Origin of the sequence: Micromonospora sp. AKA38, assembly GCF_027925725.1 — a bacterium.
Taxonomy (GTDB): domain Bacteria; phylum Actinomycetota; class Actinomycetes; order Mycobacteriales; family Micromonosporaceae; genus Micromonospora.
In genome coordinates, this window is sequence record NZ_BNEI01000004.1 from 460,202 (window position 1) to 575,544 (window position 115,343).

Sequence of the window (115,343 nt, forward strand, 5' to 3'; positions counted from 1 at the left end):
AGTTTCCTGAAGGTGTTCATGACTCGGGGAATAATATTCCTGATAAGGAGCTCCCGGTCGCCCCTCGACGATATCTCCGGGAAGTATTCCGCCGCATTCGAGGGTACGAGCAGGGTGTCGAGCAGTTCATCCGGGAGAATCTCGTAGTTAGCATGTTCGTACACGCCGTCAAAATGTCTGAGGAAGCGCCCGTGCAGAGCCGCCGCCTCATGGGCGTGCGGCAGGATCCGGCGGTCGGCGCGTCTCGCGAGCTCCGGTGAGGTGGTCGCCCGGACTTTCTGGATGATCTGCCGGGCGGCGAGCGGAATGGTGTCATCGACAGGGCCGTGCAGGACTGTGGAGCGGACCGCCCGATTGACGTCATGAAAAAGGAAGGAGGCGGCGTCGCCGGAAGCTATGTCTGGCGAGTTCCACACCACGACCCCATCGGGGCGCAGCGCGCCACGGAAGGACGACAGCATTTTGTCCATGGCCTTCTCGGGGATCAGATGGAAGACCATGTTGGCCATGATGACATCGGCGGGCGGAACGACCTCGTCGAGCGGGAGGAAACCTCCGTCCGCGCCGTTCAGGTGGTGGAACTGGACCCAGGGGTGGTATCCGATCAGGTGTTTCGCCTGATCGAACCACTCCGAATCCAGATCGACAAGGTGGATCTTCAGCCGGCGGCCGGTGGTGGCGAGCCGCTGCTCGACGCCGCGATCGCTCAGTGCCTTGAGCAATTCGATCGTGGCTAGCCCGGTCCCCGCTCCGTAGTCGACCAGGGTCAGGCAGCGCGGGCCGTGCGGCGTCGCCAGTCTCCGCTCGATCGCCGCGACGGCGGCGCGTACGAGCCGTCCGGTGGGTTCGGCGCACCAGAACCGCGGCTGGCGGAGATCGCCGTCGCGGTAGAGCAGGTGGTGCAGGGCCGTGCCGTCCTCGGTCGGCACCGGCCAGGGCAGTCGGCGCTCGGCGGCCGGAAGAAGACGGCTGAGGCTCACCGCGACGAACGGTTTGGTGGCGGGGTATCGGCGTCCTTCATGCGTAACCGCCTCCAGCCCGGCGTCACGGCATGCCTGCTGCCACGCGCCGTGGTGGAGCGGGTACTGGTGGGAGAGGCCGTGGTAGGCCTCGAAGGCGATGCCGTGCATGTCACCGGAATGAGCGCGGGCCACGTCGGGCGAGATACTGTGCGCCTCCACAACAATGAGGCCGTGCCGGGTGACGAACGGGCGCCACCGCGCGAGATGCGCGGTCAGATCCTCGATCACCGCCGACTCGGCCAGGGCATGCCCGTCCGGATCGAGATATGCGCTGGCCTCGCCCGGTGCGGGTGCCCTCCGCGCGCCCCGGTACGTGCGGTCATGGTCGATGAACGAGCGAATGTGCAGCCCTTCTTCCATGACCAGCCCCTGCTCGCGCAGCCTCCCGGCCAACTGCTCCGGCTCGGCGACGTCCCCGGGCAACAGCACCGCGGGGACGTTCCGGCGTCTCAGCAGCGTCCGAGCCTCCTGTAGGGCCGGGCCACTGGGATCCACACCCACCATGACCAGGGGGTACGCGTCCAGGTGACGGCCGCGGATCGTCCGGGTCCTGATCGCCTCGTACAGCTCGGCGAGCCATCGGCCGTTCCCGCAGCCGACGTCGGCGACGAACTGAGGCTGGCGGGCGAGGTCCTCCTGATCGAAGATGCCCAGCACGACGTCCTGAGCGTCCTGGAAGTAGCGACCGTGTGCCGCGCCACTCGCATTGACGTTCACAGCACGGTTCACATGCCACTCGGCGCCGTCGGCCTCCGGCCGAACGTTGAGGGTGCCACGCAGCATCTCGGAGAGCCGGGCGAACATCGGAAGGTAGGACGCGCTCATGCCGAAGGTCTCCGCCATCCGCTGCGCTTCGGCCGTTGTCCACCCCGTGGCCTCGAGTAGTTCCCCGGCGCCGCTCGGCCTGACCACCGTCGGGCCGGCCAGCATCAGCGGCATGACCAGAGCTCCGTCCAGGTGTCCCCGCACGATCGCTCGCTCCTCCACGGGCAGCCGCTCCAGCCCCCACCCGTGGAGGGCGTGCCGCAGCAGCTGATCGAAGAGGTCGGTGGCTCGCTCGGACCAGGGGCGCTGCCAGGCGCGGGCATCGGTGTCGGTGAAGCACACCAGAAACTCGGCGAGCAGCAGGTAGTGGCGGAGATGCGGCGCTATCCGGCGTCCGGCGTCGGTCCAAGAGATGGCGCTGCCCGAGTGGTCGCGTACCCACCCCTGTGCGGAGAGCGTGCGGAGCGCCACCCGAAGCGCGCCGATGCCTTGCTCGGGAAGGTCCGGATACGGCAGCGTGCCGCCGGGAGCGAGTAGGCCGACCTGGGAGAGCGCGGCCAGGGTGCAGCTCAGGACCAGGCCGTCCTGCGCCAGGAAGGCCGCGCGGCGAAGGTTCTGACCATTCAGCTCGACAGCTGCGGGGCGGGTGGGGTCGACGAGGACGGACATGGGCCTCACACCTCCCACGACCGCGACACGGCACAGGAGAGGCACCGTGGACCACCCCGTCCTGATCCCATCTCCGACCCAGCGATCGGAATGACTTCGATCCCCGCCTTCTCGAGCAGGGAATTCGCATGCTTGTTGCGTTCGTAGGCCACGACGACTCCTGGAGAGAGGGCTAGGGTGTTGTGGGCGTCATCCCACTGCTCACGCTCGGCGATGACGGCATCCGAGCAGGGCTCGACGACCCGCAGGCGATCGATGCCCATGGCGGCGGCGGCGGCCGTCAGGAACGGTTTCGGGCCGTCGATCCGCACGCCACCCTCGCCGTCCGCGGTGAGCGTGTAGGCGGCGGCGGAGTCGACGAGCTCCGGGTACGGGATGACGGTGTCGACATCGACCATGGTGCATAGCGTGTCGAGGTGGATGGTGGCGCGTTCGTGTGGGATCGCGACCGCGACGACGGTCTGCGCGTGCCCGCGCTCCAGCAACCGTCCGGCCAGTCGCTCGGCGCCGGCCACGTCCGTCCGGCCGCCCATGCCGACCGCGACCACACCGGGCGCCAACAGCAGGACGTCGCCCCCTTCCAAGGTCTCCAGTTCGGGGCCGTACACCCGGGAGGCTGCCGCGAAGCGGGGGTGGAAACTGTAGATCAGTTCCGTGATCGCCGATTCCCGGACGCGCGCCGGCGTGGCGAGAGAGGTGACCGCGACCTCCTCGCCGAACCACACCGATGAGTCGCGGGTGAACATCATGTTCGGCAGCGGGCTGAGGACGAAGTCCCGAGCGCCGAGGTTCGCGAAGACCAGTCCCGCGCCATGCGGCAGCTCCGCCTTGGCGATCCCGGCGATCAGCGTCTCGGCCAGCTCGAACGGGCTCATCGAGTCGAGATGGTCGCTGAGGTAGGACCGCAACCGAGGGCCGAGCCGGGGGTTGCCCACCGCCGACTCGATGGCCTGCGTCCGGGCTGGCGGGTTCTGCAGCGTCTCGGCGAGCAACTCGCCCACCATGAGCACCTCGACGCCGCGGGCGCGCAGGACGTCGGCGAAGGCGTCATGCTCCTCCTGGGCCCGTTCGACCCAGGGAACCCCGTCGAAGAGCAGGGCGTCGTTGTTGCGCGGCGTGAGGCGATTCAGCTCCCGGCCGGGGCGGTGCAGCAGGATCGTCCGCAACGGCGCGACTTCGCTGTAGACGTCGGTGCTACGGCCGTCATAACTATTTGTCCCGGTCACTGCATAACCTCTTCCTGGGCTGCGATCCGCGTGAGAGAAGGCGCCGGCCATCGCTCGGTCTGCCCGAAGAACCGGGGGATCGGAATCGCTCGCCCGGCGGTCATGGCAGTGGTCAGCACGTAGGAGCCGAGGGCGACGTCGAGCACGCCCAGCCCGAAGGGGGAGAAGATCGTCGCCCGATCCGGCAGGGTGCGTGCCTCGCCGCGGATGACCTGCTGGAGCGTGCCGGTCACGAAGTTACGACCGTGTGTCATCTGCTCCGCCAGGTGGGGGGAGGTGTCCGCCTTCATGCAGTGCTCGACGTCGTCGAGCACGTTGTTGGCCGACACGATGACCTCGGGCGGGAGGTCCCGCAGCGAGATGTTGAGGACGATCTGGTCGGGCCGCAGCCGGGTGTCCGCGGATACGTACGGAGTCGGCGCGGTCGTCGCGAAGACCACGACGTCCGCGGTGAGGGCGGTGGTCAGATCGGTGCGCCGGACCGTTGCCGGGCCGCGCTGCCGGATGTGCTCGGCGAAGCTGTCCAGACTGCGCGCGTCCTTGTCGTGGCACAGGGCTTCGCTCATGGGCAAGCCCGCTGCCCGAAGGTGATCGAAGATCGTCCGGGCGATCACACCCGCGCCGACGAACGCGTACGTACGAGCCCCGGGCGGTACAAGGACCTGTCCGGCCAGCGCGGCGGAAGCCGCCGTGCGCGCCGCGCTGATGCCGCCGGCCTCGAGGCAGGCGATCGGATAACCGGTCTCGCAGTCGTTGAGGATGAGCACCGCGGACGCACGTGGGATCCCCCGCCCGACGTTGGCGGGAAAGCTCGAGATCCACTTGATGCCGACGGCACGGTGCACCCCACCCAGCTTGGCCGGTAGCGCGATGATGCGGGAGTCCGGCCGGTCCGGGAAGCGCAGGAAGTAGCTGTCCGGATTGATGACCAGATCGGCGTGGTGGGCGGCATAGGTGTCGGCGACGATCGACCTGACCCGGTCGAGGTCGGCCGCGAGGATCTCGCTCACCACGTCGCCGGGCACGACGTTGAACTCAAACATTGACGCTCTCCGAAATGATGTGGTCCGAGGCCGAATATCGGTTCTGCACCCAGCTGTCCGAGTAGATGGAATTCAGATACTTCTCGCCCATGTCGGGAGAGACGACGGCGATGCGCTTGCCGGGGGCGCCGCACTCGAGTCGCCGTGCCGCGGCCAGGACCGATCCGGTGGAGCCGCCGACGACCAGGCCGTATCGGCGGGCGACGAGGCGGCAGACCTCGATGGTCTCGGGCTCGGAGACGACGACCCTCTCGAAGTCCCCCGCGTCCTCGTACAACTCGGGTCGCCGGCTGGCGCCCAGGCCGGGAATGTGCCGTCTGCCGGGCGGCCCGCCGAACGTGACCGAGCCCGCGGCGTCGACGGCCACCACCGTCGTTCTCAGGCCGTGTGCGCGCTTGAACTCGAGCAGGCCCATCAGGGTGCCGGCGGTGCCCACTCCGACCACCCAGACGTCCGAATGGCCCAGGTTGGCATACATGCTGGCCGCTGTGGTGTCACGGTGTGCCTGCTTGTTGGCCGGGTTCGCGTACTGGTTGAACCAGACGAGACGGGGGTCCGCGGCCAGCATGCGGCGAATCGTGTTGATGCGGGTGTGCAGGAACCCGCCCATGGGGTCCGGCTCGTCGACGACGATCACCTCGGTGCCCAACGCCCGCATGGTGCTCACCGCCGAGGGCGTCGTGTTGACGTCGGTCACGATGGTGAGCCGGTAGCGCTTGGCCGCGCACACGACACTGAGTGCGACACCAAGGTTCCCTGACGACGATTCGATGAGGGGTGTTCCGTAGGGCAGTGGCTGGCCGTTCTCCACGCTCGCGACGAGCGCCACCGCAGTCTTGATCTTGATGGAACCCGCCGGATTCAGACCCTCCAGCTTGAGGAAGACGTCGTCGCCGGGACGGAACCCGTCGAGTCTGAGGAAGATGTCGTCGAGGATCACGCTGTGCACGTCGTCGAAAATCATTGCCTCTCCCTAAGGGATGATGCCGGAGGAATCGCGCGGATGACCTCGACCAGATCGGCCGCCATGTCGAACACCGCGGGTGCCCGCATGATCGAGTGATGATCGCCGGTGACGCTCACGACCCGGATGTCCGGAGCGAGCGGGCGCCAGGAGGTCCACAAGCGCGTCGGCCACGTGTGTTCCGAAGCCTCGTAGAAAGTGATGGGACATTCTGCGGGCTGTGCCTTGTGGTCGAGCCCCGCAATGCCGTGTGCCAGCTCTGCCGCGATCAGCGATGCGAATTGTGCCAAGCCACCGTCGACCAGCTCGAGCGGCATGTTGAGCCGCTCCATCTCGGGGTTGAAGAACTGCGGGCCGGGAAGCTCCGAGGGATCCGCAAGAGCTCGCGCCACCTTGTCCGACAGCGACAACACCGTGTCGTGCGTCTCCTTCAGACGGCCGCCGACTTCTCCCTCGGCCAGTGCCGAGTCGACGATGGTGAGGAGATCGACCTGGTACCCCGACTCGTTGAGCAGGTGGGCGATCTCGAGTGCCACCAGTCCGCCGAACGACCACCCCAGCAGCCGGTACGGGCCGCTCGGCTGGTGTGCGACGATGCGGTCGAGGTAGGCGCGGGCCATGACCGACACGTCGTCGACGGGATCCGTGTCGCTGGCGTCGATTGCCAGCACCGTCGCCTCTCCGGCGAGTCGGCCGGCGAGGAGCGCGTACGAGGCGACGCCGCCGCCACTGGGATGGACGAAGAAGATGGTCGGCTTGTCCTCCGGCGCCGACGCCAGGGGCACAAGGGTCACGCTGCTGGGCTGTGCTGTCGTGCCGAGCGCCGAGGCGAGCGCCGCGACGGTCTGGTGGCGAAAGATGCTCTGCAGTTCGATCTCGATGTCGCACTGGCGGAGCAGATTGACGGCTCGGACGGCGCGCAGCGAATCACCGCCCAGGGTGAAGAAATTGTCGTCCGCACCGACCGACTCGACTCCGAGCACGTTCTCCCAGACCTCGGCGATCCGACGTTCGTGGTCGTTGCGGGGTGGGGTGTAGGTGTGTGGTGGGCGGGTGGTGGTGGTGGTGTTGAGGGTGGGTAGGGCGTGGCGGTCGACTTTGCCGTTGGGGGTGAGGGGGAGGTGGTCGAGGATGTGGAATGCGGTGGGGGTCATGTAGTCGGGCAGGGTGCGGGTGGTGAAGGTGTGGAGTTCTTCGGGGGTGGGGGTGGGTGAGTCGGTGGGGGTGGTGAGGTAGGCGACGAGTCGTTTGTCGCCGGGGGCGTGTTCGCGGGCGATGACGACGGCTTCGGTGATGTGGTCGTGGCGGCGGAGGGTGGCTTCGATTTCGCCGAGTTCGATCCGGTAGCCGCGGAGTTTGATCTGGTTGTCGATGCGGCCGAGGTATTCGAGGTTGCCGTCGGGGCGCCATCTGCCGAGGTCCCCCGTCCGATAGAGACGCGCCTGCGGATCGTCGCTCCAGGGATGCTTGATGAACCGTTCGGCGGTGAGTTCCGGCCGGTTGACGTACCCGCGAGCGAGACAGACGCCGCCCAGCAGGACCTCACCGACCACGCCGACGGGAGCGAGGTTGCCGTCGGCGGTCATGACGTGCGCCTCGGTGTTGGCGATCGGCTTACCCACCGGCAGGTCGGTCGCGGGGAGCGCCTTCCAGTCCGCGTCGGCGTCGCCGCGGATCTGGAACACGACGTTGGCGACGGATCCTTCGGTGGCGCCGTATTCGTTGGTGATGGTGGTGTGGGGGGTGGTGATGGCGCGGATGGCGGTGGCGAGGCTGGTGGTGAGTGCTTCGCCGCCGATGACGAGGTTGTGGATGTTGATGGGGGTGTGGGGGTGGGGGGTGGTTTGGGTGAGGAGTTCGAGGTGGCTGGGGGTGGCTTTGATGAGGGTGTGGCTGGTGGTGGTGAGGGCTGTGGTTTGGAAGGGGGGTTGGTGGGTGGAGATGGTGATGGGGAGGTTGTGGATGAGGGGGAGGAAGAGGCTGGTGATGGTGAGGTCGAAGGTGGCTGGTGAGTGCAGGAGGGTGCCGGTGGTGTGGGGGTGTGGGGGGTAGTGGTGGGTGGCCCAGTGGAGGTAGTTGACGATGCCGCGGTGTTCGATTTGGACGCCTTTGGGGTGTCCGGTGGAGCCGGAGGTGTAGATGACGTAGGCGAGGTTGGTGGTGGTGGTGGTGGTTTTGGGTGGGGTGGTGGGGTGGTTGGTGATGGTGGGCCAGTCGGTGTCGAGGCGGATGAGGTGGTGGGTGCCGGTGGGGAGTCGGTGGTGGAGGTGCTCGGTGGTGAGCACGATTGGGGCTTGGGTGTCGTGCAGGAGCCAGGCGAGGCGGTCGTGGGGGTGGTCGGGGTCGAGGGGGGTGAAGGCGGCGCCGGAGCGGAGGATGGCGAGTAGGCCGATGATCATTTCGGGTGATCGGTCGGTGCACAGGGCGATGAGGGTGTCTGGTGTGGCGCCGAGGGTTTGTAGGTGGTGGGCGAGTTGGTTGGCGCGGGTGTCGAGTTCGCCGAAGGTGAGTTGGTGGTTGTCGTGGGTGATGGCGGTGGCGTGGGGGTCGGTGAAGTGCAGGAGTTCGTGCATGAGCACGTCGGGGACTGGTTGGTGGGTGTTGTTCCATTCGGTGAGTAGTTGGTGGCGTTCCTGGGTGGTGAGCATGGACAGTTGGGCCAGGGGTTTGTCGGGGTGGGTGCTCACGGCGTGTAGCAGGGTTTGGAAGTGTCCGACCAGTCGTTGCATGGTGACCTCGTCGAACAGATCAACCGCATACTCCAACTCTGCCTCCAAGCCGTTCGGCTCTTCGCTGAGGCTGAGCGTGATGTCGAACTTCGCCGCGCTTCTGGCAGTGCTCCGGAAGCGTGCGCTGCTACCGGGGAGATGCCATTCCTCGTCTCCGGTGTTGTTCTGCAGCACGAACATGACGTCGAAGAGTGGGTGGCGGGAGAGGTCGCGTTGGGGGGTGAGGTCTTCGACGAGGCGTTCGAAGGGGAGGTCTTGGTGGGCGTAGGCGTCGAGGGCGGTTTCTTTGGTGTGGTGGAGCAGGTCGGTGAAGGTGGTGTGGGGGTCGATGTGGGTGCGCATGACGAGGGTGTTGACGAAGAAGCCGATGAGGTTTTCGATTTCGGCTCGGTTGCGGCCGGCGATGGGTGTGCCGACGGCGATGTCGTGTTGGCCGGACCAGCGGGACAGGACGAGTTGGAAGGTGGCGAGTAGGGCCATGAACAGGGTGGTGCCGGTGTTGTTGGTGAGGGTGTGTAGGGCGGTGGTGGTGTGGTGGGCGATGGTGAAGGTGATGGCGGTGCCGGTGCCGGTGCGGATGGGTGGGCGGGGTCGGTCGGTGGGGAGTTCGAGGGGTTCGAGGTTGGCGAGGTGGTGTCGCCAGTAGTGCAGTTGGGTGTCGAGTTGGGGGCCGGTGAGCCATTGGCGTTGCCAGTTGGCGTAGTCGGCGTATTGCAGGGGGAGGGTGGGCAGGTTTGGTGGCCGGTTTTCGGTGGTGGCGCGGTAGTGCTCGCTGATTTCGTTGGCGAGGAGGCTCAGTGACCAGCCGTCGGCGATGATGTGATGCATGGTGAGTACGACGAGGTGTTCGTCGGGGCCGGTGTTGTCGATGGACAGTCGTAGGAGGGGTCCGGTGGCGAGGTTGAAGGGTGTGGTGAGGTCGGCGGGTCCGTAGTGGGTGTGGATGGGTTGGGGTTGGCCGATGATTTGGCGGGGTTGGCCGGTGTCGTCGGTGATGAGTCGGGTGCGGAGCACTTCGTGGCGGGCGATGACGTGGGAGACGGCGGCTTCGAGTGCGTCGGTGTTGAGGTGGCCCTGGACGTGCAGGGTGAGGGGCATGAGGTATTCCTGGCTGCCCGGCTTGAGTTGGTCGAGGAACCAGAGTCGCTGCTGCGCGAAGGACAGGGGACAACCCCGCGGATCACGCGCCACCGCGACCAGCGGGAGGTCGTTCGGACCGACGTCCAACGAATGGGCGACGAACTCCGCCAACCCGGCGATGGTTGGCGTGTCGAACAACTGACGGACCGGAATTTCGACATTCGTCAAACTGCGCATCTGCGATATCACTCGGGTGGCGAGGAGCGAGTGGCCGCCGAGGGTGAAGAAGTTGTCGTGGATGCTGATGGGGTTGGGGTGTTTGAGGGTGGTTTGCCAGATGGTGGTGATGGCTTGTTCGAGGGGGTTTCTGGGTGTGGTGTGGGGGTGGGTGGGTTGGTGGGTGGGGGTGGGGAGTTGGTGGGTGTCGATTTTGCCGTTGGGGGTGAGGGGGAGGTGGTCGAGGGGGATGTAGTGGGTGGGTAGGTGGGTGGTGGGGAGGGTTTTGGCGAGGTGGTGGCGGAGGTCGTTGGGGGTGGTGGGGTGGTGGTGGGTGTAGTAGGCGGTGAGGTGGTGTTGGTGGTGTTGGACGGTGGTTTCTTTGATGGCGGGGTGGGTGCGGAGGTGGGTTTCGATTTCGGCGAGTTCGATGCGGGTGCCGTGGAGTTTGATTTGGGTGTCGGTGCGGCCGATGAGGGTGAGGGTGCCGTTGTGGTGGCGGCGGCCGAGGTCGCCGGTGTGGTAGATGCGGGTGTGGGGGTGTGCGGGGTGGGGGGTGAAGTGGGTGGTGGTGAGGTCGGGGCGGTTGTGGTAGCCGTGGGCGAGGCTGTTGCCGGCGAGGCAGATTTCGCCGGTGGCGCCGGTGGGGGCTTCGGATCCGTCGGGGGCGAGGATGTGCACGCGTTGGTTGGGCATGGGGTGTCCGGCTGAGGTGGGGGTGCCGGGGTGGGCGTGCCAGTAGGTGGTGTCGACGGAGACTTCGGTGGCGCCGTAGAGGTTGATGAGGTGGTGGTGGTGGTGTTGGTGGAATTGTTGGGTGAGGGTGGTGGGTAGGTGTTCGCCGCTGGCGAAGGTGTAGCGCAGGGTGGGGAGGGGGCGTGTGGTGGTGTCGTCGAGGAAGCGTTGTAGGAGGCTGGGTACGAGGTGTAGGCCGGTGATGTGGTGGTGGTCGATGAGGTTGGCGTAGTGGGTCATGTCGAGGTGGTGTTCGGGTTCGACGAGGACGACGGTGGCGCCGGCGTGCCAGGGCCAGAACATTTCGTAGACGGAGACGTCGAAGGTGAGGGGGGTGGCTTGGAGGAAGGCGTCGTTGGGGGTGAGGGGGAAGAGGTGTTGCATGCCGGCTAGGTAGGACACGATGCCGTGGTGGTGGATCTGGACGCCTTTGGGTTGGCCGGTTGAGCCGGAGGTGTAGATGACGTAGGCGAGGTCGGTGGGTGTGGTGGTGGTTTTGGGTGGGGTGGTGGGTTGGGTGTTGAGGGTGGTGGTGAGGGTGTCGATGGTGAGGGTGTGGTGGGTGCCGTGGGGGATGCGGGTGGTGAGGTGTTGTTGGGTGAGGACCAGGGGTGCGGCGGTGTCGTGTAGGAGCCAGGCGAGGCGGTCGTGGGGGTGGTCGGGGTCGAGGGGGGTGTAGGCGGCGCCGGTTTTGAGGATGGCCAGTAGGGCGATGGCCATGTCGATGCTGCGGTGCATGCAGAGGGCCACGATGGTGCCGGGGGCGGCGCCGAGGGTTTGTAGGTGGTGGGCGAGTTGGTTGGAGCGGTGGCGTAGTTCGGTGAAGGTGAGTCGTTGGTCGCCGCAGATGATGGCGGTGGCGTGGGGGTCGCCGTTGTGGTTGTCGAGTAGTTCGTGCAGGAGCAGGTCGGGCACGGTGGTGTGGGTGTTGTTCCAGGTGTGGAGGGCGTTCCGCTCGTCGGTGGTGAGCATGGACAGTTGGGCCAGGGGTTTGTCGGGGTGGGTGCTCACGGCGTGTAGCAGGGTTTGGAAGTGTCCGACCAGTCGTTGCATGGTGACCTCGTCGAACAGATCAACCGCATAGACGAGCTCGCACCTCAGCGATCCGTCGTCCCCCTCGACGGCTACGCAGGACAGTTCGTATGCCGCGCTGGTCTCCTCGACGGCGACGGGATCGGCGGTCAGCCCGGCCAGGCTCCAGCCGGTCTCCGGCATGTTCTGCAGCGCGAGCACCGCCTGGAAGAGCGGCGTTCGCGACATCTCGCGGGTCGGCTTGAGTTCCTCGACCAGCCGCTCGAAGGGCAGATCCTGATGGGCGTAGGCGTCGAGCGTGGTCTCCCGGACCGTTGCGAGCAACTCGTCGAAGGTGAGCTCGCTGGAGATCCGGGAACGCAGGACCAGCAGGTTGAGGAAGAGGCCGACGAGGTTCTCCGTCTCGGGCCGCTGCCGTCCCGCGGTCCAGGTCCCGACCGCGACATCCGCCTGGCCGGACCAGCGGGAGAGAACCAGATGGAAGGCCGCGAGCAACACCATGAACAGGCTGGCGCCCTGCGCCTGCGCGAGTTCGCGCAAGCCGGTTGTCGTCGCCTCGTCGACGGAGAAGCTGATTGTGGCGCCGGTGCCGCTGGGCTGAGGCGGCCGTGGCCGGTCGGTGGGCAGCTCCAGCGGCTCCACTCCCTCCAATGCCGACCGCCAGTACGACAACTGGTCCTCAAGAACCGGACCCGCCAGCCACCCACGCTGCCAGGCTGCGAAATCCGCGTACTGAATCGGCAACGACGCCACCACTGGCGCACGCCCCGACACCGCCGCGGAATAGAACTCGCTGATCTCACGGGCCAGCACACCCAACGACCAACCATCAGCCGCCACATGATGCAGACACAGCACCAAGACGTGCTCGTGCGGCCCGACGCGATGCAGGCTTGCCCGTATCGGGTGCTCGTGTGCCAGGTCGAAGGGTGTCGTGGCGATCTCGGCCAGGTCGGGGGCGGAGTCGAGGGTGCGGCCCTCGAACCTGAATTCCCGAGGCTCGTCGACGATGGCGACAAGGGCTCCGTCGGCGTCCATGGTCATTCTTGTGCGTAGTGGCGAGTGGCGCGCCAGCACCCGGGTGAGGGCGCTCTCCAGCAGCGGAACTGACAGCTCCCCGCGCAGACGCACCGCGACGGGCATGATGTACGAGGCGGTGCCTGGATTCAGCTGGTCCAGGAACCACAGGCGTTCCTGCGAGAAGGAGACCACGGCGGGTGCCGTGTCGCCCCGGGCCGGGATCGGCTCGGCGACGTCGGCCGGAGCCGCGTGCCCCATGCGGTCGGCCAGCCCGGCGACCGTGGGTCGCTCGAAGAGATCGCGCACCGACACGACGCATCCGGTGTCCTGCAGGATCAGGGCGGTGAGCCGGGTCGCCAGCAGCGAATGGCCGCCGAGTGCGAAGAAGTTGTCATGGACGCCGACCCGTTCGGCTCCCAGGATGTCGCTCCAGACCGCGCACAGCGTGGCCTCGAGCGCGTTACGTGGTGCCAGGTAGGTCTCGGCCGGCCGCAACGTGTCCAGGTCAGGCGCGGGCAGCGAGCGACGGTCAACCTTTCCGTTGGTCGTCAACGGCAGGGCGTCCATGGGGACGAAGATCGACGGCACCATGAATTCCGGCAGCCGATCGAGGAGGTGGCGCCGCACCTCCGCGACGGCGCCGCCGACGACGTATCCCACGAGCCGCTTGCCCTGATGGGCGTCCTCGTGGACGCCGACGACGGCTCCGGTCACGCCGGGCGCATCCAGGATCGCCGCCTCGATCTCGCCGACCTCGATGCGGAACCCCCGGATCTTGACCTGGTCGTCGACGCGTCCCAGGTATTCCAGCGATCCGGTGGCGTCCCAGCGGACGAGGTCTCCCGTCCGGTAGAAGCGCCCGCCGCCGCCGGCCTCGCCCGGATCGACGAATCGCTGCTCCGTCAGCTCGGGCTGGTTCAGATAGCCGCGCGCCACGCAGGGGCCACCGATGAACAGCTCTCCGGTGACGCCCACCGGTACGGGCTGTCCGTGACCGTCGAGCACCAGGACGTCCGTGTTGGCGACGGGCTTGCCGATCAGCACCCGGTCCGTCGGACGGCTCATCAGGTGCGTGGTCGCCGTGACCGTGATCTCCGTGGGACCGTACGCGTTGAGGATGGGCACATCGACCAGCCGGAACCACTCGGCCAGCAGGGGCGGCGGGATCGGTGCTCCACCCAGGCACATGAGACGCAGCTGGCCGCCGAAGCCGACGCCCGGTCGCGGGAGCCGGGGCAGGATCGTCTCCCACACGGCCGGAGGCATGCCGGCCACCGTGATCTGTTCGCGCCGGATCAGATCGATGAGGGTGTCGGCTTCCCACTCCTCCCCGCGCATGACGATTGTCGCGCCCGTGATGAGCGGGATGAAGATCTGCTCCACGGAGACGTCGAAGGAGAAGGAGACGAACTGGAGCATGCGGTCGCCGGGGACCAGACCATACTCCGTGCGCATGCCCAGCATGCGGGTCAGGAAGGACCGGTGCTCGATCTGCACGCCCTTGGGCGCGCCCGTCGAACCGGATGTGTAGATGATGTAGGCCAGGTCGTTGCCGCTGATGGTCACCGCCGGAGCGGTGGCTGGCCACGCCGCGGCATTCGGCTCGGCCGCGTCCATCGGGAGGACGACCGCTCGCGTGGCCGGCAGGTGCCCGATGAGGCTCTGTTGGGACAGGAGCAGGGGCGCCGCCGTGTCGTCCAGGAGTTGGGCCAGCCGCTGCGGCGGGTGAGCGGGATCGAGGGGCACGTACGCCGACCCGGCCTTGAGGATGCCCAGCATGGCGATGATCGCCAGGGCGTTGCGCTCGAGACAAACGGCGATGGGCACGTCGGGTCCGGCGCCTGCCGCGAGAAGCCGGTGCGCCAGCCGGTTGGCGGCCGCGACGAGTTCGCGATAGGTGAGCCGAGTGTCACCGCAGACCAGGGCGACCCGGTCCGGTTCCGCCTGGGCGATGCGCTCGACCAGCGCGGGAATGAAGTCGTCACCGACCGGGCTGCGCGGGCCGGCTCCCGCCTCGAGCACATACTCGCGCTCCGCGTCGGACACCATGCGCAACTCGGACAGTGGCCGCTGCGGCGTGCGCACCGCGGCGGTGAGGAGCGCGGTGAAATGGTCGGCCAGACGCCGGGCCGTCGATTCGTCGAAGAGGTCCGTCGAATAGACCAGCTCACCGACCAGGCCGGTCTCCGTCTGCTTGACGAACATCGACAGGTCGAACTTGGCGGGCGTGAAGGAGTCCTTGACCGGGGTGCAGACCGCGCCGGGCAGGTGCCAGTCGTCGGATGCCGTGTCTCCGATCGCGAACATGACGTCGAAGAGTGGGTGGCGGGAGAGGTCGCGTTGGGGGGTGAGGTCTTCGACGAGGCGTTCGAAGGGGAGGTCTTGGTGGGCGTAGGCGTCGAGGGCGGTTTCTTTGGTGTGGTGGAGCAGGTCGGTGAAGGTGGTGTGGGGGTCGATGTGGGTGCGCATGACGAGGGTGTTGACGAAGAAGCCGATGAGGTTTTCGATTTCGGCTCGGTTGCGGCCGGCGATGGGTGTGCCGACGGCGATGTCGTGTTGGCCGGACCAGCGGGACAGGACGAGTTGGAAGGTGGCGAGTAGGGCCATGAACAGGGTGGTGCCGGTGTTGTTGGTGAGGGTGTGTAGGGCGGTGGTGGTGTGGTGGGCGATGGTGAAGGTGATGGCGGTGCCGGTGCCGGTGCGGATGGGTGGGCGGGGTCGGTCGGTGGGGAGTTCGAGGGGTTCGAGGTTGGCGAGGTGGTGTCGCCAGTAGTGCAGTTGGGTGTCGAGTTGGGGGCCGGTGAGCCATTGGCGTTGCCAGTTGGCGTAGTCGGCGTATTGCAGGGGGAGGGTGGGCAGGTTTGGTGGCCGGTTTTCGGTGGTGGCGCGGTAGTGCTCGCTGATTTCGTTGGCGAGGAGGCTCAGTGACCAGCCGTCGGCGATGATGTGATGCATGGTGAGTACGACGAGGTGTTCGTCGGGGCCGGTGTTGTCGATGGACAGTCGTAGGAGGGGTCCGGTGGCGAGGTTGAAGGGTGTGGTGAGGTCGGCGGGTCCGTAGTGGGTGTGGATGGGTTGGGGTTGGCCGATGATTTGGCGGGGTTGGCCGGTGTCGTCGGTGATGAGTCGGGTGCGGAGCACTTCGTGGCGGGCGATGACGTGGGAGACGGCGGCTTCGAGTGCGTCGGTGTTGAGGTGGCCCTGGACGTGCAGGGTGAGGGGCATGAGGTATTCCTGGCTGCCCGGCTTGAGTTGGTCGAGGAACCAGAGTCGCTGCTGCGCGAAGGACAGGGGACAACCCCGCGGATCACGCGCCACCGGCGTGGGAGCGTCAGCGGCCCTCGGTGCCAGCAGCCGGGTGGTCAGCTGAGCCAGAAGTTCGTCGTTATCGTGCATGCCGTTTCCCATCAGCGGTCGGGCAGAGAGGTGATCGCAGCCATGCCGTCGAGCCACGTCGGTGTGGTGACGACCGGTCAGTAGAGAACGCGACCGGTCACGGACGTGCGGTGGTCACGCGATTTGCGGAGGTCGCGGGTGACGACGAGCTTCTTCAGCCAGCGGTCCTTGCCGTCGTACCGGGCCTGGAAAGCCCTGCGGCCGTGGACGGCACGGAAGTTGTCGATGATGCAGAGCGTGCCGGCCTCGACGACCACGTCCTGCCGCGCGGCCTCCAGTTGGTCGGCCAGCTCGGCGAGCGCCTGCTCAGCCAGTCGATCCTCGGGATCGGCGCAGCACATGAAGAAGGGATCGATGCGAAGGTAGGGAGCTTCCGGGTCGCCGAAGAGCACGGCGACAGCCGGCGGTTCCTCACGCATCTGCTGCATGCGCGACAGCCCGGGGTGGCCGGACACCTGGGTGGCGAGCTGCCGTACGTGCTCGTCGTCGGGCAGGATCAGGAAGCGTTCCTCGAACAGCGCCGCCGCGTGCTCCGGCGCCAGCTCGACGTCCTTCACGGAGGCGAGCGTGGTGGGCACCCGATCGATGTTCCGGATGCCCAGCAGCAGAAGGTAGTCGCAGCGATAGGGGTGGAACCCGTCCTCGGTGTGCCACTCCAGCAGCGTCTCGCTGCTGTGTCCACTCTGCTGAAACTCCTCGCCCCGGATGGGCAGCACGTTCTGGATCATCCGGCCGTTCTGCAGGGTGGACCAGGTGAACGGGTCGCCGAGCGCCAGGCCGACGAGCCCCAGCAGGCGCTCCTCCGTCGTCGTCGTCGAGAAGCGGGGAACGTCATGCCAGTGAGCCGGCGTGGGGCCGACTGCCAGATCGTCGACCGGGAAGCCCTTGATGAGTGCCGCCGCCGAGGGCTCGCCGCGCCGGAAGTCCTCGAGGAAGGCGCGTAGCCCCTGCGGCATGCGATGGGAGTGCTGAACCGCGCAGTCGTAGAAGGCGGCCTCCGACGGGTACGCCTGTGCATCGTCGAGTTCGCGAGCGAGCGCGAGCAGGTCGCGTACCTCGGTGGTGGACAGCCGGTACTCGACAGGAGTGTCGAGTGCCGGGCTCGCCTCCTTCGCGTCGAGGACGGCGGTGCCGAGCTTGGACATGGGTCTTCTCCATCCGTGGTGAGGGCCGACCAAGGTATGGACGTCGATGCGCCGGCCTGTCCGGAGTGAACTCTCCATTGACACGGAACCTAACTGACGGATAGGCAGTGCGACAGAGGTTGTCGGCAGATTTTTGTGGCTCGATGGGGCGTGTGGGGTCTCGAGCGTCAGTCAATCGCGGCTGAGCAGGCGGTATCTGATGATTCCCAGGGTTGTCCGCTCGCCGACGGTCGGCTCGACCGAGGGGAGGGGTGAACCGAGACTTCTAACCAGCAGTTGACATCATCGATGGTGGTCGCACAGACTGGCCGCACGCTGACCAATCGGTGTCACCCGTCCCGACGAACGTTCCAGCGCAGGTCCCAGTGGAAGGTGGCGACCCATGAAGGCATCCGAACTTCCTGACGGCGGACTACCGGCCGTCATCGAACCCGGCATCGCCGGTGAATCGATTCTCGGAACGATCCAGGCAAACCGTCCGGAGATGCGCCACCTCATCACCCAGCGGGGCGCCGTCCTGTTTCGTGGGTTCGACGTGGGGGGCGTCGACGGACTCGGCGAGGTCGTGCGGGCGCTCTCCGGCGCGGCCTTGGACTACACCGAGCGCTCGTCGCCGCGGACCAACCTTTCCGGAAAGGTGTTCACCTCCACGGAGTATCCGCAGGCCGAGGAGATCTTCCTGCACAACGAGTGCTCGTACCAGACGCACTGGCCGCTGAAGGTCTACTTCTACTGCCTGCACCCCGCGGAGACTCAGGGAGCCACGCCGTTCGCGGACGTACGCAAGGTCCTGGCCAACATTGATCCGGCGGTGGTGGCGGAGTTCATCGCGCGCAAGTGGATGTATGTGCGCAACTTCGGCGACATGGGTGGCACCTGGCAGTACTTCTACGACACCGAGAACCGGGCCGAGGTCGAGCGCTACTGCGCCGGCCAGGGCATCCAGGTGGAGTGGATCGGCGAGAACAGATTACGGACCAGGGCCGTGCGAGAGGTCGTCCGGACCCACCCCGTGACAGGTGCGCGGGTGTGGTTCAACCACGCCACGTTCTTCCACGTCAACACCGTCCCGGCGCTGTATCGAGACTTGATGCTGGAGATGTTCGGCGAGGACGACCTGCCCAGCAACAGCTACTACGGCGACGGTGGGCGGATCCCGGACGACGTCGTCAAGCACCTTCAGGAGGCGTACCGGTCCGCCTGGACGCGGTTCGACTGGCAGCGGGACGACCTGGTGGTGATCGACAACATGCTGACCGCGCATGGCCGAGAGCCCTACAGCGGTCCCCGACGTATCGCGATCTCGATGGCTGAGGCGTCCAACGCCCCGGTCGAGCCCTGATTCCCGGGCGGCGAGAGCAGTGATGCCGACCGATGCGTTGGAGGTCCGGCCGGGCGCGGCCGACGACCTTGCCGCGATGGTGGCGGCGGAGACGGACCCCGACACCGCCGTCTACCTCGGCGAGACCGGCCCGCGGTTCCACGACCGGGCGCTGGCCGATGCCGACCAGGAGCAGTTGGTGGCCCGTATCGACGACGAGCCGGTGGGCTTCGTGGTCCTGGCGGGCCTGCGGTCCGGGGCCGGGCGGGTGGAACTGCGGCGGATCGTCGTCTCCCACCGACATCGGGGGGCCGGGCACGGCCGGGCGTTGCTCCGTGCCGCCGTTGCCCGGGCCTACCAGCAACACCGCGCGCAGCAGGTCTGGCTTGACGTGCGGGTCGGCAACAACCGCGCCAGGGCGCTGTACGAGTCGGAGGGATTCCGGATCGAGGTCATCGTCCCCGACCCCGTTCGGCCCGGCGACGTGCTGGTGGTCATGACTCATGCCCCCAAGCCGACGCGACCGGCCGGAGAACGCTCAGACGGATAGCACGAAGTGACCACGAGGGAGAGCGTGGCGGCCATCGACGCGTCGGCGGCCGTGCCCGGCGTCGAGGAGGGCGCGGGCCGGGGCCGTGGCCGGAACTGCTCAAGCGACCAGGTCCGCGAGGCCATGCACGTAGCCCGGCACCCGGGCGAGCGCGATCAGGACTAGTGGCAAGCCAGAAGGGGAGGGGCACCGATGTCCCAAGCAGTTGACTCAGCGCCAGCCGCGGGCACCGCCGCGCCGCCCGACAGGCGCGGGCGGCCCGAGTGGCAGGGCTCTGCCGTCGCGGCGTTCCGGCAGGTAGTCGCCCGGCACCCCGACCGCGAGGCGGTCATCGGGGTGGACGGCCGGCTCACCTACGCCGAACTAGACGACGTCACCGATCGCCTGGCCGGCCTGCTGGCCGCGCGGGGCGCCGGCCCCGAGCGGACGGTCGGCGTGCTGCTGCCACGGTCGGTGGACCTGGTCGTGGCGATCCTCGGCATCCTCAAGGCAGGAGCGGTCTACGTACCCTTCGACCCCGAGCAACCGGCCCAGCGGTTGGCCCGCATCGCCGACAGTGCCGAGCTGGTCACCATGGTGACCCACGTCGACCTGCTCGACTCGGTGCCGGCCACGGCTGGCGGGCAGCCGGTCGTCCTCGACCGCGTCACCTGGTCCGAGCTGCCCCGCACGGCCCCGGTCGAGCTGCATCCGGACAACCTCGCGTACGTGATCTTCACGTCCGGGTCGACCGGCCTGCCCAAGGGTGTCGAGGTGTCACATCGTGCGCTGGTCAGCTTCCTCAACGGGATGGAGCAGGGCGGCTTCTTCCCACCCCGGCCGACCAGGGTGGCCTGGAACGCCTCGGTGGCCTTCGACGCCTCGGTACAGGAGTGGATCCGGGTGTTCCGGGGCGACACCGTGGCGGTGCTGACGGACGAGATGCGCCGGGATGCCGTCGAGTTCGCCGGGTTCATGGTCGAGCACCGGCTCGTGGAGGCGGACATGACGCCGTCGCACGCGCGGATGCTCACCGACGAGCTCGCCTCGGTGGCCCGCGAAGGGCAGAGCCTCCGGCTGTACATCGCCGGCGAGGCGATGCCCCCGCAGCTCTGGTCGACCCTGCAGGAACTCATCGCCGAAGGAGTCATCGAGGCGATGAACCTCTACGGCCCAACCGAGGCGGCGGTGAACGTCACGGGCGCCCACGTCCGCCCGGGTGATCCGCCGACGATCGGCTCGCCGCTCGTGGGCGTCGAGGCCCACATCGTCGACGCCACGCTGGCTGCGGTGCCTGACGGCACTCCCGGCGAACTCTGCGTCGCCGGCCCGTACCTGGCCCGGGGCTACTCGCGCCAACCCGGGCTGACCGCCGCGCGGTTCGCCCCCAACCCGTTCTCCAGCGACGGCGCCCGGATGTACCGCACCGGGGATCGGGTGCTGCGCCGCGACGACGGCACGATCCAGTACATCGGACGGATCGACGACCAGGTCAAGATCCGGGGACACCGGGTCGAGCTCGGTGAGATCGAGGCGGCGCTCGCCCGGCACCCTTCGGTGGCCCAGGCGGTGACAGTGGTTCGGGAGAACCCGTCCGGGGACAAGGCGCTGGTGAGTTACCTCGTGCCGCGTGCCGGCTCGGTCGTCGACGTGGACGTACTGCGTACGCACCTCGGGGAGGCGCTGCCGGAGTACATGATTCCGTCGGCCATCGTCAGCCTTCCGACGCTTCCCCTCACCTCCAGCGGCAAGGTCGATCACAAGGTGTTGCCGGAGCCGGAGCCGGAGCCGCAGGCGACGCGGGACGACTCGGTGGCTCCGCGCAACGACCACGAACGTCGGATCGCGCGGGTGTGGTGTGAGGTGCTCGGGGTGGATCGGGTGGGTGTGCATGATGACTTCGCCGCGTTGGGCGGTCATTCCCTGCTGGCCATGCAGATGATTTCCCGGCTGCGGGGTGTGTTGGGGGTCGATGTGCAGGTTCGGCAGATTTTCGCGACGCCGACGGTGGCGGGTTTGGCCGAGGTGTTGGCGGATTCGGCTGGGGGTGCCGGTGAGGTGATCGTGCCGGTGGCGCGTGATTGCGGGCCGTTGGTGACGTCGTTCGCGCAGCAGCGTTTGTGGTTCCTGGATCAGCTGAATCCGGGTGGTCTGGAGTATCTGGTCGTCGCGTTGGTGCGGGTGACTGGTGAGTTGCGGTGGGAGGCGTTGCGCGGGGCGGTGTCGCGGGTTGTCGAGCGGCATGAGGTTTTGCGTACTCGGTTGGTGGCTGGTCCCGCGGGGGATCCGGTGCAGGTGGTTGATGCGCCGCCGTGCGAGATCGTGCGGGCTGGTGATGTTGAGGAGTTGGTGGCGCGGCCTTTTGATCTGGCGGCGGGGGGGCCGTTGCGGGTCGGGGTCGTGTCGCGGGCGGTGGATGACAATGTGTTGGTCTTCTGTCTGCATCATGTGGCGGCTGATGGTTGGTCGTTGGGTGTGTTGGCGCGTGAGGTCAGTGAGTTCTATTCCGCGGCGGTGTTGGGGCGTGCGCCGGTGGTGGCGTCGTTGCCGATTCAGTACGCGGATTTCGCGGCCTGGCAGCGTGGGTGGTTGGCGGGTGCGGTTCTTGAGGACCAGTTGTCGTACTGGCGGTCGGCGTTGGAGGGGGTGGAGCCGCTGGAGTTGCCGACTGATCGGCCGCGTCCGGCGGTTCGTGGTGGTGACTCTGGCAAGGTGAGTTTCGTCGTCGAGCCGGCGACGGTGTCGGCGTTGCAGGAGGTGGCGCAGGCGCAGGGCGCGAGTCTGTTCATGGTGTTGCTCGCGGCTTTCCAGTTGGTGTTGTCGCGGTGGTCCGGTCAGCGTGACATCGCGGTTGGCACGCCGATCGCCGGGCGTAACCGTGCCGAGATCGAGAACCTCGTCGGGTTTTTCGTCAATACGTTGGTCATGCGTGCTCGGATCGATGCCGGTGTTGCGTTCACGGATCTGTTGCGGCAGGTCAGGGAGATGGCTCTGGACGCTTACGCCCATGAGGATCTGCCGTTCGAGCGGCTGGTTGAGGAGTTGGCTCCGCGTCGGGACCTGTCTCGTCATCCGTTGTTCGACGTGATGTTCAGCATGAAGACGTCGTCGGTGAATCAGTGGTGTCTGCCGGGTCTGGTCAGTGAGCCGTTGCCTGAGCCGGCGTTGGCCGCGAAGTTCGACATCGCGTTGGCGGTGGCGGAGTGGCAGGGCGGTGTCCGTGGTGAGTTGGAGTATGCGGTTGATCTGTTCGACGAGGTCACCATGCAACGACTGGTCGGACACTTCCAAACCCTGCTACACGCCGTGAGCACCCACCCCGACAAACCCCTGGCCCAACTGTCCATGCTCACCACCCAGGAACGCCACCAACTACTCACCGAATGGAACAACACCCACCAACCAGTCCCCGACGTGCTCATGCACGAACTCCTGCACTTCACCGACCCCCACGCCACCGCCATCACCCACGACAACCACCAACTCACCTTCGGCGAACTCGACACCCGCGCCAACCAACTCGCCCACCACCTACAAACCCTCGGCGCCACACCAGACACCCTCATCGCCCTGTGCACCGACCGATCACCCGAAATGATCATCGGCCTACTCGCCATCCTCCGCTCCGGCGCCGCCTTCACCCCCCTCGACCCCGACCACCCCCACGACCGCCTCGCCTGGCTCCTGCACGACACCCAAGCCCCAATCGTGCTCACCACCGAGCACCTCCACCACCGACTCCCCACCGGCACCCACCACCTCATCCGCCTCGACACCGACTGGCCCACCATCACCAACCACCCCACCACCCCACCCAAAACCACCACCACCACCACCAACCTCGCCTACGTCATCTACACCTCCGGCTCCACCGGACACCCCAAAGGCGTCCAAATCGAACACCGCGGCATCGTCAACTACCTCCACTGGGCCACCCACCACTACCCCCCACACCCCCACACCACCGGCACCCTCCTGCACTCACCAGCCACCTTCGACCTCACCATCACCAGCCTCTTCCTCCCCCTCATCCACAACCTCCCCATCACCATCTCCACCCACCAACCCCCCTTCCAAACCACAGCCCTCACCACCACCAGCCACACCCTCATCAAAGCCACCCCCAGCCACCTCGAACTCCTCACCCAAACCACCCCCCACCCCCACACCCCCATCAACATCCACAACCTCGTCATCGGCGGCGAAGCACTCACCACCAGCCTCGCCACCGCCATCCGCGCCATCACCACCCCCCACACCACCATCACCAACGAATACGGGCCGACGGAGGCGACCGTCGGATGCGTTGCCTTCTCCTGGGACGGTGACTCCTCCGACGGTGAGCTGAACCAGCTCACAGACGTGCCCATCGGACGGCCGATCGCCAACATGCGCACCTACGTGCTCGACCCGGACGGTCAGCCGGCGCCGGTAGGTGTCCCCGGTGAGATCTTCATCGCCGGGGTTGGCCTGGCGCGCGGATACCTGAACCGCCCGGAGTTGACGGCGGACCGCTTCACCGAGCGACGTATCGAGGGCACCGAGCACCGGCTCTATCGGACGGGGGACCTCGGCAGATGGCGCCCCGACGGCAACCTCGAATACCTCGGCCGCATCGACAACCAGATCAAACTCCGCGGCTACCGGATCGAACTCGGCGAAATCGAAGCCACCCTCCGCCGCCACGACCACATCACCGAAGCCGTCGTCATCGCCCGCGAACACGCCCCCGGCGACAAACGACTCGTCGCCTACCTCACCACCCCCACCGACTCACCCACCCCCACCCCCGAAGAACTCCACACCTTCACCACCCGCACCCTGCCCGACTACATGACCCCCACCGCATTCCACATCCTCGACCACCTCCCCCTCACCCCCAACGGCAAAGTCGACCGCCACGCCCTACCCACCCTCAACACCACCACCACCACCCGCCCACCACACACCTACACCCCACCCCGCAACGACCACGAACGTCGGATCGCCGAGGTCTGGGAGAACGTGCTCGGGGTGGATCGGGTGGGTGTGCATGATGACTTCTTCGCGCTGGGCGGTCATTCCCTGCTGGCCGTGCAGATGATTTCCCGGCTGCGGGGTGTGTTGGGGGTCGATGTGCAGGTTCGGCAGATTTTCGCGACGCCGACGGTGGCGGGTTTGGCCGAGGTGTTGGCGGATTCGGCTGGGGGTGCCGGTGAGGTGATCGTGCCGGTGGCGCGTGATTGCGGGCCGTTGGTGACGTCGTTCGCGCAGCAGCGTTTGTGGTTCCTGGATCAGCTGAATCCGGGTGGTCTGGAGTATCTGGTCGTCGCGTTGGTGCGGGTGACTGGTGAGTTGCGGTGGGAGGCGTTGCGCGGGGCGGTGTCGCGGGTTGTCGAGCGGCATGAGGTTTTGCGTACTCGGTTGGTGGCTGGTCCCGCGGGGGATCCGGTGCAGGTGGTTGATGCGCCGCCGTGCGAGATCGTGCGGGCTGGTGATGTTGAGGAGTTGGTGGCGCGGCCTTTTGATCTGGCGGCGGGGGGGCCGTTGCGGGTCGGGGTCGTGTCGCGGGCGGTGGATGACAATGTGTTGGTCTTCTGTCTGCATCATGTGGCGGCTGATGGTTGGTCGTTGGGTGTGTTGGCGCGTGAGGTCAGTGAGTTCTATTCCGCGGCGGTGTTGGGGCGTGCGCCGGTGGTGGCGTCGTTGCCGATTCAGTACGCGGATTTCGCGGCCTGGCAGCGTGGGTGGTTGGCGGGTGCGGTTCTTGAGGACCAGTTGTCGTACTGGCGGTCGGCGTTGGAGGGGGTGGAGCCGCTGGAGTTGCCGACTGATCGGCCGCGTCCGGCGGTTCGTGGTGGTGACTCTGGCAAGGTGAGTTTCGTCGTCGAGCCGGCGACGGTGTCGGCGTTGCAGGAGGTGGCGCAGGCGCAGGGCGCGAGTCTGTTCATGGTGTTGCTCGCGGCTTTCCAGTTGGTGTTGTCGCGGTGGTCCGGTCAGCGTGACATCGCGGTTGGCACGCCGATCGCCGGGCGTAACCGTGCCGAGATCGAGAACCTCGTCGGGTTTTTCGTCAATACGTTGGTCATGCGTGCTCGGATCGATGCCGGTGTTGCGTTCACGGATCTGTTGCGGCAGGTCAGGGAGATGGCTCTGGACGCTTACGCCCATGAGGATCTGCCGTTCGAGCGGCTGGTTGAGGAGTTGGCTCCGCGTCGGGACCTGTCTCGTCATCCGTTGTTCGACGTGATGTTCAGCATGAAGACGTCGTCGGTGAATCAGTGGTGTCTGCCGGGTCTGGTCAGTGAGCCGTTGCCTGAGCCGGCGTTGGCCGCGAAGTTCGACATCGCGTTGGCGGTGGCGGAGTGGCAGGGCGGTGTCCGTGGTGAGTTGGAGTATGCGGTTGATCTGTTCGACGAGGTCACCATGCAACGACTGGTCGGACACTTCCAAACCCTGCTACACGCCGTGAGCACCCACCCCGACAAACCCCTGGCCCAACTGTCCATGCTCACCACCGACGAGCGGAACGCCCTCCACACCTGGAACAACACCCACACCACCGTGCCCGACCTGCTCCTGCACGAACTACTCGACAACCACAACGGCGACCCCCACGCCACCGCCATCATCTGCGGCGACCAACGACTCACCTTCACCGAACTACGCCACCGCTCCAACCAACTCGCCCACCACCTACAAACCCTCGGCGCCGCCCCCGGCACCATCGTGGCCCTCTGCATGCACCGCAGCATCGACATGGCCATCGCCCTACTGGCCATCCTCAAAACCGGCGCCGCCTACACCCCCCTCGACCCCGACCACCCCCACGACCGCCTCGCCTGGCTCCTACACGACACCGCCGCACCCCTGGTCCTCACCCAACAACACCTCACCACCCGCATCCCCCACGGCACCCACCACACCCTCACCATCGACACCCTCACCACCACCCTCAACACCCAACCCACCACCCCACCCAAAACCACCACCACACCCACCGACCTCGCCTACGTCATCTACACCTCCGGCTCAACCGGCCAACCCAAAGGCGTCCAGATCCACCACCACGGCATCGTGTCCTACCTAGCCGGCATGCAACACCTCTTCCCCCTCACCCCCAACGACGCCTTCCTCCAAGCCACCCCCCTCACCTTCGACGTCTCCGTCTACGAAATGTTCTGGCCCTGGCACGCCGGCGCCACCGTCGTCCTCGTCGAACCCGAACACCACCTCGACATGACCCACTACGCCAACCTCATCGACCACCACCACATCACCGGCCTACACCTCGTACCCAGCCTCCTACAACGCTTCCTCGACGACACCACCACACGCCCCCTCCCCACCCTGCGCTACACCTTCGCCAGCGGCGAACACCTACCCACCACCCTCACCCAACAATTCCACCAACACCACCACCACCACCACCTCATCAACCTCTACGGCGCCACCGAAGTCTCCGTCGACACCACCTACTGGCACGCCCACCCCGGCACCCCCACCTCAGCCGGACACCCCATGCCCAACCAACGCGTGCACATCCTCGCCCCCGACGGATCCGAAGCCCCCACCGGCGCCACCGGCGAAATCTGCCTCGCCGGCAACAGCCTCGCCCACGGCTACCACAACCGCCCCGACCTCACCACCACCCACTTCACCCCCCACCCCGCACACCCCCACACCCGCATCTACCACACCGGCGACCTCGGCCGCCGCCACCACAACGGCACCCTCACCCTCATCGGCCGCACCGACACCCAAATCAAACTCCACGGCACCCGCATCGAACTCGCCGAAATCGAAACCCACCTCCGCACCCACCCCGCCATCAAAGAAACCACCGTCCAACACCACCAACACCACCTCACCGCCTACTACACCCACCACCACCCCACCACCCCCAACGACCTCCGCCACCACCTCGCCAAAACCCTCCCCACCACCCACCTACCCACCCACTACATCCCCCTCGACCACCTCCCCCTCACCCCCAACGGCAAAATCGACACCCACCAACTCCCCACCCCCACCCACCAACCCACCCACCCCCACACCACACCCAGAAACCCCCTCGAACAAGCCATCACCACCATCTGGCAAACCACCCTCAAACACCCCAACCCCATCAGCATCCACGACAACTTCTTCACCCTCGGCGGCCACTCACTCCTCGCCACCCGAGTGGTCAACGAGTTGACGGCGGCGACGAATCTGCGCGTGGGGCTCAGGCAGTTCTTCCTGGAGCCGACCGTGGCCGGTCTCGCCCAACACCTCATGGCATTGATGAAGGAGCAGGCCGGTGCCGCCGGTCGGACGGGAGACGGGCAACATGGCTGAGCGAACGAGCGCATGGCGGGCGGAGGCGGCGCGCCGGGTCGCCCTGATGGCCGACGAGTTGGTCGTGCGACCCATCAGCGCGGAACAGGCCCAGGCGGTCACCGAGTGGCACTACGACGGAAAGTACGGCATCTACGACACCGATGGCTCGGACGGCCTGATGGCGGCCGAGGACGGCTTCTTTGCCGTCATGACGTCGGAGGGCCGGCTCATCGCCAACGGCTGCACCGGCGACGGCGCCCGCGTCCCCGGTCTCGCAGAAGATCCCGAAGTATGCGACTGGGGACTCGGTATGGACCCGGAATGGGTGGGTCACGGCCAAGGCGCCGGGCTGGCCCACGCGGCCCTCTCCTACATTCGCGAGAAGATTCGAGGAAGCCGAGTCCGGGGAATTCGAGGCGTTGTGCTCAGCTGGAACAAGCGTTCCATCGCGTTCGCCGAAGGGATCGGTTTCGAGAAGGTCGGCGTGCATTACTGCGAGCAGGGTGGAAATCGCAACGAGTACGTCGTCCTCTACCAGAGTCTCGACAAGCTCGATGAGTTTCTCTCGGCCGGGCGTCCGGCGGTCGCGGTGGACCAACGGGCGGAAGTGGAAAACCCGCAGCTCGAGGTGGACTGACCGCTTTGGGGGAAGACCCGGGGGAGTCGGTCGCAGGGAATTCGAGGCGTGGCTATTTCCTGGAATTAGCGTTCCATCGGGATGTGCGAGAACATCGGTTTCGAGAAGGTCGGAGTGCATTGCTGTGAGCAGGGTGGAAATCGCAACGAGTACGTCATCCTCTAGCAGAGTCTCGATAAGCTCGACGAATTCCTCCCCGCAGGGCGTCCGGCGTACGCCGCAGTCCGGGGACCGAGGCGGCCGGCCCCGGCCACTGGCTCTCGTCAGCGGCCTGCCGTCCGACTCGCACACGTGGAATCTGCTGTATCTCGAGCTGCTGATCGAGGAAGCGGGCTGGGACGTGGTGAACCTCGGATGCTGCGTCCCCGTCCCGTTGCTGGCCTCGGAGGCGCTCAGTCTGCGGCCGGAGCTAGTGGCGCTGAGCAGCGTCAACGGGCATGGCTACCAGGAAGGCGTTCGGGTCGCGGAACGGTTGCGTGCGGAACAGGTGCTGGGTCGTGTGCCGTTGGTCATCGGCGGCAAGCTCGGCCTGGTTGGCCGTCCCGACGCCGCCGCGGCTCAGCGTCTGCGCAGCGCGGGATTCGACGATGTCTACGACGACGAGAACCTGCGCCGATTCACCGGGCTCCTGAGGGCGCTGCATCGGGCCCACGGCCGAGCCCGCTCCGGATCGGAGACTGTGAGGCGGTGCGGGTGATGCACCGGCCATCGCCCGGCTTCGGCGATTTCGTCGCTCGTCATCGCGCCGCGAGGACACTGATCGTGCAGCCGCGGATGGGGTTCAGCGACCCGCTGCTCATGCGGGCCGGGCTGGCCGCCACCCGCACGGCTCGCGCCGCCACTGCCGGCACCGTGACAGTGGACAGTTACACGCGTACGGGCGATCTGGCGGCGGCCGCCACGGCGCTCGCGAACAGGCAGCCCCTGAACGGCTATCCGATTGTCAATCATTCGGCCGAGACGACCCAACACCTGCTTGCTGGCTTGCACGATGCGGATTTCCCGGTTCAGGTGCGGCACGGCTCGGCGAACCCGGTCCGGATCATCACGTCGATGATCGCTGCCGGGTTGTCCGCCACCGAGGGCGGTCCCATCTCCTACTGCCTGCCGTACAGCCGCATGCCCCTGCGCCAGGCGGTAGCCGAGTGGGCACGCAGCTGCCGGCTGCTCAGCCACCAGCGGGAGACCGGGGCCGAGCCGCATCTCGAGAGCTTCGGCGGCTGCATGCTCGGTCAGCTGTGCCCGCCGAGCATGCTGATCGCCATCACGGTCCTCGAGGCGATGTTCTTCCGGCAGAACGGGCTGCGAAGCGTATCCCTGAGCTACGCGCAGCAGACCGACTTCGGGCAGGACCACGGTGCGATCGCCGCGCTGCGCGCGATCGCTGCCGAGCGCCTCGGTGACCTGGACTGGCACATCGTGCTCTACACCTACATGGGCCTTTTCCCGGCCAGTGTGGCGGGCGCGAGCAGGCTACAGGCCGACGCGGCGACGCTGGCGGCGTGGAGCGGCGTGGACCGCCTCATCGTCAAGACGTCGGTGGAGGCGCGGCGTCTGCCCAGCGTCGCGGAGAACGTCGAGGCGCTCGAAGCCGCTGCGGCGGTGGCGGCGGCCGTGGGCGGCGTGGCGAGCCCGGTCGACGATCGGATCCGCACCGAGGCCGAGACGATCATCGACTCGGTCCTCGATCTGCGCGACGACATCGGCGGCGCGCTGGTGGAGGCGTTCGACCGAGGGCGGCTGGACGTGCCCTACTGCCTGCATCCCGACAATCCCGGGCGGGCGACGAGCCGCCTGGACCAGCACGGGCGCCTGCAGTGGCTGGAGACCGGTGGGCTGGCGATCTCCGGTGACCCGCAGGCGTCCCACGCGAAGCGGATCAGCTCGGCGCACCTGCTGGAGTCGCTGTCCTACGTGCGCCGGCGTTATGACCATGACCTTGTTGAGGAGAGATGATGCAGGTTTCCGTTCTCGACGATCGAGAGAGTGCTCCGGTCGCAATCGGCGAGCACTTGAGGTCCGACGCTCTCCGGGCGGCGCTGCGCATTCAGCAGGCGTTGCTCGACGGGGCGCGCACGACGCTGCGCTCGGCAGGTTTCGTGGAGCTCCTGCCGCCGGTGATCGGCCCGGTCACCGATCCCGGCGGTCGCGGATCCAAGCAGGCCGACGTCGACTACTACGGCAATCGATACAAGTTGATGAGCAGCGCCATTCTGTACAAGCAGGCGATGCTTACCACCTTTGACAAGATCTTCTACGTGGCGCCCAACGTGCGTCTGGAGCCACTGGAGACGACCTCCACCAAGCGTCACCTGTGTGAGTTCCACCAACTGGACGTCGAAATCGCCGGGGCGGGACACGAGGAGGCCATGGCTGTCGCCGAAGGCGTGGTGACGTCGGCGATCGAGGTCGTGCTCAGGGACTGCGCGGACGAGTTGGCCCTGTTGGGCAGGGACGTGGCGGCACTGATGCCGGCCGCGTGCGGTGGGTTCGAGCGGCGCACGCACGACAGTGTCGTGTCGGCGGCCCGCGCCGCCGGGCACACGCAGGATGCCGCTGCCGAGATCGCCTGGAGTGTGGAGGAGAAGATCTCCGCGGCGGCGGACCGGCCGTTCTTCGTGACCGGCTATCCCAAGGGATCCCGAGGCTTCTACGACATGGAGGACCCCGGCAACCCGGGCACGCTGATGAACTTCGACCTGCTCGCCGGGGAGGGATACGGCGAGATCTGCAGTGGCAGCCGCCGCGAGCACGAATACGTCAACGTGGTGACCAGGATGCGTGAGAGCGGCGAAAATCCGGCGAAGTACAAGTGGTACCTGGACATGGTCCGCTCCGGTATCCCCGCCAGCGCCGGATTCGGCATCGGCTTGGAACGGATGACGAGGTGGGTGGGCGGCCTCGGTGCCGTGTGGCAGGCAACCGCCTTCCCGAAGCTGGCCGGGGTCGTGGCACCGTGACGAATCTGCGCGCCCCCGGCTTCCCCGAGGACGTGGTGCGGCGCCGGGCTCGCCATGGCCGGATCGCGGTCTTCCCGGATTTCGACGACTACGGAAGCACCGTTCTCGGCGCGGACGTCGGGTGTCGGGATGCCGGGGACCCGCTCGACCAGCGGCGACTGGTTCCCCCGGTCCTCATGCCCGGTCGCCTGACCAAGCTCATCGAGACCGGGCGGGAGCCGCTTTACGACGACGTCGGACTCGAGGTACGTATCGGTGGCTTCCGGTCCGCCCTGCCTGTCTACGTCTCCGCGCTTGGTTCCACGAAGGTCGCCACCGTGGACCTCGGCGCCTCTGCGGCCCGGCAGGCGGGCCGGTGCGGGATCCCTATCGTCATCGGTGAGAACATCTCCTCGGTAAACGGGTTCGGTCGCCTCGGTGCCCGCAGGTCGGAGTCGTTGTTGGGCCGCATCGCGGCGTACACGGCGGAGCTCGCCGACGGGCTGGGCGGTGTCGCCGTGCAGCAGAGCACGGAGGACGCCGACACCGAGGCCTGGAACATGCTCTACACCGAGCCCTCCCTCCAGCCCCTGCTGGATTCCGGTCGACTCGCCTTCGAGCTCAAGGTGGGCCAGGGAGCCAAGCCGGGCTTGGGCGGGATGACGCTGCTCGAGCCGGAGGCGGCGGAGCGTGTCGCCGACCGGTTCCACCTCGAGGCGTTCGAGAGCTCGGCACGCCTGCTCCGCTCCAGCAGCCCCGGGACCTTCACCAGCGAGATCCTGCGGCAGCAGATCCGGTTCATGCGGAACAACTTCCCGCGGGCCCGTTGCTGGGTCAAGCTTCCCCCGGGCCGGGACGTGGGGGAGGCCGCCACGATCGCGTGGGCTGCCGGCGCCGATGCCGTCACTGTCGACGGCGCCGAGGGTGGGACCGGCTGGGCTCCGCTGTCGTTCCTGGCGGAGGTCGGCCTGCCGCTCGGTGAGTGCCTCCGTCGGATAGGCGTTCCGGTGGGATGCCTGCTCGCCAGCGGTCGCATGTGGGAGGGCGCCCGGATGGTCAAGGCCCTCGCCGCCGGCGTGACGGCGGTGGGGCTCGGGCGAGCCGCGCTGATCGCAGCCGACGAAGACGACCAGCGAGGGCTCGAACGGCTGCTCGGGGCTGCGGCGCTGGAGATACAGATGCTGACCAGCTCGCTCGGTGTCTACCACGTCGCTGAGCTGGGCCGTGATGCGCTCTGGCCGGCCCTGGAGCGGCCACTGCCCGAAGGCGCCGACTCTGCATTGCAGAGAACCTATGCATAATCTATTCTGCATTAATGGACGTCCCCTCTGGAATCCGGCTCTCCGATCCCCAGATGTTGCGCGCGATGGCGCACCCGTTACGGCTGCGGATTCTGGGTTCGCTCCGCGTTGACGGGCCGGCCACCTCGGCGATCCTCGCGCGGCGGCTGGGCACTGACTCCGGTCAGACCAGCCATCACCTGCGCGTCCTGGCGCGCTACGGCTTTGTGGAAGACGATCCGGACAAGGGGCGCGGAGCACGTGGCCGGGAGAGATGGTGGCGGTCGGTGCATGAGGCGACCCGCTGGTCGGACAACGCGCCCGGGCCGGAGGGGGCAGAGACCGCCACGGCCATGGACGGCGCCACCCGGCGCATGTGGGACGACGCCATCGGCTCCTACTGGAGCCAGGTCTCGCGCAACGAGTGGAGCTCACAGTGGCGTGCGGTGGCAGGGGGTGGCGACGGCGTTCTGCGCACCACCCCGGAACGACTTGAGCAGTTGCGATCAGACATCTGGAACCTCATCCGGGACGCCGACACCCCCGACGCGGGCGAGGGGTCCGAGAGGGTCTTCGTCGTCTTCCAGGCCTACCCGTACCGGACAGGAGCGAAGTGACCACCTCCCTGTGGCGTAATCGCGAGTTCAACCTCCTCTGGACGGGTCAAGCCCTGTCCGAGCTGGGTGATGCGATGGCGTTGCTCGCCATGCCGCTGCTCGTCCTGGCGCTGACCGGCTCGCCGGTGGCCGCCGGGCTGGTGGGCACCGCTGCGGGCGGCGCGCGGCTGCTCTGCCGTCTGCCGATCGGCGTCCTGGTGGACCGGGTCAACCGGCGTCACGCCATGATCGTCGCCGATGTGATTCGGCTCGCCGCGTTCGCCGGCGTCGGTGCGGCGATCCTCACGGACCGGGTGACCCTGCCGATCATCGTGGCCCTCGCGGTCGTGGACGCGATCTGTGGATCCCTGTTCGGCACGGCCGAGCACGCCGCACTGCGCAGCATCGTGCCGGTGGCGCAGCTCCCGCTGGCGATGGCCCGCAACGAGGCCCGCAGCTACGGAACAGCCTTGGCGGGGCCGCCACTCGGCGGGTTCCTCTTCGGCCTCGCGCACTTTGTGCCCTTCCTCGGCAACGCGATCTCCTACCTGGCGTCGTTGATCGGGGTCCTGCTGATCCGCAAGCCGTTGCAGTCGCAGGTGGGCCGGGAGGAAGGCGAAGGAGGCTACGCCGCAGCGATAGGCGAGGGGATCCGATTCGTCTTCACCAACCCGTTTCTGCGTGCCGTCGTGATCATATCGGCGCCGCTGAACTTCGCGTTGATCGGCGTGACCTTCGCCATCGTGGTGACGCTGCAACGCAACGGTACGTCGCCGGCGGTCATCGGCATCGCCGAGACCTTGGTAGCAGCCGGCGGACTCCTCGGCGCCTTCGCGGCGCCGTTCTTCCAGCGCCGGCTCAGCCTTGCCGTGCTGGGCCGGCTGATCTGCTGGGCCGCGACGCTCCTGCTGGGTGTGAGCGCGCTGCTGACCTCGAGCATCGTGGCAGCGGTCCCGGTGGCACTCGTTGTCTTCCTTGGACCGGCCTGCAACGCCGCGTTGTTCGGTCACCAGGCCGCCATCACCCCCGATCGGCTCCAGGGCCGAGTGCTGAGCGTCATGTTCCTGGTGTCCAACTCGGCGGCGGCCCTGGCACCCGTACTGGTCGGTGTGATGGTTTCGGCCTGGTCGGGATCGGCGGCCATCGCGGTCTGCGCCGGCGCAGTCGGAATCTCCGCCCTGATCGCAACTGTGGGATCCGGTCTCAGGTCGGTGTCCGCGCCCGTCGAGGATGCCGTGGCGGAGGAGCAACAACAGCCGGTGACGAGCTCGTAAGGGCAGGATGGTGCCGATCCACTGCGCCGGGCCATCGGCACTCGGCCCTCATGCTGGTCTCCGCGCGGTGTGCCGAGGCCCGGTCGATCAGATCGGCTTCGTCGGGTGGCTCGATCTGATGGCGCCGGCGCGTCAGGCGACGGCCCGCAGCCCGAGAAAGCGTGAGCGCACGAGGTCGTCTGCCTCGGCCAGACGGTCAACGACGTACCAGAAGTCATGGAGGAGGTTGTGCCCGGCCGCCTCGGTCTTGAGCAGCCTGCGGCCCGGCGCAATGACCTCCGGAAGCAGGGTGGTAGTGGCGTCGACGAGTCGGGCGCAACCCCGGGCCCCCGCCTGGAGCGCACAGCTGAAGAGCACCGGCTCCATCGCCCCGACGGCAGCCAGGGCGACGAACGAGATGTCGAGTCGCACCGCTGGCCCGCCGGGCCGCGCGGTGGCGAGATAGAACACCCGGAACGTGTCGCGCAGACTGAGGAAGCCGTAGGTGAAGGAGAGGTCGTCGTCCCTCATCGCCGCCACCGGAAGTAGTGATCTCAAGTCGAAATCCGCATTGCGATCAAATTCGTCGTACACCCGAAATCCTCTGTCTCTCGGTCGGCCTACCGTCGGTTCGTGCGGTCCGCCCCGTCCGGAGGTCCGGGCGTACGGGGCGGACCGCACGAAAATGAAGAAGATCAGCTGCCCATGTGCCGGCGTAGGGTCAGCGGCCGCATGTCCCGCCACACGTTCTCGATGTGGGCAAGGCACTCGTCCTCGGTGCCGGAGGTGCCCACCTCGCGCCATCCGTCCGGCGGCGTCTGGTGCGCGGGCCAGATCGAGTACTGCTGCTCGTCGTTGAGCACGACCTGGTAGACGTCCGCTTCCTGCTGGGTCATGAGAGGTCTCCTTCTCGGCTACGTGTCACAGGCACGGCTGCCCGCGTTCCTCACCGCGACGCCCACTGGAGGTACCGGTGCCGAACGCGCGGATCATGCGACCGAGTCGTGCAGCGTGGGTAAGGACGGCAGCTTCATGGCTGTGACGGTCGCAAGCCCGCCTACCGGTGTCCTCCCAGACATCTATCGGCCCCAGGGGTATGAAACTCGGGGACGAACGGGAGGCGGCCGGCGAGGGAGCGGGCGCCCGCCGCCCGGTTGCCGGTGGACAGGACCGCAAGGCCCAGCGGCGGAGGAATCATTCCCGGCCTGTCGCCGCTGGGCGCTTGGCGACCCGGACGCCCCGGAGGCGCCGTGGTGCGCGTGCGGGGTGGAACCGTGGGCCACGGTGGCGCCGTGAGTGTCGCGGCGATAGCAACTCGATAGCCCCGCCTTCTAGCTTCGAATCTGGCCGTGCGAAGCGGAAATCGAAAGAGGACATCCGTCTGCGGTTGGCTTCGACACGAGCCGAACAAGGACCGCCAGGAGAAGCCCTGGACGTCCACCAGACAGGAAGGAGGTGGCCGACATGCGGATCTCGATTGATCGCCCCGACGTGCTCGACATCGTCTGCTTCATGGTGTAGTCGGTCCAGTGGCCCGGGGCGGCCGGTGGCAACCAAAAATTGCCCTGGCCGGCCCCGGGCCGTCCCATGATCTGTAGAGAGGAGGTCCAATGAGTTTCGGCATCCCGGCCGACCCGCGCATCAAGGCCATCTACTCGGCGTACCGTTTCGACGAGCGCCGGTTCCGTATCGGGGCCCAGCGTGGCATCACCGCCGATTTCGACGATCCCGACGGGCAGGTCTGGGCCCTGGTGGATGCCCTGGACGGACGGCCTGTCGGCGAGGTGATCACGACCGTCCGGGCACAGCACCCGCAACTGTCCGCGCAGGACATCCTGGACGGGATCGCCACCCTGGACGCGGAGGGCTTTGTAGAAGCTGCTGAGCCGGGCGGACGCCGGGAAGCGGAGATCGACGAGCGCTTCCTGCCCAATGTTCGTTACTTCAGCCGCTTCAGCGGGCTGCACGGTGACCGATTCGCGGCGCACGACCGGCTCCGCGACGCACGGGTGCTGTTGCTGGGGCTCGGCGGCGCCGGTTCGAACATCCTCACCCTGCTTGTCGGCGCGGGCGTCGGGCGTCTGACGGTGGTCGATGACGACACCGTCGAGGCAGGCAACCTCGGACGGCAGTTCCTCTATCGTCACGCCGACATCGGCCGGCTCAAGGCGGAGGTGGCGGCGGAGGTCTGCGCGGCAGTGAACCCGTCCTGCCAGGTGGAGCCGGTGGTACGGCGGATCGAATCCGCCGAGGATGTGCTCGCGCTGTCCGGTGACGTCGATCTGGTGGTGTGTGCGATCGACGAGCCACCGGTACTGTCGCAACGGCGGGTCAACACCGCCTGTGTGGCCACTGAGGTTCCCTGCGTCTTCGGGGGGTCGCAGGTCACCCGTGGTCGAGTCTTCACCGTGGTTCCGGGGCAGTCCGGATGTGTGGACTGCCTGTACATCCACTACTCGATGAAGGATCCGGATTTCACCAAGCAGTTCTTCGGATTCCTCGACAGCGGGATGGCGAACCCGTCGATCGCGTACGGTCCGGGCATGTTCCTCCTCACCGCGACCATGGCCGACGAGGCTGTCCGGGTGCTGACGGGATACGCTCCACCCCGTTCGATATCCAGGCAGTTCGAACTGGACTACGAATCCGGGCAGGCGCATCAGGTGCTGGAATGGCCGCGGCTGGCAGATGAGTGCCCGACCTGCGGCGCCGGCCGGGAGGCGGATTGGGCGATCTTCTCCCATCACCGGTTCGGGGCGGTGGGGAATCCCGACCTGGTTCGTGCCTGAGGAAGCCGGTCCTTGAGCAGGCGCGTGGGCGTTCTGCCGGCGTCTCGGCGATCCAGCCGACGACGGCCGGGCCGCAGTGGACCAGGCGGCGGCTGTGCTGTCGAGGCTTAGCCGGAGATTCCAGGGCGAAGGACCCGGGCGGTCCGGGCCGCTCGCCCCGGGCGGGCGGCCCGGTGTGGCGGCGACGATCGGGGTACGGCCGGACGACCCGACCGGCGCCGACGATCGGAGTGATCCGTATGACCGCCGTGATCGCCACCCGCCCCCGCCCGGCATCGGCCGCACCGCCGGAAGGCGAGCCGTCCGCCCCGTCCGCACCGGGCATCGAGACCCTGGTCGACAACGGGCTCCGGGCGCTTGACGACTACGCGGCCCTCGACCAGGAGCAGGTCGACCGGATCGTGGCGAAGGCCTCGGTGGCGGCGCTGGGCCGGCACGCGGAACTGGCCCGGATGGCGGTGGCCGAGACCGGCCGGGGCGTCTTCGAGGACAAGGCCGTCAAGAACATCTTCGCCTGCGAGCACGTCACCAACCACATGGCGGGCCTGAGGACGGTCGGGGTCATCGCCCGGGACGAGATCAACGGCATCGTCGAGATCGCCGAGCCGGTCGGCGTGGTCTGCGCCGTCACCCCGGTCACCAATCCCACGTCCACGACCATCTTCAAGGCGCTGCTGGGCCTCAAGACCCGCAACCCGATGATCTTCGCGTTCCACCCGGCCGCGCAGCGGTGCAGCGCCGAGGCGGCCCGGGTGGTCCGGGACGCGGCGGTCGCGGCCGGCGCGCCCGAGCACTGCGTCCAGTGGGTCGAGCAGCCCTCCGTCGAGGCCACCGGCGCGCTCATGAGGCATCCCGGGGTGTCCACGATCCTGGCCACCGGCGGCAACGGCATGGTCCGGGCGGCGTACTCGTCCGGCAAGCCGGCGCTCGGCGTGGGCGCCGGCAACGTGCCGGCGTACGTGCACCGCGCCGCGAAGCTGCGCCGCGCGGCGCACGACATCGTGCTGTCGAAGTCGTTCGACAACGGCATGATCTGCGCCTCCGAGCAGGCAGTGATCATCGACGCCGAGGTCTACGCCGCGATGATGGCCGAGTTTCAGCGGCTGCACGTCCACGTGGCCACGCCCGACGAGAAGCGCCGGATCGAGCAGTTGATCTTCGGTGACCCCGCCGGTGGCGATCCCACGAGCGGCGTCGACTGCGCCGGCGGGCGGCTCAACCCGCAGGTCGTCGGTCAGAGCGCCCGCTGGATCGCCGAACACGCCGGCGTGACCGTCCCGGCGGAGACGTCGGTGATCCTGGTCGAGGCGGACCACGTCGGCCCGACCGAGCCGCTCACCCGGGAGAAGCTCTGCCCCGTCCTGGCGGTGCTGCGCGCCGGGTCGACCGAGGACGGCATCCGGTACGCCGAGCAGATGGTCGAACTGAACGGCCTCGGTCACAGCGCCGTCATCCACACCGAGGACGAGCGACTCGTCGAGGAGTACGGCCGGCGGGTCAAGGCGGTGCGTGTCATCTGGAACGCGCCCGCGTCGCAGGGCGGCATCGGCGACATGTACAACGCCTTCCTGCCGTCGCTGACGTTGGGCTGCGGCAGCTACGGACGCAACTCGGTGTCGAACAACGTCTCCGCGGTCGACCTGCTCAACATCAAGCGGATCGGGCGCCGGACCAACAACCTGCAGTGGTTCAAGGTCCCGCCGAAGATCTACTTCGAGCCGAACGCCGTCCGCTACCTGGCCGACATGCCCGACGTGCACCGCGTCACCGTGGTCACCGACCACACCATGACCCGGCTGGGCTACGTCGACCGGCTGATCACCGTCCTGCAACGACGCCCCGACCGGGTGGCCCTGCAGATCATCGACGATGTCGAGCCGGAGCCGAGCGTCGGCACGGTGGACCGGGGCGCGGAGCTGATGCGGTCCTTCCGGCCCGACACCATCGTCGCCCTGGGCGGGGGCTCGGCCATGGACGCCGCCAAGGTGATGTGGCTGCGGTACGAGCACCCGGAAGTCGTCTTCGCCGACATGCGGGAGAAGTTCTTCGACATCCGCAAACGGGCCTTCAAGTTCCCGACGCTGGGGGAGCGGGCCCGGCTGGTCTGCATCCCCACGACCTCCGGCACCGGCGCCGAGGTGACCCCGTTCGCGGTCATCACCGACACCGCCACCGGCAAGAAGTTCCCACTCGCCGACTACGCGCTGACGCCGAGCGTGGCCATCGTCGACCCGGTGCTCGCCGCCGACCTGCCACCCACCATCACCGCGGACAGCGGCTTCGACGCGCTGACGCACGCCACCGAGTCGTACGTGTCGGTCTACGCCAACGACTTCACCGACGGGCTCGCGTTGCAGGCCGTCAGGCTCATCTTCACCTACCTGGAGCGGGCGGTGCGCGACGGCGCGGCCGACGCCGAGGCCCGGGAGAAGATGCACAACGCGGGCACCATCGCCGGCATGGCGTTCGGCAGTGCCTTCCTCGGCATCGTGCACGCCATGTCGCACACGCTGGGCGCGACCTTCCACGTGGCGCACGGGCGGACCAACGCGATCCTGATGCCGCACGTCATCCGCTACAACGGCACGACGCCGACCAAGCTGACCGGATGGCCCAAGTACGAGCACTACCGGGCGCCGGAGCGGTTCCAGGACATCGCCCGGATGCTGGGCCTGCCGGCGGCCACCCCGGCCGAGGCGGTCGAGTCGTACGCCACCGCGGTGGAGAGGCTGCGCGACGCCGTCGGCATCGAGCCGTCCTTCCAGGCCGTCGGCGTCGACGAGGACGCCTTCCTGGCAGCGCTGCCCCAGCAGGCGCTCAACGCCTACGAGGACCAGTGCGCCCCGGCCAACCCGCGGATGCCGATGCTCGACGACATGCAGGCGCTCATGCGGGCCGCGTACTACGGCAAGGGGTGACGGCCGGACGACGGCCGAGCGTGAGGGGCGGCCCGGGTCTGCCGGCCGCCCCCACCGCGACGTCGCGCGTGCAGGCGTCGATCTCCGGATCGGGCTGCCACACCCGACTGGTTCATCATGGTGCCCCGTCAGGCCTCGCGGCGGCGGCGTGTTGCCGGTTCACGACGAGCAGCGCCACGGTGCAGGCGACCGGCAGGATGCCGGCGAACTCGTTGTCCAGGAGCCAGAAGACCTGCACCACGAGCAGCTCCACCATCAGGGCCACCTCGAACAGCCCGGCCGCCGGCCGGCCACGGGTCGAGCGCCACAACCCGAGGACCCCGAGCACGAACGCGGTGGAGGCGAACGCCGCGTAGATGGCGTTGGGCAGGTTGGGCTGCCGAGACAGCAGCACGAGTGGGCGACCCAGCGAGAAGAGGGTGATCAGCGCGATCGCCGGGGCGGTCCAGCGGCGGACGAACGGGCGGCGGCAGAAGCCGGCCAGCGCCGCCCGCCACCGCTCGCGGACCCGGGTCAGCCACTCACCGCCCGTCGCCGAGCCGGCGTAGCCGTCGGCCGTCCGCTGCGCCGCGTTGACCAGCCGTTCCCGCTCGCTCAGGGGCCGCCGGTTGACGGCGAGTCGCACCGCGACGTACGTCGCGACGAAGACGGCGTAGATGATGGCGGCGACGGGCTCGTAGAAGTAGTTGTTGTCGGCGGTGAGGAACTTGCCGACCTCGTCGATGAACAACCCGAACCCGACACCGGCCACGAGGGCGGCGGCGTTCTTCACCGCGCTGCCGAGGAACAGCGTGGTCATCAGCTGGGCGGCGAGCATTGCGAGGCCGCCCCACAGCACGTGCGCCACGTGCAGCCCGCCGCTGCCCACCTGGGGGTAGCCGGTCATGCCCAGGAACGCCCTGGTCACCAGGATCGTGACCACCGCGGCGACGAGAAACAGCGTGAACCGGTCCGCGCCGCCCTCGTCCCGGACCAGGTGACGCGCCCAGAGGCGACCGATCCGGGTCCGCGGCGGATCGGACCGGGCGCCGGGCCGCCTGTCGGGCCGGCGCGGGCCACTTGTGGACGTGGACGCTGGCTGGGTCACGTCCTCATCCTCTGCCGGTCGGCCGGCCCGGACGTCCACAGGAAACCCCGACGTCCACAGGAAACCCTCCACACTTCGCCCGGCCACTGAGGGAAATACCATACCGGATCGGCCATTGCCGGCGCCGCCCGACGACGGGGTGATCCTCGCCCGGACCGAGGGGATCGCGCCTGCCCGCTCCCGGGCAGCCGCCGCATGTCGTCCTCGACAGGCCGCGTCGAGATCCCGCGCAGCCCCCGGCGGCCAGCCCGTGGCGCCGGCGGGGCGAGCTTGCCACCGATGATCGGTGCGCGGCGCCAAGCTGGGGATACTGACGGAGTATAGGGATCCTGCTCATGGTGAACGAGCCCTCTCGGTCGCCTTCAGGCAGGGGATCCCATGTACGTCGCAGACCCAATCAGCCCGCTCGGTGGCACCCCACTGCTCTTCCTGCTCCTGCAGATCGGCGTGCTGCTGCTGGCCGCGGCTCTGCTCGGCAAGCTGGCCGCGCGGCTCTCCTTCCCCGCCATTGTCGGCGAGTTGTTGGCCGGCGTCCTGCTTGGACCGTCGTTGCTGGGGGGCGTCGCACCGGCGGCGTTCCGATGGCTGTTTCCGCCCACCGCCGAACAGTTTCACCTGCTCGACGCCGTCGGGCAGGTCGGGTTGGTGCTGCTGGTGGCGTTCACCGGCGCGAGCCTGGATCTGCGGATGATCCGCCGGCGCCATCAGACCGCGCTGCGGGTGAGTCTGCCGGGGCTGCTGATCCCGCTGGCCCTCGGCGTCACGGTGGGGGTGCTGCTTCCGCGGTCGCTGCTGTCGGAGCACGGTCAACGGCCGGCGTTCGCGCTGTTCCTGGGAATCGCCATGGCGGTCAGCGCCATTCCGGTGATCGCGAAGACCCTGATGGACCTGCGGATGATCCACCGCAACGTCGGGCAGCTCATCCTGATGGCAGGCACGGTCGACGACCTGCTGGGGTGGCTCGGCCTGTCCGTGGTGACGGCCGTCGCGACAACGGGACTGCGCGCCGGCGACCTGGTGCTGCCGATCGCGTACCTGGCCGCCGTGGTACTGGTCGCCGTGTTCGTCGGGCGTCCGCTGGTCGGCCGCGTGATGCGGGTCGCGAGTCGGTCGGAGGGCCAGGGCCCCGTCCTGGTCAGCGCGACCATCCTGATCGTGCTGTGCGCGACCGCCACTCAGGCGCTGCATCTGGAGGCCATCTTCGGCGCGTTGATCGGGGGCATGTTGATCGGCAGCGCCGGTCCGGAGGTGGTGCGGCGCCTCGCCCCGCTGCGCCTGCTGGTGACCGCGGTGCTGGCGCCGCTGTTCTTCGCCACCGCCGGGCTGCGCATGGATCTCACGTTGCTGGCCAAGCCGCTCGTGCTCGGCATCGCGACGCTGCTGCTGGTGATCGCCATCGTGGGCAAGTTCAGCGGCGCGTTCCTCGGCGCCTGGCTCAGTGGCCTCAACCGCTGGGAGGCGGTCGCTCTCGGCGCGGGCATGAACGCACGCGGCGTGATGGAGGTGGTCATCGCCATGGTCGGTGTGCAGCTGGGCGTCCTGACGACCACGATGTACACCACGATCGTCCTCATCGCGATCGTGACCTCGCTGATGAGTCCGCCACTGCTGCGGTTCGGCATGTCCCGGCTGCAGATCACCGCGGACGAGGAGATGCGGCTGCGCGCGTACGACGAGCCGGCCGCGGCACCGCCGGCGGCCACCCGCCCGTGAGCTGCGCGGATGCGCGGATAGTCGCCGTATAGATGAACTATCGCGCCCGCCGAGAGGCTGCCCTGGTGCCGTGCTGTCCCGCACCACCACTACGTCCGCGCCACGAGCGGAACCGTCGCGAGCAAGGGAGCGGTCTCGGATGACCACCGAAAATATCGATCAGGTCCCGTCCGTGTCCGACCTGCGCAGCGAGCTGCTCCTGCGCCGGCTGGGCGGAGGCCGGACGGGCAGACGATCCGGGCTGCCGCGCGCCGACCGGGACCGGCCGCTGCGCCTGTCGTCGGGTCAGCAGCAGATGTGGTTCCTCAACCGGCTCGACCCGGACAGCCGCGAGTTCCTGGTCCCGCTCGCGTTCCGGATCCGCGGCGTGGCCGATCGGGACGCGATCGAGCGGGCGCTGTCCGCGTTGATCGCCCGGCACGAGATCCTGCGTACCCGCTACGTGCTCACCGGCGACGAGCCGGAGCAGGTGATCGACGCGCCGGCCCCGATCCACGTGGCGACCGACGTGCTCACCGGGTCAACCGACGAGCGGGCGGCGCGCTGCGCCCAGGTGCTCGCCCACGAGGCGGCCCGGCCGTTCGACCTGGAGCGGGACTGGCCGATCCGGGCCCGGCTGGTGGCCCTCGAACCCGACGACCACGTCCTCGCGGTGATCTTCCACCACGTGGCGTTCGACGCCTGGTCGGCGCAGGTCTTCGTGCGTGAGTTCGCCCAGCTCTACCGCGCGTTCGTCGAGAACGCCGTCCCCGACCTGCCCGACCTGCCCGTGCAGTACGCCGACTTCGCCGCCGCCCAGCACGCCGCCGCCGCCGAGCGGGAGACCGCCCGGCACCTGGACTACTGGCGCGAGCAGCTCGCCGAGCTGCCGACGATCGACCTGCCCGCGGACCGGCAGCGTCCAGCCGTGCGCGAGCATGACGGCGCCGCGGTCGAGTTCGCGCTCCCCGCCGCGCTCGCCGGCCAGGTGCGGCAGCTGGCCGAGCGGCTCGGCACCACTCCGTTCGTGGTCTTCCTCGCCGCGTTCCAGTTGCTGGTCTCCCGGTACACCGGCCTGAACGACGTGCCTGTCGGCACCGTCGTGTCCGGGCGCAGCCGGCCGGAGCTGCAGGGACTGATCGGGTACGGCATCAACAACCTGGTGATGCGTACCCGTTGGCACGAGCGGCAGAGCTTCGCCGAACTCGTCGCGGCGGCCCGCGAGGTGCTGGCTGACGCCTACGACCACCAGAACGTGTCGTTCGCGCGGCTGGTCGACGAGTTGCAGCCGGAGCGGGACATGTCGCGCAGCCCTCTCTACCAGGTCGCCCTCACCATGCACGAGCCGCGCCGCGACGCCGTGGCGCTGCCGGGTGCGCGGATGTGGCCGTACCCGCTCACCGGCGGCATCGCCAAGTGCGACCTGGAGTTGCAGGTCGGCGACGCCGGCGACGGCAGTCTCGGCGGCCATCTCGTCTACGCGACCGCCCTGTTCGACGAGTCCACCGTCGAGCGCATGGCCACCCACCTGCGCAACCTGCTCGCCGCCGCGGTGGCCGACGTGGACGCGCCGCTGGCGAGCCTGGAACTGCTCGACGCCGCGGAACGAGCTGTGGTGATCGGTGAACCCCAGTCGGCGGCTCCCGTCGACCGCTGCCTGCACGAGTTGTTCGAGGAGCGGGTGCGGCGGTCGCCGGATGCGGTGGCGGTGGTGGTGGGTGGGGTGTCGTTGTCGTATGGGGAGTTGAATGCGCGGGCTAATCGGGTGGCGCACTGGTTGCGTGGGCGGGGTGTGGGTGCGGAGTCGTTGGTGGGTGTGTGTCTGACTCGTGGTGTGCATTTGTTGCCGGTGTTGTTGGGTGTGTTGAAGGCGGGTGCGGGTTATGTGCCGTTGGATCCGGCGGTGCCGGTGGAGCGGTTGGGTTTTGTGGTGGGTGATGCTGGTGTGGGCGCGTTGGTGTGTGAGCGGGAGACGGTGGGGGTTGTTGATTTCGCGGGTGTGGTGTTGGTGGTGGATGAGCCGGGTGTGTTGGATGGGTTGCCGGTGGGGGATGTGGGTTCGGTGGTGTCGCCGGATGGTGTGGTGTATGTGATTTACACGTCGGGTTCGACGGGTCGGCCGAAGGGTGTGGTGTTGTCGCACGCGAATGTGGTGCGTTTGTTGTCGTCGGCGCAGGAGCATTTTGCGTTTGATGCGTCGGATGTTTTTTCGTTGTTTCATTCGTTTGCTTTTGATGTGTCGGTTTTTGAGATGTGGGGGGCGTTGGCGCATGGGGCGTCGGTGGTGGTGGTGGGTCAGGAGGTGACGCGTTCGCCGGAGGATTTTCTGGATGTGTTGGTGGGTGCGGGGGTGACGGTGTTGTCGCAGACGCCGTCGGCGTTCCGGTCGTTGGTGTCGGCGGCGGCGGAGGGTGATGTGCGGGTGGGTGCGTTGGGGGTGCGGGTGGTGGTGTTTGCGGGGGAGCGGTTGGAGGTTGCGGAGTTGGGGCCGTGGGTGCGGGTGCATCCGTTGGCGCGGGTGGCGTTGGTGAACATGTACGGCATCACCGAGACCACGGTCCACACCACCTACCACCGGCTGGTCGACGCGGACCTGACTCCCGGCCCGCACAACCCGATCGGCTACCCGCTCGGTGACCTCAGGATCTATCTGCTGGACACGCTGGGCCGCCCGGTCCCGGTGGGGGTCACCGGTGAGATCTGTGTGGCTGGTCCGGGGGTGGCGCGTGGGTATCTGGGTCGGCCGGATCTGACGGCGCAGCGGTTCGTGCCGGATCCGTTCGGGTCGGGTGGGCGGTTGTATCGCTCGGGTGATCTGGCGCGGCGGCGTGCGGACGGGAGTCTGGATTTTGTGGGTCGGGCTGATGACCAGGTGAAGGTGCGTGGTTATCGGATCGAGTTGGGTGAGATCACGGTGGTGTTGTCGGGTTGTGCCGGTGTGCGGGACGCGGTGGTGTTGCTGCGTGGCAGCGGGGTGGAGGCTCGGCTGGTGGCCTATGTGGTGCCGGTGGCGGGTGCGCGGTTGGATGTGGCGTCGTTGCGGCGGGCGTTGGCGGTGTCGTTGCCGGAGTACATGGTGCCGGCGGCGTTCGTGGTGCTGGATCGGTTGCCGTTGACGGCGAACGGGAAGCTCGACAAGCGGGCGTTGCCGGAGCCGGACGGTCGGGCGTTCGGCCAGACCGGCTATGTGCCGCCGGAGAATGTGGTGCAGGAGCGGCTGTGCGTGGTGTGGGCCGATGTGCTCGGCGTGGACCGGGTCGGCATCCGGGACAGCTTCTTCGAACTCGGCGGCGACTCCATCCGCGCCGTCTCCCTGGTCGGCGCGCTGCGGGCCGAGGGCTTCGACCTGAGCGTGCGGGACGTGTTCGACAGGCGTACCGTCGCCGAACTCGCAGACCTGCTGGGCGAGCGGTCCGCTTTGGTCGCCGACGACCACGCCCTGGTCGAGCCGTTCGCGCTGATCAGCGACGACGACCGGGCGCTGGTCCCGGACGGGGTGGTCGACGCCTACCCGCTGTCGCAGATCCAGACCGGCATGGTCATCGAGATGCTGGCCGACGACCAGCAGAACAACTACCACAACTCCAGCGCGTTCCGGATCATGGATGAGCGGCCGTTCGACTTCGCCGCCTTCGAGCGCGCAGCCGCCTGGCTGGTCGCCCGGCACGACATGCTGCGCACCTCGGTCCACCTCACCGGGTACTCGGTGCCGATGCAGCTGGTCCACCGGACGGCCGAGGTGCCGATCGGCTGGACCGACCACGGCACGCTCGACGCGGCCGGGACCCAGCACGTGCTGCAGGAATTCGCGACCAGCGAGCGTGCCCGGCCGTTCGACCTGACCCGGCCGACCCTGATGCGCTTCTTCGTGCACGTCACCGAGCCCGACTCGTGGTGGATCTCGATCACCGAATGCCACCCGGTCATGGAGGGCTGGAGCTACCACACCATGCTGATGGAGCTGGTGCGGGCGTACCAGCGGATCGCCGCGGGGCAGGAGCCCGACGCCGAGCCGATGCCGGCGGTGCGCTTCGCCGACGCCATCGCCGGCGAGCTCACCGCGCTCGACTCGCCGGAGACCCGGGCGTACTGGCGTGACGTGGTGGGCCGGTACGAGAAGTTCACCCTTCCGCGCGACTGGGGCGACCGGAGCGTGGCCGAGCGGACCGCTTACCACACCCGGATCCCGTGGACCGACCTGGAGCCGGGGCTGCGGCGGCTCGCGGCCCAGGCCGGCGCGTCCATGAAGGCCGTCATGGTGTCCGCGTTCGGCAAGGTGCTCAGCCGGCTCAGCGAGGAGCCCGCGGTGCACGCCGGGCTGGTCTACGACACCCGCCCCGAGGTGCTCGGCGCCGACCGGGTCTTCGGCATGTACCTCAACACGCTGCCGTTCCCGTTCGACCCGATCCGGGGCACCTGGCGCGACCTGGTGACGCGCACCTTCCGCCGCGAGGTCGAGTCCTGGTCGCACCGGCGTTACCCGCTGCCCGCGGTCCAGCGCGACAACCCCGGCCGGCAGGGGCTGATCGAGGTCTTCTTCAACTACCAGGACTTCCGTCAGATCGACACCGAGCTGGTCGACGCCACCCAGGGGCTGGACGACAGCCCCACCGAGTTCCCGTTGACCGTCTCCTCGCGGGCCGGGCACATCTTCCTGACCTCGGACGTCCGCTCGCTCACCCCGGCGAACACCGACCGGATCGCCGGCCTGTTCCGGACCGTGCTGGCCGCGATGGCCGCCGACCCGGAGGGCGACGCCACCATCGCGCTCGCCACCCCTGACGAACTGCGTGACCAGCAGGACTGGGCCGTCGGCGCACCGCTGCCCGGCGACTACCAGCCGGTGCTGGAGCTCTTCGAGCAGCAGGCCGCCCGTACGCCGGACGCCGCCGCCGTGGTGACCGGCGGCCACACGCTCACGTACGCGGAGCTGGACGACCGCGCCGAGCGGTACGCGGCCGCGATCACCGCCCGCGGCGCCGGCCCGGAGTCGGTCGTCGCCGTGCTGCTCGACCGCGGCCCGGAACTCGCCGCCGCCCTGCTCGGCGCCTGGAAGGCGGGCGCCGCCTACCTGCCGCTCGATGCCGCCTTCCCGGCCGAGCGCGTCGCCGGGATGGTGGCGGACGCCCACGCCGCTGTCGTGATCACCGAGCGGGACCTCCTGCCCGGCGTCGCCGACGTCCCCGCGGACCGGCGGCTGTTGGCCGAGGACCTGCCCGCCGACCGGCCCGCGGTCACCGGACGGACCAGGCCGGCTGCCGACCAGCTGGCGTACGTCATCTACACCTCCGGCTCGACCGGCCGCCCCAAGGGCGTCGCCGTGTCGCACCGCGGGCTCGCCAACCACGTCTCCTGGGCGGCGCGGACCCTGGCCTCCCGGGGAACCGGCGGCGCGCCGCTCTTCTCCTCGGTCGCGTTCGACCTCGTCGTGCCGAATCTGTGGGGACCGCTGGTCACCGGGCAGCCGGTGACGATGGTGCCGAACGAGGTGGACCTCGGCGAACTCGGCGCCCACCTCGACCGGCACGGCCCGTACAGCTTCATCAAGCTGACCCCGGGCCACCTGGAGGTGCTGACCACCCAGCTCGCCGCGGACCAGGCGGCACGCCTGGCTCCGGTGCTGGTCGTCGCCGGCGAGGCGCTGACCCGGCATGTGGTGCGCGCCTGGCAGGCGAAGGCGCCCGCTGTCGAACTGATCAACGAGTACGGCCCGACCGAGGCGTCCGTCGGCACCTGCGTCCACCCGGTCGACGGGCCGGTCCCCGACGTCGTCCCGATCGGATCACCCCTGCCGGGCATGGTCATGCGGGTCCTCGACCGGGACCTGCGTCCGTTGCCGACCGGCGTCACGGGCGAGCTGTACGTCGGCGGCACCGGCGTCGCCCGAGGCTACCTGGGCCGCCCGGACCTGACCGCCGACCGGTTCCTGCCCGACCCGTACGGTCCGCCCGGCGCGCGCCTCTACCGCACCGGCGACCTCGTGCGGCTGCTGCCGGACGGCGCCGTCGACTTCCGCGGGCGCCGCGACGGCCAGCTCAAGATTCGTGGCTACCGGGTCGAACTGGGGGAGATCGAGGCGACGCTCGGCGGCCTCGACGAGATCACCGACTGCCGGGTCGTGGCCCGCGAGACCGGGCCGGACGGCGAGCGGCAGCTCGTCGCCTACCTGGTGGCGGACGGCGAGATGAACCGCGCGTCGATCCGCGAGCGGCTCACTCGCGCGCTCCCGGACTACCTGGTGCCGTCGGCGTTCGTGCAGCTGGAACGGCTGCCGCTGAACGCAAACGGCAAGCTGGACCGGCACGCCCTGCCGGCCCCGGAGGAGACCGCGCCCGGGTCGGGTGGTTTCGAGACCGCCACCCCGTTGCAGGAACGTCTGGTCGCGGTCTGGTCCGAGGTGCTCGGCCGGGAGGCCGGCGTCCGCGACGACTTCTTCGACCTCGGCGGCGACTCCATCCGGGCGGTGGCCCTGATCGGCGCGCTGCGGGCCGAGGGCTGGGACGTGTCGGTCCGCGAGATCCTTCAGCACCGCACGGTCGACGCGGTCTCGCGGTTGCTCACCGGCCGGGACGCGCTGGACGCGGGCGACCGCGCGGCGGTGGCGCCGTTCGAGCTGGTGCCGGCCGTCGACCGGGAGCGGCTGCCGGACGGGCTGGCCGACGCGTACCCGCTGTCGATGAACCAGTCGGGCATGCTGATCGAGCTGCTCGCCGGGAACGACGACCGGCGCAGCTACCACAACGTCAACGTGTACGAGGTGCGCGACGACCGGGGCTTCGACCCGGACGCGTTCGAGCGGGCGGTGCGCGAGGTGGTCCGGCGGCACGACGTGCTGCGGACCTCGGTCCGGCTGACCGGCTACTCGGAGCCGATGCAGCTCGTGCACCGGGTGGCCGCCGCGCCGTGCGCGTGGCGCGACCTGCGGCACCTCGACAGCCGGGAACAGTTCGCCGACATGTCGGCGTTCGTGGCCGCCGAGCGGGCCGACCTGTTCGACCTGTCCTCCGACGAGCCCCTGCTCCGGGTGCACGCCCACGTCACCTCGGACACCGAGTGGCTGTGCGGCTTCACCCAGAACCACGCGCTGCTGGACGGCTGGAGCAACCAGCTGTTCCTGATGGACGTGCTGGAGTGCTACCGGCGGCTGCGCGACGGGACCGCACCGGACCGGTGGGACGCGCCGTCGGTGCGGTTCGCCGACACGGTGGCGGCCGAGCGCCGGGCGCTGGAGTCCGAGCGGACCCGCGCGTACTGGCGCGACATGGTCCGCGACCACGTGAAGCTGACCATGCCGGCCGGGTGGAGCGGCGACCGTGACGCGCCTGCCGAGGTCGTCCGGGCCGGCATGTCCTACGCCGACCTGGAGGAGGGCCTGCGGCGCCTGGCCGCGTCCGCGCGGACGTCGGTGAAGAGCGTGCTGGTCGCGGCGCACGCGAAGGTGATGAGCCAGCTGACCACCGCGCCCGCCTTCCACACCGGACTGGTCACGCACACCCGGCTGGCCGAGCCGGGCGGCGACCGGGTCTACGGCAACTTCCTCAACACCCTGCCATTTCCCGTACGCCCGGACGCGCGCACCTGGCGCGACCTGGTACGCCAGGTCTCGGACACCGAGATCGAGATCTGGGACCACCGGCACTTCCCGATGCCCGCCATCGAGCGCCCGGCCGGCACCGGCCGCCTGGTCGACGTGTTCTTCTGCTACCTCGACTTCCACCGGATGGACACCGAGGCGGCCGACGACAGCCAGGCGTTCAGCGACGCGCCGAACGAGTTCGCGGTCGGCATCGTCACCCTCGGCGGACGCCTGAGCCTGCGCAGCAACAGCCACGTGCTCAGCCACGAGCGCGCGCGGCAGATCGTCGGCATGTTCCGCGACGTCCTCGCCGCCATGGCCGCTGATCCGGGCGGCGACGCCCGCGCGACGTTCGGGCCCGAGCCGAAGCCGCGCACGGCGCTGCGCAAGGTCCGGCGCCCGGGCCGCGGACGCCGGCGCCAGACCCCGCACGAGGTGTTCGCCGACCGGGCGGCGCGGACCCCCTCCGCCGTCGCCGTCATCGACGGCGGCACCGAGCTGACCTACCGCGAGCTGGACGAGCGGGCGAACCGCCTGGCCCACCGGCTGCGCACGGCCGGCGCGGGCCCGGAGACGGTGACCGGTATCTGCCTGCCGCCCGGCGCCGACGCGATCTGCGCGGTGCTCGGCGTGCTCAAGACCGGCGGCGCCTATCTGCCGCTCGCGCCGGGCGGTGACCTCGCACCCGCCCGGGAACTCGGGCTCACCGCGATCGTCACCGGCGACTCGTCGCTGCACCCGGTCACGGTCGCACCGGACGGTCCCGGCGACGCCGCCGCGCCCGAGGTGACTGTCGATCCGGAGACGGCGATGCTGGTCGGCCCGGCCGAGCCGTACGCCGTGGTCAGCCACGCCGACGTGCTCAGCGAGGTGACCGCCGCGCACCAGGCGGCCGAGTTCGACGAGTTCGACGCCTGGACCCTCGACGCCGGCTGGGCGGACGACCCGCTGCCGATCTGGGGTGCGCTGCTGTACGGCGGCCGGCTGGTCGTGCTGCCGCCGGACGAGACCCCGGCGCGACTGCTGGACCGGCTGCGCCGGCACGAGGTCTCGGTGCTGTCGAGTCGGGCGGACGACCTGCGCGACCTGGCCGCGCCGATCGCCCGGGACGAGGATCTCGCCGTACGCCTGGTGCTGCTCACCGGCGACGCGGGCCACCCGGACGACCTGCGCCCGCTGGTGGCGGCGGACGGCGACGGCCCGGCGGTGGTCAGCCGCTACCGGCGGGCCTGCTGGCGGCAGCTCGAGCCGGCCGACCTCGACGATGCGCGGTTCCCGATCGGCGACCCGCTGCCCGGCCGCGAGCTGCGGGTGCTGGACGCGCAGGGCCGCCCGGTGCCCGACGGTGTGCCGGGCGACCTCCACCTGGGCGGCATCGTGCCGCGCGGCTTCACCGGGCGTCCCGCGCTCACGGCGGACCGCTTCCGCCCGGACGCCTTCGGGCCGGCCGGGTCGCGCCTGTTCGCCACCGGGGACCGGGCGGCGGTCCGCGCCGACGGCGCGCTGGTGCCGCAGCCGTCGTCGGCCGACGACGGCGAGGAGGGCGAATCGGAGTACGAGCCACCGCGGTCCCCGCTGCAGAGCCGCATCGCGGCCATCTGGCAGGAGGTACTGGGCCGCACCCCGATCGGCGTCAACGACATGTTCTTCGACGTGGGCGGTGACTCGATGCGGGCGCTGGCCGCGGTCGGTGTGCTGCGCGAGGAGGGGCTGGACGTCTCGGTCCGCGACCTGTTCCGCCACCCGACCGTCGCCGAACTCGCCGATCGGCTGGCCGGCCGCGACCGGCACCCCGGTGACGACGAGCCGGTCGCGCCGTTCGCCCTGATCGGCGACGACGACCGGACGAAGCTGCCGCCGACGGCGGTGGACGCGTACCCGCTCTCGCAGGTGCAGGCCGGAATGGTCGTCGAGATGCTGGAAGATCCCACGGCGTACCGCAGTGTCGTGGCGTACGAGGTGATCGGCTCCGAGTTCGACGAGGCGGCACTGCGGGCCGCGCTGGTCGAGGTGACCGGACGGCACGACGCGCTGCGCACCTCGCTGCACCTGACCGGGTACTCGGTGCCGACGCAGGTCGTGCACGTCCCGGCCGACGTGCCGGTGACCGTGCACGACCTGCGCGACGTGCCGGCCGACCGGCGCGACGAGGAGTTCCGGAAGCGGCTCGCCGCCGACCAGGACGCGCCGTACGACGTGGCACGCACGCCCCTGCTGCGGGTGGTCGTCGCCCGCCTCGAGGACACCCGCTGGTGGCTGGGCCTCGGCCTGCCGCACGCGCTGAGCGAGGGCTGGGGCCTGGCGATGGTCCAGGCCGAGCTGCACGCGGCCTACCGGGCGCTGGCCGCCGGGGACACACCGCCACCGTACGAGGCGCCGCCGGTGCGCTACGCCGATTTCATCGCCGCCGAGCTGCGGTCCCTGGCCGGGGACGAGGACGCCGCGTACTGGAGATCGGTGGTTGATGATCGAGAGGGGATCGGCGTTCCCGCGGTCTGGGCCGGGCCGGACGATGTGCCTTACCAGCACCTGGTGCCGCTCGACGACCTGGAGCCACGGCTGCGGGAACTGGCCGCCGGGCTGCGCGTCCCGGTCAAGAGCGTCCTGCTGGCCGCGCACGTGGCGGTGATGGGCCGGCTCACCGAGACCCGGCGCGGCCATGTCGGCCTGGTGACCGACGCGCGCCCCGAACTCGCGGGCGCGAGCCGGGTCTACGGCATGCACCTCAACACGGTGCCGTTCGCCGTGGACCGGACCGCCGCCCGCTGGCGGGATCTGATTCGCGGCGTCTTCGCCCAGGAGACCGCGTTGTGGCCGCACCGGCGGTATCCGATGCCCGCGATCCAGCGGGACTCCTCGGCCGGGCGGCAGGTGCTGACCGCGTTCAACTACGTGGACCTGGCCGGGGTCGGCCCGCGCCGGCAGGACGCCGACGGCGACATCGGCGCGACGCTCAGCCAGTCGCACACCGAGTTCGACCTGACCGTGCACTGTCGGCCCGACCGGATCAACCTGACCACCCGTACCGGGGTGATGAGCAGGGAGAACGGCGCCCTGCTGGCGAAGATGTACCGCACCGTGCTGGAACGGATGGCGCAGGACGCCGACGGCGACGCGCGGGCGTCGGTGCTGTCGCACGCCGGCCCCGGACCGGACGCGGCCGAACGGGAGCCGTTCACCTTCGACCCGGTGCGCGGACTGGCGACGTGGGCGGCCGAGACCCCGGACGCGCCCGCGCTCGCCGGCGACGTCGGGACCGTCAGCTGGGGACAGCTCGGCGCGGACGTCGACCGGTTGGCCGGCCGGCTGCGCGCCGCCGGTGTCGGACCCGGTGTCGTGGCGGCGGTCTGCCTGCCGGCCGTCGTGGAGCGGGTCACCGCGGTCCTCGCCGTCCTGCGGGCGGGTGGCGTCTGCCTTCCCCTCGATCCCGAGACCCCGGTCACGCGGCTCGCGTTCCAGCTCGCCGACGCCCGGGCCCGGGTCGTCGTCGCGGACCGCGAGTCCGCGCTCGACACCGACCTGCCGGTACTTGTCACCGGTGACGGGGCCACGGCGGCGCCCGAGGGCGAACCGGCACCGGAACCCGAGCCGTCGGACCCGGCCTTCCTGCTCTACACGTCGGGCTCGACGGGGCGGCCGAAGGGCGTGTCGATCACCCGCCGCGGCGCCGGCAACCACCTGCTCGCCAAGGTGGCCGACCTCGGCATGACGGCGGCCGACACGCTCGCGCAGAACGCGCCGCCCACGTTCGTGGTGTCGATCTGGCAGATGCTGGCCGGCACCGCCACCGGCTGTTGCGTCCGGGTCGTCCCGGAGGCCGTCGCGCGCGACCCGCACGCCCTCTTCGCCCTGGTCGCTGACGGCGAGGTCACCGTTCTGGAGGTCGTGCCGACGCTGTTGCGCGCGGCACTCGACGGCGGCGTCACCCTGCCGCCCGGCGCCGCGCTGCGGCGGCTGGTGGTGACCGGAGAGGCCTTCCCGGCCGAGCTGGCGGCCCGGTGGCTGGCGCGGTTCCCGCAGGTCGGCCTGCTGAACTCGTACGGGCAGACCGAGTGCGCGGACGACGTCGCCCACCACGCGCTGACCACTGCCGACGGGCTCACCCGGGTGCCGATCGGCCGGCCGGTCCGCGGCACCCGACTGTACGTCCTCGACGAGTGGGGCGCGCCGGTGATCGACGGTGTGCCCGGAGAGCTCCACGCCGGCGGCCTCGGCGTGGGCGACGGCTACCTGAACCAGCCGGCGCTGACCGCCGAGCGGTTCGTCCCCGACCCGTGGGGCCCGGCCGGCGGCCGGCTCTACCGCACCGGAGACCTCGCCCGCCGGCTGCCCGACGGCACGCTGGACTACCTCGGCCGCTCCGACCAGCAGGTGAAGGTCCGTGGGCACCGCATCGAACCGGGCGAGATCGAGGCAGCCCTGACCCGGCACCCCCTGGTGCGGCAGGCGGTCGTCGTGCACCGCGACGACCGGTTGATCGGTTACGTGGCGGCGGCGGACGAGCGGCCGACGCCGGCCGATCTGCGCGCCGCGCTGGAGGCCGAGCTGGCCGCCTACCTCATTCCGGCCGCCTTCGTGGTGCTGGACGCGATTCCGCTGTCCCCGAACGGCAAGGTCGACCGCGGGGCGCTGCCCGAACCCGGCGCCGAGGCGCTGGCGGTGACCGAGTTCGTCGCGCCCGCCGACGGCCTCCAGGCCGAGGTGGCCGGGCTGTGGGCGCGGGCGCTCGGCGTCGGGCGGGTCGGCCTGCGCGACGGATTCTTCGCGCTCGGCGGCGACTCGCTGCGGGCGGTCGCGCTCGTCGGTGACCTGCGAGCGGCCGGATACGAGACGACCGTGCGCGACGTGCTGGACGCCCGGACCGTCGAGCGGCTCTGCGAGCGGCTGCGCCCGGTCGGGGCGGGCGCGGGCCGGCGGTACGTCGAGGCGTACGCCCAGATCGAGCGCGCGGACCGTGATCTGCTTCCGCCGGACGTGGTGGACGCCTACCCGCTGGGCCGCACCCAGCTGGGCATGGTCATCGAGGCGATGTCCGGTGACGGCCGCGGCGCGTATCACATGGTCAACGTGTTCCGGGTGACCGACGGGCACCCGCTGGACGAGGGCGCGCTGCGCCGGGCCGTCGCGGTGGTGGCCGACCGGCACGAGACGTTGCGCACCTCGATCCGGTTGACCGGCTTCTCCGCGCCGATGCAGCTCGTGCACCGGACGGTGGACGTGCCGGTCGAGGTGCACGACCTGCGAGACGTGGACCCGGCCGAGCACCCCGCGATTCGCGAGCGCCTGGTGGCGCGTCAGCGCGCCGAAGCGTTCGATTTCGCGGTCGCGCCGCTGGTCCGGGTGCTCGCGCACCAGGAGAGCGACGAGGCGTGGTGGCTCACCCTGACCCAGACGCACGCGCTGACCGAGGGCTGGAGCACCCACCAGGTGCTGATGGAGCTGCTGGACTGCTATGACCGGCTGCGCCGGGGCGCCGAGCCGGAGCCCTACGACCGGCCCGGAGTCCGGTTCGCCGACGCGATCGCGGCCGAGCGTGCCGCGCTGGCCTCGGACGAGGACCGCGCCTACTGGGAGCGGATCACCGGCGACAACGCCGGGGTCACGTTGCCGCGGGGCTGGGCGGGCGACTCGGACCGGCGAGTGTTCCGGCAGATCCCCTACGACGACCTGCTCGACGGGCTGAACGCGCTGGCCGCCGAGACCGGCACGTCGCTCAAGACCGTGTTGTTGTCGGCGTACCTGAAGGTGATGGGTCAGTTGACCGACGAGCCGGCCTACCACGCGGGCATGGTCGTCGACACCCGGCCGGAGGAGCCGGGCGCCGACCGGGTTCCCGGCATGTACGTCAACACGCTGCCGATCACCGCCGACCGGACCGCGGCGACCTGGCACGACTTCGTCACCCGGGTCTTCGCCCGGGAACTCGACGTGTGGCAGCACCGGCGTTACCCGATGCCCGCGATCCGCCGCGACGGGGGCGGCGACCCGCTGATCCAGGTCTTCTTCAACCACCTCGACTTTCGCGGCGTGGACACCGGCCGGGTGGCGGCCGGCACCCGGACGACGAACTCGCCCAACGAGTTCGCCCTCTCGCTGATCAGCCAGCACGGCCGGTTCCACCTCGGTAGCAGCGAGCGGCACCTGGATTCGGCGAGCGCGGACCGGCTGGCCGGCATGCTGCGCGCGGTTCTGGAGTCGATGGCCGCCGGTGGCGACGGCGACGCCCGGGCCACCTACCTGCCCGCGGGCGAGCGGGAGCTGCTGCTCCGGCAGGCGTCACCGTCCCACGTGACGCCCGTTGACCGCTGCCTGCACGAGTTGTTCGAGGAGCGGGTGCGGCGGTCGCCGGATGCGGTGGCGGTGGTGGTGGGTGGGGTGTCGTTGTCGTATGGGGAGTTGAATGCGCGGGCTAATCGGGTGGCGCACTGGTTGCGTGGGCGGGGTGTGGGTGCGGAGTCGTTGGTGGGTGTGTGTCTGACTCGTGGTGTGCATTTGTTGCCGGTGTTGTTGGGTGTGTTGAAGGCGGGTGCGGGTTATGTGCCGTTGGATCCGGCGGTGCCGGTGGAGCGGTTGGGTTTTGTGGTGGGTGATGCTGGTGTGGGCGCGTTGGTGTGTGAGCGGGAGACGGTGGGGGTTGTTGATTTCGCGGGTGTGGTGTTGGTGGTGGATGAGCCGGGTGTGTTGGATGGGTTGCCGGTGGGGGATGTGGGTTCGGTGGTGTCGCCGGATGGTGTGGTGTATGTGATTTACACGTCGGGTTCGACGGGTCGGCCGAAGGGTGTGGTGTTGTCGCACGCGAATGTGGTGCGTTTGTTGTCGTCGGCGCAGGAGCATTTTGCGTTTGATGCGTCGGATGTTTTTTCGTTGTTTCATTCGTTTGCGTTTGATGTGTCGGTTTTTGAGATGTGGGGGGCGTTGGCGCATGGGGCGTCGGTGGTGGTGGTGGGTCAGGAGGTGACGCGTTCGCCGGAGGATTTTCTGGATGTGTTGGTGGGTGCGGGGGTGACGGTGTTGTCGCAGACGCCGTCGGCGTTCCGGTCGTTGGTGTCGGCGGCGGCGGAGGGTGATGTGCGGGTGGGTGCGTTGGGGGTGCGGGTGGTGGTGTTTGCGGGGGAGCGGTTGGAGGTTGCCGAGTTGGGGCCGTGGGTGCGGGTGCATCCGTTGGCGCGGGTGGCGTTGGTGAACATGTACGGCATCACCGAGACCACCGTCCACACCACCTACCACCGGCTGACCGGTGACGACCTGGAGTCCGGCGCCGGCAACCCGATCGGGCGGCCGCTGAGCGATCTGCGTGTCCACCTGCTCGACGCGTACGGAGAACTCGTCCCGGTCGGGGTCACCGGTGAGATCTGTGTCGCTGGTCCGGGGGTGGCGCGTGGGTATCTGGGTCGGCCGGATCTGACGGCGCAGCGGTTCGTGCCGGATCCGTTCGGGTCGGGTGGGCGGTTGTATCGCTCGGGTGATCTGGCGCGGCGGCGTGCGGACGGGAGTCTGGATTTTGTGGGTCGGGCTGATGACCAGGTGAAGGTGCGTGGTTATCGGATCGAGTTGGGTGAGATCACGGTGGTGTTGTCGGGTTGTGCCGGTGTGCGGGACGCGGTGGTGCTGCTGCGCGGCGGCGGGGTGGAGGCTCGGCTGGTGGCCTATGTGGTGCCGGTGGCGGGTGCGCGGTTGGATGTGGCGTCGTTGCGGCGGGCGTTGGCGGTGTCGTTGCCGGAGTACATGGTGCCGGCGGCGTTCGTGGTGCTGGATCGGTTGCCGTTGACGGCGAACGGGAAGCTCGACAAGCGGGCGTTGCCGGAGCCGGACGGTCGGGCGTTCGGCCAGACCGGCTATGTGCCGCCGGAGAATGTGGTGCAGGAGCGGCTGTGCGTGGTGTGGGCCGATGTGCTCGGCGTGGACCGGGTCGGCATCCGGGACAGCTTCTTCGAACTCGGCGGCGACTCCATCCGCGCCGTGGCCGTCGCCGGCCGCCTCCGCGAGGACGGCCTCGCCGTCACCGCCCGGGACGTGCTCTCCGGCCGCACGGTGACCGCCCTCGCCGAGCGGCTGACCGCGGGCGGCCACGCCACCGAGTCCGGCGTCGAGCCGTTCGCGCTGATCGGTGACGAGGACCGGACCAGGCTTCCGGCGGATGCGGCCGACGCCTACCCGCTGTCGCAGAACCAGCTCGGCATGCTGGTGGAGATGACGGCGTCGGCCGGGCCGCTCAACTACCATCGGGTCGCCACCGCGCGCATCCCGGCGACGGAACCGTTCTCGGCCGACGCGCTTCAGCGCACCGTGGACGAACTGGTCGCCCGGCACGACGTGCTGCGCACCTCGGTCGACCTGACCGGTTACACGGTTCCGCTACAGGTGGTGCACGCCGCCGCGGCGCTGCCGGTGCGGGTTGCCGACCTGCGTGGCGAATCGGCGGACGGATGCGAGCGGGCCCTGCGTGACGCGCTCGACGAGGAGAGCCGCACACCGTTGCCGCACGAGTGCGCGCCCCTGCTGCGGATCCGGGTGCACCTGCTGCCCGGCGGCGAATGGACGCTCTTCATCACCCAGTCCCATCTGATCGTGGACGGTTGGACGTTCAGCCGGCTCCGTGCCGACCTGCTCGACACGTACCGGGCGATCCGCGCCGGGCAGGAGCCGCCGGAGCGGCCACGGCCGGCGGTGCGCTTCGCCGACACCATCGCCGCCGAGGTACGCGCGTTGGCCTCGCCGGAGGACCGCGAGTACTGGCGTCACCTGGTCACCGGGCGTGGGCCACTGGTGTTGCCGGCCGGGCTGGGCGGCAGCGGAACCGGCTCCCACCGGTTCGACCTCGAGTTCGGCGACCTCGCCGGCCCGCTGCGGGAACTCGCCTCCCGGGCCGGCGCGCCGATCAAGAGCGTGCTGCTGGCGGCGCACCTCGCCGTACTGCGGCAGCTCAGCCCCGAGCGCCGGTTCCACACCGGCCTGGTGGTGCACTGCCGCCCGGAGGCCGCGGGCGCCGAGCTGGTGTACGGCTCGCACCTCAACACGGTGCCGTTCCCGGTCGACCCGGCCGCCGCCGACTGGGCGGACGAGGTGCGCCGCGCCTTCGACCGCGAGCTGGAGATGTGGCCGCACCGGAACTTCCCGATGCCGGCGATGCAGGTGGAACTCACCGACGGCGGGCGGCTGCTGCACACCTTCTTCAGCTACGAGGAGTTCGACACCCCCGCGGGCCGGCGCCCACCGACCACGGACGGCGGCGGCTTCAGCCGGAACGAGTTCCCGTACGCCGTCACCGCGAGCGACGAGCGCCTGGTCCTCCAGGCCGACGACGCGGTGCTCGACCGCGAGCACGGCGAGCGGGTGATCGCGATGTACCGGGCGGTGCTCGAGGCGATGGCCGCCGGCACCCGCGCCGACCGCGTGCACCTGCCCGTGGGCGAACGGGACTGGCTGCTCGCCCAGGGCACCGCGCCGGCCGGCCCCGCCGGGACCACCGCGCTCCACCAGATCGAGGAGCACGCGGCCCGGACGCCGCACGCCCCGGCCGTCGTCACCGACGACGGGCGCCTCAGCTTCGCCGAGCTGGACGCCCGCGCCGACCGGATCGGGCAGTACCTGCGCAGCCGTGGCGTCACGGCGGAGTCGCGCGTGGCGGTGCTGCTGCGCCGCGGCCCCGACCTGGTCGCCACCATGCTCGGCGTGTGGAAGGCCGGCGGCGCGTACGTGCCGCTCGACCCGGCGAACCCGCCGCAGCGGCTGCGGGACCTGCTGCGTACCGCCGACCCCGAGGTGATCGTCTCGGAGGCGGCGCTCGCGGGGATCATCGCGGCGGACCCGGATCTCGCCAGCCGCGGCGTCCTGCTGGACAGCGACGCCGCCGCGTTCGACGGCGCCCCCGCCGGGCGGCCGCCGCGGATGGACGACCCGGATCTGACCGCGTACGTCATCTTCACCTCCGGCTCGACGGGTGTGCCGAAGGGCGTGCAGATCAGCCACGGTGCGCTCGCCAACTACCTGCGCTGGGCCCGGCCGCAGTACCTCGGCGGCGGCCGGCGGGCGGGCAGCGCGCTGTTCTGCTCGATCTCCTTCGACGTGTCGGTGACCTCGCTGTTCATCACGCTCTCCGACGGCCTGCCGGTGCACCTCGCGCCGCAGGACCTCGACCTGGGGCGGCTGGGTGAGTGGCTGCTGCGGCACGGGCCGTTCGACCTCGTCGACCTGACGCCCAGCCTGTTCGACCTGCTGGCCGGCCAGCTGACCGACGAACAGTTCGAGGCGGTCACCGACCGGCTGTCGCTGGGCGGCGAGGCGTTCCGCGGTGCGGCGGCGGCGCGGCTGTACGGCGCGTTCGGCGACGGCCGGGTCATCAACTCGTACGGGCCGACCGAGGCGACCGTGGCGAGCACCGAGCACGTCCTGACCGGCTGGCGGGGCGGCGACACGGTCCCGATCGGCCGGCCGATGCTGGGGACCAGCGCGTACGTGCTCGACGAGCGGCTGGACCCGCTGCCGGTCGGCGTGCCGGGCGAACTGTTCCTGGGCGGCGAGTCGATCGCCCGCGGCTACCTCGACCGTCCCGGACTGACCGCGGACCGCTTCGTCCCCGACCCGTTCGGCGCCCCCGGCACCCGGCTGTACCGCACCGGCGATCTCGCCACGGTGCTGCCGGACGGCACGCTCGAGCACCTCGGCCGCCTCGACGAGCAGGTCAAGGTGCGCGGCAACCGGGTCGAGCCGGGCGAGATCGAGTCGGTGCTCAGCGACCACCCGGAGGTGAGCGAGGCGCGCGTGCTGCTGCGCGGCGACCGGCTCACCGCGTACCTGGTGCCGGCCGGCGAGCCGGTGAGCGGGCTGCACCTGCGGGAGTGGCTGGCTCGGCGGCTGCCGGAGTACATGGTGCCGTCCGCGTACGTCTCGGTTCCCGCCATCCCGCTCACCCACAACGGGAAGCTGGACCGGGCCGCGTTGCCCGACCCGGACGGCACCGCGCTCGCGCACCGGCCGTACGTGCCACCGCGCTCGGCGGCCGAGCGGCGCATGGCCGAGCTGTGGTCACAGGTCCTCGGCGTCGACCCGATCGGCCGCGACGACCGCTTCTTCGAGCTGGGCGGCAATTCGCTTGTCGTCTTCCGGCTGATCTCGGCGGCGGCTGCCGACGGACTGGCGCTCTCGCTGGTCCAGGTCTACGCCGACGACAGCCTGCGCGCCGTCGCCGCGACCGCGGAGCCGGTCCGGGCGGAGGTCGGGCCCGTGTCCGCCGCCTGGAACGACCCGCTCACCACACCGGAGGTTCCCGGCGTGAGCGTGGCGGTGCTGCGCGACGGCGAGCTGGTCGACCTGCACGCCGAGGGCCTGCTGACGGCCGGACGGCCGGAGCCGGTGACCGCGGACACCATGTTCCAGGCCGGCTCGTTGAGCAAGCACGTCACCGCGTTCGGGGTGCTGCGCCTGGCCGACCGCGGCGTGCTCGACCTCGACCGGCCGGTGCGCGACTACCTGCGCGGCGACTTCCTGCCGCCGGGCTCCCCGATCACGCTGCGGCACCTGCTCGCGCACCGGTCCGGCATCGCGCCGGCCCCGGCGCCGGGCTACCCGCGGGAGGGCGGGCTGCCCGCCGTGACCGACCTGCTCCGCGGGCCGGACTTCCGAGTCCACGGCTCGCCCGGCGACGCCTTCGAGAAGGCGAACGCGCACTACTGGGTGGTCGAGCAGGTGCTCACCGACGTCACCGGCACGCCGCTCGCCGACCTCATGCGGGAGCTGGTGCTCGACCCCGTGGGGATGGCGGCCAGCGACTTCGGCCAGGAGTTCCCCGAACGGTACGCGGGTTCGGTCGCCACCGGGCACACCGCGGACGGCCGGCCGCTCGACGGCGGCTGGCTGCGCTGGCCGGACATGGCCGCGGGTGGCCTGTGGACCACGGCGGCCGACCTGGCCCGGCTGGCGCTGGAGATACGCCGCGCGCACCTGGGTCGCCCGCAGGCGCTGCTGTCCCGGCCGGCGGCCGGCGAGCTGCTGACCGTGCAGCATCCGGACAGCGCGTACGGCCTGGGCACGGTCGTCGACGAGAGCGCCACCGAATTCGGGTACGGCCACGGTGGCTCGGCCGACGGCTACCACGCGATCTCGCTGTGCCGGCTGAGGCGGGGTTCCGGGGTGGTCGTGCTGACCAACTCCGACGCCGGCGCCGCCGTGGCGAAGCGGCTCGTCGCCGGCGTGGACGGCGGGCAGTCGCGATGACCGCACTGACCGACACGCCCGTCGTGCCGCTGCGCCGCAACCGGGACTTCCTGGCCCTCTGGATCGGCGCCGGGCTGACCAGCCTGGGCGGCACCGTCGCCACCGTCGGCTTCCCGCTGCTGCTGGTGTTCGCGGGCCGTTCGACCGTGTCGGCCGGCTGGACCGGGTTCGCCGGGCTGCTGCCCATGCTGCTGGTGCAGCTGCCGGCCGGGGTCATGGTCGACAGGTGGGACCGCCGCCGCACGATGATCTGGTGCAACGTGGCCGCACTGGCCGCGGTCGGCGCCGTCGGCGTCGCGGTCGCCCTCGGCGCGCTCTGGCTGCCGCTGCTCATGGCGGCCGCCTTCGTCGAGGGCACCGCGGCGATCGTCTACCGGCTCGCCGAGCGGGCCGCGGTCAGCAACGTGGTGCCCGCGCCGCAGCTCAGCTCCGCGATGTCGCAGAACGAGGCGCGTACCCGCGCCGCCGGGCTGATCGGGCAGCCGCTGAGCTCGTCGCTGTTCGTGCTGCTGCGCGCGGCGCCGTTCCTGTTCGCGGCTCTCAGCCACCTGCTCGCGCTGGGCAGTCTGCTGTTCGTCCGGGGCAGCTTCCAGCAGGAGCGCGCGAGCACCGCACGCAACCTGCGCCGGGACCTGACCGAGGGCATCTCCTGGGTGCTGCGCCAGAGGTTTCTGCGCAGCGCGCTGGGCTTGGTGGCGGTGACGAACATCCTGTTCCAGATACTGTCGCTGGCGCTGCTCGTGATGGTGCGCGACGCCGGCAGCTCGCCTGCCGTGATCGGCGTGATCGGCGCCGTCTCCGGCATCTGTGGCGTGTTCGGCGCGTTGGCCGGGTCCGCCGTCAACCGCCGGCTTGACCTGGTCACCGTGCTGGTCTCGGTGCTGGTCGCGTGGGCCGTGTTGATGTTCCTGATCTCGCTCGGCCCGCCGATCCCGCTGCTGGCGCTGCTCTTCGCGTCGACCACCATGCTGGGTGCGCTGCTCAACGTCGTGGCCGGCACCTACCAGCTGAGCATCACGCCGGATGCCCTGCAGGGCCGGGTCGGCAGCGTGGCCGGGCTGCTCGGCTCCGGCGCCAACTCGCTCGGCGCGCTCGGGGCCGGCTTCCTGCTGGCCGCCGTGCCGACCGCGGCCGCGGTGGCGGGGATCAGCGGGGTGATGCTCGCCCTCGCGGTGGCCGCCGTACTCAGCCCCGCCGTGCGCAGCGCGCGCACATCTCGAGGAGGCCTGGATGACGACCGTGGATGACCGCACGTCCGCGACGCGCGAATGGCTGCGGATATTCGACCCGCGGCCGGCCGCGACGCGACGGCTGATCTGCTTCCCGCACGCGGGCGGCACGGCTGCCGCGTTCCGGCCGCTGGCCCTGGCCGCCCCGCCCGACGTCGAGGTGGCGGCCGTGCAGTACCCCGGGCGACAGGACCGGTTGGGTGCCGAGATGCCCGTCGGGATCGCCGCGCTCGCCGACCAGATCGTCGAGGCGATCGGGCCGGGCATCCGCCGCGACACCGCCCTGTTCGGTCACAGCATGGGCGCCATGGTCGCCTTCGAGGTGGCCCGCCGGCTACGCCCGCGGTTTCCGGCGCCGCTGGCGCGGCTCATCGTGTCGGCCTGCAAGGCACCCTCCGACGTGGTGGCCCGCAAGCCGCTGCTGGACGACGAGGGCATCCGCGAGTTCGTCCGCGACCTGGGCGGCACCGGCACGGTGGTGCTGGAGAACGAGGACGTCTGGCACCTGTTGCTGCCGACCCTGCGGGCCGACCTGCGGTCCATCCGCAGCTACGAGTACCGGCAGGGTCCGCCGCTCGGCTGCCCGATCGTCGCCGTCGCCGGTTCGCTTGACGAGTCCGCCACGGTCGAGGACATGCGGCGCTGGCGCGCGCACACGGTTTCCGGCTTCGTGGCGCGCAGCATGCCGGGTGGGCACTTCTACCTCAACGACCTACCGCAGGAGCTGGTGGAGCTGCTCACCCAGGCATGATCCCGGGGTGCACGCGCGAATGGCGGTGTGCCCGTGGGGCACACCGCCATCCGGCGGCGCCGCTCAGCTCGCCGTCTCCGCCATCCGGCGGCGCAGGCTCAGCGGGCGCATGTCGGTCCACACCTCGCCGATGTGCTTCAGGCACTCGTCACGGGTGCCCTCGACGCCGTCGCCGCGCCAGCCGGCGGGGACGTCCCGGTCGGCCGGCCAGATCGAGTACTGCTCCTCATCGTTGAGCACGACCTTGTACCGCTGGTTGTCTTCGCGTTCGTCGGCCACGACGGCCTCCTTCACCGGACGGGTGTCATTGCTAGCGATCCTGCGGGCCCGCCGATATTCCGCCTATACGCCAGCTACGGACGGCCGGGCGGCGGCGCGGCGGCCACGGATGGTGGCTGCCGTGATAGGCGGCATATAGGCGCAATATCGGAGATCGACCGACGGTGGCGTGCACATGGCGACTGACGACTGTCGAGGGACGAATCATGTTTACGACGCTGCTGAAGTCGAAGATCCACCGCGCTACGGTGACCCAGGCCGACCTGCACTACGTCGGGTCACTGACCGTCGATCGCGACCTCATGGACGCGGCCGGCCTGGCCGTCGACGAGAAGGTGGACATCGTCGACGTCGACAACGGGAACCGGCTCTCGACGTACGTCATCGAGGGCGCGCGCGGGACCGGAATGATCGGTATCAACGGCGCCGCGGCACGGCTGATCAGCCCCGGCGACCTGGTGATCATCATCGCGTACGGGATGTACACCGAGGCCGAGGTGCGCACGGCACGGCCGCGCGTGGTCTTCGTCGACGAGCGCAACCGGATCCGCCTCCTCGGTGACGACCCGGCCGAGGTTCCCGAAGATTCCGGGCTGTTCCGCGGCGACGTGGTCGACCCTGTCCACCAGCCGAGCTGAGGAGACCACCGTGCCGTCGGTCACGCTGATCTGCCTGCCCTTCGCCGGGTCGGGCGCGTCATTCTTCAAGAAGTGGCAGTCCGCCGCGCCCGCCGACTGGCGGGTGCTGGCGGTCCAGTTGCCCGGCCGCGAGGAGCGGCTGGACGACGAGCCGCACACGACCGTCGCCGCCGCGGTCGACGAGGCGCACGCCTGGCTGCGTCCGCGGCTGGACGACGCCGGGCGAATCGTGATCTTCGGGCACAGCCTCGGCGCCGTCCTCGGGTACGAGCTGGCGCGGCGGATGTCCGCCGGTGGCCCGATCGCCGGGCTGGTCGTCAGTGGATCGCCCGGCCCGGGGACCGTACGCGAGAATCCGGCCGCCGGGCTGGACGACGACGCGTTCCTGGCCGCCGTCCGCCGCCTGGCCGGCTACCGCCATCCGGCGATGGACGACCCGGAGATGCGCGAGATGATCCTGCCGATGCTGCGCGCGGACGTCGCGATGCACGAGGGCTACCGCCCGCCGCCGGGACCGCCGCTGCGGACGCCCGTGACGGCCGTGCGCGGCGACGGCGACGACCTGGTCACGCCGGCCGAGTGCGGCCAGTGGGCGGACACCACGACCGCCGCCTTCACCAGCGCCGAGCTGCCCGGCGGTCACATGTACCTGACCGAGCCCGGCGGCGAGCGCGCGCTGTTGCGGCTGATCGACGGCAGCCTGTTCGCCCGGCCGGGGATGTCATGACCGCCGCGCCGACGATCGCCAACGACCTGACCGGCCGAACCGCGATGGTGACCGGGGCCGGGCGTGGCCTGGGCCGGGCCATCGCGGTGGCGCTGGCTGGTGCCGGCGCCGACCTGGTCCTGCTCGACGTCGCGCGGGACCTGCCCGGGGTGCCGTACCCGATGGCCTCGCCCAGCCAGCTGGAGCACACGGCCGCGCTCTGCCGCGACGCCGGCGCCGCGGTGCTGGCGCGGCAGGCCGACGTGCGGGACCTGCGCGCGATCGAGGAGTCCGTCGACGCCGCCACGCAGCGGTTCGGCACGATCGACGTCCTGGTCAACAACGCGGGCATCGCCGCGCCGTCCGGCCGGGCGGTCCACGACATCGACGAGGAGCAGTGGGAGCTGATGCTCGACGTCGACCTCAGCGGCGCCTGGCGCACGATCCACGCCGTCGGTGGCCTGATGATGCGCAGGCGCTCCGGCAGCATCGTGAACGTCTCCTCCACCGCCGGCCTGGTCGGCTATCGCCACTTCGCCGGGTACGTCGCGGCCAAGCACGGCCTGATCGGACTGACTCGGGCCGCCGCGCTCGACTACGCGCCGTACCGGATGCGGGTGAACGCGGTGTGCCCCGGCTCGGTCCGCGACGACCCGCGGGTCGAGGGCCGGATGCTCGCCGAGATCGCGCGGTCGCTCGAGGTGCCGGTCGCCGAGCACGAGGAGACGTTCGTCCGCGACCAGCCGATGAACACCCTGATCGAGCCGGACGACGTGGCCGGTGCGGTGCTCTGGCTCGCCGGTGACGGCGCCCGCCAGGTCACCGGAAGCGTGCTGACCGTCGACGGCGGTTTCACTGCCCGCTGAGTGCGAGGGAGATTGACCGTGTTGTCCGGAAACCACGGCTGGTGCGTCGCCGCCCCAGGCGACCCGGCCGATCTCGAACGGCGTTTTCAGGAGGCGGCCGCGGTCTGGTGGCCGGGCCCGCGAAGCCCGCGCCTGTGGGTCGACCGCGTGCCCGCGCCCGTGGGATCGGATCTCGCCGACCGGCGGCGGCGGGCCGAGCTGGCGCACCCGGCCGATCCGCTGCGGGCCGTGGTGCTGACCTACCCAGGCGGTGCGGCCGAGCTGATCCTCGTGGCCGACCGTTCCGCGGTGGACGCGGCCTCGCTCGCGTTCGTCGCCGACGTCGTGCTCGGCCACCGCAGCGGGCCCGAGTCGCGCTCTGCCGCGCCCGCGCCGCTGCCCGCGCCCGGGGCGTCCCCGTTCGACTGGGCGGTGCCCGACCCCGCGGCGCACGGGCGTACGGGGGTGGTCCGCGTGCCGCTCGGCCCCGGACCGACCGATGGCCTGCTCGCCGACGCGGTCGCCGCCGTCCTCGCCCGCTACGACGACGAGCGCTGTCCCGCCGTCGTGACGCTGGGCCGGGCACCGCAGGCCCCCGGACCGTTCGTCACGGGCGGCGACAAGGACCCGTACGCCGCAGTCCTGCTCGGCGAGTTCGACGCCCGTTACCGTCCCGGCCCGGCGGCGCCGTTCCCACTCACCTTCCTCGTCCGGCGCGGCGCCGACGAGCGCTTCCTGGAGCTGCATCATCAGGAGCACGCGGTGGACGGCGCGTCGGCCCGCCGGTTCGCCACCCACGTCGCCCACGTGCACGCCCAACTGGGCGGCCCGGCCGCGGAGCCCGGCGACGTCGAGTTGCTCGACGAGCACGAGTGCGCGCGGGTGGCCGCCCTCGGTGAGACGCCCGAGCCGCCCGGATCGCGCGCCCATCTCGACGAGCTCTTCACGGCCCGGGTCGCGCTGCACCCGGAGGCGCCCGCGCTGACCTGTGACGGGAACACGCTGACGTACCGCGAGGTGGACCAGCGGGCCGGCCGGTTCGCCGCGGCGCTGCGGGCGGCAGGCGTACGGCCCGGCGACCGGGTGGGCATCTGCCTCGAGCGTTCGTCGCACCTGGTCGTCACCATGCTCGCCGCGGTCCGCGCGGGCGCTGTCTACGTCCCGATGGACCCCGCCTACCCACGGGCCCGGCTGGAGTACACCGTGCGGGACGCGGGCCTGGTCCTGATCGTCGCGGACGGGGGCGTGCTCGACGGACCCGGCCTCCCGCCGGTCCTGACCACCGCCGACCTGGCGGCGGGGGAGGCGGACGGGCTCGTCCCGCACCGGGACCACGGCGCACCCGCGTACGTCATCTACACCTCGGGTTCCACCGGGCGCCCGAAGGGCGTGGTGGTCCCGCACGAGAACGTCACGGCGCTGGTCGCCGCCACCCGCGGGAACTTCGGGCTGGGGACGGCCGACGTGTGGACGTTCTTCCACTCCGGCGCGTTCGACTTCTCCGTCTGGGAGATCTGGGCCGCCCTGCTGACCGGCGGCCGGCTGGTCGTCGTGCCGTACTGGACGTCGCGATCGGTGGAGGACTTCCACGCTCTGCTCGCCCAGGAACGGGTGACCGTCCTGAACCAGACGCCGTCGGCCTTCGCGCAGCTGGTCGCGGAGGACGCGCGGGCCGACCGGCGGCTCGCGGTTCGCCTGGTGATCTTCGGCGGTGAGCCGCTGGACGCGCGGCTGCTGCTGCGGTGGCACGACCGCTACCCCGAGCCGGCGTGCCGTGCGGTGAACATGTTCGGCATCACCGAGACGACGGTGCACGTCACCGAGCACACGGTGACCCGCGGCGACGCGCTGGCCGGGTCGCGCTCGGTGGGGCGCGCACTGCCCGGCTGGTCGCTGCGGGTCATCGACGAGCGGGGCCGCCTGCAGCCGATCGGGGCGCCGGGCGAGATCTGCGTCGGCGGCCGGGGAGTGGCGGCCGGCTATCTGGGCAAGCCCGCCCTGACGGCGCAGCGCTTCGTTCCCGATCCGTGGTCCGGCGGCCGGATGTACCGCAGCGGCGACCGTGGTCGGCTGCGCGCCGACGGCAGCCTGGAGCATCTCGGGCGGATCGACAGCCAGGTCAAGATCCGGGGTTTCCGGATCGAGCTGGACGAGATCCGTACGGTGCTGCTCGCCGACCCGGCCGTCACCGCAGCCGCCGTCGTGGTCGGTGGCGGCCGTAACGGCGACGCCGCCGAGCAGCGCCTGGACGCCTACGTCGTGCCGCGCGGGGAAGGCGTGGCGGGAGTCCGGGAGCGGGCGGCCCGGATGCTTCCGGAGTACATGGTGCCCGCGACGGTGACGGCGGTGGAGTCCTTGCCGCTGACCGTCAACGGCAAGCTGGACCGCAACCGGCTGCCGGCGCCCGCCGTCGGCCGACCGCCCGCACCCGCGTCCGCGCCGGCGGTCGCTGCCGACGGGGGTCTGGCGGGGGCGATGGCCGCCGTCTGGCAGGACGTGCTCGGCGTGCCGGTGGACGGCTCGGACAACTTCTTCGAGCTGGGCGGCAACTCGCTGTACGCGGTCCGCATCGCGTCCCTCATGCGCGAGCGGGGGCTGCCACGCCTCCCACTGAGGGAGCTGTACCGCCATCCGCGGCTCGATGAGCTGGCGGATCACCTGGTGACCGCCGGATCCCCCTGACCGTCGGCAGATCGACGCCGAGAAACGTCAGGGTCAATCTCCGGGGCGTCGCTCTTGTTAACTCCGATCGGCATGTGCAAGTCTGGTTTTGCACATCACCAAGGCGGCGCCTGCCGTGATCGGACAGGAGGTGGAACGATGCTTGCGCACCTGATGCACCTGGCCGGATCGCCGTGGATCTACGTTCTCACCGCACTCGTGGTCACGGTCGACGGTGTCTTCCCCGCCCTGCCGTCCGACTCGCTGACGATCTGCCTGAGCGCGCTCGCCGTCGCGGGCCAGCCGCACCCGGTCGGCCTGCTGGTGGCAGCCGCCGCCGGTTCGGTGGCGGCCGACTACCTGGCCTACCTGCTGGGCCGTAGCACGCTCGGGCGGCTCCGTCGGAGTCGCACCGGCGCCCTCGGTGCGGCGCTCGCCCGCGCGGAACGCGCGGTGGAGCGGCGTGGCGGCGTGGCGCTGCTGGTCGGCCACTTCCTGCCCGGCGGGCGCACGGCCGCCACGCTGGCGGCCGGCTCGATGGGGTTCCCGCTGCGCCGGTTCCTGCCGGTGAGCGTGCTCGCCGGCGTGCTGTGGTCGCTCTACATGAACGGCCTCGGACGGCTCGGCGGCATGGCCTTCGCCGATCGTCCCCTCATCGGTGCGATTCCGGGCATCGTCCTGGGTGCGGCGATCGCCGTCGTCCTCCAGGTCCGGGCCCGTCGTGCCGCCCGACGCGCCGCCGCCGCAGCCGACCCCCCGCGGCTCGGTGTCGGCGCCCGGCGGAAGGTCGAGCGCCGGGAGCCGGTTGCCGTCTGACCTTCCGCACGACGGCCCGGTGCGCTTCGGCGTGCCGGGCCGTCATCCTGTCCGGGATTCGCCCGGATAGCTGGAATATAGGCCGCCTATCAAGGCCCTTCGCGACAGTGGCGTCGGCGCGGATTCGCCGCGCGGCAGGCCACGATCCGTCCCTACCCGGGACACGGATCCGATCCGAAGGGTGCCATGCGAATGGAAGACAACAGGCTCAGAAGTGTCGTCGTCCTCGGCGGCGGGACGGCCGGCTGGATGTCGGCCTCCTACCTCGGCCGGGCGCTCGGGCCGCACGTCCGGATCACGGTCGTCGAGGCGCCGTCCATCCCGAGTATCGGCGTGGGCGAGGCGACCGTGCCGAACCTGCACAAGACCTTCTTCGACTTCCTCGGTCTGGCCGAGGAGGACTGGATGCGTGAGTGCAACGCCAGCTTCAAGATGGGGATCAAATTCGTCAACTGGCGTACGCCCGGCGCCGGTTCCCCCAAGCCGCGGCAGCTCAACGGCTACAGCGACCACTTCTACCACCTGTTCGGCATCCTGCCGAACTCGGAGAACCTGCCGCTGTCGCACTACTGGGCGGCGAAGCGTGTCGCTGGTGAGACGGATGAGCCGTTCGACTACGCCTGCTACCGCGAGTCGCCGGTGTTGGACGCCAACCTGGCTCCGCGGTTCGCCGACGGGACCAAGTGGACGAACTACGCCTGGCACTTCGACGCCAGCCTCGTCGCGGCGTTCCTACGACGGTTCGCCACCGAGAAGCAGGGTGCGATCCACATCGAGGACGAGATGGTCGACGCGGAGGTCGACCAGCGCGGCCACATCACCTCGCTGCGGCTGAAGTCGGGCCGGACCGTCGACGGCGACCTGTTCGTCGACTGCACCGGCTTCCGCAGCCTGCTGATCAACAAGGTGATGCGCGAGCCGTTCCTGGACATGAGCGACAACCTGCTGAACGACCGGGCGGTCGCCACGGCGGTGCCGCACGACGACGAGGCCGACGGTGTCGAGCCGTTCACCTCCTCGATCGCCATGCCGTCGGGCTGGACGTGGAAGATTCCGATGCTGGGCCGCTTCGGCACCGGGTACGTCTACTCCAGCCGGTTCGCCGATCAGGACACCGCCACCCGGCAGTTCTGCGAGTTGTGGGGGCTGGACCCGGAGACGCAGCCGCTGAACCACATCACGTTCCGGGTGGGCCGCAACCGCCGGGCCTGGGTGCGCAACGTGGTCAGCATCGGGCTCTCCTCGTGCTTTCTCGAGCCGCTGGAGTCGACGGGCATCTACTTCATCACCGCCGCGCTCTACCAGTTGGGCAAGTTCTTCCCCGACCGCAATTTCGACCCGGCGCTGCGGGATTCGTTCAACGACGAGATCGAGCACATGTTCGACGACTCGCGCGACTTCCTGCAGGCCCACTTCAGCCTCTCCCCGCGCCGGGACACCCCTTTCTGGCGGGCCTGCAAGGAACTGGTCCTGGCCGACGACATCAAGCGGAAGATCGCTCAGTACCGTGCCGGGCTGGCGATCAACATGCCGATCACCGACGAGTCGACCTACTACGCCAACTTCGAGGCGGAGTTCCGCAACTACTGGACCAACAGCAGCTACTACTGCGTCTTCGCGGGTCTCGACGTGCTTCCGGAGCACCCGCTGCCGGCGCTCACCTACCGCGACGGCGCGATGCAGCGGGCCGAACCCATCTTCGCCGAGATCAAGCGGAAGCAGCGGGAGCTGCTGGACACGCTGCCGAGCACGTACGAGTACCTGCGCCAGTTGCACGGCTGAGCCGCGGTGAGCGGTCCGCGCCGGGTCCGGTTGTTGCCTGGTTAGGCATGTGCTAAGTTTTTTATGCACATGCAGGAGGTCACGTGGAGCCCGCTACGGTGAACGGTGACGAACTCGTCGAAACGCTGGCGACGCTGGCAAACCCGCATCGCATGCGGGTCATAGGGGTGCTCGCGAAGCGGCGCAACTATGTCAGTCAGCTGGCCCGCGAGTTGGGCATCAGCCGGGCGTTGCTGCAGGTCCACCTGCGCAAGCTGGAGGCGGCGGGCCTTGTGGACTCGCAGCTCGAGTTCTCCGAGGACGGCAAGGCGATGAAGTTCTACGAGGTCCGTGACTTCGCGCTGACCCTGACGCCGGAATCCATCGCGGACGCGGTGCGGACACTCACCAAATGACAGTCGCAGCGGTAAAAGGGGAATGCTGGCATGGACGCATTGGCCTGGCAGGAAGTCATCGGAGCCATCGGGCTCTTCGCCCTGGTGATCACCGTTCTTGCCCTGGTGATCCGCGAGGTCGCCAAGACGCTGCGCGCCAAGGCTGCCATTGCTCGCGACAACGACTATCGCGAGTTGGCGAAGCGTTCCACGGCCGCTGAGGAGGCGGTGGAGGGAAAGCTCACCGGGATCGACACCCGAATGGCGGGCCTGGAGGAGCGTCTGGCCGCCATCGAGCGCATCCTCAAGGACGTCGAGTAGCGCTCGTGGTGCACGGGCCCGGCGCTCGGAGGCACGACAGAGAAACGCCGTCTTTTTCAAGAGGGGAATTGTCTCTGTGTCCATCCAAACTGGAGACGTCCGGAAGCCGTTCGCCGAGCGCGTCGCGAGCTGGTCGGTGCGCCATCGATGGCCGGTGCTGGTCGGCTGGCTCGTCCTGGTCGTGGCCACCGTCCTCGGCAGCTCGCTGATCAGCGGCAACGGCGCACCGGCTCATGATCCCGGCGAGTCCGGGGTGGCCCAGCAGGCTCTGCGCGACCAGCCGGAGTACCTGCCCATCCGGGAGAACGTGCTCATTTCTCCGAGCGGGCCGGGTAGCTCAGGGTTCGCGTCGGACCCCGAGGCGCGGGCGGCCGCGGCCGACGTGGTCGACGAGCTGCGTGAGATGCCGTCCGCGGTGTCCGACGTCCGGTCACCGCTGGACCCGGCCGCACCCGGACAGGTGTCCGCGGACGGCCGGTCCGGCCTGGTCACCTTCGTCGTCGCCGGGCCCGACGACGCGATGCTCGACAACTACCAGAAGGCGACCGACGCGGTCAGCGCCGTCGCGGCCACGCACACCGGCGTGCGCATCGACCAGGCGGGCGACCGGAGTCTCTCCGCCACGGTGGACGACGCCATCAAGAAGGACTTCAAGACCGCCGAGACCACGTCGCTGCCGCTGACGATCCTGATCCTGCTGGTCGTGTTCGGGTCGCTGATCGCCGCCGGCATCCCGCTGCTGCTCGCCGCGACCACCGTGGCCGCCGCTATGAGCGTGCTGTCGGTGGTCGACCTGGTGGTCCCGATCAACAGCGCCACCTCGTCGATGATCCTGCTGATCGGCGTGGCCGTGAGCGTCGACTACTCGTTGTTCTACCTGCGCCGGGAACGGGAGGAGCGGGCCGCCGGCAGGGAGACCGGCGCCGCACTGGAGATCGCCGCCCGCACCTCGGGACGTGTCGTGGTCATCTCCGGGCTGACCGTCATGCTCTGTGTCGGCGGCCTCTGGATGACCGGCCTCGACAACTTCCGCGGCCTCACCATGGGCACGATCACCGTGGTCGGTCTCGCCGTCATCGGCTCGGTGACCGCGCTGCCCGCACTGCTGGCCATCCTCGGCCATCGCGTGGACCGGGCGCGGGTGCCGTGGCTCGGCCGCCGGCGCACGGTCGCGCGGGAGTCGCGCTTCTGGACGGCCGTGGCCCGCAACGTCGTACGCCGCCCTCTGCTCTGGGGCACGGTCGCGGTCCTCGTGCTGGTGGGCCTGATGGTGCCGGCGCTCGACATGCGGCTCCAGGACGCCGGGCCGACGAACAGCCTGCCGCGCAGTGTGCCCGCCGTCGACGGTGCGGTCCGGATGCAGGCCGCGTTCCCCGGAGCGGCCGCACCGGAGCAGGTGGTCGTCTGGGGAGCCGACGCCGCAAGCCCGCAGATGACGGCCGCGACCGACGAGCTGCGCCGGCGGATCGGCGCCAGCGGAGGACTGCTGCACGAGCCGGTGTCGGTGATGCGGGTGGGTGAGGCGCTGGTGGTCCGGGTCCCGCTCGACGGCAACGGCACCGACCAACGCTCCAACCAGGCACTGCGCGAACTGCGGCAGGAGGTGCTGCCCGCGACGTTCGGCAAGGTGCCCGGTGCGAAGTTCGCGGTGGCCGGCAAGACGGCGTTCGCGTACGACTTCACCCAGCAGGTACGGCAACGAATGATCTACGTGTTCGCCTTCGTGCTGCTGCTCGCGTTCGTCCTGCTGAGCCTCGCGTTCCGGTCCTGGTGGCTGCCGGTCGCCTCGATCGTGCTCAACCTGCTCTCGATCGGCGCGGCCTACGGCGTGCTCACCTGGGTGTTCCAGGACGGGCATCTGAGCGGCCTGCTGGGCTTCACGGCGTACGGCGGCATCACCGACTGGCTGCCGCTCTTCATCTTCGTGCTGCTGTTCGGGCTGAGCATGGACTACCACATCTTCATCCTGAGCCGGGTCCGTGAGCGCCGGGCGGCCGGTGCTGACGTCCGCACGGCGACCGTGGGCGGTGTCGGTGCGAGCGCCGGCGTGGTGACCAGCGCCGCCGCCATCATGATCGGCGTATTCTCGGTCTTCGTGACGCTCTCCGCCATCGAGTACAAGATGCTGGGTGTCGGCATGGCGGTGGCGATCCTGATCGACGCGACGGTGGTGCGCGGTGTGCTGTTGCCGGCCGCGCTGGCGCTGCTGGGTGACCGCGCCTGGTCGCGCCGGAGCCTTTCCCGGGAACGGGAGCTGAAGACCGACCAGGCCGAGCCGGAGGTCTACGCGCACGCCCACTGACCCGGGCACACTGAGCCGACCCGCGCCCCCGCGACCACCGTCGCGGGGGCGCGATAGCTTCGGTACCGGAGAAATATAGTCCGCTCCGGACGCTTGGAGAGGTGACTGACACCTCCGCCGGGACGCGGCCGCCGAGCCTGCTGGCCCTCTACGACCCGCAATGGAAACTCGACCCGTACGCGCTGTATCGCGCGATGCGGACCGACGGCGTCGTGCTGTGGGACGAGTGGATGCGGACCTGGCTGGTCCTCGGCTACGCAGAGATCGTTCAGCTCTCCAAGGACGAGCGGCTCACGGGCGCGCGCGTCGAGTCGTTCTACGAGCAGCTGCCGGCCAGCGCGCGTACCGAGATGAAGCCGCTCAAGACGGCGCTCGCCGACATGATGCTGTTCAACGAGCCGCCTCGGCACACCCGGCTGCGGCGGCTCATCAAGCCGGGCCTGACCCCGCGCTTCATCCGCGAGCTGCGGCCACTCGTCCAGGAGATCGCCGACGACCTGCTCGACCGGGTGGTCGGCAGCGGGCGGATGGACGTCATCCGCGACTTCTCGGAACCGCTCACCCGCCGCGTCGTCGGCAGGCTGGCCGGGGTGCCGGACGATGCGCTGCACCTGCTGAGCGACTGGCCCGGCCTGCTGCACGAGTTCTTCACGCAGTCGCGCCGGGCCGTGCCGCGCATCAACGACCTGCGGGCCGTCTTCGACCGGCAGACCGCGGCGCGCCGGGCCGGCACCGCCGACGACCTGTTCAGCCGGATGATCGCGGGGCAGCTCGACGAGGCGGACTACACCGACGACGAGGTCTTCGCCAACTTCCTGCTGCTCATCGACGCCGGGCAGGCCACCACCACGCACGTGATCGGCAACGCGGTGCTGGCCCTCATCAAGCAACCGGACCAGCAGTCGCTGCTGCGTGAACGGCCCGAGCTGGCGAACGGCGCCGCGTACGAGTTCCTGCGTTACGACGGCTCGGTGCAGTTCACCTCCCGGGTGGCGCTCGACGACCTGGCGATCGGCGGGCGGCACATCAAGCGGGGCGACACGGTCACGCTCGTACTCGGCGCGGGCAACCGAGATCCTGAGCGCTACCCCGACCCGGACCGGCTCGACGTGGCCCGCCACGCGACCGACCAGCTGTCCTTCGGGTACGGGATCCACTACTGCCTCGGTGCCGCCCTGGCCGTGACCGAAATCGAGATCGGCATCGCTGCCCTGCTGCGCCGGGCCGGCGACCTGCACACCGTCGACGCCGAGCCGGACTGGCTGGAGAGCGTCAACTTCCGGTTCCTGCAGCGGCTGCCGATCACGTTCACCCCCCTCGGCTGACCCGCGACGACGCGAGGAGATCGACATGACAACCGAAGCCGTACCGACCTCGGCGCTGGTGGCCCGGCACGCCGCGACGCGACCCGACGCGGTGGCGTTGGCCGACGGCGACCGGGAGGTCACCTACGCCGAACTCGACAGCAGCGCCGACCGCCTGGCGGGACTCCTGGTGGAGCAGGGGCTGCGGCCCGGTGACCCGGTCGGTGTGCTCCTGCGCCGCCGCGCGGAGTTGGTGATCGCCCTGCTCGCGATCTGGCGGGCCGGCGGGGCCTATCTCCCGCTCGCGCCCGACCATCCGGCGCAGCGCCTCCGCGGCCTGCTGGCCGGCAGCGGCGCCCGGTTCGCCCTGACCGAGGCGGACACGCAGGCGCCCGTGATGGCCGCCGGTGCCCGCGCCGTCGTGCTCGACGACGCCCTCGCCACGTCCGCGCACCGCCCGGCCGAACCTGCCCTCCGCCCGATCGACCGGGACTCGGCCGCCTACGTCCTCTTCACCTCGGGATCCACCGGCCGCCCGAAGGGCGTGGTGATCCCGCATGCCGGGTTTGACAACCAGCTCGCCTGGCGGGTCCGCTGCCACGGGTTCGGCGCCGCCGACCGGGTGCTCTTCAAGACGCCTGTCACCTTCGACGCGGCGGGCTGGGAGATCTTCGCGGCCCTGCGCGCCGGCGGCACCGTGGTGGTGGCGCCCGACGGCGCGGAGCGCGACCCGGCGTCGCTCGTGCGCCTGGTCGCCGAGCACGGCGTCACCGTGCTGCAGGTGGTGCCGTCCCTGCTGCGCGCGCTCGTGCACGAGACGGGCTGGGATCGCTGCACCGGGCTGCGGCTGCTGTCCAGCGGCGGCGAGCAGCTGACGGCCGAGCTGGTGCAGGACTTCCTGGCGGAGGTCGAGGACCACACCGAGTCGGTCACCGTCTGGAACACGTACGGCCCGACGGAGTGCTCGATCGAAGCCGTGGCGCAGGAGGCGGACCCGCTGCAACGGTCCGGGCCGGTGGCGATCGGGCGGGCCATCGAGGGCATCCGCACCGTCCTGGACGGCGACGAGGGCGAGCTGCTCCTCGGTGGCGTCGGCCTGGCGCACGGATACCTCAACGACCCGGCGCTGACCGCCGAGCGATTCGTGCCCGACCCCACCGGCGACGGCGCCCGGCTCTACCGCACCGGTGACCGGGTGCGCCGCCGCGCGGACGGCGCTCTCGAGTTCACCGGTCGCCTCGACGACCAGCTCAAGATCAACGGCGTGCGGATCGAACCCGGCGAGGTCGAGGCCGCGATGCTGGACCACCCAGCGGTACGGGCGGCGGCGGTCTCGGCGTATCGGGCGTCGAGTGGCGCGATGCGGCTCGCGGCCTATGCGGTCGCCGCGCCCGGAGCCGACCTGACGACGCTGTCGGGCTTCCTGGCGACGCGGCTGCCCGCCACCCACCTGCCGGCCGCGATCGTGCCGATGGACGCCCTGCCGAGCACGTCGAGCGGCAAGGTCGACCGCAGGGCACTGCCCGTACCCGGCGCCGGGTCCGGGGCGACCTACGGCGCGCCCGCGTCGCCGGAGGAGGCGCGGATCGCCGGCCTGTGGCGCGAGGTGCTGGGCGTCGACCGGGTCGAGCGCGACGACGACTTCTTCCGGCTGGGCGGCTCCTCACTTCAACTGGTGCAGCTGGCCAACCGCCTGCGCTCGGCGTACGGCCGCACGATCGCGCTGGACGCGTTGCTGTCGCCGGCGACCGTGACCCGGCACGCCGAGCTGGTCGAGGCCGCCCGCCACGACCACCACCGGATCGAGCGGGCGCCGCGCGAGGGCGGCCTGCCGCTCTCCGCCGGCCAGCAACGGATCTGGCTGCTGGACCGCCTCGACCCGGGCAGCCGGGAGTGGGTCTCGGGTGTCTTCCTGACGGTCCCGGCCGGCGTACCCGAGTCGGCGGTGCGGCAGGCGCTCGATGCGCTGGCCGCCCGGCACGAGTCGCTGCGTACCCGGTACGCCGTCGTCGACGGCGAGCCGAAGCAGTACGTACAGGAGCCGCGCCCGGTCCCGCTGCGGACCGTCGTCGTGCCCCGCGCGGAGCTCGGCGACGTCCTCGCCGACGCCACCGGTGCGGGCTTCGACCTGGAACGTGGCCACCTCGTGCGGGCGCTGCTGCACACCGACCCGCAGACCGTCCCGGACGGCTCACGGACTCTCGTGTTGCTCGTGCACCACATCGCGAGCGACGGCTGGTCGTCCGCGATCCTGACCCGCGAGTTCGACGAGCTGCTGGCCGGCCGCGGCGCGGACCTGCCCGAGCCGCCGATCCAGTACGCCGACTTCGCCGCCTGGGAACGCGCCGCCGCCGACGCGCCGGCGCGCCGCGCGGACCTGGACCACTGGCGCGCGGACCTGGCCGGGGCCGCGGCCACCGAGCTGCGCACCGACCGGCTCCGCCCGGCCGTCCGCGACAGCGCCGGCGCCGTCGTCCCGTTCGCGATCCCCGAGCCGCTCGCCCGGTCGATGACCGAGCTGGGCCGCGACAGCGACGCCACGGCGTTCATGACCATGCTGACCGCCTTTGCCGTGCTGCTGGCCCGCTACACCGGCCAGTGGGACGTCGTGGTGGGCGCACCGGTCGCCGGCCGCAGCCGGCCGGAGACCGAGAACGTGGTCGGGTTCTTCCTCAACAGCGTGGTGCTGCGCTGCCGGCTCGACGGCGCGATGACGGTCGCCGAGGCGCTGGAGCGGGTGCGGGACGTCTGCAAGCAGGCGCTCTCGCACCAGAGCCTGCCCTTCGACGAACTGGTCGCCGATCTCGCGCCGCCGCGCGACTCGTCCCGTACCCCGCTGTACCAGGTGGCGTTCGACTTCCACGGCGCCGAACTCTCGGGCGCCCCCGAGGACGAGGCGGACCTGGACACGCTGGTGCACGCCTCCCGGGTCGCCAAGACCGACCTCACGCTCTACGTCCGGCCACGGCCGGACGGCGCGATGGTCGGCCTGCTGGAGTACGCCACGTCGCTGTTCGAGCGGGCAACGATCGAGCGGATGGCCGGGCACCTCACCGAACTGGTGTCCGCGATCTGCGCGCACCCCGCCGGTCGCCTGTCGGAGCTGGACTTCCTGCCGGCCGGCGAGCGGGAACTGCTGACCGGGTACCGGTCGGTTCCGGCGCGGACCGGCGACGGCACGGTGCTCGACGGCTTCGAGCGGCAGGCGGCGGCCACGCCCCGGGCCGTAGCGGTCGTCACCGATCAGGATGAGCTGACGTACGCGGAGCTGGACGCGGCCGCCAACCGGCTCGCGCACCACCTGCGGTCTGCGGGCGCCGGGCCGGAGTCCACCGTGGGTGTCCTGCTCGACCGCGGTCCGGCGCTGCCGGTGGCGCTGCTGGGGATCTGGAAGGCCGGCGCGGCGTACCTGCCGCTCGACCCGGAGACGCCGGCGGCCCGGGCCGGGCTGGTGCTCGCCGACGCGGGCGCCCGGCTGCTGGTCACCGCGCAGTCCCACCTGGACCGGCTCGGCGACGGCGTGCACGACGTCGCCGTGGTCGCGATGGACCGGGACGCCGCCGTGATCGACGCCGCCGACGCGCGGCGCCCGGAGCGGGACACGGCTGTCGAGGCGCTCGCCTACGTCATCTACACCTCCGGATCGACCGGTTCGCCCAAGGGGGTCCAGGTCACCCACTCCGGCCTGGCCGGGCACGTCAACTGGGCGGTGCGGGACCTCGCGTCCCGCGGCACGGGCGGCGCGCCGGTGTTCCTCTCGGTCGCCTTCGACCTGGTGGTGCCGAACCTGTGGGCACCGTTGCTGGCCGGGCAGGCCGTCCGGCTGCTGCCGCAGGACCTCGACCTGACCGAGCTGGGCGGCCGGCTGCTGGCCGCGGGGGCGTTCTCCTTCATCAAGCTGACCCCTGGCTACCTCGACATCCTCCGCCACCAGCTCGACGCCGGGCAGATGTCGGCGCTGGCCGCGACGATCGTGGTCGCCGGCGAGGAGTTGCCGGTCCCGCTCGCCGACGCGTGGGCCGCCGCGCTGGGCCCGGAGAATCTGATCAACGAGTACGGCCCGACCGAGACGACCGTCGGCGCCAGCATCCATCCGGTGACCGCGCCCGTCCGCGGTGAACGCGTGCCGATCGGCCGCCCGCTCCCCGGCGTCACCCTGCACGTGCTCGACGATCGGCTGGCGCCGCAGCCGATCGGGGTGGTCGGTGAGCTGCACGTCGGCGGCGCCGGCGTGGCCCGCGGCTATGCCGGGCGACCGGCGGCGACTGCCGAGCGGTTCCTGCCGGACCCGTCCGGGCCGCCCGGCTCGCGGATCTACCGCACCGGCGACCTGGTCCGGTTGCTGCCCGGCGGCACGATCGAGTTCCTCGGCCGGCGGGACGAGCAGGTCAAGGTGCGCGGGTACCGGATCGAACCGGGCGAGGTGGCCGCGGTGCTGCGCGATCACCCGGCGGTTCGCACCGCTGCCGTCGTGGTGAACGGCACGGGCGAGGCCGCCGCGCTCGTCGCGTATGTCGTCCCGACCGATCCCGCGACCGCTCCGGCGGACCTCGCGGCCTTCTGCGCCGAGCGGTTGCCTGCCTACCTCGTGCCCGCCGCCTTCGTGCCGCTGGCCGGGCTGCCGCTGACCGCCAACGGCAAGCTGGACCGCGGCGCGCTGCCGCCGGCGACCGCGCCGGGCGAGGCGGCACCGAGCGCGTCGGTCAGCGGCGTCGTGCAGGAGCGCATCGCCGAGATCTTCGCCGAGCACCTCGGCGTGCCGGTCGACGCCGGCACCCACTTCTTCGCCGCGGGCGGCAACTCGATCCTCGCGATCCGGGTCATCGCCGCGATCCAGGCGGCGTTCGACGTTCCCCTGTCGATGCGCACGATCTTCGACGGGGACACGGTCGCCGAGATCGCCGCGGCGGTCGAGCAGGCCGTCACCGCGGAGATCGCCGGCATGTCCGATGAGGAGGTCGTGGCCAGCAGTTCCGACGCGTAACCGGACCGTACCCCAGCAAAGAAAGGCTTCTGATGTCCGAGAACACCTATCAGCCGGAGATCCTCGCGTTCCTGCGGGAGCAGTTCCCCGACGCCGTGGACGACGGCCCGATCACCGAGACCACTCCGCTGATGACGTCCGGGGTGCTCGACTCGCTGCGGATCGCGATCCTCATGACCTTCATCCGGGACCGTCTCGGTCTGCTCGTGCCGCTCGAGAAGATCGACGCCGAGAACTTCGCGGACGTACGCTCGATCGCCGCGCTGCTCGACGAGGCCGACCCGGTTCCGGCGACGGGAGGCCGGCGGTGACGGCCGACTACGACGTCGTGGTCGTCGGCGGCGGGCCCGCGGGCTCCACGATGGCCTCCTACCTGGCTCAGGCCGGCATCTCGGTCGCCGTCATCGAGGGCGCCGTCTTCCCGCGCGAGCACGTCGGTGAGTCGCTCGTCCCCGCCACCACGCCGGTGCTCGTCGAGATCGGCGCGATCGGCCGGATCGACGAGGCGGACTTCCCGAAGAAGTACGGCGCCTCGTGGACGTCGGGGCTCTCGGGATACATCCCCTTGCTCGGACACGACGGGCTCAGCCACGGCTGGACCGCCGACGTCCAGTTCGTCGAGCGCAACCAGCCGGGCGTGGACCGCGACTACACGTTCCACGTCGACCGGGGGCGGTTCGACGCCATTCTGCTCAAGCACGCGCAGGAGAGCGGCGCGACCGTCTTCAACGGCATCCGGGTACACCGGGTGAACTTCGACGACCCGGAGCTGGTCTCGGTCGAGTGCGGCGCCGGCCCGCGCCGGTTGACGTACACCGCCCGGATGGTGGTCGACGCGTCGGGCCGGCAGACGATGCTCGGCCGGCAGCTACGCACGAAGGTCGCGGATCCGGTCTTCGACCAGTACGCCGTGCACAGCTGGTTCGAGGGGCTGGACCGCCGGGCCCTCGCGCCCACCGAGGCGCAGGCGGACCACATCTTCGTGCACTTCCTCCAGGTCAAGGACAGCTGGGTCTGGCAGATCCCGATCACCGACAAGGTCACCAGCGTCGGCGTGGTCAGCCAGAAGAGTCGCTTCCGCGAGTTCGGCGGCGACCAGGACGGCTTCTTCTGGGACATGGTGGCCAGCCGGCCCGACCTGCACGACGCGCTCAAGAACGCGCAGCAGGTCCGGCCGTTCAAGACCGAGGGCGACTACAGCTACTCCATGAAGCAGATCTGCGGCGACCGTTACGTGCTGGTCGGCGACGCCGCCCGGTTCGTCGACCCGATCTTCTCCAGCGGCGTCAGCGTGGCGCTGAACAGCGCCCGCATCGCGGCGCAGGACATCATCGCCGCGCACAAGGCGGGTGACTTCGGCAAGGAGCGTTTCGCCACGTACGAGAACAAGCTGCGCCGCGCCGTGAAGTACTGGTACGAGTTCATCTCCATCTACTACCGGCTGAACGTGCTCTTCACCGCGTTCGTCCAGGACCCGCGCTACCGCCTCGACGTGCTGAAGATGCTGCAGGGCGATGTCTACGACGGGGAGGAGCCCAAGGCGCTGGCCGCCATGCGCGAGGTGCTGACCACGGTGGAGGGCAACCCCGACCACCTGTGGCACAAGTACCTCGGCACGCTGAAGGCGCCGACCGCGGCGCCGAGCTTCTGACCCACGGAAAGGGCCGGGCCGGGATTCGTTCCCGGCCCGGCCCTTTCCGGTGCGTACGCCGCGCGGATCAGGCGGCGAGCCGCGTCGCCAGGTGATCGGCGATCCCCGAGATGCTCGGCTTCTGCCAGAGCAGGGCGGTCGGCAGCGGCTGACCGAACCGCTTCTCCAGGCGCCGCCGGATGACGATGGTCATCACCGAGTCGAGGCCCTGTTCCACGAGTGAGCGCCGGGGGTCGAGCGAATCCACAGGCATCCGCATCTCGGCGGCGATGTCGCTGCTCACCTCGCCCAGGAGACGCTCGCGCAGCTCGCCGGCGTCGAGACCGGCGAGACCGAGGTCCTCCTCCGCGGCCGGACCGGCCGCCTCGGCGACGGCCACCTCGCTCAGCAGCGCGATCGGCTCGGTCACCTCCACGCCCGACAGCATCCGCAGGACCGGGTAGTGGCCCGGGCCGCGCTGCTGCGCGTAGTCCCACGCGGCGAACGCCTCGGCGGGGGAGACGGGCGTGGTGCCGCGGGACCGCAACTCCTGGTCGACGGTCTCGTTGACGGCCATGCCCTGGCCACGCCACGACGTCCAGCCGAAGCTGATCACGTCGCCGCGGTGGGTGGCGAGCGCGTCCAGGAACGCGTTGGCGGCGCCGTACGACGCCTGGCCCGGCAGGCCGAGCAGCTGGCCGCACGACGAGAACAGCACGAAGAAATCGAGGCTGCCCGGCGGGAACGTCCGGTGCAGCGCCCAGGCGCCGTCCACCTTGGGGCGCAGCACGGTGCGCAGCGACGGCTCGTCGACCGCGTGCGCCATCCGGTTGTCGAGGACGCCCGCGGCGTGGACGACGCCGCGGATCGGAGGCATGCCGAGCGCGTCAGGGGAGAGGGCCCGCGCCACCGCAGCGGCGTCGGCGACGTCCAGGCCGATCACCTTGACGGTGACCCCCGACCCTTCCAGTTCGCGTACGCCGCGAATCCGCCGCGCCGTCTCCGTGTCCTGCGTCGTGTCCCAGTCGGCCCGGGCGGGCAGCCCGGTCCGTCCCGCCAGCACGATGCGCCGTGCGCCCCGCTCGGCCAGCCACCGGGCGACGTCCAGGCCGAGCACACCGAGGCCGCCGGTGACCAGATAGGTGCCGTCGGCACGGCAGGCGAGCGGCCCGCCCGCCGGCTCGCGGTCCGTGCGCACCAGGCGGGCGGCCCGCGCGACGCCGTCGCGTACGGTCACGACGTCCTCACGCCGCCTTCCGCGCAGCACGGCGAGCAGCGTGGTGATCTCCGCGGCGGGGTCGTCGGCGGGCAGGTCGACGATGCCGGCCCACTGCTCCCCGTACTCGCCGGCGAGCACCCGGCCGAGCCCCCACGCCGGCGACTGGGCCAGCGCGGCCGGCGACTCGCTCTCCAGCACCCCGGTGGTGACGCACCGGACGCGCCGGTCCCGCGCCAGCAGCCGCTGTGCGGTGCCGAGCAGGTCCCACGTGGCGCGGGCCGCCTCGTCCGGCAGATCGGCGCCGGCGCCCGGGGCGGGACCGGCCACCAGGACCACGTCCGCCGACTCGCCGCCCGGCAGCACGGCGTCCTCCGGTGCCGTGTCGGCGACGTCGACCGGGACGCCTTCCGCGCGCAGCGCGCCGGCCAGTGCGCCGGTGCGATCCGGGTCGCCGACCAGCACCAGGGCGGGCACCGGACCGGCGTCCTCGTCCGCCGTGAGCTCGCGCCAGCGCAGCTCGTGGACCAGCTCCCCGGGCGCGGCGGCGGCCAGCGTGTCGTCGTCGACGGCGGCGTAGGCGAGCCCGGTGATCTCGGCGCGACCCTCCGTGCCCGCGCCCTTGACGCGCACGTCGAGGCGGTTCGGCGCGGACGGATCGCGCACCACGTGGATGTCGGCGACGGCCGGCGGCGAGCCCGTCACCCGGACCCGGTCGACGCCGGCCACCATGCGCAGCACAGGCTCGCCGGGCAGTGCGGTCGGCGCGACGGAGAACGCCGCGTCGAGCACCCCGGCCCACGAACTCGTGTCGTCCACGGTGACCCGGGCCCGCAGCGCGTCATCGCCGCGTAGCAGCTCCTCGACATCCCAGTCGAAGGCCATCGTCGGCACGCCGACCCCGGTCAGGTACTCCCGCACGCCGCCCGGCTCTGCCGCCCGCCAGCGCGTCCGGGGCAGCGCCGCGGCCGCGGCCCCGTCGTCGAGACCGGCGGTCGCCGTCGCGTGCACGAGCCAGACGCCGTCCTCGCCCGGCGACCGGGACACCAGCCGCAGGCCGGATCCGTCCCGGACCACCTGGACCTCGCGGCGTTCCTGAGCCACCAGCGGCAGCCGCAGGGACACCTCGGTCAGCACGGTGCGGTCCGCGCCGCCCGCGCCGAGGAACGTGGTCAGGTAGACGGCGGCCGGCGCGATCTCGACACCGCCGATGGTGTGGCTGCCGGGATAGGGCCGGCTCTCCCGATCGAGGTCGGTACGCCAGACCTCGATCTCGGACGGACCAGCCACCGTGGACGCGGCGCCCAGCAGCGTGTGCGACGCCGGGTCGTGCGGGCGCCGGCCGCCCGGGCCGGAGACGGCGGTGTCGTGCCAGTGGGACCGGTGCTGCCACGGAATGCCGGGTAGGTCGACGTGGCCGCCTGTCGGTTGCCGGCGATCCCAGTCGAGCGCGATGCCGTGGCAGTGCGCCAGGCCGGCCGCGGCCAGCAGGGTGGCCTGCTCGGGCTGGTCGCGCCGCAGGGTGGTGCCCACGAACGCGTCCGGGGCGTCGGTCTCGCCGAGCGTCTCGCGGATCGAGTGGGCGACCACCGGGTGCGCCGAGACCTCCAGGAAGGCCCGGTAGCCGTCCTCGACGGCGGCCCGGACCGCGTCGGTCAGGCGTACGGGCTGACGCAGGTTGGTGGCCCAGTACGCGCCGTCCAGCGTCCCGGCGCCGCGGCTGTCGGCCAGCGCCGTGCTGTACATGGGCAGCCGGGGCTTGCCGGTGTCCAGGTCGTCCGCGGCGGCGGCGAGATCGGCGAGCAACGGATCGGTCTGCGGGCTGTGGAACGCGACGTCCGAGGCGACCCGCCGGACGGTGACGTCCTCGGCGCCCCACCGCTCGATCAGCTCCTCGACGGCTTCCGGCGCACCGGACACGACAGTGGAGAACGGTGACGCCGCGATGCCGGCGGCCACGTCGTCGCGTCCGCGCAGGCGTTCCTCGACATCGGCGAACGGCAGGGCGACCATGGCCATCGCGCCCTGACCGGCGATGCGGCGCAGCAGCTTGGAGCGCCGGCAGCTGAGCCGCGCGCCGTCGTCGAGGCTGAGCGCGCCGCTGGTGACGGCGGCCGCCAGCTCACCGACCGAGTGGCCGATGACGGCGTCCGGGCGTACCCCGTAGGAACGCCAGACCGCCGCCAGGCCGACCTGGACCGCGAAGATCATCGTCTGGATCCTGTCCACGCTCTCCAGGTCGCCGTCGACCAGGACCTGCCGCGGCGAGAAGCCGATCTCCGCCTGGAAGATCGGCTCCAGCCGGTCGATGACCTCGGCGAAGGCGGTCTCACCGACCAGCAGATCGCGGCCCATCCCGGCCCACTGCGCGCCGTGGCCCGAGAAGACCATGACCAGGCCGCGTCCCGAATCGTCGCCGGGTGAGCCGAGGACGGCATTCCGGTCCTGCTGACCCTCGGCGATCAGCCGCAGCCGTTCGACGAGCTCGTCACGGCCGGTGGCGACGATCGCCGCCCGGTGTCCCAGGTGCGAGCGGCGTACGGCAAGGGTTCGGCCGACCGCGTCGAGCGGGAGCGTCCCGTCCTGGGTGAGCTGGTCGGCGAGCGCCTTCGCGCGCTGCGCCAGCGCCTGTGGTGAACCGGCCGACAGCGGATACAGCCGCGGCTCGGTCGCGTCCGGGGCACTCGGGCCCGAGGCGTCCGTCCGCGCCGCGGCGTCGGCCGGCGCCTGCTCCAGCACGACGTGCCCGATCGTGCCCCCGTATCCGAAGCCGGAGACGCCGCACCTGCGCGGCCCGTCATGGTTCGGCCACGGCGTGGGCTCGGTGACCACGCGCAGCCCGGAGACGCTCCAGTCGATCAGGGGATTGGGCTCGTGGAAGTTGAGGCTCGGTGGCAGCGTCCCGTGGTGCAGCGCCAGCGTGGCCTTGATCAGGCTGGCGATGCCCGCGCCGGCCTCCAGGTGGCCGATGTTGGGTTTGACCGAGCCGATCAGGCAGGGCTGCCCGGCCGGACGGCCGCTGCCGTAGACGGCGCTCATCGCGCCCGCCTCCAGCGGGTCGCCCAGCCGGGTGCCGGTGCCGTGGGCCTCGACGTAGTCGACCGACGCGGGGTCCACTCCGGCGCGGCGGCACGCCTCGGCCAGCAGCCTGCGCTGGGCGTCGCCGTTGGGCGCCATGATTCCGCCGGTGCGGCCGTCCTGGTGGACCGCGCTGCCCCGGATCACCGCGAGGATCCGGTCGCCGTCGCGTTCCGCGTCGTCGAGCCGCTTGAGGACCAGGACGCCCCCGCCCTCACCCCGTCCGTACCCGTTGGCCTCGGCGTCGAACGGCTTGCAACGCCCGTCCGGCGCGGTCGCACCGGCGGCCTGCAAGGTGAGCGTCAGGCCGGGGGAGACGATCAGGTTGACGCCGCCGACGAGAGCGATCCGGCACTCGTCGTCGCGCAGCGCCTGGGTGGCCAGGTGGGTGGCGACCAGCGAGGCCGAGCACGCGGTGTCCACGGCGACGCTGGGCCCGTGCAGGTCGAGCGCGTACGAGATGCGGTTCGCCGCCGCGCACATGGCGCTGCCGATGCCCGTCCACGCCTCGATGGACGGCAGGTCCTCCAGCATCCGGCGGCCGTAGTCGTCGGAGCCCACGCCGACGAAGACGCCGGTGTCTCCGCCGGCCAGGTCGTGCGGCGGGATGCCGGCGTGTTCCAGCGCCTCCCAGGTCACCTCCAGCAGAAGCCGCTGCTGCGGGTCCATGAGCTCGGCCTCGCGCGGCGACAGCCCGAAGAACGCCGCGTCGAAGACGTCGATGTCACGCAGAAAGCCGCCCGGAACGGCGGCTTGGCGGGCGGCGGTGGCATGGTCCGGGCCGACGTCCTGATACGCCGCCCAGCGTTCGGTGGGCGGGTCGCCGATGCCGTCCCGGCCGTCGACCAGCAGCCGCCAGAAGTCGTCGGCGCTGTGGACGTCGCCAGCGAACCGGCAGCCGGCGCCGATGACGGCGATCGGCGCGATGTCGGATGTCCCCATCAGTGTCTCCTCACTGTTCGAACCAGGGAGCAGGATGTTCGATCCGCACCACGGCGCTGGACACCGTCACGCCCGGCCCGACGCCGAGCATGAGCAGGTGATCCCCGGGCTCGAGGGCGCCGGTGGCGAGGAGGTGGTCCAGGGCCACGATCTGGTCGCTGGCGCCCAGGTGGCCGAGGGTGCGGCCGTGGTCCCAGGTGGAGCGGGACATCGCCAGGCCGAGCATGGCCATGCAGCGCTGTTCGACGATCTCCCGGGAGTAGTTCATGTACGCCACCCGCGTCACGTCGCCGATGTCGATGCCCGCCTCGTCGAGCGTCTGATCGACCACGGCGAGCGTCTGGCGGTGGATGCCGACCAGGGCCGCGGTGCCGGTGCCGTCGGCCAGCACCTCCCGCTTGAAGTCGGCGTTGCGGGCGGCGAAGTCGAGGGACCGCCCGACGGTCGGGCCCGGCGGGAAGAGCGGCTCGTTGCCGCGGTGCATCTTCTCGGCCCCGGGCACGGCGGCGCAGCAGACCGAGAGCAGCCGGGCGAACGAGGGCTCGGTGCTGAGCAGAACCGCGCTCGCCGCGTCACCCGCGACGTAGCCGGGCCCCATCCGCCACCTGTCGATCAGCGGGGTGCCGAAGTTGTCCGCCGCCACGAGCAGCGCCGCCCGGGCCCGGGCGGCGCCGTCGCCGAGGAATCCGGCGCCGAGTTGCAGGGCGCCGAACATGCCGTTGCAGCCCTGCCGTACCTCCATCGCGAGCAGGTCGCCGCCGAGCAGGTGCCGCTGCAGGTGGTACTGCGGCTGCCAGCCGTCCGGCCCCTGGTACCAGGAGTCGGCGTAGAGCAGAAGGCTGACGTCGGTGGGGGAGTGCCCGCCGCGCCCGAGTGCCTCGCGGGCGGCGTGCAGCGCCATCTCGGGCGCGGGCACGTCCCCGGCCACGGCGGCGCCGGCGAGCTGGTGCAGGCCGACCTCCTCGGCCGGGTACAGCCCGTCGGCGACCGCCTGCTCGATGGGCACGGTCGGGGGTACGTAGGTCCCGAGCCCCTTGATGAAGATGTCCGGCGTTCGCACGACCGCCGCGCTCCTTTCCGTTGTCCGCGGTGCTCAGGCCGCGTCGCGCAGCGCGCGCACCAGGCGGTCCAGCAGCTGCTCGGCCGTGCGCGGACGGAACAGTCCGGGCCGGTGGCCGAGCCGCAGGTGGATCCGCTCGCCCGGCACGACGACGAGCCGTACCGGGTAGTGGGTGTCGTCCACCACCTCGACGCCCGTCAGCCGCGGCTCGTCGAGCGCGGCGTCCCACACGGCGGGGTCGAACGAGTAGTTGACAAAGGTGATCGCGGTGTCGAACAGCTCGCCGCTGAGCGGGCTCTGCCGCTGGATCTCGCCCAGCCCCAGGTGGTGGTGGGCGATCAGGTCGGCCTGCTCGTTCTGGACGCGTTGGAGCAGGGCGCCGGCCGGCTCGCCGGCGCGCAGGCGCACGCGTACCGGCACGGTGTTGGTGAGCAGCCCGACGATGTTCTCGACGCCCGGCAGCCGCGGCGGCCGGCCCGAGACGGAGGCGCCGAACACCACGTCGTCGCGCCCGGTGAGCTGGGACAGTACGGTCGCCCAGGCGGCCTCGACGATGGTGTTCAGCGTGACGCCCAGGCCGTGGGCGCGGTCGGTGAGCGTGGCGCTCAGCGACTCGTCCAGGTCCCGGCGCAGCTGGGTCTGCGGGCCGGCGGCCGGCTGCGCGCCCGGCGCGATGAGGGTCGCCGCGGTCAGGCCGTCCAGCGCCGCGCGCCACGCCCGGCGCGAGGCCTCCCCGTCGGTGCCCGCGAGGTGGCGCAGATAGTCCCGGTACGGCGTGACCGGGCCGAGCGTTCCCCCGGCGTACGCGGTGAACAGCTCCCGCACCAGGATCGCGGTCGACCAGCCGTCCCACAGCACGTGGTGGGCGGTGAGCGTGAGCAGGTGCCGGTCGCCGAGCCGGATCAGGTGCAGCCGCAGCAGCGGCGGGCGGGTCAGGTCGAAGCCGCGTTCCCGGTCCGCCGCGGCCAGCCGGTCCGCCTCGGCCTCCGGGTCGGCTGCCTCGGACAGGTCGGTGTGGGCCCAGCCCGCCTCGCGTACGCCGGTGATGACCTGGACCGGCCCGGCGAAGCCGTCGTCGTAACGGAACACCGCCCGCAGGTTCTCGTGGCGTTCCAGCAGCGCGTCCGCGGCCGATCGCAGCCGGTCGGGGTCGACCCGCCCGGTCAGGTGGAAGCGGACCTGGGAGGTGTAGGCGTCCCGGCCGCCCCGGGCCACCAGATGCTGGAAGAGCAGGCCCTCCTGTAGTGGCGAGACCGGCAGGACCGCCGTCATCCCCGGATACTCCTCGGCCAGCGTCGCCCGCCGGGTGGCGTCCAGCCAGGGCAGGTCAGGCTCCGCCTGGCCGGCCGGAGCCTCAGGTTCCGGGGCGATCCGCCGCACGGCCTGGGCGAGGCGTGCCACGGTGGCGTGCTGGAAGACGTCGCGGGCGCTGAACTCCAGGCCGCGTTCCGCCGCGTTGGCCACCAGCGGGAAGACGCGGATGCTGTCGCCGCCGAGCTCGAAGAAGGAGTCGTCGACGCCGACCTCGCGCTGCCCGAGCGCCTCGGCGAACAGTTCGCACAGCACACCCTCGACGGATGTGGGGTCCGGCCGGTCGCCGCCGCCGGCCCGGAACACCGGTGCCGCGAGCGCCTTGCGGTCCACCTTGCCGTGGGGAGTCACCGGCAGCTCGTCCAACAGGACCACCGCGGCCGGGACCATGTGCTCCGGCAGCCGGTCACCGGCGAAGCGGCGCAGCTGCGCGCCGGTCACCTGCGCGCCGTCGGCCGGCCGGGCGTAGCCGACAAGCATCCGCTGCCCCGGCTGGTCCTCGCGGAGCACGACCACCGCCGCGGCCACGGCGGGATGAGCCGCCAGCGCCGCCTCGACCTCGCCCAGTTCCACGCGGAAACCGCGAATCTTCACCTGGTCGTCGGTACGCCCGGAGAACTCCAGCATGTCGTCGGCGCGCCGGCGCACCACGTCCCCGGTGCGGTACAGCCGCGATCCCGCCGGCCCGTACGGGTTGGGCACGAAGCGTTCGGCGGTCAGCATCGGCCGGCCGAGGTAGCCGCGAGCCAGCCCGGCCCCGCCCAGGAAGAGCTCGCCCGCGACGCCCGGCGCGGTGAGGGTGAGCTGCGAGTCGAGGACCAGTGCCTGGGTGCCCCGAATCGGGTGACCGATCGGCGCGGGCGTCTCCACCGTGTCGAGCGGCGGGCTGACGGTGCTGGCCACGGCGGCCTCGGTCACGCCGTACACGTTGGCCATGCGGCGGCCGGCGGCCCAGCGGCGTACCAGATCGTCACCGGGTGTCTCTCCACCGGTGATCAGTGAGACGAGTTCGGGCAGGTCGTCACCGCGTAGCTGGGCCAGCATCACCGGCGGGATCGCGGCATGGGTGATCCGCCGTCGCCGCAGCAGCCCGACGAGCGACTCGGCGCCGGCGGCCTCGTCGGGCTGCGGCAGCACCAGCCGTCCGCCGCGCACGAGCACCGGCCAGATGTCCCCGGTGGCGACGTCGAAGCTGGGCGACGCGAACTGCAACGAGCGGCTGCCGGCGTCGAAGCCGAACCGGTCGGCGTGGTCGAGGACGAAGTTCAGCATGGCCCGACGCGACACGACCACCCCCTTGGGCGTGCCCGTCGATCCTGAGGTGTAGATGACGTACGCCGGGTGGTCGGCCGCCGCGCCCGCCGGCGCGGCGTCTCCGGCGAACGCCTCGGCCTCGCTGAGCAGGATCGGCTCCGCGCCGTCCGGCACCGAGCCGGCCGTCTCCTCGGTGACCAGCACATACCGCGGACGAAGGTCCTCGAGCATGAACCGGATCCGGCCCTCGGGATAGGCGACGTCGATCGGGGCGTAGGCCGCGCCGCTCCGCAGCACGCCCAGCATGGCGACGATCAGCCCGGGGGAGCGGGGAATCGCCAGCGCGACGAAGTCCTCCGGTCCGACCGCCCGGGCCGCGAGGCAGCGGGCCACGGCCGCGGCTCGCGCCGCCAGGTCGGAATAGGTCACCTCTTCGTCGCCGTGCACCAACGCGACCGCGTCGGGCGTGGCGGACGCCTGCCGCTGCACCAGCTTCTCGACGGTGACCCGGCCGCTCGGGTCGGAGCGTTCCGGCGCCTGGGAGGCGGCCAGCACGGCCGCGCGCTCGTCCGGCGTCAGCACCTCGAGCCGGCCGACCGCCGTGTCCGGAGTGGTCAGGACGGCCCGGATGAAGGCGAGCGCCCGGTCCTTGTGCGCGAGCAGCCCCTGCTCGTCGTGGTGCTCGGGGTTCGCCTCGAACATCAGCGGCATCGGGCCGCCGGGCGTACCGGAGATGGAGATCGAATAGTCGACGATCGGGCCCGACGCCAGATTGTGGAACGTCGCGGACGCCGCGCCGAAGCGGAGCTCCTGCTCGTAGGGCATGAAGTTGACCATCGGACCGAGGAAGGGGTTGGCGCTGCCGGTGAGACCCAGCGCCCGGCGGAGATCCTCGGCGCGGTAGCGCTCGTGTCGGAGCGCGCCGCCGACCTCGGCCGCCATCGCCGGGATCAGCTCGGTCAGGCTCTTCGCGGGGTCGACGTCGATGCGCAGCGCCACGGAGTTGGTGGCCATCCCCGGAACCAGGCGCGCCGCCGCGGTTCGCCGCCCGGCCACCGGCAGGCCCAGGATCACGTCCCGGCGGTCGGTGACGCGGTGCACGTACCCGGCGATCGCGGTCAGCAGGACCACCTGCCAGGTCGTGCCGTTGCGGCGGGCCACCTCGGAGAGCGCCGCGACGTCCCCGTCGCCCAGCCGGTCCGGGCTGCTCAGCCGCAGCGGCCGATCGGGAGCGGCCGGTCGCCCGGGCATCCGCATCACCTCGGGCTGATCACCGAGGCGGCCCGCCCAGTAGTCGCGGTCGCGGGCGAACGCCGCCGAGTCGCGGTACGCGCGGTCCTGCCCGACCAGCAGCTCGATCGACCCCAGCGGCGGGCCGGACGCCTCGGCCTGCCGCTCGGGACCCGCGGCGAGGGCGGTGTACACCTCGGCCAGCCGCCGCCCGAGCAGGAGCACGCCGTAGCCGTCGATGACGGCGTGATGCAGGCGGTAGTAGAACCAGTGACGGTCGTCGGCGAGCGTGAGCAGCGCGGCCGAGACGAGCCCGCCCGCCGCCGGCTGGACCGCCCGGGTGATGTCGGCGGTAGCCCAGCGACGCGCCTCGGCGGCCGGGTCCGCGGCCCCGCTCAGGTCGTGGCATTCCAGTTCGGACAGCGGCTCGCTCGCGATGATCTGCAGCAGGTCGCCGTCGTCCTCGACGATCGCGGCCGTACGCACCGCGTCGGCCTCGCCGGCAACCTGCCGCCAGGCGTGACGCATCAGCCCGGCGTCGACAGGCCCGACGATGTCCAGGTATTCGGCACAGTTCATCTGCTGGCCCGTCGGATCCAGCCGGTGGGCGAACCAGACGCCCTGCTGCGCCGCGGAGAGCGGGATCCGGTGGGACATCTGGTCAGTCATGGCGCACCTCGGTTCCGGCCGTCCGGTACCCGCCGTCCAGGAAGATCAGGGGCGGGTCGTCACGGTTGGCGACGTCGCACTCGAGCACATCGGCGACGAGCAGGTCGTGGTCGCCGACCGGGTGGATCTGAGCGATCCGGCACTGGAACCAGGCCACGCAGCCGGGCACCAGCGGGGCCGGCTCGGCCGTCGTCAACGGCGGCAGGTGCGACGGAAGGACGCCCCGCTCACGGGCCGCGAAGTGCTGCGCGTACTCGTGCTGGCTCTCGCGAAGGACGCTGATCCCGAGCAGGTCACCGGGCTCGATCAGGGCCCGCATCCGGCCGTACGCGGTTACCGAGAGGCCGACCAGCGGCGGTTCGAGCGACAGGGTCAGGAAGGAGTTGGCGGTCAGGGCATGCGAGTCCGCGCCGTGGCGGACGGCGGCGACCGTGACGCCGGTCGCGAACCGCCTGGCGCTACGCCGCAGGGACGATCCGATGCGTTGGTCGTGCAGGTTCGCGGTCATGACGACCCCCAGCTCAGCTGGACATCGCGACGAGGACCCGCCGCTTGCCGGTGAACGGGCGGCGACCGTGCCCGACCAGCACGTTGTCGATGAGCAGGACGTCGCCGGCGTGCCAGTCGACGTCGACGGCCAGCGCCAGGCCACGGTCGCGGATCTGCTCGACGTACGTGTCCGGGATCGGCGAACCGTCGGCGAAGGTGACCGACTGCGGCAGCTCGTCGGCCGGGATGACCCTCGCCAGCGCCGCGGCGGTCTCCGAGCCGAGGCCGGCCGCGTGCCACTGGTCGGCCTGGTTGAACCAGACGCGCGTGCCCGTGATCGGGTGCTCCGTGGTGGCCGGCCGGCGCTGGATCACCCGCAGGGAGCCGTCCTTGCGCCACTCCCACTCCGCCTCGGAGTCGCCGAGGAAGCCCTCGATGGCGTCGCGGTCGTCGGTCTCGAAGGTCTCCTGCCAGCTCTTGCCGAGACCGCGGCCGTTGTGCAGGTTCTGCGTGTACCGGACCCCGCCGGCGAAGGCGTCGCGTACGTCGTCGTCGAGCGACTCGAGCCAGCGCTCGCCGTCGACCACCGGGGTGGCGCCGCCGGTCTCGGGAGCCGTCTCGCAGAAGAAGAGGAGCCGGGAGGGCCAGGCGTGCCCGTACGACAGCTCGTTGTGCATCGAGATGGTGAATTCCGGCGGGTACTCGGTCGAGGTGTAGACGTTCTGGCCCACCTTCGTGCGCGGCGAGTTGCCGTGGACGTAGGCGAGCCGGTCCGGCAGCAGCTCGTCGATCACGCCGGGCAGCTCGTCCGGCGTGGCCTGGAAACCGCGGAACACCACGGCCTTCTCGCGAGCCAGCAGACCGGTGAGATCGGGTTCTCCCCGCACGTAGTCGATCAGGGCGCGGGGCGCGGCCTCGCAGCCGACGTCGTGCGGGGAGATCTCCAACGGAGTCCAGGTGCTGTCGACGGCCATCTGCGGGTCCTTCCAGGCGAGTCGGTCAATGCCGACCCTCTGCCGCAGGCCTATATTTCGTCGGTATCCGGCCTATCGGTCCGCCGGGCTGTCCGCGCTCCGCTTGCCGGTCAGGATCGCCTGGTACGTGTACTGCATGGCCGCTCCCGGCTGGACACCCAGTTCGTCGTCGAGGCACTGGCGCCCCTCGTGGAACACGGCGAACGCGTCGGCCCGCCGGTCGGACTGGTAGTGCGCCAGCATCAACTGGGCCCTCAGTCGTTCCCGCAGCGGATACTGCCGCACCAGGCCGAGCAGTTCGGCGGTGACCTCTTCGTGGCGATGGTTGGCCAGGTCGGCGTCGATCCGGTTCTCCAGGACGGTGAGCCGGGCCTCCTCCATGGCCGGGCGCTCCCGGTCGGAGAGCTGCTCCGTGACGTCGGTCATCGCCGGCCCGCGCCACAGGTCCAGCGCCTGGCGCAGCATCTCGCCGGCCTCCTGTGGCCGGTCCTCCCGCAGCGCGGCGGTTCCCTTGGCCGACAGGTCGGTGAACTCCTCGTAGTCGAAGCGCGTGCCCGGCATGTGCAGCGTGTAGCTGGCCCCCCGCCGCACGATCTGGATGGAGTCGCGCAGCAGGCGTCGCAGCCGGGACGCGTAGGTGTAGATCTGGGCCTGGAACGTCTCGGGCGGGTCTGCGCCCCACAGCAGCTCGCCGATCTGGTGGTCGGAAAGTGCCCGGCCGCGGGACAGCATGAGCGCGGCCATCAGGGTGCGCTGCTTCATGCCATGGAGCGGTACCTCGTCCTCGTCGGTCCAGAGGCCGACCGGTCCTAGGATGCGGAACTGCATCGTCTGCCTTTCGTTCGACCCCGCGACGCGGGCGCTTGGTGGGAGGCAGTTCCTGAGCGGACGGCGCTCGTCGCCGCCGGCGAACCGGCGAGGGCGGCGCGACCGTCCGGCGCGCTCCGCCCCGGCCTGGACCGGGACGGCGGCGCGGCTATCGCGCGAGGAGAGGGGCCGGACGAGGTGCGCCCGCGGGGAGTTCCCAACGTGGGCGTGAGGAGCCGACTGTCCGGACGAGAATACAAATGCACGACGTCCCCCGTTGACTGCCGTGGTAGGTCACGAGCCGGACGGACAGGGCATCTCCGGAGCAGATCTTTAAGGCGCTCCGCAGAACGATCCGCCGTCGACCGCAACCACAAACAGGTGTCTTGTCTGCCTGCGATCTACCAGTCAATCACCGCTTACACGGAAGGTACACATCGCCGCGCCGGAGAGGCAATCCGAGCGGAGGATTGCGTCCGGCGCCGATCGCGTGCACTTGGCAGGCTCCCGCGATCTGTGTTAGTTGGCCGGGGCCGCACCCGCCGCTGATCAACGGGCTATTGGTGGCCCCGATACAAAGACCGCGACCTGCTGGCCGAACGGTTCCGGCGCAGGTCACGGTCATCCGATCAGCACCGGCCCCAGGGGTGGGCCGAGCCGGGCGGATTCCGGCGGCGATGCGGCTCGATCGTTCCGGGACGCTCCGTCATCGCAGGGTTACGGCAGCGTTTCCGGAGGCGGGTTATGTCGCATTTGTGGTGACCGTTGCCCTCGCTGCGTAGTCGTCAATCAGTAGACGTCGAAATTTACTTGTCCGTCACGACGGATAATTCGGACAGATTGTCGAGCCGCCACGCCCACCTCGGAAGACGTGGCGGCAAGGCGGTGGAGCGTGCGCAATGATCTGACTTTCACCATGATCACGGCGATGGCGAAAACGATGGCGTAGGCCGGCGACGGCACGAAGACGACGAGCAGAACCAGGCTCGCGGTATTGACGGCCGTGGCCATCGGCGACCAGTTCCACCGGTAGCCGCCGCGATGGACGAGGTAAAAGTAGTTGATACCCGGGATCGGCCAGTGCAAGAATCGGAGACCGAGGACGCAGTCCAGCACGTCGAACCGCACGAGGAATAGCAGGAGGGGGCTGCCGTTGATGGCCGCACCTCTGCCGGCGCGAGTATGACAGCGACACTCGACACTCGATTGGCGACGATGTCGAAGACGGCGCCGCGCCGGGTCTCCTGGCGCAGCCGGCGGGCGGTGTGGCCGTCGGCGACGGCCCCGACCCGGTAGGCGATGATCGCGGCCAGCGTGAGCGGGGAGGGATGCCGTCTCCAGCCTGGTCATTCGATCACCTCTGCTCCTGTCGCTCCGCCCCCGCCTCGTCCAGGCGCTCCTCGTCCGGGGCGGTGGGTTCTGACCGGGGCGTCTAGGGGTGCGGCAGCCGTCGGACGACCACGAGCGAAGTCGCCTTCACCAGGACGACAGCGACGGCGAGAAGCGCCGGCCAGACCGGCGACGGCGCGACCACGGCAAGCACCACCAGGCCACCGGTGTTCGCCGCCTTGGCCACCGGCGACCAGTTCCACCGGTAGACCCCGGGGTGCACCAGGTGGAAGTAGTTGGGGCTCAGCACCGGCCACCGGAGGAACGACAGGCTGAGAACGAGATCGAGGACGAGGAACTGCGCGGCGAAGAGCGCGAGGGGCGCGGTCATCTCCGGAAAGCGGAGCACCAGGCCCGCGAGGCAGAGCGCGCAGCACAACCGGTCGCAGGCGATGTCGAGAACGGCGCCGAACCGTGTCTCCTGTCCCAGCGTCCTGGCCGCCCAACCGTCCAGGATGTCGCCGAACCAATAGGTGCCGACGGCCCAGGCGAGCAGTGGCCCACTCCCGGAAGAGATCGCGGTGACGGCCAGGAGGACGGAAACCACGGTTCGGACAACGGTGATCGCGTTGGGGACATTGATGATCGAGGTCGGGACGTCGCGAGCCCATCCGTGGCGGGCATCGAGCGCCACCGGCGACCGGGTCGGCTGTCCGTCCGTGGTGATCATAAAGATCTCCTCTCGGGTCATCGAGCATATCGGCCAACGCCTAAGTCGACGGGACACGTGCAAGCTTTTCTTGGCGGATTGCCGGGGCGGCGTCGGTCCGATCAGCGGACGGATGTCGAACTGTCAGAGATGGAGCGACAGGCCGGCGAGAGCGGGGAGCAGTGCCACGACCATCATGCGGGCCGTGCGGCCGAGGAGGCATGCGGACGCGAAGACCGCCGTGCGCATCTTGCCGGCGGCGGCGGTGAAGGTCATCACGATGAGCGGTGGTGCGCCGGTGAAGGCGCTCACGAACAGCAGCAGCGGGCCGGTGATCCGGTGGCGATCAGCCGAAACCACCGTGACCAGCCTGGTCGCCATGCGGCGCAACCGACCGGGGTGCTGGCTCGCGGAGTCGCCGCGCCGGGCCACGAGGGCCCGCTTCCTGGCGAGCCAGTGACGCAGCATCGGTGACCGCAGTGTCCCGCGCGCGGTCAGGAAGATCGTCAGCTTGCCCACGCTCTGACCAAGGGCTGCCGCGGCGGCCAGCAGTGCGGGGTTGGTCGTCGTCGTGGCGACCAGCCCGACGAGGTACGGCTCCGCGGGCACGACGGGAAGAAAGGCCGAGATGAAGCCGACTCCCACGGTGCCCAGCACTTCGGGTATCACGCTGACTCAGGGATGTCGCGGCGTAGCGATCGGGACTCCATGGAGGTCGGCACCACCCTGGCTGCAGTGACGGACCGGCGCCGCCACGAATGGACTCCCGGAGAGCAGATCGCGCACGGAGCGTCGCGAGCACCGGGACGGTCGTGAGGACCATTGTCCTGCACGGGCGCGTGACGCGCGGGGAGCTGACGTGGTCAGTCGGGTCATCGAGCGGGTCGGGTCCGTCGACATAGGCCGCCTATAGATGTCGCCCATACCCTTCTCTCGCGCGAACGACTGTGTGTCGAGAGAGAGAAAATGATGAACGCATTGAGGACGCGGGTAGGACGTGCCGTGACTGCGCTGGCCGGGGCGGCCCTCCTGGCGATTGCGCCCGGAACGGTCGCAGTGGCGGCTGCGGCGCCTGTCGCGGTGGCGGGGGGAGGTTGTAACGACCTTGAGATCTGGGGATACGGGGACGGGTACGGTTTGACGCCCGGGACGACGGTGACCATCACGGTCGAGGTCTGGCAGATGTCCGACCTGGAGTCCGAGAGTCGTACCCAGACCGTGGCCTCCGACGGCACCATCGCCGGGCACTCGTTCTGGACCGAGGACATCATCGCCTTCGCCACCGCCAGGGCGACCATTCGAAACGGTGCCGGATCGGTGCTCGCGGTGAGCCCAGAGGTGTCTATCGGCTGTCCCCCCTGGTAACACCTCGACTGTCGGATCAGGACACCAACCGAACCCCGAACGGTGCGCGGCAAGGTCGACACTTGCCCCGCACCGTAGGTGTCTCCGGGTCGTACGACGCGTGCGTCCTCAGACTGCGGTGGACCCCCGGCTCGTGTCCCGGGTCGCCGTTGCGCCGGGCGGCCACGAGTTCTCCGAGTTCCTCGACGACGGCCATGAACCGCTGTCGCCGACCCCGGGCACCGGGCCCGCCTTCACCGTCACAGCCGGGCCTCGGCGAGGTCGCGGCCGGCGGCGACCCGAGTTCCCCGCGGCCAGGTCCACGCGGCGCGCAGGATGAAGGCCAGGAGCAGCAGCTCGAGCCCGATGGAGAGGCCGTAGAAGGAGAGGTACGTCCAGGACTCGCCGTCCGCGTTGTACACCGAGACGGGGACGTAGAGCGTTGCCACGACGAGGTTGGCGGCGCGGTTGACCCGGGCGGGGAGTGTCGTGGAGAGCAGGATCATGAGGATCGGGACGGCCATGAGCGTGAGCGCGAGGGCGACGAAGGTGGGGCCGGTGTCGAACTCGTGAACGACGCCGGCCCGGATCTCGTCGATGAAGCCGGGCTTGTACAGGGCGAGGTAGTCGACGTAGATGTAGAGGAACATGAAGCTGGTCCAGGCCGCGGCGAGCTTCGCCTGGACCGGGAGGTGCGGCTCCTGGAGCGCACCGGCTGGTTTGTCGGTTCTGATCATCGGTTCTCCTGGGTGCTGGTGTCAGCCGGGTCGGCTCACCCGACGTCTTCACTATGAGCAGCGCCGACGGGTGCCACATCCGCTCGCGGGCTCGCGCCGTCCCGGTCCCGGGCACGGGAAAGCCGCCGTACTTTCGGCTGATTCGCCCGAGCGGCGACCCTCCTACCTTGTCCGGGAGGGGGAAGCATGGTTGCTGGGATCTGGGCTGAGCCGCGCCCCGCGCGCCCGCCGGTGCGGGTCTGGCGGGACTGGGCGCTGTCCTCGGCTCTCGTCGCGGTCTCGCTCGTCGAGATGCTGCTGCGCGACGACAAGGCGTGGGCACCGCTGCTGGTCGGTGTCAGCGTCGTGGTCGCGGGGTGCCTGCTCTGGCGACGCACGCGGCCGCTGGCCGCGGTCGCCGTTGCCTTCGGAACCGTTCTCGCGTTCGACATCGCGAGGATCGCGGTCATCGATGCCACCGGTCTGCTGGGCATCGCGGGGCTGCTGGTGCTGCCCTACGCCCTGCTGCGCTGGGGGGCAGGGCGAGAGGCAGCCCTCGGACTCGGCATCATCCTCGTCTGGCTACCCGTCACCCTCGTCGCGGACCCGACCTCACCCGCGGAGAAGATCGCCGGTTACGGGTTCTTCCTGTTCTCGGCCGCGCTCGGCGCGGCGGTGCGCTACCGCGCCAGAAGCCACGACCGCGACATCGAGCAGGTGCGGCTTCGTCAGCGCAACGAACTCGCCCGCGAGCTGCACGACACGGTCGGCCACCGGGTCCTGGCCATCGCCGTCCAGGCACAGGCGGGTCGCGCGTTGTCCGCCGCAGACCCGAAGCGCGCGTTGGCCACCCTGGTCACGATCGAGGAGGAGGCGTCCCGGACGCTCAGGGAGATGCGCGCCCTCGTGGGGGTGCTGCGCGACGGAACGGACGCCGACCTCGCCCCCCGACGAGGGGTGGCGGACGTCGAACGACTCGCTCGTCCCGGCGGCGAGGTGCTGGGCGTCCGCGTGCGGGTCTCCGGCGACGTCGAGACCGTTGAGCCAGCGGTCGGCACCGCGCTCTACCTGATCGCCGCCGAGGCGGTCACCAACGCGACCCGCCACGCCTCCGGCGCCACCGGAGTCACCGTCGACGTCACCGCATCCCGCGGCCAGGTGCACCTGCGGGTGCGTGACGACGGCGAGGCGACCACGACCAGCTCCCCGCACGCCGGCTACGGGCTGCGTGGCATGGCCGAGCGGGCGAGCCTGCTCGGCGGCACCCTCCGGGCGGGACCTGACCCGGACGGCGGCTGGAGCGTCGACGCCTCGCTGCCTCGCAAGGCGCGGACGTCATGACCATCCGCGTGCTGGTCGCTGACGACCAGGACATCGTCCGGGCCGGGCTCTGCATGATCCTGGACGCCCAGCCGGGGATCACCGTCGTCGGTGAGGCCGCCGACGGTCGCCGGGCGATCGCCCTGGCCCGTTCGCTGCGTCCCGATGTGTGCCTGCTGGACATCCGCATGCCCGAGGTCGACGGGATCGAGGCCACCCGCCAGCTCGCCGGCGCCGACGTCGCCGATCCGCTGCCCGTCGTCGTCATCACCACCTTCGACCTCGACGAGTACGTCTACGGCGCGCTGAAGGCAGGCGCCCGAGGCTTCCTCCTCAAGGACGCCGGCGCCGAGATGCTCGCCCAGGCCGTCCATGCCGCCGCCCGCGGCGACGCCCTGATCGCCCCGAACATCACCGCGAGGCTCCTGTCCTCCTTCGCGAACAGCCGTCCGCGCCCGGTGCCCCCCGAGCCGGTCGAGCCGCTGACCGCTCGCGAGGAACAGGTCCTGCTGGCCGCCGCTCGCGGGCGGACCAACAGCGAGATCGGCGACGAGCTGGCCATCAGCCTCAGCACCGTCAAGACCCACATCGCCGCCCTGATGCGCAAGCTCAACGCCCGCAACCGCGTCGAGATCGTCATGTGGGCCTACGAGACACGCCGCGTCGGCATCTGATCGGTGCCCGCCTGCGCGAACCCGAAAGCGGGAGCGCCGGGGGCCGGACAAGGCGAGGAACTCACCTCGGACGAGACCGGAACCCCCGCCGGTCGGCGGGGGTTCCGGCATGCGGATCAGGTCAACGGGACCTGGCGGGCGAGTGCCGCACCGCCGTTTTCGAAGGCGGCCAGGACGGAGGTGGGCGTGCCACCGGTCACCGGCACCAGGACGGTGACCGGGCGTCCCGGACGGAGCTGCACCGTGCGCTCACCGAGCGACCGGTCACCGTCGTAGGTGTGCAGGTAGGCCGCGCCGGCGCGGTCGGCCCGGACGGTCACCCGCACGCCACCGGCCACCTGTCGTTGGCCGGTCAGTCGCAGCGCCCGTTCGGGCAGCCGGGCCACGGCGGCCGGCGCGACGCCGTCCACCGCCGACTGCGCGATGGTCTGCGCGCTGTGCACGCTGCGTGCGGCGGTGTCCGGGAAGACGGGGGCGGTGGGCTGCCGGTCCACCGGGGTGAGGCCGGGCAGGGTGACCAGCCCGTACCGGTACGGGTCGGCGCGGACGCCGGTGAACGTGGACCAGCCGAGTCGGGACTGGGAGCTGAGGTCCTGGGTGTCCGAGTCGTAGACAAGCACGTTGAAGCCCATGTGCGTCGGGTCGATCGCGTCGGGCAGCACCGCGAGCGGGATGCGGGCCTCGATGGTGTAACCGGTGTACGGGGCGGTGACCTTGCTGACCACGGTCATGCCGGGGGCGGTCGTGGCACCCGGTCCCTGCCGGTTGTCGGCGTCCCGCTGCCAGCACGGCGGGTCGCCGTTGGCGGGGTCGTCGGTGACCGGGAAGATGCCCGCCTTGAACACGGTGGAGGTGTCCGTCGAGTTCCCCTTGGGATCGACGATGATCTCGACGCTGTCGGTACGCCGCTGTCGCTTGCAGTCCTGGGGCACCACCTTCTTGCCGAGGACGTCATCGGTGACCTGCACGAAGACGAGGAGGGCGTCCTCGGTCCAGGCGATCCGCCCGGTGGCCGAGGCGTCCTGTCCGGTGGTGGCCTGTCCCTCCCAGACGCGGGACAGGTCCAGCTCCTCGCCCGGGTACTCGCCGGGGCCGGCCACCCCGTCGACGGTGTGGTTCTGCCCGGCTCGCGGGACCACGCTGGTCGGCACGATCTCCAGGGCGCCGGTCTCCACCGTGCTGCCGGTGCCGCTGGTGGTGGTGATGGTGAATCCGTAGTCGCCGCCGTCGCCGCCCTCGTTGGCGGTCGGCAGGCCGGCGTCGCTGTTGGTGACGGTGAAGGTGACCGCGCCGGTGGCGCCCGGCGCCAGGCCGGTGTAGCTCTTCGTCGCCGCGTCCGCCGTGAAGCCGGCCGGCAGGCCGAGGGCGACGGTGCCGCTCTGCGCTGTCGTGCCGTGGTTGCGCAGGTCGATCCGCACGGTCCGGCTCTTGCCCGAGCCGATGGTCAGCACCGGCTTGATCAGGGTGTCCAGTTGCGGGTAGCCGCTGTCGCCGGCCCAGCTCCGGAACAGCCCGACCTCGGGCAGCGGTTCCAGGGTGCCGCGCACGTCGGCGACCACCCGGACGGCGCGGTCGGTTCGGCCGGCGCCCTGGCCGGTGGTGAGCGACGCGCCGAGCAGGTGCTGGGCGTTGGTGCCGGCGCCGGCCGGGACGGTCACGGTGAAGGTGGCCGTACGCTCCTTGCCGGCCGGTACGGCACCGCGCAGCGCGCCGGAGCCGGTGGCGCTCCAGCCCTCGGGCAGCCGCAGCGCGACCCGGGGCGCGGTCAGCGCCCGGTTGCGGGGCGCCCGCACGTGGGCGGTGACCGTGACGCGCTGCCCGGGTGCGAGGTCGAACCGGTCGGCGGTCAGCTGGAACTCGGTGCCGCGGGGCAGCCCGCCGGCGGCCGGAGGCAGCACCGACCCGCGCAGGATCGCCTCGGGTGAGGTGTCCGACGGGTCGTACGGGACGCGGCTGTCGACCAGGGTGTAGAAGTCGCAGCGGATCGCGGCGGGGTCGGTGGGGGCGGCGGCGGTGCTCGCCCAGCCCTGGGTGACGTACTCCCGGCGGGCGTCGACCTCGATCTCGGCCCAGGTCCGGCCGTCGGCGGCGCGAGCGCCCTCCCAGACGCCGAACACCTGGTCGGTCGGGACGGTCGGCACGAAGCTGGAGGCGCACCGCGGCCCGGCCGTCGAGGTGCCGGTGCCGCCGGTACGCAGCAGCTTGGCCGCCCGGAACGGCGTGAGTCCTTCCCGGGTGAGCTGCTCGGGGAAGGCCCTGGGGTCGGCGGCGGCGTGGAACGCCTCGGCGGCGAACCGGGCGGCCTGCTGGTGGTTGCCGTGGTTGCCGGGGGTGGGGGACGGGTTCATCGTCATCAGGATCTCGGGCCGGGTCTGCCGGATCACCCGGACGATCTGGCCCAGGGTCTCGTCGTGGCCCCAGATCTGTTCCGACAGGGGTGCCGAGGCCGTGTACCAGAAGTCGACGCGGTCGAGGTTGTAGAGATTCTCCACCCCGGCCTTGCCGATCGCGGTGCGCTCCTCGCGCTCCCGGATGATGCCCAGCGGTGGTCCCTCCTCCAGGCCGACGGCGTTGCCCCCGCCCTCGCCGCGGGTGATGGTGACGACGCCGGCCTTGGCGCCGTACTTCTCCTTCCACTGGCCGAGGGTGGCGAGGCTGCCGGCCTCGTCGTCGGGGTGCGCGCTGACGAAGAGCACGTCCAGGTCGACCGCGTCGGTCGGGCGGGCGGTGGGGGGTGCGGCGTGGGCGACGACCGGTGCCCCGGACAGGGCCAGGGCGAGCGCCGTGGGTAGCAGGAACGCCTTGATGCGCATGCAGATCCTTTCGCGTGAGGCGAGGTCCGCGCAGCGGCCGACGACGTCGGGCGCGGCTGCGCCGACGGCGGGGTCGCCGGTGGACGGTAAGTGGGCCTGCCAACGGCGGCAGGCCGGAGTGCAGGCATGGGACGGAATGCCAGCAGCACGGCGGTCCGTACACACTGGAAGGCCTTCGCCGGTGACGCTAGGGACCGGCGCGGCGGCGCGTCAATGCTTTGCAAGGACTTTCTTAATTTCCAGAAGAAAACAAGTTGCCACTCAGTCGAGGGGTACGGGCGCGGTGCGCGATGCCAGGGCCGGGGGCGCTCCCCGCGCGGCGGCGGTGACGTTTTCGCTGCCAAAGTGCTTCGGATGCATGCCGCATCAGCCGTTCAGCCACTTGACTGCTTACTTCGTTCGCCGTATGAAATAAACATGACGGGCAGGGTGATGCCACCACCGATCCGGAGGGGTCGAGTGCGGTCGGAAGGGGTCGAGCCGTGGCGCGTGATCCCCGCCGGTGTCGAGCGCGTCCCGCGAGGCCGACAGGTCGTTGATGGCCCGGAGGATCCGTCGGCGTTCCTGGGTGAGGTCGGCCAGCATGACCGAGCAGGTCGGCGCCAGTCGGTCACCGTCCTCCCGCACGCACGGCAGGACGGTGGCGATGGTCGTGGTGCTCGGGCCCGCGGTGACCAGGCTGCGGATGCGGCACACCGTACCGATGTCGGCCTCGCGGTACTCGCGGTAGCCGCTGCGTGCGGGCGGGCGGGGCTACCATCAGCCGCGCGGAAGCACGGTGATGGCCGCGATGGCGGTGTTGACGACCGTTGCCGTCACGGTACGGGTCACGGCCTGCGCCGCGGCGTCGGCTCCCCAGTCGCCTCGTTCCAGTTCCTTGGCCCGCGTGATCACCGACGACGTCCACGGGATCTCGCGGTGGAACTGCGGGAGAGTTCCGCTCGCCGAGAGCAGTGCCGCGAGCGCGGCGATGCGGGCCGGTGGCGGCGTGTCCGCCGAGAGGGCTTGTCGGACGTCGGCGAGCAGACGCGCCCGGCGTCCGGTCCCACCCTCCCGGAGGGCTGTCGTGCGGAACAGGCCGAGCACCTTGTGCGGCCTCCGGTCGAGGTCGCCTCGCGCGATCAGCCTGTCCAAAACCGGCTCGCGCAGTGGGGGGCCGATCGCCGCGAGTGCGGTCTGCGCGCCCCTCGGCTTCGCGGAGAGGTAGTCCCACGCCGGACGCAGGAGGTCGTCCGACGGTGGGTGACCCGCCACGCTCCTGATCCGGCCCCGGGCCTCCGTGGCGAGGTGGTCGCCGAGGGCGAGGTCCGCCAGGACGGCGCCGCCGAGCACGGAGAAGAGCGTGTTCTCACCCGCGATGGTCCCGGAGCGGGGCTGGAACAGCAGCAGCAGAAGATCCTCCACCAGGGTCGGTGGGTCGGACCGGCGCTCGGTGGTCATCGGCGGGGCTCCCAGCGGAAGAGTCGGGTGGCCAGGGCGACGGCGACGACGACCCAGCCCAGGGTCGGCGCGAGCAGGAGCAGGGAGTCGGTCACGGCCACGCCGCCGTTCCAGGCGTTCCTGGTCAGTTCGGTGGCGGCGCCGCCGGGCAGCAGCCGCTTGAGCCAGGCGAGGTTCCCGGTGCCGCTGATGCCGACCCAGGTGGCCACGGCGATCATGCCGAGGGTGACCGGCAGGGTGGTGACCTGGGCGTGCTCGGGAGAGTTGGTGAGTCCGGCGGTGGCCAGGGCCAAGCCGATCATCATGGCCAGGGTCGCCAGGACCGCCAGCACCAGCAGGGCGGGGTCGGCTGGCCCGCCGGCGACGACGGCCAGCGCGGTCAGGATCGCGGCCACCTGCACCACCGCGATCGTGGTGGGCGGCAGCAGCAGGCCGGCCAGGATGGTGGAGTCGGCGACAGCGGTGGAGCGCAGTCGCTTCAGGAAGAGGTTCTGGCGTCGGGAGGCCAACGTGGTGACGGCGGTGGCGTAGAGCCCGAACGCGGCCACGGTGAACAGCACGATCGCCGCGATGTAGCCGAGGCTGCCGATCTCGGCGAAGATCTCGTGCTGGCGGACGAAGACGGCGCAGACAACGACCGGGATGATGAGGCTGGTGATCAGCACCAGCCGGTTCCGGAAGATCTGGATCAGCTCGCTGGACGCGATGGACAACATGGGACGCTCCGGTTCGAGAAGAGGTTCAGCGGGTGACGGCGCGGAAGACGTCGTCGAGCCGGGTCGACCCGGCGTGCAGGTCGCGCAGCTCCACCGTGTGGTCCTGGGCCCACCCGAGCAGGGCGTGCAGGTCCTTCTGCAGGGCGAAGGTCTCGATCACGACGGTCCCGTCGGCGTCGACGGTGGCCTGCACCGGCAGCATCGGCGCCGGTTCCGCGAGGGAGAAGCGGATCACGGCCGGCAGGCTGCGGGTCAGCTCGGAGACGGTGCCCTCGCGGTGGAGGACGCCCTGGTGCATCAGCCCGATCCGGTCGGCGCGCTGCTGCGCCTCCTCCAGGTAGTGCGTGGTCAGCACGATGGTGGTGCCGTTCTCGCGCAGCCGGTCGACAGTCGCCCAGACGGCGTCGCGGGACTGGATGTCCAGGCCGGTGGTCGGCTCGTCCAGGACGATCAGCTCCGGGGTGCCGTAGACCGCGGTGGCGAAGTCCAACCGCCGCTTCTCGCCGCCGGACAGCTGAGCCACCTTCCGGCCAGCCCGGTCGGTGAGGTCGACCAGGTCGAGCACCCGGTCGACGTCGTCGCGGCGCCCGCTGAGCCGTCCGATCAGACCGACGGACTCGCGGACCGTGAGGTCGGGGGAGAAACCACTCTCCTGGAGCATCACCCCCGTGCGGGGACGTACCGTCCGCCGGTCGTCGGGGCGGTGCCCGAAGACGAGTACGGTGCCGGAGGTCTGCCTCCGATGCCCCTCGACGACCTCGAGCGTCGAGGTCTTGCCGGCCCCGTTGGTGCCCAGCAGCGCGTAGAGCTCCCCGGGGCGTACCTCGAAGGAGAGGTCCTTGACGGCGTGGAAGTCACCGTAGGTGAGGTTCAGCCGGTCGACTGCGATGACGGGTGTGGTGGACATGCACCCATGACAGCGCGGGTGTGCCCGGCGTGGCAGTGGCGCGGTGTCATGACCGCGTGTGACGTGGTGTCACTGGTGGTCGCCGGTGATCGTCGGATACTGGGGTGGTGACCGCACCATCGCCGCGCTTCACCGCGTCGACGCAGAAGAGGCTGCGCCGGCTCAACCTCGCCGCCTCACTGCCGCCGGTGGTGCTCGCCGCCGTGGTGCTGGTCTACACCGACGCGCGTGCCTGGTGGCACGTCGCCGTCCTGGCGCCCGGGGCGATGGCGGCCCTGGTGGCCTTCGAGCGGTGGACGGCGGGCGACCTCGGCCGGTTCGCGCTGCCCTGCGCGGTCGTCGCGGCAGCGGTGTGGCCACTGGGAGTGCTGGTGACCGGCAGTCCCAACGCGTACTGGGGGATCTGCGCCGTGGGTTCGCTCGCGTTGCGCCAGGTGCGGCGGCGCCGTGCCCTGGTGATGGCCGGGCTGTTCTCCTTCGTCGCCGTGGTCGGCGCGATGCGGCTGCTGGTGCAGCGGGACGACCCGGGCGACGTCGTGGGGCGCTACGTCCTCGTGCCGACCGTCCTCACCGTCGTCGTGACGGTCCTGACCGTGGTGGGGGAGCGGTTCTACGACCTCATCCGGGAGCTCGAACAGACCCGGGAGCGCGAGGCGGAGCTGGCCGTGGTCCGGGAGCGGGTCCGGTTCGCCAGCGACCTGCACGACATCCAGGGCCACACCCTGCACGTGGTCAAGCTCAAGATCGCCCTGGCGCAGCGGCTGCTGGACCGCGACACCGTACGGGTGGCCAAGGAGCTGCGGGAGACGTACGCGCTGGTCAGCGACACCATCGCGCAGACCAAGGAACTCGCGTACGCCCAGCGGCGGCTCAACCTCACCGCGGAGATCGAGAACGCGAAGAACCTGTTCGAGGCCGCCGGCATCCGGGTCCGGGTGACCCGGGAGGCCGAGGTCGACACCCGCGTCAGCGAACTGCTCGGCCAGGTGCTGCGGGAGACCACCACCAACATCCTGCGCCACGCGCAGGCCGCCCAGGTGCAGATCACGCTCGCCGGGACCGGCATCACGATCGTCAACGACGGCGTGACCGCCACCGGGCTTCCCGAGCTGCGGGGCCTGGCGGCGTTGCGGCAACGGGTCGTGGACGACGGTGGCGAGTTCTCCGTGGAACAACGCGACGGGCGGTTCCGTACGGCTGCGGTCTTCGCGCCCGCCCGCGCCGACGCGGCCCCCACGGTGGCGAGGGAGGACGGCCGATGACGAGCATCGTGCTCGCCGACGACGAGGTGTTGCTGCGGACGGCCCTGGCCGCGCTGCTGCCGATGGAGGGCGACATCACCGTGCTCGCCGAGGCCACCGACGGCGGGACGGCGATCGCCGCGACCCTGCGACACCGGCCCGACGTGCTGGTCATCGACCTGGAGATGCCGGGCGTGGACGGCCTGGACGCGGTCGCGGAGATCCGCCGCGTGCGGCCCGAGCAGGTGATCCTCATGCTGACCCGGCACGCCCGGCCGGGCGTGCTGCGCAAGGCGTTGCGGCTCGGCGTGCAGGGCTTCGTCAGCAAGTCCGCCGAGCCGGCCCACATCACCTCGGTCATCGCCACCCTGCACGCGGGCAAACGCTGGATCGACCCGGACGTGTCCGCGCTCGCCGTCACCGAGGACTGCCCGCTGACCGACCGCGAGATCGACGTGCTGCGGGTCACCGGGGAGGGCTACTCGGTCGCCGACATCGCCGTCCGGCTGCACCTCGCCCCGGGCACCGTGCGCAACTACCTCTCCAACGCCATGCGCAAGACCCAGACCCGGACCCGCCACGACGCGGCCCGGTACGCCCGCGAACACGACTGGCTGTAGCGGCCGTCCGGCTACTGCTCGGGGTGCTCGGCGCGGTCACCTGTCGGCGTCGCGGTCCGATCGGATCGCGTGATCGGTGAACCGAAGGTCGTCCCCGACCGTCGTAGGCGCAGTCCCGCCTGTCGTGGGGCGGGTCCGGCGAGTGGTGGAGGGGTCGAATGCAGATGTGGCAGCGGGGCGGCGCGCACCGGGCGGTGCGCGCCGTGGTGGTCCTCGGTGCGGTCGGGGCCGTGCTCGGCGCGGGTCTGGCCGTGGTGCCCACCGCGCGGGCCAGTGCCCACACGACCATCGTCGGCGTCGGCGGCAGATGCGTCGACGTGGCGTGGACGCAGACCGCCAACGGCACGCCGATCCAGCTCGCGGACTGCAACGGCACGGTCGCCCAGGACTGGTTCCACGACGGTTCGGGGCCGGTGCGGGCGCTGGGGAAGTGCCTCGACGTGGCGGGCGGCGTCGGGGCGGACGGCACGCGCATCCAGTTGTTCGACTGCAACGGCACCGGCGCGCAGCAGTGGCGGTTCACCGACGGGCAACTGGTCAACACCGGCTCCGGCAAGTGCCTCGACGCTCCCGGCGACGCCGACGGCACGCACCTGCGGCTGTGGACCTGCACCGGCAGCCCGACCCAGCGGTGGAGCGTGCCGGGCGCACCGCGTCCGGCCGGCGCGGCGGGAAAGAAGGGCGTGAGCACGTGGGCCTTCCCCCGGGTCGCCGACGGCGTCCACGCGGTGGGGGCCGGCTGGTACTACGACTGGTCCGCGAACCCGGACGACGTCCCGGCACAGGCGGAGTTCGTACCGATGATCTGGGGAGCCGGCGCTGTCAACGACGGCGAACTCGACAGCGCGCGGCGCTCCGGCACCACGCTGCTCGGTTTCAACGAGCCCGACCTGCCGCAGCAGGCGAACATGAGCGTCGAGCAGGCGCTGACGTTGTGGCCGCGGCTCGAACGGACCGGTATGCGCCTGGGTAGCCCGGCCGTCGCCTTCGGCGGCGAGGTCCCCGGCGGATGGCTCGACCGCTTCCTGAGCGGGGCGCGTCAGCGCGGCATGCGGGTGGACTTCATCGCCCTGCACTGGTACGGCTCGGACTTCGGCCCCGCCGCGCCGCAACACCTGATGAACTACGTGCAGGCGGTGCACGAGCGCTACGGACTGCCCGTGTGGGTCACCGAGTTCAGCCTGACCAACTTCGCCGGTCATCCTCGCTACCCGAGCGCCGAGCAGTTGACCGCGTTCGTCCGCGAGGCCACCGCCCGGCTTCAGGCGACCCCGTACGTGGAGCGCTACGCGTTGTTCGCGCTGCCCGCGTCGGGGGAGGCGGCGGCACTCGGGCTGTATCGCGAGGACGGCGTCCTGACCCCGGCCGGGGACGCGTACCGCGGGTCATGAGCAGCCCCGGCGGGAGGGGGAGGTCGTCGTCCTCGCCCTCCCGCCGGCGCTCAGGCCCCGAAGCGGCGATGTCGGGCGGCGTACGAGCGAAGGGCCCGGAGAAAGTCGACCTTCCGGAAGCCGGGCCAGTACACGGCGCACGCCAACGCCGGCGCCTCGTTGCCCTGTCCCGGTCAGCCGGCTCAGGCCACGGGGTCGGCGGTCTGCTCCGCCTCGGTGGCTTCCTCGCCCTCGGTGGCGAGGCTGGTCTCCAGCCAGCTCGCGATCAGCTCGGCGACGGTGTCCGGCGGCGGCATGGCGATGCCGATCGCGTTCTCCCGCTGCCACAGTTCGAAGATCACGCGATCCTGCGGTTCCACCACCGTGTGCCCCTCGTCGCGCAACGCCTCGACGTGTCGCTGGGTGACCCGCTTGACCCACATGGAGCGGTTCATGCTGGGGAAGAAGAGCGACGGGCGGTCGCTGGCCAGCAGCGCGGTCTGCGCCGGCGTGCCGGCCAGGCCGAGGGCCGTCGCGGCGAGCATGTTGGCCGTCGCCGGCAGCACCACCAGGCCGAGGGAACGCTTCGCGAACTCGGTCGGATTCAGCGCCGGATCGGCGCTGGTCCAGACCTCGTCGGCGTACCAGGCGGCCACCTGGGGCGGCACGAAACGTTCGGCGCTCGCCGTGAGCAGCACCCGCAGCGGCAGGTCGATCTCCTGGCGGAGCCAGGACAGGTACCCCGAGGTCGCCATCGCGGCGCTCGAGCCGCTGACGATCACCGACAGTGCGTCATCTCGCATGGCGACAGCGTGGCGTGACGACCCGGTCCCGGACATGGGGGAGCGGCCCCGTCTTCGCGCCCCCGCCCGCCGGGAGTTTGGGGGCCGTTCCCCATGCCGTCCGGACCGGCCGGCTGGCAGGTTCTTCCCCAGGCCCCGGCCGGCCAGCCACCCCGACGCCCGTCCGAGGAGGTGAACGTCATGAAGAAGATCACGATCCGCAAGACCGGTTCCATCAAGCTCACCACGTCTGCGCCGCTGTACTGCACGGACTGCTGCTGACCGGTCCGGCCGCCCCGACGCCTGTGGCGCCGGGGCGGCCGTCGCCGGCCGTCACCGCGATGGAGGGCCGATGTCACCCACCCGCTTGGAGTTCCACCCGCTCACGTACGTGCCGGAGCGGGACGGCATCACGGTCGGCCGCGTCGACGCCGCCTCCTTCGCCATGCTGCCCGAGGACGGCGTCGCGCTGCTGCGCCGACTGGCCGGGGGCATGCCGGTCGACGAGGCCGAGCAGTGGTACCGGCGCACCTACGGCGAGACCGTCGACATGGCCGACTTCGTGGACGCGATGCGCGAGCTGAGGTTCGTCCGGGCCGAGGGGGAACCGCTTGCCACGCCGCCGAAGGTGCGTTTCCACCGGCTCGGCCGGCTCGCCTTCTCCCCGCTGGCCTGGGTCGTCTACCTGCTGGTGATGGGCGCCGCCGTCGTCGCCATGGTGAACCGACCGGAGCTGCGCCCCCAGGCCGACCACGTGTTCTTCGTGCCCTCCCTGCTCGGCGTGCAGTTGGGCCTGGCCCTCTGCCAGTCGCCGGCCATCCTCTGGCACGAGTTCTACCACCTGCTCGCGGCCCGCCGGCTCGGCCTGCCCACCCGGATGCAGATCGGCCGCCGGCTCTACTACGTGGTGGTCGAGACCGAGCTGGACGCGCTGCTCACCGTGCCGGCGCGGCGGCGTTACCTGCCGATGACGGCCGGCCTGCTGGCCGACGCGGTGCTCTTCGGCGCGCTCGTGCTCGCCGCCGCGGCCGACCTGTCCGACGGTCTGTCCTGGCCGGGACGACTCGCGCTCGCGGTGGCGTACACCGTGTTGCTGCGGATGTCCTGGCAGTTCTACGTCTTCCTGCGCACCGACATGTACTACGTCGCCACCACGGCCCTGGGCTGCACCAACCTGGACGAGGTGAGTCGGGCGTACCTGCGCGACCGGTTCGGCTGGTTGCCCTGGGTACGCCGCGCCGACTGGACCGACGGCGACTGGTCGCCGCGGGACCGGCGGCTCGCCCCCTGGTTCGCGCTGGTCACCTGCGCCGGCGTCGGGGTGCTGCTGGTCACCGTCGCGCTCTGGACCGCGCCGCTGATCTGGGAGTTCGGCACCCGGGTGGTCAGCGCCCTCGTCAACGGCTCGCCCGCCGGGCCCGGCTTCTGGGACTCGGTCGCCTCCCTCCTGTTGGTCGCGTTCGAGCTGGTGCTGCTGCCGCTGCTGGCCGGGCGGGTCCAGCGCCGGCGGGCGAAGAGTCCGAGCCCCGCTCCGGCCGGCTGACCGCCGCCCGCCCACCACGACCGTCCACGACGGCCACCGAGCCGCCGGACCCATCCCAACCGAGGAGCAAGGCATGACTGCACACCAATGGCGGGTTGGGCCGTCGCCGGCCGACGGCGAGCGGGCCGATCTCGCGGTCGACGCGCACCGGGGCCTGCGTGGTCCGTACACCGGGCTGGGCAGCCTGCTGCGGCTGATCGTGCCGGAGACCTACGAGCGCCGGCCCGACCTGGTCCGCCGGCACCTGACCGAGATCCTCTCCGCCGCGCCGGAGTTGCGGGGCGCGATCGACGCCGCGCCCGAGACCCTCACCTCCCTCGCCGTACCCGAGGAGCGGACCCGGATCTACCCGGCCAACCGGACCCGGCGGCTGGCGCACGGGGCGACCGAGTTCGTCGCCGGCCACGCCGCCGCCACCGGCCGGTTGCCGCTGCGGGTGGCGTTCGACCGGGTGGACCAGGCGGACCCGACCGACCAGGAGTTCCTCGCCATCTTCCTGCGTCGGGTCCGGCCGGACCGGGTGCGGGTGACCATCGGCACCGACGGCGGCCCCCTGGAGCCCGAGCTGTCCGCCGCGCTCGAGCGGTACGCGACCCGGCGGCCGGACCTGCCCCGGCCGGGCGCCGCCGCCGGCCGCGACCGGGAGGAGTTGGCGCAGGCGTACGTCGACGCGGACGGCACCTCCACCGACCCGGCGGAGCTGGCCGCGTACGAGCAGACGGACGCGGACCGCCGGGTACGGCTGCACGACGCGCGCGCGGCGCGGCTGCGCGAGCGCGGCGAGTGGAGCCTGGAGCTGGGCGCGATCCCGTGGCACCTGGAGCGCGGCAGTGATCCGGCCGGCGCCGGCGCGGACGCGCTCTACGAGGCGGCCCGGCACTGCGGCGCGATGGGCTACTACCACGCGGTGATCGACTACGGGACCCGCGGCCGGGCGATCGTGGACCCGGAGACCCAGATGCAACGGTTCTGGCTGCTGAGCACCCGGGCCAGCTCGGCGATGGTGGTGCTCGGGCGCACCGTGGAGGCGGAACCGACCTACCTGGACCTGCGCAGCCGGTACGCCGACCCGGAGCTGCAGATGTCCACCGGGTACGCGCTGGCGATGCTCTACACCCGGTTCCACCCCGACGAGCTGCGGGACCACCATCTGGCCCGGGGCTACATCAACAACTCCATCGCGATCGCCTCGCTCCTGCCCGACCTGGAGAAGCGGGCCTTCCACTCGGTGTTCCAGAACAACGGTCTGGCGCTGATCGAGATGCGGTTGGGCCGGCTGCCGGCGGCGCTGCGGCTGGTCGACGAGGGGCTGCGCCGGCTCGACCAGGAGCTGCCCGGCGACAAGCACCGGCTGCACCGGTCGGTGCTGGTGCACAACCGGGGCAAGGCGTACCTCGCGCTCGGCCGGCTGGACGAGGCGCTGGCCGACCTGACGAAGGTGATCGAGCTGGATCCGAACTACGCCGACTACTACTTCGACCGGGCCGACGTGCGGCGGCGGCTGGGCGACCTGGCAGGCGCCGTCGCCGACTGCGACACCGCGATCAGCCTGTCGCCGCCGTTCTACGAGCTGTACTACAACCGGGCGGACATCCGGACCGAGCTGGGCGACCTGGCCGGCGCGGTGGCCGACTTCGGTTACGTCGTCGAGCTGGAGCCGGACCAGGTGGACGCCCGGGTGAACCTCGTCAGCCTGCTGCTCGACGACGGGCTGCTCGACGACGCCCGCCCACACCTGGACGAAGGACTGCTGCGGCACCCCGACGAGCCCCGTCTGCGGCAGTTGCGCGGTGTGCTCGCGCTGGCCGACGGCGACCGGGCGCAGGCGCGGCGGCACTTCGACGCGGCGCTGCGGGCCGACCCGGAACTGGTTGCCGCGCTGGCCAGCCGGGCCGCCCTCGCCTTCGACGGCGGGGACCACGCCACCGCGGTCGCGGACCTGACCGCGGCGCTGGCGGTCGAGCCCGACAACCCGGACCTGTGGTACAACCGGG

At 70.7% G+C, this 115,343-nt stretch carries 64 protein-coding genes and 1 pseudogene (2 of these 65 running past the window's edge); 39 read left to right on the forward strand and 26 right to left on the reverse strand.

What is annotated here, in order from left to right:
- The 6 genes from TPA0908_RS17285 to gntD form a co-directional block, all read right to left on the reverse strand.
- A protein-coding gene (locus TPA0908_RS17285) for a class I SAM-dependent methyltransferase (protein ID WP_281939184.1) crosses the window boundary here: on the reverse strand, nt 1–2,456 show its 5' portion. Its footprint begins 91 nt before the window's first position; only the first 2,456 of its 2,547 coding nucleotides appear in the window; its start codon is at nt 2,454–2,456; its stop codon lies beyond the left edge, outside the window.
- Between the two features lie 5 nt (nt 2,457–2,461).
- The gene (locus tag TPA0908_RS17290; protein WP_281939186.1) at nt 2,462–3,682 is read right to left on the reverse strand and encodes an arginine deiminase; all 1,221 of its coding nucleotides are present in this window, start codon (nt 3,680–3,682) and stop codon (nt 2,462–2,464) included.
- Nucleotides 3,679–4,725 (reverse strand): 2,3-diaminopropionate biosynthesis protein SbnB, encoded by a 1,047-nt coding sequence (sbnB, locus tag TPA0908_RS17295; protein ID WP_281939188.1) that lies wholly within the window; start codon nt 4,723–4,725, stop codon nt 3,679–3,681. Before sbnB ends, TPA0908_RS17290 begins: the two co-directional genes overlap by 4 nt.
- A complete protein-coding gene (locus TPA0908_RS17300) occupies nt 4,718–5,689 on the reverse strand; it encodes a pyridoxal-phosphate dependent enzyme (protein ID WP_281939190.1) in 972 nt (323 codons plus the stop codon). The genes sbnB and TPA0908_RS17300 overlap by 8 nt, the downstream gene beginning before the upstream one ends.
- Nucleotides 5,686–15,897 carry a non-ribosomal peptide synthetase gene (locus TPA0908_RS17305; protein WP_281939191.1) on the reverse strand — a complete coding sequence of 3,404 codons (10,212 nt, stop codon included), beginning with the start codon at nt 15,895–15,897 and terminating at the stop codon, nt 5,686–5,688. The genes TPA0908_RS17300 and TPA0908_RS17305 overlap by 4 nt, the downstream gene beginning before the upstream one ends.
- A 77-nt stretch (nt 15,898–15,974) precedes the next feature.
- Complete coding sequence (gntD, locus tag TPA0908_RS17310; RefSeq protein ID WP_281939193.1) at nt 15,975–17,042, reverse strand: guanitoxin biosynthesis L-enduracididine beta-hydroxylase GntD; 1,068 nt, start codon at nt 17,040–17,042, stop codon at nt 15,975–15,977.
- A 484-nt stretch (nt 17,043–17,526) separates the two neighbouring features.
- On the opposite strand from gntD, the gene TPA0908_RS17315 reads away from it, so the two are divergent.
- Genes TPA0908_RS17315 through TPA0908_RS17365 form a run of 11 tightly spaced genes read left to right on the forward strand, consistent with a single transcriptional unit; the run spans nt 17,527 to nt 33,919 of the window.
- Entirely contained in the window at nt 17,527–18,384 is an 858-nt protein-coding gene (locus TPA0908_RS17315) for a TauD/TfdA family dioxygenase (RefSeq protein WP_458575194.1), read from the forward strand.
- A 22-nt stretch (nt 18,385–18,406) separates the two neighbouring features.
- Nucleotides 18,407–18,913 (forward strand): GNAT family N-acetyltransferase, encoded by a 507-nt coding sequence (locus tag TPA0908_RS17320; protein ID WP_281939197.1) that lies wholly within the window; start codon nt 18,407–18,409, stop codon nt 18,911–18,913.
- Between the two features lie 6 nt (nt 18,914–18,919).
- Nucleotides 18,920–19,078: a hypothetical protein gene (locus TPA0908_RS17325; protein WP_281939199.1), complete on the forward strand. Its 159-nt coding sequence runs from the start codon at nt 18,920–18,922 to the stop codon at nt 19,076–19,078.
- A 27-nt stretch (nt 19,079–19,105) separates the two neighbouring features.
- Nucleotides 19,106–27,211 (forward strand): non-ribosomal peptide synthetase, encoded by an 8,106-nt coding sequence (locus TPA0908_RS17330; protein WP_281939201.1) that lies wholly within the window; start codon nt 19,106–19,108, stop codon nt 27,209–27,211.
- Complete coding sequence (locus TPA0908_RS17335) at nt 27,204–27,830, forward strand: GNAT family N-acetyltransferase (RefSeq protein ID WP_281939203.1); 627 nt, start codon at nt 27,204–27,206, stop codon at nt 27,828–27,830. Before TPA0908_RS17330 ends, TPA0908_RS17335 begins: the two co-directional genes overlap by 8 nt.
- Nucleotides 27,748–28,527: a cobalamin B12-binding domain-containing protein gene (locus TPA0908_RS17340; RefSeq protein ID WP_281939205.1), complete on the forward strand. Its 780-nt coding sequence runs from the start codon at nt 27,748–27,750 to the stop codon at nt 28,525–28,527. The genes TPA0908_RS17335 and TPA0908_RS17340 overlap by 83 nt, the downstream gene beginning before the upstream one ends.
- Nucleotides 28,527–29,786 (forward strand): methylaspartate mutase, encoded by a 1,260-nt coding sequence (locus TPA0908_RS17345; protein ID WP_281939341.1) that lies wholly within the window; start codon nt 28,527–28,529, stop codon nt 29,784–29,786. Before TPA0908_RS17340 ends, TPA0908_RS17345 begins: the two co-directional genes overlap by 1 nt.
- Nucleotides 29,786–30,790 carry an asparagine synthetase A gene (locus TPA0908_RS17350; RefSeq protein WP_281939208.1) on the forward strand — a complete coding sequence of 335 codons (1,005 nt, stop codon included), beginning with the start codon at nt 29,786–29,788 and terminating at the stop codon, nt 30,788–30,790. Before TPA0908_RS17345 ends, TPA0908_RS17350 begins: the two co-directional genes overlap by 1 nt.
- Nucleotides 30,787–32,070 carry a glutamate synthase-related protein gene (locus TPA0908_RS17355; RefSeq protein ID WP_281939210.1) on the forward strand — a complete coding sequence of 428 codons (1,284 nt, stop codon included), beginning with the start codon at nt 30,787–30,789 and terminating at the stop codon, nt 32,068–32,070. Before TPA0908_RS17350 ends, TPA0908_RS17355 begins: the two co-directional genes overlap by 4 nt.
- 14 nt (nt 32,071–32,084) lie before the next feature.
- Nucleotides 32,085–32,666, forward strand: a complete 582-nt coding sequence (locus tag TPA0908_RS17360; RefSeq protein WP_281939211.1) for an ArsR/SmtB family transcription factor — start codon at nt 32,085–32,087, stop codon at nt 32,664–32,666.
- Nucleotides 32,663–33,919 carry an MFS transporter gene (locus TPA0908_RS17365; RefSeq protein WP_281939213.1) on the forward strand — a complete coding sequence of 419 codons (1,257 nt, stop codon included), beginning with the start codon at nt 32,663–32,665 and terminating at the stop codon, nt 33,917–33,919. The genes TPA0908_RS17360 and TPA0908_RS17365 overlap by 4 nt, the downstream gene beginning before the upstream one ends.
- Nucleotides 33,920–34,051: 132 nt before the next feature.
- Here TPA0908_RS17365 and TPA0908_RS17370 read toward each other — a convergent pair whose 3' ends face one another.
- Together TPA0908_RS17370 and TPA0908_RS17375 are read right to left on the reverse strand one after the other, a co-directional pair.
- Nucleotides 34,052–34,492 (reverse strand): hypothetical protein, encoded by a 441-nt coding sequence (locus tag TPA0908_RS17370; RefSeq protein ID WP_281939215.1) that lies wholly within the window; start codon nt 34,490–34,492, stop codon nt 34,052–34,054.
- Between the two features lie 101 nt (nt 34,493–34,593).
- On the reverse strand, nt 34,594–34,794 hold the full coding sequence (locus tag TPA0908_RS17375) for an MbtH family protein (protein ID WP_281939217.1): 201 nt from the start codon (nt 34,792–34,794) through the stop codon (nt 34,594–34,596).
- 714 nt (nt 34,795–35,508) lie between these two features.
- Between TPA0908_RS17375 and TPA0908_RS17380 the strand changes: the two genes are divergently transcribed.
- Nucleotides 35,509–36,687 (forward strand): HesA/MoeB/ThiF family protein, encoded by a 1,179-nt coding sequence (locus TPA0908_RS17380; protein ID WP_281939218.1) that lies wholly within the window; start codon nt 35,509–35,511, stop codon nt 36,685–36,687.
- Nucleotides 36,688–36,926: 239 nt separating this feature from the next.
- Nucleotides 36,927–39,605 carry a bifunctional acetaldehyde-CoA/alcohol dehydrogenase gene (adhE, locus tag TPA0908_RS17385; RefSeq protein ID WP_281939220.1) on the forward strand — a complete coding sequence of 893 codons (2,679 nt, stop codon included), beginning with the start codon at nt 36,927–36,929 and terminating at the stop codon, nt 39,603–39,605.
- A 115-nt stretch (nt 39,606–39,720) separates the two neighbouring features.
- Here adhE and TPA0908_RS17390 read toward each other — a convergent pair whose 3' ends face one another.
- Complete coding sequence (locus TPA0908_RS17390) at nt 39,721–40,692, reverse strand: hypothetical protein (RefSeq protein ID WP_281939221.1); 972 nt, start codon at nt 40,690–40,692, stop codon at nt 39,721–39,723.
- A gap of 378 nt (nt 40,693–41,070) precedes the next feature.
- On the opposite strand from TPA0908_RS17390, the gene TPA0908_RS17395 reads away from it, so the two are divergent.
- The 4 genes from TPA0908_RS17395 to TPA0908_RS17410 all read left to right on the forward strand — a co-directional run bounded on the left by TPA0908_RS17395 (nt 41,071) and on the right by TPA0908_RS17410 (nt 64,153).
- The gene (locus TPA0908_RS17395) at nt 41,071–42,405 is read left to right on the forward strand and encodes a cation:proton antiporter (protein WP_281939224.1); all 1,335 of its coding nucleotides are present in this window, start codon (nt 41,071–41,073) and stop codon (nt 42,403–42,405) included.
- Between the two features lie 139 nt (nt 42,406–42,544).
- Entirely contained in the window at nt 42,545–62,173 is a 19,629-nt protein-coding gene (locus tag TPA0908_RS17400) for a non-ribosomal peptide synthetase (RefSeq protein WP_281939226.1), read from the forward strand.
- On the forward strand, nt 62,170–63,420 hold the full coding sequence (locus tag TPA0908_RS17405; protein WP_281939228.1) for an MFS transporter: 1,251 nt from the start codon (nt 62,170–62,172) through the stop codon (nt 63,418–63,420). The genes TPA0908_RS17400 and TPA0908_RS17405 overlap by 4 nt, the downstream gene beginning before the upstream one ends.
- Nucleotides 63,404–64,153 carry a thioesterase II family protein gene (locus TPA0908_RS17410; RefSeq protein ID WP_281939230.1) on the forward strand — a complete coding sequence of 250 codons (750 nt, stop codon included), beginning with the start codon at nt 63,404–63,406 and terminating at the stop codon, nt 64,151–64,153. The genes TPA0908_RS17405 and TPA0908_RS17410 overlap by 17 nt, the downstream gene beginning before the upstream one ends.
- A gap of 63 nt (nt 64,154–64,216) precedes the next feature.
- Here the strand turns inward: TPA0908_RS17410 and TPA0908_RS17415 are convergent, their stop codons facing one another.
- Nucleotides 64,217–64,432: an MbtH family protein gene (locus TPA0908_RS17415; RefSeq protein WP_281939232.1), complete on the reverse strand. Its 216-nt coding sequence runs from the start codon at nt 64,430–64,432 to the stop codon at nt 64,217–64,219.
- Nucleotides 64,433–64,638: 206 nt separating this feature from the next.
- On the opposite strand from TPA0908_RS17415, the gene panD reads away from it, so the two are divergent.
- From panD to TPA0908_RS17480, 13 genes are all read left to right on the forward strand, one after another.
- On the forward strand, nt 64,639–65,070 hold the full coding sequence (panD, locus tag TPA0908_RS17420; RefSeq protein WP_281939234.1) for an aspartate 1-decarboxylase: 432 nt from the start codon (nt 64,639–64,641) through the stop codon (nt 65,068–65,070).
- Between the two features lie 10 nt (nt 65,071–65,080).
- Nucleotides 65,081–65,797, forward strand: coding sequence for a thioesterase II family protein (locus TPA0908_RS17425; protein WP_281939246.1), 717 nt, complete (start codon nt 65,081–65,083; stop codon nt 65,795–65,797).
- Complete coding sequence (locus TPA0908_RS17430; protein WP_281939248.1) at nt 65,794–66,642, forward strand: SDR family oxidoreductase; 849 nt, start codon at nt 65,794–65,796, stop codon at nt 66,640–66,642. The genes TPA0908_RS17425 and TPA0908_RS17430 overlap by 4 nt, the downstream gene beginning before the upstream one ends.
- A gap of 147 nt (nt 66,643–66,789) precedes the next feature.
- The gene (locus TPA0908_RS17435) at nt 66,790–69,303 is read left to right on the forward strand and encodes a non-ribosomal peptide synthetase (protein ID WP_281939250.1); all 2,514 of its coding nucleotides are present in this window, start codon (nt 66,790–66,792) and stop codon (nt 69,301–69,303) included.
- Nucleotides 69,304–69,441: 138 nt separating this feature from the next.
- Nucleotides 69,442–70,098: a DedA family protein gene (locus TPA0908_RS17440; protein ID WP_281939252.1), complete on the forward strand. Its 657-nt coding sequence runs from the start codon at nt 69,442–69,444 to the stop codon at nt 70,096–70,098.
- A gap of 192 nt (nt 70,099–70,290) precedes the next feature.
- The gene (locus tag TPA0908_RS17445; RefSeq protein WP_281939254.1) at nt 70,291–71,880 is read left to right on the forward strand and encodes a tryptophan halogenase family protein; all 1,590 of its coding nucleotides are present in this window, start codon (nt 70,291–70,293) and stop codon (nt 71,878–71,880) included.
- Nucleotides 71,881–71,963: 83 nt separating this feature from the next.
- Nucleotides 71,964–72,275 carry an ArsR/SmtB family transcription factor gene (locus TPA0908_RS17450; RefSeq protein ID WP_281939255.1) on the forward strand — a complete coding sequence of 104 codons (312 nt, stop codon included), beginning with the start codon at nt 71,964–71,966 and terminating at the stop codon, nt 72,273–72,275.
- 30 nt (nt 72,276–72,305) lie between these two features.
- Nucleotides 72,306–72,575, forward strand: a complete 270-nt coding sequence (locus TPA0908_RS17455) for a hypothetical protein (protein ID WP_281939256.1) — start codon at nt 72,306–72,308, stop codon at nt 72,573–72,575.
- A 76-nt stretch (nt 72,576–72,651) separates the two neighbouring features.
- Entirely contained in the window at nt 72,652–74,877 is a 2,226-nt protein-coding gene (locus TPA0908_RS17460) for an MMPL family transporter (protein ID WP_281939258.1), read from the forward strand.
- A gap of 101 nt (nt 74,878–74,978) precedes the next feature.
- Nucleotides 74,979–76,202 carry a cytochrome P450 gene (locus TPA0908_RS17465; protein WP_281939259.1) on the forward strand — a complete coding sequence of 408 codons (1,224 nt, stop codon included), beginning with the start codon at nt 74,979–74,981 and terminating at the stop codon, nt 76,200–76,202.
- A 25-nt stretch (nt 76,203–76,227) separates the two neighbouring features.
- Nucleotides 76,228–81,165, forward strand: coding sequence for a non-ribosomal peptide synthetase (locus TPA0908_RS17470; protein ID WP_281939261.1), 4,938 nt, complete (start codon nt 76,228–76,230; stop codon nt 81,163–81,165).
- Between the two features lie 32 nt (nt 81,166–81,197).
- Nucleotides 81,198–81,476: an acyl carrier protein gene (locus TPA0908_RS17475; protein WP_281939263.1), complete on the forward strand. Its 279-nt coding sequence runs from the start codon at nt 81,198–81,200 to the stop codon at nt 81,474–81,476.
- Nucleotides 81,473–82,816 carry an NAD(P)/FAD-dependent oxidoreductase gene (locus TPA0908_RS17480; RefSeq protein WP_281939264.1) on the forward strand — a complete coding sequence of 448 codons (1,344 nt, stop codon included), beginning with the start codon at nt 81,473–81,475 and terminating at the stop codon, nt 82,814–82,816. The genes TPA0908_RS17475 and TPA0908_RS17480 overlap by 4 nt, the downstream gene beginning before the upstream one ends.
- Before the next feature lie 67 nt (nt 82,817–82,883).
- Here TPA0908_RS17480 and TPA0908_RS17485 read toward each other — a convergent pair whose 3' ends face one another.
- The 9 genes from TPA0908_RS17485 to TPA0908_RS17525 all read right to left on the reverse strand — a co-directional run bounded on the left by TPA0908_RS17485 (nt 82,884) and on the right by TPA0908_RS17525 (nt 98,520).
- Nucleotides 82,884–88,031 (reverse strand): type I polyketide synthase, encoded by a 5,148-nt coding sequence (locus TPA0908_RS17485; protein ID WP_281939266.1) that lies wholly within the window; start codon nt 88,029–88,031, stop codon nt 82,884–82,886.
- A 10-nt stretch (nt 88,032–88,041) separates the two neighbouring features.
- Nucleotides 88,042–89,091, reverse strand: coding sequence for a ketoacyl-ACP synthase III family protein (locus TPA0908_RS17490; RefSeq protein ID WP_281939268.1), 1,050 nt, complete (start codon nt 89,089–89,091; stop codon nt 88,042–88,044).
- Between the two features lie 33 nt (nt 89,092–89,124).
- Nucleotides 89,125–93,555, reverse strand: a complete 4,431-nt coding sequence (locus TPA0908_RS17495; RefSeq protein WP_281939269.1) for an amino acid adenylation domain-containing protein — start codon at nt 93,553–93,555, stop codon at nt 89,125–89,127.
- On the reverse strand, nt 93,548–94,063 hold the full coding sequence (locus tag TPA0908_RS17500; RefSeq protein ID WP_281939270.1) for a flavin reductase family protein: 516 nt from the start codon (nt 94,061–94,063) through the stop codon (nt 93,548–93,550). The genes TPA0908_RS17495 and TPA0908_RS17500 overlap by 8 nt, the downstream gene beginning before the upstream one ends.
- 13 nt (nt 94,064–94,076) lie before the next feature.
- Complete coding sequence (locus TPA0908_RS17505) at nt 94,077–95,018, reverse strand: TauD/TfdA family dioxygenase (protein WP_281939271.1); 942 nt, start codon at nt 95,016–95,018, stop codon at nt 94,077–94,079.
- A gap of 72 nt (nt 95,019–95,090) precedes the next feature.
- Nucleotides 95,091–95,780 carry an AfsR/SARP family transcriptional regulator gene (locus tag TPA0908_RS17510; RefSeq protein WP_281939272.1) on the reverse strand — a complete coding sequence of 230 codons (690 nt, stop codon included), beginning with the start codon at nt 95,778–95,780 and terminating at the stop codon, nt 95,091–95,093.
- 834 nt (nt 95,781–96,614) lie between these two features.
- Entirely contained in the window at nt 96,615–96,953 is a 339-nt protein-coding gene (locus tag TPA0908_RS17515) for a hypothetical protein (RefSeq protein ID WP_281939273.1), read from the reverse strand.
- 304 nt (nt 96,954–97,257) lie between these two features.
- Complete coding sequence (locus TPA0908_RS17520) at nt 97,258–97,800, reverse strand: CDP-alcohol phosphatidyltransferase family protein (RefSeq protein WP_281939343.1); 543 nt, start codon at nt 97,798–97,800, stop codon at nt 97,258–97,260.
- A gap of 207 nt (nt 97,801–98,007) precedes the next feature.
- Nucleotides 98,008–98,520, reverse strand: coding sequence for a hypothetical protein (locus TPA0908_RS17525; RefSeq protein WP_281939275.1), 513 nt, complete (start codon nt 98,518–98,520; stop codon nt 98,008–98,010).
- Nucleotides 98,521–98,865: 345 nt separating this feature from the next.
- Here TPA0908_RS17525 and TPA0908_RS17530 point away from each other — a divergent pair, with 345 nt between their 5' ends.
- Nucleotides 98,866–99,228, forward strand: a complete 363-nt coding sequence (locus TPA0908_RS17530; protein ID WP_281939277.1) for a hypothetical protein — start codon at nt 98,866–98,868, stop codon at nt 99,226–99,228.
- A gap of 239 nt (nt 99,229–99,467) precedes the next feature.
- On the opposite strand, the gene TPA0908_RS17535 is transcribed toward TPA0908_RS17530, so the two are convergent.
- The gene (locus TPA0908_RS17535; protein ID WP_281939279.1) at nt 99,468–99,944 is read right to left on the reverse strand and encodes a DUF6326 family protein; all 477 of its coding nucleotides are present in this window, start codon (nt 99,942–99,944) and stop codon (nt 99,468–99,470) included.
- Between the two features lie 186 nt (nt 99,945–100,130).
- On the opposite strand from TPA0908_RS17535, the gene TPA0908_RS17540 reads away from it, so the two are divergent.
- On the forward strand, nt 100,131–101,264 hold the full coding sequence (locus TPA0908_RS17540; protein WP_281939282.1) for a sensor histidine kinase: 1,134 nt from the start codon (nt 100,131–100,133) through the stop codon (nt 101,262–101,264).
- Nucleotides 101,261–101,917 carry a response regulator gene (locus tag TPA0908_RS17545; protein ID WP_281939284.1) on the forward strand — a complete coding sequence of 219 codons (657 nt, stop codon included), beginning with the start codon at nt 101,261–101,263 and terminating at the stop codon, nt 101,915–101,917. The genes TPA0908_RS17540 and TPA0908_RS17545 overlap by 4 nt, the downstream gene beginning before the upstream one ends.
- Nucleotides 101,918–102,033: 116 nt before the next feature.
- On the opposite strand, the gene TPA0908_RS17550 is transcribed toward TPA0908_RS17545, so the two are convergent.
- From TPA0908_RS17550 to TPA0908_RS17565, 4 genes are all read right to left on the reverse strand, one after another.
- Nucleotides 102,034–104,730 (reverse strand): sugar-binding protein, encoded by a 2,697-nt coding sequence (locus TPA0908_RS17550; RefSeq protein WP_281939286.1) that lies wholly within the window; start codon nt 104,728–104,730, stop codon nt 102,034–102,036.
- 759 nt (nt 104,731–105,489) lie between these two features.
- Nucleotides 105,490–106,170, reverse strand: a complete 681-nt coding sequence (locus TPA0908_RS17555) for a GOLPH3/VPS74 family protein (RefSeq protein ID WP_281939288.1) — start codon at nt 106,168–106,170, stop codon at nt 105,490–105,492.
- Nucleotides 106,167–106,886: an ABC transporter permease gene (locus TPA0908_RS17560; protein ID WP_281939290.1), complete on the reverse strand. Its 720-nt coding sequence runs from the start codon at nt 106,884–106,886 to the stop codon at nt 106,167–106,169. The genes TPA0908_RS17555 and TPA0908_RS17560 overlap by 4 nt, the downstream gene beginning before the upstream one ends.
- A 25-nt stretch (nt 106,887–106,911) precedes the next feature.
- Nucleotides 106,912–107,793, reverse strand: a complete 882-nt coding sequence (locus tag TPA0908_RS17565; RefSeq protein ID WP_281939292.1) for an ABC transporter ATP-binding protein — start codon at nt 107,791–107,793, stop codon at nt 106,912–106,914.
- A gap of 107 nt (nt 107,794–107,900) precedes the next feature.
- Between TPA0908_RS17565 and TPA0908_RS17570 the strand changes: the two genes are divergently transcribed.
- From TPA0908_RS17570 to TPA0908_RS17580, 3 genes are all read left to right on the forward strand, one after another.
- Nucleotides 107,901–109,055: a sensor histidine kinase gene (locus TPA0908_RS17570; protein ID WP_281939293.1), complete on the forward strand. Its 1,155-nt coding sequence runs from the start codon at nt 107,901–107,903 to the stop codon at nt 109,053–109,055.
- Entirely contained in the window at nt 109,052–109,654 is a 603-nt protein-coding gene (locus tag TPA0908_RS17575) for a response regulator transcription factor (RefSeq protein ID WP_281939294.1), read from the forward strand. Before TPA0908_RS17570 ends, TPA0908_RS17575 begins: the two co-directional genes overlap by 4 nt.
- A gap of 158 nt (nt 109,655–109,812) precedes the next feature.
- Nucleotides 109,813–111,045: a glycoside hydrolase family protein gene (locus TPA0908_RS17580; protein ID WP_281939296.1), complete on the forward strand. Its 1,233-nt coding sequence runs from the start codon at nt 109,813–109,815 to the stop codon at nt 111,043–111,045.
- 50 nt (nt 111,046–111,095) lie between these two features.
- On the opposite strand, the pseudogene TPA0908_RS17585 reads toward TPA0908_RS17580, so the two are convergent.
- A pseudogene (locus tag TPA0908_RS17585) lies at nt 111,096–111,185 on the reverse strand (undecaprenyl diphosphate synthase family protein); the annotation flags it as partial.
- Between the two features lie 42 nt (nt 111,186–111,227).
- Entirely contained in the window at nt 111,228–111,827 is a 600-nt protein-coding gene (locus TPA0908_RS17590) for a flavoprotein (RefSeq protein WP_281939297.1), read from the reverse strand.
- Nucleotides 111,828–111,920: 93 nt separating this feature from the next.
- Between TPA0908_RS17590 and TPA0908_RS17595 the strand changes: the two genes are divergently transcribed.
- From TPA0908_RS17595 to TPA0908_RS17605, 3 genes are all read left to right on the forward strand, one after another.
- Nucleotides 111,921–112,088 carry a hypothetical protein gene (locus TPA0908_RS17595; protein WP_281939298.1) on the forward strand — a complete coding sequence of 56 codons (168 nt, stop codon included), beginning with the start codon at nt 111,921–111,923 and terminating at the stop codon, nt 112,086–112,088.
- 70 nt (nt 112,089–112,158) lie between these two features.
- Nucleotides 112,159–113,349, forward strand: a complete 1,191-nt coding sequence (locus TPA0908_RS17600; protein WP_281939299.1) for a hypothetical protein — start codon at nt 112,159–112,161, stop codon at nt 113,347–113,349.
- Nucleotides 113,350–113,422: 73 nt separating this feature from the next.
- A protein-coding gene (locus tag TPA0908_RS17605; protein WP_281939301.1) for a tetratricopeptide repeat protein crosses the window boundary here: on the forward strand, nt 113,423–115,343 show its 5' portion. It continues 200 nt past the right edge of the window; the window shows 1,921 of its 2,121 coding nt (coding positions 1–1,921); its start codon is at nt 113,423–113,425; the stop codon falls past the right edge of the window.

Coding starts and splice junctions, on each gene's coding strand:
- sbnB (WP_281939188.1), bottom strand. CDS start 4,725: ATGTTTGAGTTCAACGTCGTGCCCGGCGACGTGGTGAGCGAGATCCTC.
- TPA0908_RS17300 (WP_281939190.1), bottom strand. CDS start 5,689: ATGATTTTCGACGACGTGCACAGCGTGATCCTCGACGACATCTTCCTC.
- TPA0908_RS17305 (WP_281939191.1), bottom strand. CDS start 15,897: ATGCACGATAACGACGAACTTCTGGCTCAGCTGACCACCCGGCTGCTG.
- gntD (WP_281939193.1), bottom strand. CDS start 17,042: ATGTCCAAGCTCGGCACCGCCGTCCTCGACGCGAAGGAGGCGAGCCCG.
- TPA0908_RS17315 (WP_458575194.1), top strand. CDS start 17,527: ATGCGCCACCTCATCACCCAGCGGGGCGCCGTCCTGTTTCGTGGGTTC.
- TPA0908_RS17320 (WP_281939197.1), top strand. CDS start 18,407: ATGCCGACCGATGCGTTGGAGGTCCGGCCGGGCGCGGCCGACGACCTT.
- TPA0908_RS17330 (WP_281939201.1), top strand. CDS start 19,106: ATGTCCCAAGCAGTTGACTCAGCGCCAGCCGCGGGCACCGCCGCGCCG.
- TPA0908_RS17335 (WP_281939203.1), top strand. CDS start 27,204: ATGGCTGAGCGAACGAGCGCATGGCGGGCGGAGGCGGCGCGCCGGGTC.
- TPA0908_RS17340 (WP_281939205.1), top strand. CDS start 27,748: ATGAGTTTCTCTCGGCCGGGCGTCCGGCGGTCGCGGTGGACCAACGGG.
- TPA0908_RS17345 (WP_281939341.1), top strand. CDS start 28,527: ATGCACCGGCCATCGCCCGGCTTCGGCGATTTCGTCGCTCGTCATCGC.
- TPA0908_RS17350 (WP_281939208.1), top strand. CDS start 29,786: ATGCAGGTTTCCGTTCTCGACGATCGAGAGAGTGCTCCGGTCGCAATC.
- TPA0908_RS17360 (WP_281939211.1), top strand. CDS start 32,085: ATGGACGTCCCCTCTGGAATCCGGCTCTCCGATCCCCAGATGTTGCGC.
- TPA0908_RS17375 (WP_281939217.1), bottom strand. CDS start 34,794: ATGACCCAGCAGGAAGCGGACGTCTACCAGGTCGTGCTCAACGACGAG.
- TPA0908_RS17380 (WP_281939218.1), top strand. CDS start 35,509: ATGAGTTTCGGCATCCCGGCCGACCCGCGCATCAAGGCCATCTACTCG.
- adhE (WP_281939220.1), top strand. CDS start 36,927: ATGACCGCCGTGATCGCCACCCGCCCCCGCCCGGCATCGGCCGCACCG.
- TPA0908_RS17395 (WP_281939224.1), top strand. CDS start 41,071: ATGTACGTCGCAGACCCAATCAGCCCGCTCGGTGGCACCCCACTGCTC.
- TPA0908_RS17400 (WP_281939226.1), top strand. CDS start 42,545: ATGACCACCGAAAATATCGATCAGGTCCCGTCCGTGTCCGACCTGCGC.
- TPA0908_RS17405 (WP_281939228.1), top strand. CDS start 62,170: ATGACCGCACTGACCGACACGCCCGTCGTGCCGCTGCGCCGCAACCGG.
- TPA0908_RS17410 (WP_281939230.1), top strand. CDS start 63,404: ATGACGACCGTGGATGACCGCACGTCCGCGACGCGCGAATGGCTGCGG.
- panD (WP_281939234.1), top strand. CDS start 64,639: ATGTTTACGACGCTGCTGAAGTCGAAGATCCACCGCGCTACGGTGACC.
- TPA0908_RS17430 (WP_281939248.1), top strand. CDS start 65,794: ATGACCGCCGCGCCGACGATCGCCAACGACCTGACCGGCCGAACCGCG.
- TPA0908_RS17440 (WP_281939252.1), top strand. CDS start 69,442: ATGCTTGCGCACCTGATGCACCTGGCCGGATCGCCGTGGATCTACGTT.
- TPA0908_RS17445 (WP_281939254.1), top strand. CDS start 70,291: ATGGAAGACAACAGGCTCAGAAGTGTCGTCGTCCTCGGCGGCGGGACG.
- TPA0908_RS17455 (WP_281939256.1), top strand. CDS start 72,306: ATGGACGCATTGGCCTGGCAGGAAGTCATCGGAGCCATCGGGCTCTTC.
- TPA0908_RS17470 (WP_281939261.1), top strand. CDS start 76,228: ATGACAACCGAAGCCGTACCGACCTCGGCGCTGGTGGCCCGGCACGCC.
- TPA0908_RS17475 (WP_281939263.1), top strand. CDS start 81,198: ATGTCCGAGAACACCTATCAGCCGGAGATCCTCGCGTTCCTGCGGGAG.
- TPA0908_RS17485 (WP_281939266.1), bottom strand. CDS start 88,031: ATGGGGACATCCGACATCGCGCCGATCGCCGTCATCGGCGCCGGCTGC.
- TPA0908_RS17495 (WP_281939269.1), bottom strand. CDS start 93,555: ATGACTGACCAGATGTCCCACCGGATCCCGCTCTCCGCGGCGCAGCAG.
- TPA0908_RS17500 (WP_281939270.1), bottom strand. CDS start 94,063: ATGACCGCGAACCTGCACGACCAACGCATCGGATCGTCCCTGCGGCGT.
- TPA0908_RS17505 (WP_281939271.1), bottom strand. CDS start 95,018: ATGGCCGTCGACAGCACCTGGACTCCGTTGGAGATCTCCCCGCACGAC.
- TPA0908_RS17510 (WP_281939272.1), bottom strand. CDS start 95,780: ATGAAGCAGCGCACCCTGATGGCCGCGCTCATGCTGTCCCGCGGCCGG.
- TPA0908_RS17535 (WP_281939279.1), bottom strand. CDS start 99,944: ATGATCAGAACCGACAAACCAGCCGGTGCGCTCCAGGAGCCGCACCTC.
- TPA0908_RS17540 (WP_281939282.1), top strand. CDS start 100,131: ATGGTTGCTGGGATCTGGGCTGAGCCGCGCCCCGCGCGCCCGCCGGTG.
- TPA0908_RS17545 (WP_281939284.1), top strand. CDS start 101,261: ATGACCATCCGCGTGCTGGTCGCTGACGACCAGGACATCGTCCGGGCC.
- TPA0908_RS17550 (WP_281939286.1), bottom strand. CDS start 104,730: ATGCGCATCAAGGCGTTCCTGCTACCCACGGCGCTCGCCCTGGCCCTG.
- TPA0908_RS17555 (WP_281939288.1), bottom strand. CDS start 106,170: ATGACCACCGAGCGCCGGTCCGACCCACCGACCCTGGTGGAGGATCTT.
- TPA0908_RS17560 (WP_281939290.1), bottom strand. CDS start 106,886: ATGTTGTCCATCGCGTCCAGCGAGCTGATCCAGATCTTCCGGAACCGG.
- TPA0908_RS17565 (WP_281939292.1), bottom strand. CDS start 107,793: ATGTCCACCACACCCGTCATCGCAGTCGACCGGCTGAACCTCACCTAC.
- TPA0908_RS17575 (WP_281939294.1), top strand. CDS start 109,052: ATGACGAGCATCGTGCTCGCCGACGACGAGGTGTTGCTGCGGACGGCC.
- TPA0908_RS17580 (WP_281939296.1), top strand. CDS start 109,813: ATGCAGATGTGGCAGCGGGGCGGCGCGCACCGGGCGGTGCGCGCCGTG.
- TPA0908_RS17590 (WP_281939297.1), bottom strand. CDS start 111,827: ATGCGAGATGACGCACTGTCGGTGATCGTCAGCGGCTCGAGCGCCGCG.
- TPA0908_RS17595 (WP_281939298.1), top strand. CDS start 111,921: ATGCCGTCCGGACCGGCCGGCTGGCAGGTTCTTCCCCAGGCCCCGGCC.
- TPA0908_RS17600 (WP_281939299.1), top strand. CDS start 112,159: ATGTCACCCACCCGCTTGGAGTTCCACCCGCTCACGTACGTGCCGGAG.